Source organism: Serratia rhizosphaerae (assembly GCF_009817885.1).
GTDB classification, from domain to species: Bacteria; Pseudomonadota; Gammaproteobacteria; order Enterobacterales; family Enterobacteriaceae; genus Serratia_B; species Serratia_B rhizosphaerae.
Genome location: NZ_CP041764.1, coordinates 4,799,845 through 4,914,022 on the forward strand (window position 1 = coordinate 4,799,845; position 114,178 = coordinate 4,914,022).

At 58.1% G+C, this 114,178-nt stretch carries 108 protein-coding genes and 4 pseudogenes (2 of these 112 running past the window's edge); 49 read left to right on the forward strand and 63 right to left on the reverse strand.

Going from position 1 to position 114,178, the window contains the following annotated elements:
• Positions 1-686 carry the 3' portion of a PfkB family carbohydrate kinase gene (locus tag FO014_RS22330; protein ID WP_160031113.1) on the forward strand. The gene continues 154 nt to the left of window position 1, outside the view, so the window shows 686 of its 840 coding nt (coding positions 155-840); its start codon lies beyond the left edge, outside the window; it ends in the stop codon at positions 684-686.
• A gap of 34 nt (positions 687-720) precedes the next feature.
• Here the strand turns inward: FO014_RS22330 and FO014_RS22335 are convergent, their stop codons facing one another.
• Positions 721-1,443: a flagellar brake protein gene (locus FO014_RS22335; RefSeq protein WP_160031114.1), complete on the reverse strand. Its 723-nt coding sequence runs from the start codon at positions 1,441-1,443 to the stop codon at positions 721-723.
• Positions 1,444-1,646: 203 nt separating this feature from the next.
• On the reverse strand, positions 1,647-3,389 hold the full coding sequence (gene olsF, locus FO014_RS22340) for a bifunctional ornithine lipid synthase OlsF (RefSeq protein WP_160031115.1): 1,743 nt from the start codon (positions 3,387-3,389) through the stop codon (positions 1,647-1,649).
• Positions 3,390-3,678: 289 nt separating this feature from the next.
• On the opposite strand from olsF, the gene ogt reads away from it, so the two are divergent.
• The 3 genes from ogt (at position 3,679) to uspE (ending at position 6,248) form a co-directional block, all read left to right on the forward strand.
• Entirely contained in the window at positions 3,679-4,203 is a 525-nt protein-coding gene (ogt, locus tag FO014_RS22345) for a methylated-DNA--[protein]-cysteine S-methyltransferase (RefSeq protein ID WP_160031116.1), read from the forward strand.
• A gap of 194 nt (positions 4,204-4,397) precedes the next feature.
• Positions 4,398-5,159, forward strand: coding sequence for a fumarate/nitrate reduction transcriptional regulator Fnr (fnr, locus tag FO014_RS22350; RefSeq protein WP_160031117.1), 762 nt, complete (start codon positions 4,398-4,400; stop codon positions 5,157-5,159).
• Positions 5,160-5,285: 126 nt separating this feature from the next.
• Positions 5,286-6,248, forward strand: coding sequence for a universal stress protein UspE (gene uspE, locus FO014_RS22355; protein WP_015672284.1), 963 nt, complete (start codon positions 5,286-5,288; stop codon positions 6,246-6,248).
• 63 nt (positions 6,249-6,311) lie between these two features.
• On the opposite strand, the gene fabV is transcribed toward uspE, so the two are convergent.
• The 4 genes from fabV to pntA all read right to left on the reverse strand — a co-directional run bounded on the left by fabV (position 6,312) and on the right by pntA (position 11,226).
• Positions 6,312-7,505, reverse strand: coding sequence for an enoyl-ACP reductase FabV (gene fabV, locus FO014_RS22360; protein WP_160031118.1), 1,194 nt, complete (start codon positions 7,503-7,505; stop codon positions 6,312-6,314).
• Positions 7,506-7,692: 187 nt separating this feature from the next.
• The gene (locus FO014_RS22365; RefSeq protein WP_197710659.1) at positions 7,693-8,121 is read right to left on the reverse strand and encodes a VOC family protein; all 429 of its coding nucleotides are present in this window, start codon (positions 8,119-8,121) and stop codon (positions 7,693-7,695) included.
• A 176-nt stretch (positions 8,122-8,297) separates the two neighbouring features.
• Positions 8,298-9,686, reverse strand: coding sequence for a Re/Si-specific NAD(P)(+) transhydrogenase subunit beta (gene pntB / locus FO014_RS22370; RefSeq protein ID WP_160031119.1), 1,389 nt, complete (start codon positions 9,684-9,686; stop codon positions 8,298-8,300).
• 10 nt (positions 9,687-9,696) lie between these two features.
• Positions 9,697-11,226, reverse strand: a complete 1,530-nt coding sequence (pntA, locus tag FO014_RS22375) for a Re/Si-specific NAD(P)(+) transhydrogenase subunit alpha (RefSeq protein WP_160031120.1) — start codon at positions 11,224-11,226, stop codon at positions 9,697-9,699.
• Positions 11,227-11,759: 533 nt separating this feature from the next.
• On the opposite strand from pntA, the gene ydgH reads away from it, so the two are divergent.
• Entirely contained in the window at positions 11,760-12,707 is a 948-nt protein-coding gene (gene ydgH / locus FO014_RS22380; RefSeq protein WP_160031121.1) for a DUF1471 family protein YdgH, read from the forward strand.
• A gap of 234 nt (positions 12,708-12,941) precedes the next feature.
• Complete coding sequence (locus FO014_RS22385) at positions 12,942-14,333, forward strand: amino acid permease (protein WP_160031122.1); 1,392 nt, start codon at positions 12,942-12,944, stop codon at positions 14,331-14,333.
• 38 nt (positions 14,334-14,371) lie between these two features.
• Here FO014_RS22385 and FO014_RS22390 read toward each other — a convergent pair whose 3' ends face one another.
• On the reverse strand, positions 14,372-14,773 hold the full coding sequence (locus FO014_RS22390) for a hypothetical protein (RefSeq protein WP_160031123.1): 402 nt from the start codon (positions 14,771-14,773) through the stop codon (positions 14,372-14,374).
• A 161-nt stretch (positions 14,774-14,934) separates the two neighbouring features.
• On the opposite strand from FO014_RS22390, the gene folM reads away from it, so the two are divergent.
• From folM to rstB, 3 genes are all read left to right on the forward strand, one after another.
• Positions 14,935-15,657 carry a dihydromonapterin reductase gene (folM, locus tag FO014_RS22395; protein ID WP_160031124.1) on the forward strand — a complete coding sequence of 241 codons (723 nt, stop codon included), beginning with the start codon at positions 14,935-14,937 and terminating at the stop codon, positions 15,655-15,657.
• Positions 15,658-15,737: 80 nt separating this feature from the next.
• Positions 15,738-16,457 (forward strand): two-component system response regulator RstA, encoded by a 720-nt coding sequence (rstA, locus tag FO014_RS22400; RefSeq protein WP_160031467.1) that lies wholly within the window; start codon positions 15,738-15,740, stop codon positions 16,455-16,457.
• Positions 16,454-17,764 carry a two-component system sensor histidine kinase RstB gene (gene rstB, locus FO014_RS22405; RefSeq protein ID WP_160031125.1) on the forward strand — a complete coding sequence of 437 codons (1,311 nt, stop codon included), beginning with the start codon at positions 16,454-16,456 and terminating at the stop codon, positions 17,762-17,764. Before rstA ends, rstB begins: the two co-directional genes overlap by 4 nt.
• Before the next feature lie 82 nt (positions 17,765-17,846).
• Here the strand turns inward: rstB and FO014_RS24115 are convergent.
• Positions 17,847-17,978 (reverse strand): annotated as a pseudogene (locus FO014_RS24115) (AraC family transcriptional regulator); the annotation flags it as partial.
• Positions 17,979-17,985: 7 nt separating this feature from the next.
• Here FO014_RS24115 and FO014_RS22410 point away from each other — a divergent pair.
• From FO014_RS22410 to FO014_RS22430, 5 genes are all read left to right on the forward strand, one after another.
• Positions 17,986-18,732 carry an SDR family oxidoreductase gene (locus FO014_RS22410; protein WP_160031126.1) on the forward strand — a complete coding sequence of 249 codons (747 nt, stop codon included), beginning with the start codon at positions 17,986-17,988 and terminating at the stop codon, positions 18,730-18,732.
• Between the two features lie 522 nt (positions 18,733-19,254).
• A complete protein-coding gene (locus FO014_RS22415; protein WP_160031127.1) occupies positions 19,255-20,289 on the forward strand; it encodes a LacI family DNA-binding transcriptional regulator in 1,035 nt (344 codons plus the stop codon).
• Positions 20,290-20,514: 225 nt separating this feature from the next.
• Positions 20,515-21,822, forward strand: coding sequence for an MFS transporter (locus tag FO014_RS22420; protein WP_160031128.1), 1,308 nt, complete (start codon positions 20,515-20,517; stop codon positions 21,820-21,822).
• 33 nt (positions 21,823-21,855) lie between these two features.
• Positions 21,856-22,620: an SDR family NAD(P)-dependent oxidoreductase gene (locus FO014_RS22425; protein ID WP_160031129.1), complete on the forward strand. Its 765-nt coding sequence runs from the start codon at positions 21,856-21,858 to the stop codon at positions 22,618-22,620.
• A 53-nt stretch (positions 22,621-22,673) separates the two neighbouring features.
• The gene (locus tag FO014_RS22430; RefSeq protein ID WP_160031130.1) at positions 22,674-23,090 is read left to right on the forward strand and encodes an RbsD/FucU domain-containing protein; all 417 of its coding nucleotides are present in this window, start codon (positions 22,674-22,676) and stop codon (positions 23,088-23,090) included.
• A gap of 153 nt (positions 23,091-23,243) precedes the next feature.
• Here the strand turns inward: FO014_RS22430 and FO014_RS22435 are convergent, their stop codons facing one another.
• A complete protein-coding gene (locus FO014_RS22435; RefSeq protein WP_160031131.1) occupies positions 23,244-24,152 on the reverse strand; it encodes an alpha/beta fold hydrolase in 909 nt (302 codons plus the stop codon).
• Between the two features lie 163 nt (positions 24,153-24,315).
• Here FO014_RS22435 and asr point away from each other — a divergent pair, with 163 nt between their 5' ends.
• The 3 genes from asr to FO014_RS22445 all read left to right on the forward strand — a co-directional run bounded on the left by asr (position 24,316) and on the right by FO014_RS22445 (position 25,684).
• On the forward strand, positions 24,316-24,579 hold the full coding sequence (asr, locus tag FO014_RS22440) for an acid resistance repetitive basic protein Asr (protein WP_160031132.1): 264 nt from the start codon (positions 24,316-24,318) through the stop codon (positions 24,577-24,579).
• A gap of 29 nt (positions 24,580-24,608) precedes the next feature.
• Positions 24,609-24,746 (forward strand): small membrane protein YdgU, encoded by a 138-nt coding sequence (gene ydgU, locus FO014_RS23830; RefSeq protein WP_201282890.1) that lies wholly within the window; start codon positions 24,609-24,611, stop codon positions 24,744-24,746.
• A 125-nt stretch (positions 24,747-24,871) separates the two neighbouring features.
• The gene (locus tag FO014_RS22445) at positions 24,872-25,684 is read left to right on the forward strand and encodes a trypsin-like serine peptidase (RefSeq protein ID WP_160031133.1); all 813 of its coding nucleotides are present in this window, start codon (positions 24,872-24,874) and stop codon (positions 25,682-25,684) included.
• 36 nt (positions 25,685-25,720) lie between these two features.
• Here the strand turns inward: FO014_RS22445 and hrpA are convergent, their stop codons facing one another.
• Positions 25,721-29,608 (reverse strand): ATP-dependent RNA helicase HrpA, encoded by a 3,888-nt coding sequence (gene hrpA, locus FO014_RS22450; RefSeq protein WP_160031134.1) that lies wholly within the window; start codon positions 29,606-29,608, stop codon positions 25,721-25,723.
• A 305-nt stretch (positions 29,609-29,913) separates the two neighbouring features.
• Here hrpA and FO014_RS22455 point away from each other — a divergent pair, with 305 nt between their 5' ends.
• On the forward strand, positions 29,914-30,519 hold the full coding sequence (locus tag FO014_RS22455; RefSeq protein ID WP_160031135.1) for an FMN-dependent NADH-azoreductase: 606 nt from the start codon (positions 29,914-29,916) through the stop codon (positions 30,517-30,519).
• A 56-nt stretch (positions 30,520-30,575) separates the two neighbouring features.
• Here the strand turns inward: FO014_RS22455 and FO014_RS22460 are convergent, their stop codons facing one another.
• Together FO014_RS22460 and FO014_RS22465 are read right to left on the reverse strand one after the other, a co-directional pair.
• The gene (locus tag FO014_RS22460) at positions 30,576-30,899 is read right to left on the reverse strand and encodes a YdbL family probable chaperone protein (RefSeq protein WP_160031136.1); all 324 of its coding nucleotides are present in this window, start codon (positions 30,897-30,899) and stop codon (positions 30,576-30,578) included.
• 11 nt (positions 30,900-30,910) lie between these two features.
• Positions 30,911-31,108 carry a YnbE family lipoprotein gene (locus FO014_RS22465; RefSeq protein ID WP_160031137.1) on the reverse strand — a complete coding sequence of 66 codons (198 nt, stop codon included), beginning with the start codon at positions 31,106-31,108 and terminating at the stop codon, positions 30,911-30,913.
• Positions 31,109-31,302: 194 nt separating this feature from the next.
• Between FO014_RS22465 and FO014_RS22470 the strand changes: the two genes are divergently transcribed.
• Positions 31,303-32,514: a tyrosine-type recombinase/integrase gene (locus FO014_RS22470; protein ID WP_160031138.1), complete on the forward strand. Its 1,212-nt coding sequence runs from the start codon at positions 31,303-31,305 to the stop codon at positions 32,512-32,514.
• A 14-nt stretch (positions 32,515-32,528) separates the two neighbouring features.
• Here FO014_RS22470 and FO014_RS22475 read toward each other — a convergent pair whose 3' ends face one another.
• From FO014_RS22475 to FO014_RS22615, 29 genes are all read right to left on the reverse strand, one after another.
• Positions 32,529-32,708 carry a helix-turn-helix transcriptional regulator gene (locus FO014_RS22475; RefSeq protein ID WP_160031139.1) on the reverse strand — a complete coding sequence of 60 codons (180 nt, stop codon included), beginning with the start codon at positions 32,706-32,708 and terminating at the stop codon, positions 32,529-32,531.
• Between the two features lie 39 nt (positions 32,709-32,747).
• Positions 32,748-33,218 (reverse strand): glycoside hydrolase family protein, encoded by a 471-nt coding sequence (locus FO014_RS22480; RefSeq protein WP_160031140.1) that lies wholly within the window; start codon positions 33,216-33,218, stop codon positions 32,748-32,750.
• Positions 33,208-33,708 carry a hypothetical protein gene (locus FO014_RS22485; protein ID WP_160031141.1) on the reverse strand — a complete coding sequence of 167 codons (501 nt, stop codon included), beginning with the start codon at positions 33,706-33,708 and terminating at the stop codon, positions 33,208-33,210. The genes FO014_RS22480 and FO014_RS22485 overlap by 11 nt, the downstream gene beginning before the upstream one ends.
• Before the next feature lie 38 nt (positions 33,709-33,746).
• Positions 33,747-34,175: a hypothetical protein gene (locus FO014_RS22490; RefSeq protein WP_160031142.1), complete on the reverse strand. Its 429-nt coding sequence runs from the start codon at positions 34,173-34,175 to the stop codon at positions 33,747-33,749.
• The gene (locus tag FO014_RS22495) at positions 34,135-34,581 is read right to left on the reverse strand and encodes a hypothetical protein (protein ID WP_160031143.1); all 447 of its coding nucleotides are present in this window, start codon (positions 34,579-34,581) and stop codon (positions 34,135-34,137) included. The genes FO014_RS22490 and FO014_RS22495 overlap by 41 nt, the downstream gene beginning before the upstream one ends.
• Positions 34,582-34,896: 315 nt before the next feature.
• Positions 34,897-35,082 carry a hypothetical protein gene (locus tag FO014_RS22500; RefSeq protein ID WP_160031144.1) on the reverse strand — a complete coding sequence of 62 codons (186 nt, stop codon included), beginning with the start codon at positions 35,080-35,082 and terminating at the stop codon, positions 34,897-34,899.
• A 62-nt stretch (positions 35,083-35,144) separates the two neighbouring features.
• Positions 35,145-35,441: a hypothetical protein gene (locus FO014_RS22505; protein ID WP_160031145.1), complete on the reverse strand. Its 297-nt coding sequence runs from the start codon at positions 35,439-35,441 to the stop codon at positions 35,145-35,147.
• The gene (locus FO014_RS22510) at positions 35,441-35,770 is read right to left on the reverse strand and encodes a hypothetical protein (protein ID WP_160031146.1); all 330 of its coding nucleotides are present in this window, start codon (positions 35,768-35,770) and stop codon (positions 35,441-35,443) included. The genes FO014_RS22505 and FO014_RS22510 overlap by 1 nt, the downstream gene beginning before the upstream one ends.
• A gap of 351 nt (positions 35,771-36,121) precedes the next feature.
• Entirely contained in the window at positions 36,122-36,718 is a 597-nt protein-coding gene (locus FO014_RS22515; protein WP_160031147.1) for a recombinase family protein, read from the reverse strand.
• A gap of 176 nt (positions 36,719-36,894) precedes the next feature.
• Positions 36,895-37,356 carry a hypothetical protein gene (locus FO014_RS22520; protein WP_160031148.1) on the reverse strand — a complete coding sequence of 154 codons (462 nt, stop codon included), beginning with the start codon at positions 37,354-37,356 and terminating at the stop codon, positions 36,895-36,897.
• A gap of 84 nt (positions 37,357-37,440) precedes the next feature.
• Complete coding sequence (locus tag FO014_RS22525; protein WP_212603823.1) at positions 37,441-37,680, reverse strand: hypothetical protein; 240 nt, start codon at positions 37,678-37,680, stop codon at positions 37,441-37,443.
• Between the two features lie 422 nt (positions 37,681-38,102).
• A complete protein-coding gene (locus FO014_RS22530; protein ID WP_160031150.1) occupies positions 38,103-38,396 on the reverse strand; it encodes a hypothetical protein in 294 nt (97 codons plus the stop codon).
• Positions 38,393-39,919: a hypothetical protein gene (locus tag FO014_RS22535; protein WP_160031151.1), complete on the reverse strand. Its 1,527-nt coding sequence runs from the start codon at positions 39,917-39,919 to the stop codon at positions 38,393-38,395. The genes FO014_RS22530 and FO014_RS22535 overlap by 4 nt, the downstream gene beginning before the upstream one ends.
• Before the next feature lie 200 nt (positions 39,920-40,119).
• Complete coding sequence (locus FO014_RS22540; protein ID WP_160031152.1) at positions 40,120-40,935, reverse strand: phage baseplate protein; 816 nt, start codon at positions 40,933-40,935, stop codon at positions 40,120-40,122.
• Positions 40,925-41,158 carry a hypothetical protein gene (locus tag FO014_RS22545; protein ID WP_160031153.1) on the reverse strand — a complete coding sequence of 78 codons (234 nt, stop codon included), beginning with the start codon at positions 41,156-41,158 and terminating at the stop codon, positions 40,925-40,927. Before FO014_RS22545 ends, FO014_RS22540 begins: the two co-directional genes overlap by 11 nt.
• Positions 41,145-41,738: a phage adaptor protein gene (locus FO014_RS22550; protein ID WP_160031154.1), complete on the reverse strand. Its 594-nt coding sequence runs from the start codon at positions 41,736-41,738 to the stop codon at positions 41,145-41,147. Before FO014_RS22550 ends, FO014_RS22545 begins: the two co-directional genes overlap by 14 nt.
• 49 nt (positions 41,739-41,787) lie before the next feature.
• A complete protein-coding gene (locus tag FO014_RS22555; RefSeq protein WP_160031155.1) occupies positions 41,788-41,991 on the reverse strand; it encodes a crAss001_48 related protein in 204 nt (67 codons plus the stop codon).
• Positions 41,992-42,032: 41 nt separating this feature from the next.
• Entirely contained in the window at positions 42,033-42,311 is a 279-nt protein-coding gene (locus tag FO014_RS22560; protein WP_160031156.1) for a hypothetical protein, read from the reverse strand.
• A 98-nt stretch (positions 42,312-42,409) separates the two neighbouring features.
• Positions 42,410-43,363 carry an SU10 major capsid protein gene (locus FO014_RS22565; RefSeq protein WP_160031157.1) on the reverse strand — a complete coding sequence of 318 codons (954 nt, stop codon included), beginning with the start codon at positions 43,361-43,363 and terminating at the stop codon, positions 42,410-42,412.
• 96 nt (positions 43,364-43,459) lie between these two features.
• Positions 43,460-45,562 (reverse strand): hypothetical protein, encoded by a 2,103-nt coding sequence (locus FO014_RS22570; protein ID WP_160031158.1) that lies wholly within the window; start codon positions 45,560-45,562, stop codon positions 43,460-43,462.
• Positions 45,559-46,785 carry a hypothetical protein gene (locus FO014_RS22575; RefSeq protein ID WP_160031159.1) on the reverse strand — a complete coding sequence of 409 codons (1,227 nt, stop codon included), beginning with the start codon at positions 46,783-46,785 and terminating at the stop codon, positions 45,559-45,561. The genes FO014_RS22570 and FO014_RS22575 overlap by 4 nt, the downstream gene beginning before the upstream one ends.
• Positions 46,786-46,789: 4 nt before the next feature.
• Positions 46,790-47,290, reverse strand: a complete 501-nt coding sequence (locus tag FO014_RS22580; RefSeq protein ID WP_160031160.1) for a hypothetical protein — start codon at positions 47,288-47,290, stop codon at positions 46,790-46,792.
• Entirely contained in the window at positions 47,287-47,676 is a 390-nt protein-coding gene (locus FO014_RS22585; protein WP_160031161.1) for a hypothetical protein, read from the reverse strand. The genes FO014_RS22580 and FO014_RS22585 overlap by 4 nt, the downstream gene beginning before the upstream one ends.
• 2 nt (positions 47,677-47,678) lie before the next feature.
• Positions 47,679-48,551, reverse strand: coding sequence for a hypothetical protein (locus FO014_RS22590; RefSeq protein WP_160031162.1), 873 nt, complete (start codon positions 48,549-48,551; stop codon positions 47,679-47,681).
• On the reverse strand, positions 48,548-49,438 hold the full coding sequence (locus FO014_RS22595) for a hypothetical protein (RefSeq protein ID WP_160031163.1): 891 nt from the start codon (positions 49,436-49,438) through the stop codon (positions 48,548-48,550). Before FO014_RS22595 ends, FO014_RS22590 begins: the two co-directional genes overlap by 4 nt.
• On the reverse strand, positions 49,435-51,444 hold the full coding sequence (locus tag FO014_RS22600) for a portal protein (RefSeq protein ID WP_160031164.1): 2,010 nt from the start codon (positions 51,442-51,444) through the stop codon (positions 49,435-49,437). Before FO014_RS22600 ends, FO014_RS22595 begins: the two co-directional genes overlap by 4 nt.
• Positions 51,441-53,069, reverse strand: a complete 1,629-nt coding sequence (locus FO014_RS22605) for a terminase large subunit domain-containing protein (protein ID WP_160031165.1) — start codon at positions 53,067-53,069, stop codon at positions 51,441-51,443. The genes FO014_RS22600 and FO014_RS22605 overlap by 4 nt, the downstream gene beginning before the upstream one ends.
• Positions 53,066-53,551 carry a hypothetical protein gene (locus FO014_RS22610; protein WP_160031166.1) on the reverse strand — a complete coding sequence of 162 codons (486 nt, stop codon included), beginning with the start codon at positions 53,549-53,551 and terminating at the stop codon, positions 53,066-53,068. The genes FO014_RS22605 and FO014_RS22610 overlap by 4 nt, the downstream gene beginning before the upstream one ends.
• 735 nt (positions 53,552-54,286) lie before the next feature.
• Entirely contained in the window at positions 54,287-56,899 is a 2,613-nt protein-coding gene (locus FO014_RS22615; RefSeq protein ID WP_160031167.1) for a YdbH family protein, read from the reverse strand.
• Between the two features lie 447 nt (positions 56,900-57,346).
• On the opposite strand from FO014_RS22615, the gene FO014_RS22620 reads away from it, so the two are divergent.
• The gene (locus FO014_RS22620) at positions 57,347-58,339 is read left to right on the forward strand and encodes a 2-hydroxyacid dehydrogenase (protein WP_160031168.1); all 993 of its coding nucleotides are present in this window, start codon (positions 57,347-57,349) and stop codon (positions 58,337-58,339) included.
• 33 nt (positions 58,340-58,372) lie between these two features.
• Positions 58,373-58,804 carry a heat shock protein HslJ gene (gene hslJ, locus FO014_RS22625; protein WP_160031169.1) on the forward strand — a complete coding sequence of 144 codons (432 nt, stop codon included), beginning with the start codon at positions 58,373-58,375 and terminating at the stop codon, positions 58,802-58,804.
• Between the two features lie 36 nt (positions 58,805-58,840).
• Here the strand turns inward: hslJ and FO014_RS22630 are convergent.
• Positions 58,841-59,092 (reverse strand): annotated as a pseudogene (locus FO014_RS22630) (DUF333 domain-containing protein); the annotation flags it as partial.
• 527 nt (positions 59,093-59,619) lie between these two features.
• Positions 59,620-59,952, reverse strand: coding sequence for a DMT family transporter (locus tag FO014_RS22635; RefSeq protein ID WP_105231063.1), 333 nt, complete (start codon positions 59,950-59,952; stop codon positions 59,620-59,622).
• A 275-nt stretch (positions 59,953-60,227) separates the two neighbouring features.
• Here FO014_RS22635 and nifJ point away from each other — a divergent pair, with 275 nt between their 5' ends.
• The 3 genes from nifJ to FO014_RS22650 all read left to right on the forward strand — a co-directional run bounded on the left by nifJ (position 60,228) and on the right by FO014_RS22650 (position 65,588).
• The gene (gene nifJ / locus FO014_RS22640; RefSeq protein ID WP_160031170.1) at positions 60,228-63,761 is read left to right on the forward strand and encodes a pyruvate:ferredoxin (flavodoxin) oxidoreductase; all 3,534 of its coding nucleotides are present in this window, start codon (positions 60,228-60,230) and stop codon (positions 63,759-63,761) included.
• Positions 63,762-64,101: 340 nt separating this feature from the next.
• Positions 64,102-65,040 carry a tRNA 2-thiocytidine(32) synthetase TtcA gene (ttcA, locus tag FO014_RS22645; protein WP_160031171.1) on the forward strand — a complete coding sequence of 313 codons (939 nt, stop codon included), beginning with the start codon at positions 64,102-64,104 and terminating at the stop codon, positions 65,038-65,040.
• Between the two features lie 149 nt (positions 65,041-65,189).
• On the forward strand, positions 65,190-65,588 hold the full coding sequence (locus tag FO014_RS22650; RefSeq protein WP_160031172.1) for a VOC family protein: 399 nt from the start codon (positions 65,190-65,192) through the stop codon (positions 65,586-65,588).
• Positions 65,589-65,845: 257 nt separating this feature from the next.
• Here the strand turns inward: FO014_RS22650 and zntB are convergent, their stop codons facing one another.
• Positions 65,846-66,829 (reverse strand): zinc transporter ZntB, encoded by a 984-nt coding sequence (gene zntB / locus FO014_RS22655; RefSeq protein WP_160031173.1) that lies wholly within the window; start codon positions 66,827-66,829, stop codon positions 65,846-65,848.
• Positions 66,830-67,087: 258 nt separating this feature from the next.
• Between zntB and FO014_RS22660 the strand changes: the two genes are divergently transcribed.
• Positions 67,088-67,336 (forward strand): hypothetical protein, encoded by a 249-nt coding sequence (locus FO014_RS22660; RefSeq protein ID WP_160031174.1) that lies wholly within the window; start codon positions 67,088-67,090, stop codon positions 67,334-67,336.
• Positions 67,337-67,375: 39 nt separating this feature from the next.
• Here FO014_RS22660 and FO014_RS22665 read toward each other — a convergent pair whose 3' ends face one another.
• Positions 67,376-68,308 (reverse strand): LysR family transcriptional regulator, encoded by a 933-nt coding sequence (locus FO014_RS22665; protein ID WP_160031175.1) that lies wholly within the window; start codon positions 68,306-68,308, stop codon positions 67,376-67,378.
• Positions 68,309-68,442: 134 nt separating this feature from the next.
• Between FO014_RS22665 and FO014_RS22670 the strand changes: the two genes are divergently transcribed.
• Positions 68,443-69,372, forward strand: coding sequence for an aromatic alcohol reductase (locus FO014_RS22670; RefSeq protein WP_160031176.1), 930 nt, complete (start codon positions 68,443-68,445; stop codon positions 69,370-69,372).
• A 65-nt stretch (positions 69,373-69,437) separates the two neighbouring features.
• Here FO014_RS22670 and FO014_RS22675 read toward each other — a convergent pair whose 3' ends face one another.
• Positions 69,438-71,069, reverse strand: coding sequence for a peptide ABC transporter substrate-binding protein (locus tag FO014_RS22675; protein WP_201282891.1), 1,632 nt, complete (start codon positions 71,067-71,069; stop codon positions 69,438-69,440).
• Positions 71,070-71,236: 167 nt separating this feature from the next.
• Positions 71,237-71,587, reverse strand: coding sequence for a hypothetical protein (locus FO014_RS22680; RefSeq protein ID WP_160031177.1), 351 nt, complete (start codon positions 71,585-71,587; stop codon positions 71,237-71,239).
• A 206-nt stretch (positions 71,588-71,793) separates the two neighbouring features.
• Between FO014_RS22680 and mpaA the strand changes: the two genes are divergently transcribed.
• A complete protein-coding gene (gene mpaA / locus FO014_RS22685) occupies positions 71,794-72,501 on the forward strand; it encodes a murein tripeptide amidase MpaA (protein WP_105233322.1) in 708 nt (235 codons plus the stop codon).
• A gap of 8 nt (positions 72,502-72,509) precedes the next feature.
• Here mpaA and ycjG read toward each other — a convergent pair whose 3' ends face one another.
• Complete coding sequence (gene ycjG, locus FO014_RS22690) at positions 72,510-73,484, reverse strand: L-Ala-D/L-Glu epimerase (RefSeq protein WP_160031178.1); 975 nt, start codon at positions 73,482-73,484, stop codon at positions 72,510-72,512.
• A 211-nt stretch (positions 73,485-73,695) separates the two neighbouring features.
• Between ycjG and tpx the strand changes: the two genes are divergently transcribed.
• Entirely contained in the window at positions 73,696-74,199 is a 504-nt protein-coding gene (gene tpx, locus FO014_RS22695; RefSeq protein ID WP_160031179.1) for a thiol peroxidase, read from the forward strand.
• A gap of 44 nt (positions 74,200-74,243) precedes the next feature.
• Here tpx and tyrR read toward each other — a convergent pair whose 3' ends face one another.
• The 7 genes from tyrR to pspA all read right to left on the reverse strand — a co-directional run bounded on the left by tyrR (position 74,244) and on the right by pspA (position 80,309).
• A complete protein-coding gene (gene tyrR, locus FO014_RS22700; RefSeq protein ID WP_160031180.1) occupies positions 74,244-75,815 on the reverse strand; it encodes a transcriptional regulator TyrR in 1,572 nt (523 codons plus the stop codon).
• 310 nt (positions 75,816-76,125) lie between these two features.
• Positions 76,126-77,184 carry a YcjF family protein gene (locus tag FO014_RS22705; RefSeq protein ID WP_105231050.1) on the reverse strand — a complete coding sequence of 353 codons (1,059 nt, stop codon included), beginning with the start codon at positions 77,182-77,184 and terminating at the stop codon, positions 76,126-76,128.
• Positions 77,181-78,578 (reverse strand): YcjX family GTP-binding protein, encoded by a 1,398-nt coding sequence (locus FO014_RS22710; protein ID WP_111737141.1) that lies wholly within the window; start codon positions 78,576-78,578, stop codon positions 77,181-77,183. The genes FO014_RS22705 and FO014_RS22710 overlap by 4 nt, the downstream gene beginning before the upstream one ends.
• 80 nt (positions 78,579-78,658) lie before the next feature.
• Positions 78,659-78,904: a phage shock protein PspD gene (pspD, locus tag FO014_RS22715; protein WP_105231048.1), complete on the reverse strand. Its 246-nt coding sequence runs from the start codon at positions 78,902-78,904 to the stop codon at positions 78,659-78,661.
• A 50-nt stretch (positions 78,905-78,954) separates the two neighbouring features.
• Complete coding sequence (pspC, locus tag FO014_RS22720) at positions 78,955-79,314, reverse strand: envelope stress response membrane protein PspC (RefSeq protein ID WP_105231047.1); 360 nt, start codon at positions 79,312-79,314, stop codon at positions 78,955-78,957.
• Positions 79,314-79,541: an envelope stress response membrane protein PspB gene (gene pspB, locus FO014_RS22725; RefSeq protein ID WP_160031181.1), complete on the reverse strand. Its 228-nt coding sequence runs from the start codon at positions 79,539-79,541 to the stop codon at positions 79,314-79,316. Before pspB ends, pspC begins: the two co-directional genes overlap by 1 nt.
• Before the next feature lie 102 nt (positions 79,542-79,643).
• The gene (gene pspA / locus FO014_RS22730; RefSeq protein ID WP_105231045.1) at positions 79,644-80,309 is read right to left on the reverse strand and encodes a phage shock protein PspA; all 666 of its coding nucleotides are present in this window, start codon (positions 80,307-80,309) and stop codon (positions 79,644-79,646) included.
• A gap of 184 nt (positions 80,310-80,493) precedes the next feature.
• On the opposite strand from pspA, the gene pspF reads away from it, so the two are divergent.
• A complete protein-coding gene (gene pspF, locus FO014_RS22735) occupies positions 80,494-81,498 on the forward strand; it encodes a phage shock protein operon transcriptional activator (protein WP_160031182.1) in 1,005 nt (334 codons plus the stop codon).
• A 9-nt stretch (positions 81,499-81,507) separates the two neighbouring features.
• Here the strand turns inward: pspF and FO014_RS24120 are convergent.
• The 4 genes and pseudogenes from FO014_RS24120 to folE2 form a co-directional block, all read right to left on the reverse strand.
• Positions 81,508-81,687 (reverse strand): annotated as a pseudogene (locus FO014_RS24120) (LysR family transcriptional regulator); the annotation flags it as partial.
• Between the two features lie 268 nt (positions 81,688-81,955).
• Positions 81,956-83,143, reverse strand: coding sequence for a zinc metallochaperone GTPase ZigA (zigA, locus tag FO014_RS22740; RefSeq protein WP_160031183.1), 1,188 nt, complete (start codon positions 83,141-83,143; stop codon positions 81,956-81,958).
• Positions 83,144-83,153: 10 nt separating this feature from the next.
• Complete coding sequence (locus FO014_RS22745; protein WP_160031184.1) at positions 83,154-83,714, reverse strand: LbetaH domain-containing protein; 561 nt, start codon at positions 83,712-83,714, stop codon at positions 83,154-83,156.
• On the reverse strand, positions 83,704-84,633 hold the full coding sequence (gene folE2, locus FO014_RS22750; RefSeq protein WP_160031185.1) for a GTP cyclohydrolase FolE2: 930 nt from the start codon (positions 84,631-84,633) through the stop codon (positions 83,704-83,706). Before folE2 ends, FO014_RS22745 begins: the two co-directional genes overlap by 11 nt.
• A gap of 215 nt (positions 84,634-84,848) precedes the next feature.
• On the opposite strand from folE2, the gene sapA reads away from it, so the two are divergent.
• The 8 genes and pseudogenes from sapA to FO014_RS22790 all read left to right on the forward strand — a co-directional run bounded on the left by sapA (position 84,849) and on the right by FO014_RS22790 (position 93,619).
• Entirely contained in the window at positions 84,849-86,504 is a 1,656-nt protein-coding gene (sapA, locus tag FO014_RS22755; RefSeq protein ID WP_160031186.1) for an ABC transporter substrate-binding protein SapA, read from the forward strand.
• Positions 86,501-87,466, forward strand: coding sequence for a putrescine export ABC transporter permease SapB (sapB, locus tag FO014_RS22760; protein WP_160031187.1), 966 nt, complete (start codon positions 86,501-86,503; stop codon positions 87,464-87,466). Before sapA ends, sapB begins: the two co-directional genes overlap by 4 nt.
• A complete protein-coding gene (gene sapC, locus FO014_RS22765; RefSeq protein WP_160031188.1) occupies positions 87,453-88,343 on the forward strand; it encodes a putrescine export ABC transporter permease SapC in 891 nt (296 codons plus the stop codon). Before sapB ends, sapC begins: the two co-directional genes overlap by 14 nt.
• Positions 88,343-89,335: a putrescine export ABC transporter ATP-binding protein SapD gene (gene sapD / locus FO014_RS22770; protein WP_105231037.1), complete on the forward strand. Its 993-nt coding sequence runs from the start codon at positions 88,343-88,345 to the stop codon at positions 89,333-89,335. Before sapC ends, sapD begins: the two co-directional genes overlap by 1 nt.
• 1 nt (position 89,336) lies before the next feature.
• Complete coding sequence (sapF, locus tag FO014_RS22775; RefSeq protein ID WP_160031189.1) at positions 89,337-90,152, forward strand: putrescine export ABC transporter ATP-binding protein SapF; 816 nt, start codon at positions 89,337-89,339, stop codon at positions 90,150-90,152.
• Between the two features lie 251 nt (positions 90,153-90,403).
• Positions 90,404-92,041: pseudogene (locus FO014_RS22780) on the forward strand (OFA family MFS transporter).
• Between the two features lie 10 nt (positions 92,042-92,051).
• Positions 92,052-92,243: a hypothetical protein gene (locus tag FO014_RS22785; protein WP_160031190.1), complete on the forward strand. Its 192-nt coding sequence runs from the start codon at positions 92,052-92,054 to the stop codon at positions 92,241-92,243.
• A gap of 170 nt (positions 92,244-92,413) precedes the next feature.
• Positions 92,414-93,619 carry a CMD domain-containing protein gene (locus FO014_RS22790; protein WP_160031191.1) on the forward strand — a complete coding sequence of 402 codons (1,206 nt, stop codon included), beginning with the start codon at positions 92,414-92,416 and terminating at the stop codon, positions 93,617-93,619.
• On the opposite strand, the gene FO014_RS22795 is transcribed toward FO014_RS22790, so the two are convergent.
• Together FO014_RS22795 and dacD are read right to left on the reverse strand one after the other, a co-directional pair.
• Positions 93,597-94,517 (reverse strand): LysR family transcriptional regulator, encoded by a 921-nt coding sequence (locus FO014_RS22795; protein WP_160031192.1) that lies wholly within the window; start codon positions 94,515-94,517, stop codon positions 93,597-93,599. The two genes, FO014_RS22790 and FO014_RS22795, sit on opposite strands and share 23 nt — an antisense overlap.
• A 92-nt stretch (positions 94,518-94,609) precedes the next feature.
• The gene (dacD, locus tag FO014_RS22800) at positions 94,610-95,767 is read right to left on the reverse strand and encodes a serine-type D-Ala-D-Ala carboxypeptidase DacD (RefSeq protein WP_160031193.1); all 1,158 of its coding nucleotides are present in this window, start codon (positions 95,765-95,767) and stop codon (positions 94,610-94,612) included.
• Between the two features lie 312 nt (positions 95,768-96,079).
• Between dacD and gloA the strand changes: the two genes are divergently transcribed.
• The 7 genes from gloA (at position 96,080) to rsxC (ending at position 105,167) form a co-directional block, all read left to right on the forward strand.
• On the forward strand, positions 96,080-96,607 hold the full coding sequence (gene gloA / locus FO014_RS22805) for a lactoylglutathione lyase (RefSeq protein ID WP_160031194.1): 528 nt from the start codon (positions 96,080-96,082) through the stop codon (positions 96,605-96,607).
• Positions 96,608-96,782: 175 nt separating this feature from the next.
• Complete coding sequence (locus tag FO014_RS22810; protein ID WP_160031195.1) at positions 96,783-98,717, forward strand: exoribonuclease II; 1,935 nt, start codon at positions 96,783-96,785, stop codon at positions 98,715-98,717.
• Between the two features lie 258 nt (positions 98,718-98,975).
• Positions 98,976-101,042 (forward strand): carbon starvation CstA family protein, encoded by a 2,067-nt coding sequence (locus tag FO014_RS22815; protein WP_105231032.1) that lies wholly within the window; start codon positions 98,976-98,978, stop codon positions 101,040-101,042.
• A gap of 159 nt (positions 101,043-101,201) precedes the next feature.
• Positions 101,202-101,639 carry a DUF2569 domain-containing protein gene (locus FO014_RS22820; protein WP_105231031.1) on the forward strand — a complete coding sequence of 146 codons (438 nt, stop codon included), beginning with the start codon at positions 101,202-101,204 and terminating at the stop codon, positions 101,637-101,639.
• Positions 101,640-101,786: 147 nt separating this feature from the next.
• A complete protein-coding gene (gene rsxA, locus FO014_RS22825; RefSeq protein ID WP_015672219.1) occupies positions 101,787-102,368 on the forward strand; it encodes an electron transport complex subunit RsxA in 582 nt (193 codons plus the stop codon).
• The gene (rsxB, locus tag FO014_RS22830; RefSeq protein ID WP_105231030.1) at positions 102,368-102,943 is read left to right on the forward strand and encodes an electron transport complex subunit RsxB; all 576 of its coding nucleotides are present in this window, start codon (positions 102,368-102,370) and stop codon (positions 102,941-102,943) included. The genes rsxA and rsxB overlap by 1 nt, the downstream gene beginning before the upstream one ends.
• Positions 102,936-105,167 carry an electron transport complex subunit RsxC gene (gene rsxC / locus FO014_RS22835; protein WP_160031196.1) on the forward strand — a complete coding sequence of 744 codons (2,232 nt, stop codon included), beginning with the start codon at positions 102,936-102,938 and terminating at the stop codon, positions 105,165-105,167. The genes rsxB and rsxC overlap by 8 nt, the downstream gene beginning before the upstream one ends.
• Before the next feature lie 142 nt (positions 105,168-105,309).
• Here rsxC and FO014_RS22840 read toward each other — a convergent pair whose 3' ends face one another.
• Complete coding sequence (locus FO014_RS22840) at positions 105,310-106,200, reverse strand: helix-turn-helix domain-containing protein (protein ID WP_105231028.1); 891 nt, start codon at positions 106,198-106,200, stop codon at positions 105,310-105,312.
• Positions 106,201-106,867: 667 nt separating this feature from the next.
• Between FO014_RS22840 and rsxD the strand changes: the two genes are divergently transcribed.
• The 5 genes from rsxD to dtpA all read left to right on the forward strand — a co-directional run bounded on the left by rsxD (position 106,868) and on the right by dtpA (position 112,036).
• Entirely contained in the window at positions 106,868-107,953 is a 1,086-nt protein-coding gene (gene rsxD / locus FO014_RS22845) for an electron transport complex subunit RsxD (protein WP_160031197.1), read from the forward strand.
• 9 nt (positions 107,954-107,962) lie between these two features.
• Positions 107,963-108,595: an electron transport complex subunit RsxG gene (gene rsxG, locus FO014_RS22850; protein ID WP_160031198.1), complete on the forward strand. Its 633-nt coding sequence runs from the start codon at positions 107,963-107,965 to the stop codon at positions 108,593-108,595.
• On the forward strand, positions 108,588-109,286 hold the full coding sequence (locus tag FO014_RS22855; protein ID WP_105231025.1) for an electron transport complex subunit E: 699 nt from the start codon (positions 108,588-108,590) through the stop codon (positions 109,284-109,286). Before rsxG ends, FO014_RS22855 begins: the two co-directional genes overlap by 8 nt.
• Entirely contained in the window at positions 109,283-109,924 is a 642-nt protein-coding gene (gene nth, locus FO014_RS22860; protein WP_105231024.1) for an endonuclease III, read from the forward strand. Before FO014_RS22855 ends, nth begins: the two co-directional genes overlap by 4 nt.
• Positions 109,925-110,518: 594 nt before the next feature.
• Entirely contained in the window at positions 110,519-112,036 is a 1,518-nt protein-coding gene (dtpA, locus tag FO014_RS22865) for a dipeptide/tripeptide permease DtpA (protein WP_160031199.1), read from the forward strand.
• A gap of 68 nt (positions 112,037-112,104) precedes the next feature.
• Here the strand turns inward: dtpA and FO014_RS22870 are convergent, their stop codons facing one another.
• Positions 112,105-114,178, reverse strand: partial view of a prolyl oligopeptidase family serine peptidase gene (locus FO014_RS22870; RefSeq protein WP_160031200.1) — the 3' portion only. 8 nt of this gene lie beyond the right edge of the window; 2,074 of the gene's 2,082 nt are visible here — the last part of the coding sequence; its start codon lies beyond the right edge, outside the window — the gene reads right to left on this strand; the stop codon is at positions 112,105-112,107.

Consider the following 114,178-nt stretch of genomic DNA (forward strand, 5'->3'; position numbering starts at 1 on the left):
GCCCGCCCTATTATGGTCCGCCGCACGGCGGCGTCATTCCCGACGACTGGTTCGGTGGTTTCCTCGACGATTTGCTGGCGCGCGGCGTGGCTCAGCAGACGCGCGCGGTGATTGTCGGCTACCTGGGCAATGATCGTCAGTGCCTGCTACTGGCCGACTGGCTGCGGCGCGTCAGGGCACTCAATCCGCAGGTGCTGATCGTGATTGACCCGGTCATAGGCGACTACGGTGAAGGGGTTTATGTGCATCAGCGCCTGGTCGACTGCTACCGCTCACCGTTCCTGCAACTGGCCGACGGACTGACGCCCAACGGTTTTGAACTGGAGCAAATCAGTGGCGCGACGCTGAGCTGCCGGGAACAGATCGTGAACGCCGCGCGTGCGCTGCTGAATGACGCGACCCGCTGGGTGTTGGTGACCAGCGCCCCTGACCGTCAGGCGGATCCGCAGGATATCAGCCTGCTGTGGGTTACCGCCGATGAGGTCAAAGCCATCAGCCACCGCAAAATTGACGCCAACGTCAAAGGCACCGGCGATATGTTTACCGCACTGCTGGTCAGCCAGTTGCTGGCCGGCGAACCGGCGGAAAATGCCGTTTATCACGCGATTGAAGAGGTTTGTGCCGCGCTGACGGAGGCGGCTCGTTACGGTTGGGGAGAAATTGGCCGCCTGACTGCGTCAGCATAAAACAGGCCGGCGCGGCACGCCCGCGCCGGGGCCGTCAGCGCTTTTTCTTTTTATTAAAATCCAGATCGAACGCATACACCGCGCTTTGCAGTTTGCGCATCGTGACGGGACTGACATCGGTAAAGCGGCAGGAAAGCCGGGAAAACCGCCGGTTGTCGCCTTCTTCTTCCACGTTAACGTCATGATCGTCGGTGAGCGCCAGCAGCTCCATATTCACTTTGAAGGTGCCGTAGCTGTCCAGATTCAGCTGAACTTTGTGAAAGACAAAACCAGGGTGCAGGAAAGACGGAATATCCCCGTCCAGGCGCAGGCCGACGCCACCAACGGAAATATCGTGGATACGCAGGTACAGAGGTGAACCGTCGGGATAATCGCCGTGGCAATAGAAGTCGCGCCAGTAAGGCGTAGTAATGCGCGGCTGACGCCGGCGCTGAATATATTTCAGCTCTTTCGGCAGTTGGGCGGAAAACGCCTCGTTTTCCTGATGCCGTACCCGCTCTGCGCTGTCGACTAAAAATTCAATTTTGGCATCATAGCCTTCAATCACCACCTGTAGTTGGCCACCGGTACACTGCTGGCAGTCGCTGCCGTCAAAGACGATATTGCCGGCGCCCACGCTTAATAGCTGGCTGTAAAAAAATTGTTGCTGTTGATTAGCGATGCGCATCGGCGTGCGCTGCTTGTAGATATCTCGCAAAATAGCCAGAACTTCAAAACGCTCTTGCTTGATAAACAGTCCGTTATTGAGCTGCTCCACTCGTCTCTCCTGACTTTTCCACTCATGCTTACAAATTCCTTACGCTTATCATCACTGGGAGTAATCCTAAAGTCAAATTTACATATTCTTACGGCTAACTCTAGGAATATCTGCCACTTACATATTTGTTGGTGATTCGGTAAACAGGGGAAGCAACGCATGCCCCTGACTATTCTTTCATCAGGGGCGGCGTAAACGGCGGGTTAAAGCGTGATACGCTGGCTGTGCTCGTCTGCACCCTGCGCCGCATGATGAATGGCGATATAGCGCTGATAGCGGGCAGGCTTGAGCCTGGACAGGTCGACCAGCACCAGGCCGTCGATGCAGTTATTGAAGGCCGGATCGGTGCCGAAATCGATAAACTGTACGCCGCCCGGCTCGCACAGTTCGCTGTACTGTTTGTAAAGCGTCGGGATTGAACAGCCCAGGTTATTCAGCAGGCTCTTCAGCCGCACCAGGTCCCCCTGATAATCATCGCCGGCGAACTGCGCCAGCACCTGCGGCAGCGAAGCGGGATAAGGCTGACGCGACTGGGCCAGCGGATTGTCCGCGGCAAAATAGAGCCGGTAAAAGGCAATCAGCAGATCCCGCGCCGCAACAGGCATGCCACCGGAGATCGACACCGGACCGAACAGATAGCGATATTGCGGGTATTTGGCCAGATAAGCGCCAATGCCCAGCCACAGATAATCCAGCCCGCGTTTCCCCCAGTAGGTCGGCTGAATAAAGCTGCGACCCAGTTCAATGCCCTGCGCCAGTATCGGCATCATATCGCGGTCATAATCAAACAGGCTGTTGCTGTAGATGCCCGCCAGCCCTTTGCGCTCCAGCTGTTCGCCGGTGGGGATAAAGCGGTAGGCGCCGACGATATCCAGCGCATCCTCATCCCACAGCACCAGGTGATAATAGTCATCGTCGTAGCTGTCCAAATCGCGGCGTCGGCCGGAGCCTTCACCCACCGCGCGGAACGCGATTTCCCGCAGTCTTCCCAGCTCCCGCAGGATCGGCGAGCGTGCGTCATCCTGCCGCCGGTAGAGGAAAATCGCTTTGCCATCGGGGGTTTTCCCCAACAGTTCGCAGGCCTTCAGCGCCTTTTTCAGCTCCTGGCGCTCTTCCGGCAGGGCAATGGGTGACTCACTGGCGAACAGGCCGCTTTTCCCCTGACCCAGACGGTATACGTGACGACGAAAGCGTCCTGCCAGATCGCGGGCGCCGGTGTGGCCGTCGTGCCAATTGTTAAACGGAATGCGCCCGCCGATGCGCAGCTTGATGCGGCCGCCGCGCTGCTGAAACATTTCACGCACCAGCAGCAGCGTCGACAGGGGGCGATAGGCCAGTGAGGCAAGGTAAAACAACGTGCTGTTACGGGCGCTGATATGAATCGGCACGATCGGCGCGCGCGCTTTGGCCGCCAGCCGCAGAAAACCGGTATGCCAGTGGCCGTCGCGGATCCCCTGCGGGCTGATGCGCGATACCTCCCCGGCAGGGAACATAATCAGCACGCCCTGCCGTTCCAACTGCTGCTGCATGGCCTGGATCTGCTGGCGGCTGGTCTTGTACGCCACATTGTCGACCGGTACAAACAGGCTGCTCAGCGGCTCGATATAGCTCAGCACCTGGCTGGCGACCACTTTCACATCCTGACGCACCGCCGCCACGGCGCGCAGCAGCGCCAGGCCGTCCAGCGAGCCGATAGGATGATTAGCCACCAGCACCACCGGTCCCTGGCTCGGGATATTTTCCAGATCGCCGTCCACCAGTTCGCAGCTGAGGTTGAAATAGTCCACCACCTGCTCAACCAAATCCAGCCCGCGCAGGTGCGGATAGTCGGCGGCAAACTGTTTGAATTCTTTTTCGAAGAGCAGATTTCTTAGCAGGCTACGCTGCCAGGCGGGGGGATTGCGATGCGGGAAAGCGTCTTGCAGCAAGGTATCCAAGCTAAACATCGTGTTATCTCCTTGGCCTAGTCGCAGCAACGTTAAGCCAGCGGTATGACTGCGACATGTCAGAAAGATGACGAAAAAATTAAACCTCCCGCCCCGCCACACCATCCCGGGCGGTGAAAAAGGCATCAGGCTTTATTGAGCATAGTCCGGCTTTGGGTCTGATTCAAAAATACGCCGCCGCCGGAGCATTAATCCCTTGTGGGTAATGTGCAGGTTAATGTCCGAAAGCCGCCATCACCGCGCGTGGTTTCATGTAATAATCGGCCCATCAGTGAAGAGGAGTGATCGTATGCAGACATTTTTAATTGACCGTATGCCAACCCCGGTGGGCGAGCTGGTGCTGATCGCCGATGAGCAAGGTCAGCTGCGCGCCGTCGACTGGACTGACTATTACGACAAGCTGATCAAACTGCTGAACACCCATTACCGGCGCGATGGTTTCCGGCTGCAGGAGCAGCGTGACCCCGGCGGTCTGAGCAGCCTGATGCAACGCTACTTTGCCGGCGAGCTGGGGGTTATCAACGACATCCCGGTCATGACCGCCGGCAGTGAATTTCAGCGCACCGTCTGGCAGCAACTGCGCCGTATTCCGTGCGGGGAAACCATCACCTATGGCGAACTGGCCAGACGCATCGGCCGACCGACCGCCTCACGCGCCGTCGGCATGGCAAACGGCTCCAATCCCGTCAGCATTGTGGTGCCCTGTCATCGGGTGATTGGCTCGCAGGGCGCACTGACTGGCTATGCCGGCGGCGTGACGCGCAAGCAGTGGCTGCTGCAGCATGAAGGCTTTTTACCAAAAGATTTGTTGTAGCATTTTTAAAGCCGCACACGGACCGGTGCGGCTTTTCATTTTAAATCATAGAGTTTGCTCGATAGCAGCATAAAAGCACAGCAAAATGACTAAATATCGCACAACATGCCCCTATTCTTCCTATTGATACCCTTATAACCTGCCGCAAAAGATGTTAAAATTGACGCATATCAATTATTGCGTGAGCGTAATCTATGATCCCTGAAAAACGCGTGATCCGTCGTATCCAGTCCGGTGGTTGTGCGATCCACTGTCAGGACTGCAGCATCAGCCAGCTGTGCATCCCTTTCACCCTCAATGCCCATGAGCTTGACCAGCTCGACAATATCATTGAAAGGAAGAAACCGATCCAGAAAGGCCAGACTTTATTCAAGGCCGGTGATGAACTGAAATCCTTGTATGCCATCCGTTCAGGAACCATCAAAAGCTACACCATTACCGAACAGGGCGACGAGCAGATTACCGGCTTCCATCTGGCCGGCGATCTGGTTGGTTTTGACGCCATCGGTTCGCTGAAGCATCCGAGTTTTGCCCAGGCGCTGGAAACCTCAATGGTCTGCGAAATCCCGTTCGAAACGCTGGATGACCTGGCCGGTAAAATGCCGAACCTGCGTCAACAGATCATGCGTCTGATGAGCGGCGAGATCAAAGGCGATCAGGACATGATCCTGCTGCTGTCGAAAAAAAATGCGGAAGAGCGTCTGGCGGCGTTTGTCTATAACCTGTCACGCCGTTTCGCCGAACGCGGTTTCTCGCAGCGCGAGTTCCGCCTGACCATGACGCGCGGCGATATCGGCAACTACCTCGGCCTGACGGTAGAAACCATCAGCCGCCTGTTGGGCCGCTTCCAGAAAAGCGAGATCCTCAGCGTCAAAGGTAAATACATTACCATCGAGAATGCGGACGCCCTGTCGCAATTGGCCGGCACCCCACGCATCAGCGTCGCTGCCGTCTAATACCATCGCCGGATCAATAATCTCTAATTATTGATCCGGCTCATCCTCTCTCCGCTGTTCTGTTTTTCAATGTTGGGTTACTCTGTAAATTAACAGACTGTTGATTTCAGCTGTAAGGAGGCCCTAATGGCGATGTATCAGAATCTTCTGGTGGCTATTGACCCCAACCAGGACGACCAGCCGGCATTGCGCCGCGCGGTATACCTGGTCAAGCGGAATGGCGGGCGCATCAAGGCCTTCCTTCCTATCTATGACTTCTCTTACGAAATGACCACCCTGCTGTCGCCGGATGAACGTACGGCGATGCGCCAGGGTGTAATCAGCCAGCGCGCCGCTTGGATCAAGGAACAGTGTCGCTTTTATCTGGAAGATGGCGTGCCCATCGAGATCAAAGTGGTTTGGCACAACCGTCCGTTTGAGGCCATTATTCAGGAAGTGCTGAGCGGACAGCATGATTTACTGCTGAAAATGGCGCATCAGCATGACCGGCTGGAATCGGTAATCTTTACCCCGACCGACTGGCATCTGCTGCGCAAGTGTCCGTGTCCGGTGTGGATGGTGAAAGACCAACCCTGGCCAGAAGGCGGCAAGGCGCTGGTGGCGGTCAACCTGTCCAGCGAAGAGCCGTATCACGATCCGCTCAATATTCGTCTGGTGCAGGAAACCGTCGAACTGGCGGAAAACGTTAACCAAACGGAAGTCCATCTGGTCGGCGCCTACCCGGTTACGCCGATCAATATCGCCATCGAGCTTCCCGATTTTGACCCCAGCGTTTACAACGACGCCATTCGCGGCCAGCATCTGATCGCGATGAAGGCGCTGCGCCAGAAATTTGGCATCAATGAAGAGTTTACCCACGTCGAGAAAGGTCTGCCGGAAGAAGTGATTCCGGATCTGGCCGAGCACCTGCAGGCCGGCGTGGTGGTGCTGGGCACCCTGGGGCGCACCGGTATCTCCGCCGCCTTTATCGGCAACACCGCTGAACATGTGATCGACCATCTGAAATGCGACCTGTTGGTGATCAAGCCGGAAGACTTCAACTGCCCGATTGAGGCCGATGAAGATGATGAGCATGACGATGAGGACTAAAGCAACACGCCAGTCATAAACAAAACAGGGCCCCGCGGGGCCCTGTTGACGTCTGGCTGAGAATTACAGCTCGATAACGTCGAAGCGTACGTCCGGGTTGACGTCAGCATCGTAGTCTACGCCTTCCAGACCGAAGCCGAACAGGCGCAGGAACTCCTGCTTGTAACCGGTGTAATCGGTCAGATCACTCAGGTTTTCCGACGTGATGGACGGCCACAGGTCGCGACACGCCTGCTGCACGTCGTCACGCAGTTCCCAGTCGTCCATACGGATGCGCTGATGGTCGTCCAGCGTCTTGTCGTCGCCGTACAGACGGGTGCGCATCAGGCGGTAGACCTGCTCCATGCAGCCTTCGTGGATGCCTTTCTCTTTCATGATTTTGAAAGCCATGGAGATATACAGCGGCATCACCGGAATGGCGGAGGATGCCTGGGTCACCACGGACTTCAGCACAGCCACGTGCGCAGTGCCGCCTTTAGCGGACAGATCGCCGCGGATAGCGGTCGCTGCGCGGTCCAGATCTTCTTTTGCCCGGCCGAGCGTACCGTGCCAGTAGATTGGCCAGGTCAGGTCGGTGCCGATATAGGAGTAAGCCACGGATTTCGCGCCTTCCGCCAGTACGCCGGCGCCTTCCAGCGCAGACATCCACAGCTCCCAGTCCTGGCCGCCCATCACGGTGATGGTATTTTCAATTTCTTCTTCCGTCGCCGGTTCCACGGTGGCGGAGACGATCTGATCCTTGTTGGTGTCAATCGCCGTGGTGGTGTACACCTCGCCGATTGGCTTCAGCGCAGAGCGCACCACTTCGCCGGATTCCGGCATTTTACGCACCGGAGAAGCCAGCGAGTACACCACCAGATCGATCTGGCCGAGATCCTGTTTGATCAGTTCAATCACTTTCTCGCGGCATTCGTTGGAAAACGCATCGCCGTTGATGCTTTTCGCGTACAGGCCTTCTTCTTTGGCGGCCTTGTCGAACGCGGCGGAGTTATACCAGCCGGCGGTGGCCGGTTTGGTTTCGGTGCCGGCTTTTTCGAAGAACACGCCGATAGTGGCTGCGCCGCTACCGAAAGCCGCAGCGATGCGGGAGGCCAGACCATAACCGGTGGAGGCGCCGATAACCAGTACGCGTTTCGGGCCATCAGCGATAGCGCCCTGCTGTTTGGTATAGGCAATCTGACGACGTACATTGGCTTCACAACCCACCGGATGAGTGGTGGTGCAGATAAAGCCGCGAACCTTAGGTTTGATAATCATATTGGGTCTAGGATCCGTTAAATGGATGAAATCGGGACATAAGATACCGCATTACGCACCTTAATTGTGATCTGATGTGTTGGATTGCACAAGTTATGACCGATACGGCGCCAAATTCCGCATTTTTTACCCGTCCGCACGCCGGGATTGCCCTGATGAACGCCGGCGACATGCCGCCTGGCGGGCTTCAGTCGTCCGGCAAGGCCCAGTGCGGGTTCCACACCACTTCCCACAGATGCCCGTCCGGGTCGCGAAAGTAGCCGGCATAGCCGCCATAAAACGTCCCCTGCGCAGATTTGACGATCCCGGCCCCGGCGCGCTGCGCCGCCGTCATGATGGCATCAACCTCCGCCCGGCTGGCGACGTTGTGCCCGATGGAAAAGGCGGTCGAACTGATGGGCGTTTTCGCCAGTCCGGTGTCGTGCGCCAGGTCGTCCTGCGCCCAGATGGCAAGTTTGACCCCGCCGGATAGCTCGAAGAACGCCACCGCGCCGTGTTCAAACTCACGGCCGATAATACCGTCGGTCGGCAGGCCCAGACCGTCACGATAAAAGGCCAGGGATTTTTCCAGATCGGCAACGGCCAGCGTCAGCACGGAAATTCTCGCTTTCATCATTCACCTCAGGCAGCTTATCGGTGACATTGTCACTCAACAGCGCGCGTAATACGCGCTCCCCTTCATGCACTGTTGCTGAACTACTCAGCATAGGCGGCCAGGCGGTTGACCGCAAAAAAATGCCGGCCACGTAACGTGACCGGCATTGCAGTTTTCATCATGCCGACGCCTGACGATTACAACGCGTTTTTAATCGCCTCCACGCTGGCTTTGGCGTCGCCGAACAGCATCTGGCTGTTTTCTTTAAAGAACAGCGGATTCTGCACGCCGGCGTAGCCGGTATTCATCGAGCGTTTAAACACGATAACGTTCTGCGCCTTCCACACTTCCAATACCGGCATGCCGGCAATTGGGCTGCGCGGGTCTTCCAGCGCCGCCGGGTTAACGGTGTCGTTGGCGCCGATCACCAACACGGTGTCGGTATCGGCGAAGTCGTCATTGATCTCGTCCATTTCCAGCACCACGTCGTACGGCACCTTGGCTTCCGCCAGCAGCACGTTCATATGGCCCGGCAGACGGCCGGCGACCGGGTGAATGCCGAAGCGCACGTTAATGCCGCGGGCGCGCAGTTTCTCGGTGATTTCCGCCACCGGATACTGCGCCTGCGCCACCGCCATCCCATAGCCCGGCGTGATGATCACCGAACTGGAATTACGCAGCAGCTCGGCCACCTCTTCCGCCGTGGTTTCCCGGTATTCGCCCATCTCTTCCGCCTCGCCGGTGGACGACCCGTCGGTGCCGAAACCGCCGGCGATCACGCTGATAAACGAACGGTTCATCGCCTTACACATAATGTAAGACAGGATGGCGCCGGAGGAGCCGACCAGCGCACCGGTCACGATCAGCAGATCGTTGCTCAGCATAAAGCCGGCCGCCGCCGCCGCCCAACCGGAATAGGAGTTGAGCATTGACACCACCACCGGCATATCCGCCCCGCCGATAGACGCCACCAGATGCCAGCCGAACGCCAGCGCGATCGCCGTCATCACCAGCAGCGCGAACACCTGCAGCCCTACGCTGTCGCTGGAGACGAACATCACCATCAGCAGGAAAGAGACCACCAGCGCCGCCAGGTTCAGCTTATGACGGTTCGGCAGCATCAGCGGCTTGGAGGAAATTTTGCCGCGCAGCTTGCCGAACGCCACGATGGAACCGGTAAAGGTCACCGCGCCGATAAAGATGCCGAGGAACACTTCGCTCAGATGGATATTCTCCATCACCGGCTCCATCGGCGCGCCATGGTCCAGATAGCTGTTGAAACCGACCAGCACCGCCGCCAGGCCGACGAAGCTGTGCAGCATCGCCACCAGCTCCGGCATTTCGGTCATTTCCACCTTCTTCGCCAGATAAACGCCGATCGACCCGCCGATAATCATCGCGATAATGATCCACCCCACGTTGCCGGCGTCCGGCCCGAGGATGGTGGCAATCAGCGCAATCGCCATCCCGGCGATGCCGAAGCGGTTGCCCAGCTTGGAGGTTTCATGACGCGACAGCCCCGCAAGACTCAAGATAAATAAAATAGCGGCAACAATGTATGCTGCTGTAACTAATCCACCAGACATTGGTTACCCCTTATTTACGGAACATCTTCAGCATGCGCTGAGTGACGGTGAATCCGCCAAAAATATTGATGCTGGCAATCAGCACGGCGATAAAGGAGAGGAAACTCACCCAGCCGCCGTGGCCAATCTGCAACAGGGCACCAACCACGATAATGCCTGAAATCGCATTGGTGACCGACATCAACGGCGTATGCAGCGCGTGGCTGACGTTCCACACCACGTAGTAGCCGACCACGCAGGCCAGCGCAAACACGGTGAAGTGCGACAGGAACTCTTTCGGCGCGGCGTCAGCCAGCCAGCCGAACAGCACCACGGCCAGCGCCATCAGGCCATACTTCAGCCATGGCGAAAGCGGTTTTTTCTCCTCTTTGGCCAGCGGTTCCACGGTCTGCGCCTGTGGTTTCGGCTGGGCGGAAACCTGGATCGGCGGCGCCGGCCAGGTGATATCACCGTCGCGCACCACCGTCACGCCGCGGATCACGCTGTCTTCAAAGTCGATATCCAGCTCGCCGTTTTTCTCCTTCGCCAGCAGCTTCAGCAGGTTGACCAGGTTAGTGCCGTACAGCTGGGAGGACTGAGTCGGCAGGCGGCTCGGCAGATCGGTATAGCCGATGATTTTCACCCCGTTGTCGCTGGTGGTGATGCGATCGGCGACGGTCAGTTCGCAGTTGCCGCCGGTTTGCGCCGCCAGATCGACGACCACGCTGCCCGGCTTCATGCTGGCGATCATCTCTTTGGTTATCAGCTTCGGCGCCGGTTTACCCGGAATCAGCGCAGTGGTGACGATAATGTCCACCTCTTCCGCCTGTGCGGCGAACAGCGCCATCTCCGCCTTGATAAAGGCTTCGGACATCACTTTGGCATAGCCGTCGCCGCTGCCCGCTTCTTCCTCGAAGTCCAGCTCCAGGAATTCCGCGCCCATGCTCTGCACCTGCTCCTTCACTTCCGGGCGGGTGTCAAAGGCGCGGACGATCGCCCCCAGGCTGCCGGCAGCACCGATGGCCGCCAGACCGGCGACGCCAGCGCCGATAATCATCACTTTTGCCGGCGGCACTTTACCGGCAGCGGTGATCTGCCCGGTGAAGAAGCGGCCAAATTCGTGCGCGGCCTCTACGATGGCGCGATAGCCGGCGATATTGGCCATCGAGCTCAGCGCATCCATCGACTGCGCGCGCGAAATACGCGGCACAGAATCCATCGCCAGCGTGGTAATACGCCGTGCCGCCAGTTTTTCCATCAGCTCAGGGTTCTGCGCCGGCCAAATAAAGCTGACCAGCGTGCTCCCCTCGCGCATCAGGGCGATCTCCTCTTCCTGCGGTGCGTTGACCTTCAGGATCAGATCCGACTGCCACACCTCTTCGGTGCCGGCCACCGTCGCGCCCGCCTGTTGATAAGCGACATCTTCAAAGCTTGCCAGTTTGCCCGCGTCGTGCTCAATAGCGACGCTGAAACCCAGTTTCAGCAGTTGCTCCACCGTTTTCGGCGTAGCTGCGACACGCGCTTCATTGGCCAACCGTTCTTTAGGTACACCAATACGCATAATATTCCCTTCCGGATTATGATCTTATTATCTTCCAACCCCATAGTGATAACGCCGTCCCTTCCCCCTATGCCGAGCCTGCCGGCGGAGAAAGGGCGGCGTTACCTATAACCTACTGAAAATAGGATCGATGATCTACGTTTGCTTAACCCATCGGATGAGTTTTTACATAAAAATGCACGCGCGGATATGACAAAGCGCAATTTTCTTTGAGAAAAATGGCCAAAGTACCAATAAAAACAGATGGTTTTCTTATCACCAAAAACCTTCACAAGCACAGCCAGCTGCGGCAATGCGGCATAAAAGTTATAGAAATGTGAATAAAAAACACTTATCCAAACAAAATCTTTATTATGGATACTTATACCCAAAGACAACGAAAAATAACGCCACGCCATTAACAGATTTGTCTCATGCGATGCCATAAAATGCTGAGACACCTGCCAAGATTACATGTAATAATCAATGGCTGAATAACACCTCAACAGTTCAGCACGTTATAAACGTTAATGCGCTAGGCGAAAGGATTTTTTATGAAGCTGAAGAACACGATCATCGCATCAGCCTTGTTATCACTTACCGCGCTGTCCGCTCATGCTGCGCAAGAGTTAACGCCTGAGAAAGCGGCGGCTATCAAGCCGTTTGATCGCATCACCATCACCGGCCGTTTCAACGCCATCAACGAAGCCGCCACCGCCGTCTCTCGCCGCGCCGATAAACTGGGCGCAGACGCTTTCTATATTCAAGACATTAATAATAGTAACAACGGCGGTAACTGGCGCGTAACGGCGGACATCTACCACAGCGATGCGCCGGAAGTCGAGAAGAGCAACTACCGCGTATTCAACGGCGTGAAAGAGCTGCCGAAAGACCAGGCTTACCAGTTAGAGCCGTATGACACCGTCAGCGTCAGCGGTTTCTTCCGCAGCCAGCCGGACGTCAACGACGCCATCTCCAAGCAGGCAAAGAAAAAAGGCGCCGATTCCTTCTTTATCGTCCGTCAGGTTGACGCTAACAAGGGCGGCAACCAATACGTCACCGCTTACGTCTATAAAGCCGATGCGCCAAAACGCATCGTGCAGAGCCCGAACGCGATCCCGGCCGACTCCGAAGCCGGTAAAGCCGCGCTGGCCGCCGGCGGCGCCGCCGCGGCGAAGGTAGAGATCCCGGGCGTTGCCTCTTCCGGCTCACCAAGCCGTGAAGTCGGTCGCTTCTTCGAAACGCAGTCGTCAACCGGTAAGCGTTACACCGTCACCCTGGCCGACGGCACCAAAATCCAGGAAGTAAACAATGTGACCGCCGCGCAAATGCAGCCGTTTGACTCCGTGACCTTTACCGGCCACTTCAACAGCATGACCGACGTCTCCACCGAAGTGGCGAAGCGTGCGGCCGCTAAAGGCGCCAAGTACTATCACGTCACCCGCCAGTGGCAGAACAAGAGCGGTGGCAACCTGACCGTCAGCGCCGATCTGTTCAAATAAACCGCGTTTTACCCCTTCCGACGGGCAGCCCTGGCGCTGCCCGTTTTTCTTTCCGTCACGACTGAATAATTTTTTAACCGTTCCGCATATTCAATCATTGCATCCCGCTGCGTCCGTCCGTAGAATCTGCGCCGTTTTTCAGGGCTAATTGTCTAAATGCACGGTGATCGTCACCCTGTTTTTACTGCTCAATCGGCGCTCTCCAGCTGTTTATTCTGTATTCGGGATCCTTCATTGGAAAAAAAATTAGGTCTACTCGCATTAACCGCTCTGGTGCTCAGTTCCATGCTCGGCGCCGGCGTGTTCAGCCTGCCGCAAAATATGGCGGAAGTCGCCAGCCCGGCGGCCCTGCTGATCGGCTGGGGCATTACCGGCGTCGGCATTCTGTTCCTGGCCTTCGCCATGCTGCTGCTGACCCGGCTGCGTCCCGATCTGGATGGCGGTATCTTTACGTATGCCAAAGAAGGCTTCGGCGAGCTGGTCGGTTTCTGCTCCGCCTGGGGCTACTGGCTGTGCGCTGTGATCGCCAACGTCTCTTATCTGGTGATCGTCTTCGCTGCGCTGAGCATTTTCACCGACCGCAGCGGCGCGGTGATCTTCGGCGACGGCAACACTTGGCAGGCGCTGGTGGGGGAATCCATTCTGCTGTGGGTGGTGCACGCGCTGGTGCTGCGCGGCGTGCAGACCGCAGCCAGCATCAACCTGGCCGCCACACTGGCCAAGCTGCTGCCGCTCGGATTGTTTGCCGTGCTGGCAGCGATCGCCTTTAAGATGGACGTATTCACCCTCGACTTTACCGGCGTGGCGCTCGGCAAACCGGTATGGGAGCAGGTAAAAAACACCATGCTGATCACTCTTTGGGTGTTTATCGGCGTGGAAGGCGCGGTGGTGGTGTCGGCGCGCGCACGCAACAAGAAGGATGTCGGGCTGGCCACCATGCTGGCGGTGGTGTCCGCGTTGGCGGTATACCTGCTGGTAACGCTGTTGGCGCTCGGCGTGGTGCCGCGCAGCGAACTGGCGCAGATGCGTAACCCGTCCATGGCGGTGATGATGGTCGATCTGCTCGGCCCGTGGGGCGATGTGATTATCGCCGTCGGCCTGATTATCTCGGTATGCGGCGCCTACCTGAGCTGGACCATTATGGCGGCCGAAGTGCCGCTGCTGGCCGCGCAGCACGGCGCCTTCCCGAAGGTGTTCCGCCGGCAGAATAAAAACCATGCCCCGTCCGCCTCGCTGTGGCTGACCAACGGCGCGGTGCAGATTGCGCTGGTGCTGATCTGGTTTACCAGCAGCAACTACAACTCACTGCTGACCATCGCGTCGGAAATGATTCTGGTGCCCTATTTCCTAGTCGGCGCCTTCCTGTTCAAAGTGGCGCTGCAACGCAATGACAAGCGCCTGATCGTGGCGGCAAGCGGCGCCTGCCTGTACGGCATCTGGCTGTTGTATGCCTCAGGGTTGATGCATCTGTTGATGTCGGTGCTGCTGTACGCGCCGGGGCTGCTGGTGTTTATCTATGCCCGTCGCGGCCATGATGACGTGAAATTGCTGAACAAGCTGGAAAGAAGCAGCATTCTGCTGCTGCTGTTGGCCACCGTGCCGGCCGGCTGGTTTATGCTGCAGTAAATCGTCAAGACGGCCGGGTGAAAACACCCGGTCATTTTTTACTGCGTGCTGATGGTGATCCGCTCACCCACCTGCGTTAATACCACGTTTGTCGCACACTCCTGCTGAATCGCCGCCAGTTGAGCTTTATCCAGCGCATAAGGCAGCAGAATATCAAATACCGCCAATCCCTGCTGTTGCCCAAGATCGATCAGACGCACAATGTTGGTTTCATCGCTGACCTGGGTGGACACCACCTGCAAGGCCAACTCTTTTAACTGTTCTGTACGCGTTTGCGTGGATACCACGCGTGATTTCAGCACCATGCCGAAAATAGGCATGACGCCGTAAATTGCATCAACAAAGCGCCAGTGCTTCTTGCACGATGCAGACAGAAATTCCATGTAGTCAAAGCAGATTGTTTCACTGCACGCGACGGATGCAAGGTGACCGTTACTCATCCCCTCAGTTCCTCTTTTGGCCAGCGTATACCCTGTCGCCCTGGATATTTAAGGTATATTACATCCTGAAATGGATAATCGATGCAAAGCTATAACGATTTTACGCCGTATAATGGCATAATTCCCCTATTGTTTGCCAGCCTGTTCAGGAGCTTTAATCGATGGAACCACATGACTCTGCGCCGGTAGTGATCACCGGCGGCGCCCGGCGCATCGGCCTGGCGCTGGCCAGATCGCTGTTGCAGCGCCAGGTGCCGGTAATCGTCGCCTACCGCAGCGATTATCCGGCGCTCGCCGAACTCAAATCGCTGGGCGCCACCTGCATTCAGGCCGATTTCTCCACCCATGACGGCATCTACCAGTTTGCCGAACAGGTGCGGGAACGCGCCCCCAAACTGCGGGCGCTGGTGCACAACGCTAGCGCCTGGCAGGCCGAATCGCCGCAGACGCCGCCGGAACAGGTGATGGCGTCAATGCTGCAAATTCACGTTTACACCCCCTACCTGCTGAATCAACTGCTGGAGCCCTGCCTGCGCGGCCAGGGGCAGGCAGGCGCCGATATTATCCATCTGACGGATTACGTGGTGGAGAAAGGCAGCGATAAGCATATCGCCTACGCCGCCAGCAAGGCGGCGCTGGATAATATGACCCGCTCGTTCGCCCGCAAGCTGGCGCCGGAGGTGAAGGTCAACGCCATTGCGCCGGCGCTGATTATCTTTAACCCCGGCGACGATGAAGCCTATCGCCAGCAGGCGCTGCAAAAATCGCTGATGAAAGTCGCCCCCGGCGAAAGCGAAGTGGTCGAACTGGTGCATTACCTGCTCGGCAGCCGCTATGTGACCGGCCGCACCCACGGCGTCGACGGCGGCCGTCCGCTGCGCTGATCGTTGCCGAGCGGAGCATGGCGCAACGTACAGCGGCGCGCTATGCTGAATGCCGTCTTGCTGATAACTCCCCGGAAAAAATGCACAAAATTGTTTTTGTAGAAGACGACGCCGACGTCGGTAAATTAATCGCCGCCTATCTGGGCAAGCATGATATTGACGTCCTGGTCGAACCGCGCGGCGACACCGCCCAGGCACGCATTGCGCAGGAGCAGCCGGATCTGGTGCTGCTGGATATTATGCTGCCCGGCAAAGACGGCATGACGCTGTGCCGCGATTTGCGGCCGCAGTTTCACGGCCCGATTGTGCTGCTGACGTCGCTTGACAGCGATATGAACCATATTCTGTCGCTGGAAATGGGCGCCAACGACTATATTTTGAAAACCACGCCGCCGGCGGTGCTGCTGGCGCGCCTGCGCCTGCATCTGCGTCAGGGCGCCGCAGGGCATGAAGATCCCGCCGCCCTGACGCCGCACAACGCGCTGCATTTCGGCCTGCTGTGCATTGACCCGGTCAACCGCCAGGTGACGCTGGCGGACGAGACCATCACCCTTTCCACCTCGGACTTTGACCTGCTGTGGGAACTGGCGACCCACGCCGGGCAGATTATGGACCGGGAGGCGCTGCTGCAAAACCTGCGCGGCGTCAGCTATGACGGGCTGGATCGCAGCATCGACGTCGCGATTTCCCGCCTGCGCCGCAAGCTGTACGACAATGCGCTGGACCCCTTCCGCATCAAAACCGTACGCAACAAAGGCTACCTGTTCGCCCCCAACGCCTGGGAACAGGCGCAGCCATGAGAAAACTCTTCGTACAGTTCTTCCTGCTGCTGTTCGTCTGCTTTCTGGTGATGGCGATGCTGGTCGGGCTGGTGTACAAGGTGACCGCCGAACGCGCCGGCCGCCAGTCGATGGACGACCTGATGAAAAGCTCGCTGTACCTGATGCGCAGCGAACTGCGGGAAATCCCGCTCAAAGACTGGAATAAAACCATTGATACGCTGGATCTCAACCTCTCCTTCCAACTGCACATTGAGCCACTGGGCAAGCAGAAACTGAGCGATGAGATGAAAAAGCGGCTGCGGCTGGGGGAAATCATCGCGCTGGACGATCGGTACACCTTTATGCAGCGCATTCCGCGCAGCCACTACGTGCTGGTGGTCGGCCCCATTCCCTATCTGTTCTATCTGCATCAGGTGCGGCTGTTGGATCTGGTGGTGCTGCTGCTGATTGGCCTGTCGCTGGCGCTGCCGGTGTTTCTGTGGATGCGCCCGCACTGGCAGGATCTGCTGAAGCTGGAAAACGCCGCGCAGCGCCTCGGCGCCGGACATCTGGACGAGCGCACCCATTTTGATCCCACTTCCAGCCTGAACCGGCTCGGCGTGGCGTTCAATCAGATGGCGGACAATATCAACACTCTGATCGCCAGTAAGAAGCAGCTGATTGACGGCATCGCTCACGAATTACGCACTCCGCTGGTGCGGTTGCGGTACCGGCTGGCGATGAGCGATAACCTGTCCGACGGCGAACAGCAGGCACTGAACCGCGATATCGGCCAGTTGGAATCGCTGATCGACGAGCTGCTGACCTATGCGCGCCTTGACCGCCCGCAGGTGGCGCTGAATATTGAACCGATCGACCTGCCCGGCTGGCTGCAGGACAAAACGGAAGATCTGTGGCTGATGCATCCCGAGCGCGATATTGCACTGGATATCCCCCATCGCGGCGACTTCGGCGGCGTGGATCTGCGCCTGATGGAGCGGGTGCTGGATAACCTGGTAAACAACGCGCTGCGCTATGCGCAACGGCGCCTGCGCATCGGCCTGTGGTTTGACGGCGACATCGCCTGCCTGCAGGTGGAAGATGACGGGCCGGGCATTCCGCCGGATGAGCGCCAGCGTATTTTCGAACCGTTTGTACGCCTGGACCCCAGTCGCGACCGCGCCACCGGCGGCTGCGGCCTGGGGCTGGCCATCGTGCACTCCATTGCCGTTGCCTATCAGGGGCAGGTTTTCGTCGACGCCAGCCCGCTCGGCGGCGCCAGTTTCCGCTTCAGCTGGCCGGTAAAATCCCCTGCCTTGTTAAATGCCGAGCCGACAGCGCGTTAAGGGGATAAGGGACAATCCCGTTCTGACTGGTTGCGGACATACCAACCGAGAGTGAACGAGCGATTACGTTTCTGTATCCGCATCACTCGCCATGTAAACGCATACGTTTAATGTCACGCTGCGGAGATTCACCAAATTCCCGGCGGTATTCGCGACTAAACTGCGAAGCACTTTCATAACCAACGATTAAAGCAGCGCTGCCGGCGTCTAAGGAAACTGAGATGACAGACAATATTAAAGATAAAGTAATTGTAATAACCGGTGCTTCAAGCGGTATGGGTGAAGCTGCAGCTCGTCACCTTGCCAAAAAAGGTGCCAAATTGGTACTTGCAGCCCGCCGCTCCGATCGTATAGATGTGCTGGCCAAGGAAATCAATGATCAAGGCGGAACTGCAATTGCTGTAGCCACCGATGTAACCCGTGAAGATGACGTTAAAAAGCTCGTTGATACTGCCGTTAACCAACTGGGTCGCATTGATGTACTGATTAATAATGCCGGTGTTATGCCGCTATCGCCGCTCGATCAGGTTAAAGTGAATGAGTGGAATCAGATGATCGATGTGAACCTCCGTGGTGTTCTGCATGGCATCGCCGCCGCCCTGCCATATATGAAAGCCCAAAAGTCGGGACACATCATCAATACGGCATCCGTTGCCGGCCACCTGGTCTTCCCGGCATCCGCCGTTTACTCTGCCACAAAATATGCGGTACGCGCATTCACCGAGGGGCTGAGAAAAGAAGCCTGCGCTTATAACGTCCGTGCAACCATTATCTCTCCAGGGGCGGTATCTACAGAGTTGCTCGAGCATATCAGCGATAAAGACGTTCAGGCTGTCAATCAGGAGTACGTAGGAAAAGTTGGCGTTCCGCCGGAAACCTATGCCCGCATGGTTGCTTTTGCCATTAGCGAACCCGAAGATGTGGGTGTTAACGAGATTATTTTCCGACCAACAGCCCAGGATTTGTAAGCCTGTACAACAAAAACGGGAGAGTCTGGCAGACGGCTCTCCCACATTCAAAAAACACTCTGTGTACAGGGAGTTACGCGGTTTTACCCGGAGGAATTACGGGGTTATATCTTACCGGCATCCGCACTGAAATGATTGATAAATTAGTCATGGAACGGCTCCCCGCCATTTATGCCAGGGCGTACTACTTATCGCGTTCCGAACAGAACATTCTATGCATGGCATAGCTACAAAGTATCAATAATAGGTGAATCGACTATCCACACACCTAACTCTTAATTAAGCCCCCTGATTTAACCGCGTAACTATCGTGGATATCATAATTTGCCAATGAGAGTAAAAAGCGCCGCCGCTGTTTAGTAAACACCGGCGGCTGCGCATGACTGTTTTCACAAAAGCGATATTCGCTGCCTTACCCTGTACGGTTGCCGCTTGCCTGCGCCACCTTTCCCTTATAGATTGCAGCCTATCGGCGGAGCAAAGCCGCCCGCAGCGGCCGGCAACCATAAGGATAGCGACAAGATGGCCAATATTCGCGACGTTGCCCGGCGAGCCGGCGTTTCCATCAGCAGCGTGTCAAACCTGCTTAATCATCGCGCCCATCAGATGAGTGCAGAGACGCAGTTGCGCATTGAGCGAGCAATGGACGAGCTGCATTACCGGCCGCAGAGAATGCCGCCGCGCACTAGCGGGCAGCCGACGATAATCGGTTTACTGGTGCCGTCGATTGTCAATCCCAGCTTTTCGGCGCTGGCGCATCAGGTCGACCTGTCCGCCCGGGCATACCGCTACCGCGTGCTGCTCGGTAATTCATACCGTCAGGAAGAAGAGGAACGCGCCTTTATCACCGATATGTTCGCCCACGGCGTGCGCGGCATTATCGTCGCGGCGAGCGATATCCGCCAAACGCACTTTGTCCGCTGTGCCGAACAGGGGATGAGAATTGTCAGCTACGACAACCGTTTTAGCGGCAGTATGGCCGCCGATACCCGGCTGGTCGACAGCGTCTCTATGGACAACGTTGAAGCCGGCCGGCTGGCGGCGAACCACCTGATTGAGCGTGGCTGCCGGCAGATTGTTTTTGCCACCGAGGCGGCCCTCACCCTGAGCCGCAGCAATAAAATCGACGGTTTTCTGGCGGCGTTGCGCAGCCATCAGCTACCGGCGTATGAACGGGTGATAGAAGGCAACGCCAGCAGTGAATATGGCGATACGGAGATGTTTGAACTCGGCCGGGCGCTGGTAAGCCGTATACTCGCCATGACGCCCCGTCCGGACGGTATTGTGGCAATCAACGATGCGCTGGGCATTGGCCTGATGACGGGGCTGCGCGCCGCCGGGGTGCGCATACCGCAGCAGATATCCATCGTCGGCATCGACAATATTTCGCTGGCCGGATTTTCCGAGCCGGGACTGACCTCGGTAATGCCGCCGCTGGCCGCTATGGCGCAGCTGATGGTCGAACGCTTAATTAAACGCATCAACGATCCTCTGCTGCCGCCCGGCGAATTTCTTTTTCCGCCGACCTTGATCGGCCGTCAGTCAGTAAAAGATTAGCGCCTATTCGGCACGGCGACAGATATATTTCGACGCTGGGGGCTCCCCTGCGTTATCGGCAGCGGTATACGTAAATCAATAGGAATAATAATGAATATCAATAACCCACAAATAATTCGCTAACACGCAACGTCATCACATCAGGCAATCGTTTATTAATTAACACCGGCGAGTATTAAAGCCGGGGACGGAACACGCCAATAAACAAAACTTGGATAAATAACCATGAACAAAAGAACGCCGCAGGATATTGAACGCAGCGCAATAAGAAAGCTGACGCTGCATATCGTCCCCTTAATGATTCTGTTATATTTTCTGGCCTTTCTTGATCGTAACAATATGGCTTATGCCGCCATAGCGTTGGAAGACAGCCTGGGGCTCACGGCCTCTGCATTCGGTTTTGCCTCCGGTATTTTCTTTATCGGCTATTTTATGTTTGAAATCCCCAGCAATGCCGGCACGATCAAGTTCGGCCCGCGTATCTGGTTCGCCCGTATCCTGATCTCATGGGGCATCTTCGCCACCCTGATGAGCTTTGCACGTACGCCGATGGAGCTGTATATCTGCCGTTTTATGCTGGGTGTCTGTGAGGCCGGCTTCTTCCCCTCCGTGGTCTACTATTTTACCGTATTTTTCCCGGAAAAATACCGCACCAAAATTCTGGGCATGTTTATTATCGTCCAGCCTTTATCCAACGCCATCGGCTCACCGATTTCCGGTTTTATCCTTAATATTGACAACGGCTGGTTTGGCCTTGAACCCTGGCAACTGCTGTTTATTATTGAAGGCGTGCCGCCGATTATTATCGGCCTGATCATTCCGTTTATCATAAAGAAATCACCAAAAGACGTCGGTTACCTTGACGTGGAGGAGAAAGCCTGGTTAATGAATAATAACCAGCGTACCAAATCCGGCTCGCAAATAACGCTGGGTGATTTCTTTAACGGTATTAAAAACAAAAAATATCTGATCTACGCCCTGCTGAATTTCGGCATGGTCTGCGGCATTTACGGTTTTGGCATGTGGCTGCCCTCCATCCTTACCGCCATTTCCGGCAACGATATTTTCCACGTCAGCCTGCTGGCGCTGATCCCCTATGGCCTGGGGGCGCTGCTGGTTTATCCGTGGAGCCTGTGGGCCAGTAAAACCCGGCAAATCGGCATTTTTGCCGGCATCAGCATGGTGATGGCCGCCATCGGTCTGGCCGGCGCGGTAGTCTTCTTCCAATACAACCTGTTCGTCTCGCTCTCTTTCTTATGTCTCGCCGCCGTCGGTATCTACACCGCCGTTCCGCCGTTTTTATCCATGCCCGCCAATATTTCGTCGGGCGCGTCGGCCGCCGCCGGCCTGGCGGTGGTGAGCTGTATTGGCAACATCGGTGGCTTTGTCGCCCCCTATGTGGTGGGCGTGCTTAACGAATTTACCCACAGCAGCATTCCGGGGCTGGTTTTCCTGGCGCTGTGTCTGCTGGTCACCGGCCTGATTTGTATTTTCTACTGCGCCAAACAGCGCGAAGGCGTCATCAGGGCGTAACTCATTTTTCCCCCCTAACACGAGGTATTCACCATGGGCAACCTTACCGGCAAGAAAGTCTTTATCACCGGCGCGGAGCAAGGCATCGGTCGGGCCACGGCGGAACAGCTGATCCAGGCCGGCTGCGATATTTATTTGCATTACCACAGCGGCGAAGAAGGCCCCAAGGCGCTGGTAGAACTGGCGCATTCGCTGGGACAGCGCGCGGCCTATGGCTACGCGGATTTAATCGAGACCGCAGACGCCGAACGCTGCGTGCGCGCCGGGGCGGAGTTTCTCGGCGGCATCGATATTTTGATCAATAACGTCGGCGGCATCGTCGGTCGTAAGTGGCTAGGAGACATCGATCGCCAGTTCTGGCAAACGGTGCTGGATGTCAATATGACCACCATGCTGAACGTGACGCAAAGCGCGCTGCCGTTCCTGAAAGCGGCGACAGACGGCGCCAGCGTCGTCAATCTGGCCTCGCTGGCCGGCCGCGCCGGCGGACATTCCGGCTCGCTGGTCTACTCGTCCTGCAAGGGCGCGGTGCTGACCTGGACACGTTCGCTGGCGGCGGAACTGGGTGAACACGGCGTCCGGGTGAACGCGGTGGCGCCCGGGTTGATCCTCGGCACGCGTTTTCACGATCGCCACACCACCCAAGCCTCGGCGGAAGAAACCGTCCGCGCAATCCCGCTGGGCAGAGCCGGCACGCCGCAGGATGTGGCGCGCGTGATCGCCTTCCTGGCGGCGGAATATGACGGATTCGTCTCCGGTGCCACCATTGATATCAACGGCGGCATTTACCGCATGTAACCCACCGGCCGGCAGTCCGAAACGGCTGCCGGCATTTCAGACAGAGAACCAACATGATTAAATCAGAACTTATCCACCCGCCTCTGCTCGGCGCGCTGGCGGCATGCGGCCACAAAAGTCAGCTGTTAATCGCCGATGCCAATTACGCGGTAACCAGCAACGCCCGTAAAGACGCGACCGTGGTGTATCTCAATCTGTCGCCGGGGATGATCCCCGCCGCGCTGGTGCTGGAAAAAATCCTGACCTGTATCAATGTGGAACAGGCCGCCCTGATGACGGCGCCGGCGGATTTTCCCCATACTGCGGCCGACGACTACCGACGCTTGCTGCCTACCGACTGCCCCATCAGCTATCTGGAGCGGGAGCAGTTTTACGCCGAGGTCAAATCCGAACGTACGGCGTTGATTATCGCCTCCGGCGAGCAGCGGCGCTTCGCCAATCTGCTGCTGACGGTCGCCCCGGTCTTTTGACTCTCCGCTGGGGGGCCTAATCCATAGCGCACGTTCTTACCGATTACACGGCGGCCGCAGAGTGCCGCCCTGTTGTTTCCTATATGTATGTTGTAACTAAAATGAGAGGGACACACCGGCAAATGTGATAAGGCCGGTGCATTTTCCCATCGGTCAGTGCGGCGCCATATGCTGCGCAATCAGCGTCGCCAGTGGTAAACGTAAAGGTTGCGGCAGGTCATGCCCCATATCCGGCACAATATGCAGCCTGGCATGGGGAACTGCCCGCGCCACGGCAGCTCCCCCGGCCTTGCGCACCATACGGTCGGCACTGCCGTGGATCACCAGCGTCGGCGCCTGAATGTTCCGGCTGTAACGCCGCAGATCGCCGCTGCCCAGTAAGGCGGAAAACTGACGCTGCAGCCCTTCGCTGTCGCCGCCGCGCTGCAACAGCCGGCTGACCAGCGCATCCAGCTCCGCTTCCTGCATCGGGTAACGTTTACTGGCCAGCAGACGCAAACGAGTTTTACAGTAATGGTGCTGCTGTGCGCGCGACGCCTTAACGGGAAACGGTCGCAGCAGCAGGAATAACAGCGACGGCGCCGGCGGCGGCAACAGCGGTTGATTGGTGCTGGAAAACAGCACGATCAGGCTGCGCACTCGCTGCGGATACTCCGCCGCCAACACCTGGGCAATCATGCCGCCCATTGAGCCGCCCAACACATGCGCCTGCCGAATGTGCAGATGATCCAGAAGCTGAACGGCATCGGCCGCCATGTCCGCTAGCGTATAAGGTACCGCACTTTGCCAGCCAAGCTGGGCGCGCAGTATCAGCAGCCACAGCGGCTGCCGGCGATGCCCGTGGGTTTTGCCGGACAGGCCGGCATCGCGGTTGTCAAAGCGAATCACCCGGTAACCCTGTTCAACCAGCGCCCGGCAAAACTCATCCGGCCACAGCAGCATCTGTGCGCCAATGCCCATTATCAGCAATAAGGGCGGCGCGCTTTCGTCACCCCAGTCTTCATACGCAATCGGTATGTCGCCGTTTGGCGCAACCCCGCTCCGCACCGCAATCTGCTGCATAAACAACCTCTTAATCTCCGCCTCGCTGAGGCCAGTGTAGCATGTACATGCCGTTACACGCCGAAACCAATCACGCACGGAAAGCCGGCGGCGCTTTCCCTATGCTGTTATCCACGGCCCCGTAGTGGGGTTAAGACACGAAAAATCACTTGAGGAACCGACAATGAAAAAAACATTAGCTCTGGTTGTTGCCGCTGCAATGGGCCTGTCCAGCGTCGCATTTGCCGCCGATGCCGCCACCGCAGCCCCGGCTAACAGCACCCACGTCAGCCACCATCACGCCAAGGCCAAAAAAACCGTGGCGCAGAAAGCGCAGGCCGCTAAAAAACAGGTGAAATCCGCCCACAAAAAAGCGCCGGTGCAGAAAGCACAGGCGGCGAAAAAAACGCACAAGCACGCCAAACAACAGAAAAAAGCGGCGCGCTGATCTGCCGGGGCACTCCGCCCTGACCACGTATGACGTTCATCCAAGCACCCGGCCTGCCGGGTGTTTTTTATCGGAGGCTGTCATCTATGCTGCGCCGTTATCTGTTCGAAATCGTACTGGCCGTGCTGATCCTCTGCGGCCTGATCGCCGCGGCGTTTTATCTCTGAGCATTGGCGTCCATGCACGCAGAATTTATTGAAAAATCAATCAACGAACGTTTCAACACGTCAATTTCCGTCTATAGTAGACATTCAGTGAGTTTATGGATTACCCCGTATCAGGCAAGAGATCTATGCGCATATCCGCTTTGCTGTTGTTGTGCTCATTTCCACTGATTAGCGCCGGCCCGGCCCGGGCCGACGGTCCCTCTCATGCGGAGAAAAACCGTCTTTTTTTTGGTAAAGACGACCGGATAAAAGTGAGCGAAACCCGCGGCTGGCCCTGGCAGGCCATCGGTCAGATCGAAACCGTCAGCGGCAATTTATGCACCGCCACCCTGATTTCACCGCACCTGGCGCTGACCGCCGGCCACTGCGTGCTGGCGCCGCCCGGCGTGCTGGATAAAGCGGTAGCGCTACGCTTTATCGCCCAGTCCAAAGGCTGGCGTTACCAAACGGATAATATTGAAACGCTGGTTGACCGAAAACTGGGGAAGAAACTGAAGCCGGACGGCGACGGCTGGATCGTGCCGCCGGGCGCGGCGGCCTATGACTTTGCGCTGATACGGCTCAAGGATGCGACGCCGCTGCCGCTACGGCCGCTGCCGCTGTGGCAAGGCGACACGCCGACCCTGACGCAGGCGATGAAACAGGCCAGGCGGCTGATCACTCAGGCCGGCTACCCCGAGGACCATCTGGACAGTCTTTACAGCCACCAAAACTGCACGGTGACCGGCTGGGCGCAGCAAGGCGTGCTGTCGCACCAGTGCGATACCCTGCCCGGCGACAGCGGTTCGCCGCTGTTGCTGAAAACGGCGGACGGCTGGCGACTGATCGCCATTCAAAGCTCCGCGCCGGCGGCTAAAGACCGCTATCGCGCCGACAACCGGGCGCTGGCGGTCACCGCTATTTATGCCCAGTTGCAGGCACTTGAACAGCAAGAATAGCTCGAGCCGGCATGGAAGACAGACCCGCGCCAGGCGTTAAGCCGACAGCTGCTCAATAGTCTGCAGAATACGTTTATCAGACACCGGATACGGCGTACCCAACTGCTGGGCGAACAGGCTGACGCGCAACTCCTCGATCATCCAGCGCACTTCCTTCACCTCCGGTTCTTCCCGGCGCTTTGGCGGCAGCTTATTCAGCCACTGCTGCCACGCCTGCTGAATCTGCTCCACCCGCAGCATCTGGGCGCGGTCACGGTGCGGGTCGATCGCCAGCTTCTCCAGACGACGTTCAATCGCCTGCAGATAACGCAGCGTATCCGGCAGACGCTTCCAGCCGTTGTTGGTGACAAAACCGCGGTACACCAGCCCGGCCAGCTGCGCCTTGATATCCGACAGCGCCAGCGCCAGCGACATATCCACCCGTCCCTTCAGGCGTTTGTTGATGTTAAACACCGCGGTCAGGATCTGTTCGACCTGCTGCGCCACCTCCACCACGGTGTCGTTCAGCTCGGCGCGGATACGCTCCTGCAGCTTGGCGAACGCCTGCTCCTGCCACACCGGGCCGCCATACTCGGCAATCAGCTTGTCGATACCGCAGGAGATGCAGTCATCAATCAGATCCAGCACCTTGCCGTACGGGTTGAAGTACAGTCCCAGCTTGGCCTTGTTCGGCAGTTTTTCATGCAGATACTTGATCGGCGACGGAATATTCAGCAACAGCAGGCGGCGCGTGCCTTGCCACATCGCCTGCTGCTGCTCCTGCTCGCTGTCGAACAGGCGGATCGCCACGCTGTCTTTTTCATCGACCAGTGCCGGGTAAGCCTTCACCGAGTAACCGCCGCGTTTTTGCTCGTAGAACGCCGGCAGTTCACCGAAGCTCCAGATATGCAGATCGCTCTGCTCCAGCCCGTCATCGGCCACCGCCGACAGCGTTTCCTGCACTTTCTCTTTCAGCTGCAGCTTCAACGCCGCCAGGTCTTTCCCTTCGCGCAGGGTCTTGTGCTTGTCGCCCACCACACGAAAAGTCATTTTAAGATGATCGGGCACCTGTTCCCACTGCCAGTCATCACGTGACACGGTCACACCGGTCATACGGCGCAGTTCGCGCTCCAGCGCATCCAGCAGCGGCATCTCCAGCGGCGTCACCCGGCCCAGGAAGGCTTCAGCATAGTTCGGCGCCGGTACAAAATTGCGCCGTACCGGCTTCGGCAGCGATTTGATCAGGGCAATCACCAGTTCACGGCGGATTCCCGGGATCTGCCACTCGAAACCGGCTTCTTCAACCTGATTGAGCAACGGCAGCGGAATATGCACCGTCACGCCGTCGGCGTCGGTGCCCGGCTCAAACTGATAGCTCAGCCGCAGTTTCAGGTTGTCCTGATGCCAGTAATTCGGGTAATCCAGCGCGCTGATTTTATTCGCCCCCTCTTTGATCAGCATCGCTTTCTCAAAGTTGAGCAGATCCGGCTGCTGCTTCGCCGCCTGTTTCCACCAGTTATCAAAGTGGCGCGCCGAGACGATGTCGGCCGGAATGCGGCGATCGTAGAAGCTGAACAGCGTTTCATCATCCACCAGGATGTCGCGCCGGCGCGATTTGTGTTCCAGCTCTTCAACCTCTGCACGCAGCTTCAGGTTGGCGCTGAAGAACGCATGGCGCGTCTGCCAGTCGCCCTCCACCAGCGCATGACGGATAAACAGTTCCCGGCACAGCAGCGGATCGATATTGCTGTAATTGACCTGGCGCGCCGCCACAATCGGCAGGCCGAATAGCGTCACCTTCTCGCTGGCCATCACCGCCCCCTGCGATTTCGACCAGTGCGGCTCGCTGTAATGCTGCTTCACCAGATGCTGCGCCAGCGGCTCAATCCACTCCGGCTCGATACGCGCCGCAATGCGCCCCCACAGCTTGCTGGTTTCCACCAGTTCCGCCACCATCACCCACTTCGGCGGCTTTTTAAACAGGCCGGAACCGGGGAAGATGGAGAAACGCGCGTTGCGCGCGCCGGTAAACTCCTGCTTATCCGTGTCTTTCTGGCCGATATGCGACAGCAGCCCCGTCAGCAGCGCCGTATGTACGCTGCGTAAATCCGACGGCTCGCTGTTGATCGGCAGCCCCAGCTCTTTCACCACCTGGCGCAGCTGGGTGTAGATATCCTGCCATTCGCGCACCCGCAGATAGTTGAGGAAATCGGTGCGGCACAGGCGGCGGAACTGGCTGGAAGAGAGCGCCTTCTGCTGCTCTTTCAGGTAATCCCACAGGTTGACGAAGGTCAGGAAATCGGAATCTTTGTCGGCGAAGCGGCGGTGCTTCTCATCGGAGGCCTGCTGTTTATCCAGCGGCCGCTCGCGCGGATCCTGGATCGACAGCGCCGCGGTGATGATCATCACTTCGCGCACGCTGCCGCTGTTGCTGGCTTCCAGCACCATGCGCGCCAGACGGGGATCAATCGGCAACTGCGCCAGCTGCCGGCCGCGCGCGGTCAGCTGATAGTGACCGTTCGGCGCACTGTTAATCGCCCCCAGCTCTTCCAGCAGGCGCACGCCGTCCTGCACGTTGCGCTTATCCGGTGCTTCCACAAACGGGAAGGCGGCGATATCGCCCAGCCCCAGCGAGGTCATCTGCAGAATGACCGACGCCAGGTTGGTGCGCAGAATTTCCGGGTCGGTAAACTCCGGCCGCGACAGGAAATCCTGCTCCGAATACAGACGGATGCAGATGCCTTCCGATACGCGGCCGCAGCGCCCTTTACGCTGGTTGGCCGAAGCCTGGGACACCGGCTCGATCGGCAGGCGCTGCACTTTGGTGCGGAAACTGTAACGGCTGATGCGCGCGGTGCCGGGATCGATAACGTATTTGATCCCCGGCACCGTCAGCGAGGTTTCCGCCACGTTGGTCGCCAGCACGATGCGTCGTCCATGGTGCGACTGGAATACCCGGTTCTGTTCGCTGTTTGACAGCCGTGCATACAGCGGCAGCACCTCGGTATGCGGCAGGTTCAGTTTGTTCAGCGCGTCGGCGGTATCGCGGATTTCACGCTCGCCGCTCATAAAGATCAGGATATCCCCCGGCCCTTCGCGCCCCAGTTCATCCACCGCGTCAAAGATGGCCTGCAGCTGGTCGCGTTCACCGTCGTCGGCGTCATCCACCACCGGACGGTAGCGCACTTCCACCGGATAGGTGCGGCCGGAAACCTCAATGATCGGCGCATTATTGAAGTGGCGCGAGAAGCGCTGCGGGTCGATAGTGGCGGAGGTGATGATCACCTTCAGATCCGGACGCTTCGGCAACAGCTCGCGCAGATAGCCAAGAATAAAGTCGATGTTCAGGCTGCGTTCGTGCGCCTCATCGATAATCAGCGTGTCGTACTGCATCAGCAGGCGGTCCTGCTGGATTTCCGCCAGCAGAATACCGTCGGTCATCAGTTTGACCAGCGACTGTTCGCCGACCTGATCGTTAAAGCGCACCTTATACCCGACGCTGCCGCCGAGCGGCGTGTCCAGCTCATCGGCAATGCGGTTGGCGACGGTGCGTGCCGCCAGACGGCGCGGCTGGGTATGGCCGATCAGCCCTTTCACCCCGCGCCCCAGCTCCAGGCAGATTTTCGGCAACTGAGTGGTTTTCCCCGAACCGGTTTCACCGGCGACGATCACCACCTGATGGTCGCGAATCGCCTCCAGAATCGCCTGCTTCTTCTGACTGACCGGCAGCCCCTGCGGATAACTGATGGCCGGGCAAGACGCGGCGCGCGACTGCACTTTCTGCAACGCCACCGCCATGTCGCCGGCGATTTCATCGGCGACCGCCTGCTGTGCATCGGAATTTTTGATTTTGCGCGCACCATGCAGCCGGCGCTGCAGGCGCTGTTGATCACGGAGCATCAGCTCGCCCAGTTGGGAAGATAATGCCGCGAGCGGAGATTTCACGTTTGGTATTCCTTGTTTCCGCGCTGCGCAACGGCTGGTCGGCAACGCCATTTAAATAAGTTCAGCATCACAACGCTGTTAGCCCGACAGAGTAACACAAGGCGTTTTTTCTCCATAACCCCTCTGTTTCCGCAGGCAATTGTCTTTCAATAAAATCGAACAAAGGTCTCGAAATATTCCGCTATCCCTGTTGGCAAAAGCCAAATAGAGTGTAATCCATGCGAGGGGCGCTGAGTCCTGCAGTTCCCCATCCTCACCCAACGGCCTTAACACGGCGGGTATTACGATTACGTAAGGAATTTACGATGAGCAAATTACTGGTTCTGAAATCGAGCATCCTGGCAAACTACTCACAGTCTAACCAACTGAGCGACTTCTTCGTTGAGCAGTGGAGCAAAAACCACGGCGGCGACACCATCACCGTACGTGACCTGGCGGCTAACCCGGTGCCGGTGCTGGATGGCGAACTGGTCGGCGCCATGCGCCCTTCCGACGCGCCGCTGACCCCGCGTCAGCAAGAAGCGCTGGCGCTGTCCGATGAGCTGATCGCCGAGCTGCAGGCCAACGACACCATCGTCATCGCCGCGCCGATGTACAACTTCAATATTTCAACCCAGTTGAAAAACTACTTCGACCTGATTGCCCGCGCCGGCGTGACCTTCCGCTACACCGAAAACGGTCCGGAAGGCCTGGTGAAAGGCAAACGTGCGATTATCCTGACCAGCCGCGGCGGCGTTCACAAAGGTACGCCGACCGACCTGGTTGAACCTTACCTGCGCCTGTTCCTGGGCTTCATCGGCATCACCGACGTGGAATTCGTGTTTGTCGAAGGCGTGGCCTTTGGCCCGGACGTCGCCGGCAAAGCGCAGGAAGACGCCAAAGCTGTGCTGACTCAGGTACTCACCGCCTGATAAACCGTCGAGGGCGCCGCGTGCGCCCTCGACGATTTTCCTGCCCGTTATTTCTGTTATTTCTTCAGCCACTGGCCGTTAATGCCGCGCACGTATTCCCCCGCCGCCGCACGCGCCACCAGCTTCTGCCCGGTCATCCGCGCCACGTCGTCCAGCGCAATATGGTTGCCCTCGGCAATCTTCTGATACTGTTCCGTTCGACCATCGTTGATGCGTTTCACCAGCGCCAGCGTATCGTTATCCTGTTTCAGCGGTGCGACATAGCCGCTCAGCGTTTCGCCGACGCGCCCCTGCTGTTTCGCCTCGTCCAGCGTCAACGCCATCACGCTGCCGCTCAGCAGCCAGCCGGCGCCAATCAGCCATAAATATCGCTTTTTCATTTACCCCACTCCTAGAACAGATCGCTGCGGTTTTTCAGCATATTTTCAACGTCTTTATCCACTTTGATATGGATTTCATGTTCGATCTTGACGTTCATATTGATGGTGATCGGCTCTTTCGGCGTCGCCACCTCAATACGCGGCACGCAACCGCTGAGCAGCACGCCGCCGACAACGGCCGCCAGGGCCGGCCCGGTGATGATCTTCATGGTTGTTCCCCTGGTTGTGCGAGGGCCTGTTCCAGGCGGGTAGCGCATGTTTTCAAGTGTATAGGCATTTGCTTAAATCCATTAAATTAGCTTTAACATCAAAGACATGTAACGAACAAATTAATTAGATATGGCAAGCAAGTATCAAATGGAATTAAATCACTACTTGCCCTGTAACTAGCCCTCAAAATTTTATGCCAAAAACTTTATTGACCGACACGAAAATTAAGGGACTCAAACCCAAAGCATCAGCTTACTACGTGTGGCACGCCGCTGCCACGCGTGGAACCGGGCGCCTGGGCGTGAAGGTGTATCCTTCCGGCCGGCGGGTGTTTGTTTATCGCTATTTTGTAGGAGGGAAAGCAAAGTTTGAGCGCATCGGTGATTATCCGCTAACCACGCTTTCAGTTGCCCAGGACAAGGCACGGGCAGCAATGGCCAGCCTCCAGAACGGCGGCGGGATCATATTCGGCTATGCCAGTGTGGGTGACCTGTTTGCAGACTACATCAGCAACCAGAAAACGCGGGGCAAGCGGGCGTGGGCACTCAGTGAGCGGCGGCTGAACGGCGTGTTGGCGTCTGGCCATATCAACGCCAAAACGCCGGCAAAAGACGTCACGACACACCAAATCAGGCTGGTGCTGAGCGACATGATACGCCGCGGGGCGATTGGTGGCGCAAGCAAGCTGCGCGCAGTGATGCATGCCGCATTCAATTTCGGACTGCATGCGGACAACGACCCAATGAGCGTCGACAAACCTCAACGGTACGGCATGACAATGAACCCCGTGTCAGCCATACCCGACCAGCCTGGCGCCGCCAGGGCGCTCGACCGCTTTTTGTCGTGGGATGAGCTGGCCAAGATACTGACGATAATAAAATCCGGGGCATCGGGTATGCCGCATGACCTGGAACGACTGTTCATGATTTCTCTGTACACCGGCGGCCAGCGGCCATGGGAAATCATCAAAAATTACCGGCGGAGTGTCGTAGAACGAGATAAGACGCTGTCCATTCCGCCCGAGCTGTCCAAGTCGCTTAACTGGCATGTGGTGCCGCTTACCGACACAGCCTGGTATTTTGTCACCGAGCAGCTAAACAGCCATAAGTCGGAGTACCTTTTCCCCTCACCTCGCCGGCCTGACAGCCTACGCAATACAGGACACTATTCACGGGTTATCAAGGATTTTTGTTACGACTACGACCTGGAGCCATTCACCCCCAGAGACATCCGGCGCACATTTAAAACACTCGCCGGCGATATGGGGCTCAGCATCGAGCTGCGCGACCGCATCCAGAACCACAAGCGCCCCGGGGTCTCGTCAAAGCATTATGACCGGTACGATTACATCAGAGAGAAGCGGCAGGGGCTTGAAGCGTGGGAGAAAAAACTAAACCGGCTGTAAGGCCGGCTTAGGTATTATTTTTTGCATTGGGCCTGCCATTTTTCAACAACACTTGGTGGCCAGCCGAGAACCTTCCCTGATTTTGTGCGATTCGCCGGCGGAAAGTCCCCCGCCTTGATCCAGGCCCAGAGCGTGGGCTTGGTTCGCTTGATGATATCGCACACCTCGTCAGTTGAAAGATATCGTTCAATCATCTCGCCTCCTGAAGCAAGCCGCCCGGAGGCGGCTGATTGTTATTCAAAGTCGTACGTTGGCGCCCACTGGCCGGATTCCATTACCTCGGCGTGCCGTTCTGCACGTTCCGGGGTCTGTTCTGCCCAGTTACTGTCCAGCATCTGAGTCACCGCTTCTTCCCAGTCTTCATCACAAATTGCCTCCAGCATTTTATGAAATCCAGTCAGGCCGGCAACCCCCATCTGATAGGCCATGCTGGTCAAGATATCACAGCGTGGCTGATTGCAGTGCTGCAACGCCTCCGTGATTTCTTCGTCGGCCAGCATTTTAGCCATCGTCTCATCGACCAGGGATTGCAACCAAACGTCGTTGACCGGCTGCGTCAGCGAGAAGGTGTAGTTATTCAGCGGGACGCCGGCCGGGCCGATTTTAAACCCGGTGCCTACCGTTGGATAACCCAGACTGTCGTGGTATGGCGTCAGCTCCGTGCCCTCTTCCTGGCACAGCAGGGGGATGATTTTACTTTTCATGTGCACCTGCCTCGTTGCACTGGCCGGACTCAACCAAGCACCCGGTGCGGTGTATGACGCTATCCAGCTGACCACTCACTTCTTCATGCATTTTTCGCCAGTACTCAGCGTCAGCACACCTGGCTTGCGATAGTTTTTTTTCTTCGTCGAGCACGTCGCAAAGCGCCTGGGCGCGGCGTGCCCAGCGGGCGCGTTCCTCGCGCTCGAATTGCAGGTCCTGGTTAAGCTGCTTGATGTTTTCGTAACACTTTTGCGCTTCATCCAGCAGCCGCTTAATCCGGCGCTCCTTCTCCGCGCAGCCGAGGCATTCCTGGTCAGGTGCCCGTGCAACAGCTGAGATGGTGTTGCCTGGGGAGCGCTCAAGCTCAGTATGCCCGTTAATCCAGAGCTCGAGTTCTTTCATGTCTTCCAACATGATACTGCCGTGCACGACGCCGCTGATTGCGGACTGCATTATTTTTTCTTTGGTTAATCCAAAAAGTTCTTTCATTTTGTTCCGTCCTTATTGACTAGATTTTGGGATGTGCTTCAACGCTTTATGCGTATGTTTATTTCTTCGGCATCGCTATATTTGCCAGATTTAATGAGCCTGGCGCGTGCCTTTGCCATTTTTCGGTTTCTTTCTCTGTTTTTTTCATTCCTCCTTCCGTAATTGGATATTGTCAAAGACTGTTTTATCTTTGTCTTTGCGATGGATTTATCTGTATTGATACGAACCAAGCGGAATTCTCTTTCCCTCTCACCCTTATTATTCACGAACCACTCCCCGGCAATCACTTGGTATGATTTCCGCTCATGAAATAAAGCAGGCATTCTCTTTATTAATTCTTTATGGGGTATTTTAAGCCGCCCTGCTAACTCCTGACTGGTTAGCGGTTCTTTAGATAGCATCCATATAATGCGCTCACAAAATCCGTCAATCCTCCCACGGGATCCTCTCCGGATTACCTGTTTCATTCTTCAGCTCCAGATTCCTGTTAATGCAGGCCATCTCTCTCTGCTTAAGAATTTCGTACATGCAGGATTCGAATCGCAGCCGGGAGAGCATTCTCCCATTGGTATATATGTCCTTACATACGTTGATAAAATCCCTTTCCGCATCCGTGCAGCCGCGCTGATGCAGGTCTTTTCTCAACTGCTCGCAGAGCCCCAGTAAATGCTTGTTTGCTTCGGTCAAGTCATAATTGGCCCCCTTATGCATTTCAATTTCTTTACGGCGTTCCTCTGCCAAACGCTGTTCCTGTCTAACGTTTTCACCAAATACAGATAATTCGTGTTGCAGAAATGCAATGTATGAATTAGCCAGTTTTATTTTTTGGTGCACACGGAAGAACTCCGCGATTTTGCGAATTAACTTTTTCATTTCTTTTCCTCATTATTTTAATTGCATAGGATAGAACGCCGTAATTTTTACGCGCGCTCCTGGAATTAAAGGCGATAATATCCCGCAACTCATTATCTGACATTTCGTCAATGAGCCGTTCAAATATCGGTTTCCTTTTGTCTTTCATTGCCGCCTCGCTCGTCAAACCGTGCGATGGGCAGTATTCCACATTAAATTTTTATGCCTTTTTGGCAATGATTTTTACTGATTTAATAACTACAAATTGATTTTGGTCACATTTAAACAATACGACGCCGGCGTATATTTATTTATAAACAGTTTATGCATGCATCTTCACTTAATACTGCCCTTCGCCTTTTCCAGTGCGGCACGGAGTTTAGGGGCGATTTCTGATGTGACTACCGGCTCCTCCCTGGCCTTTTCTGCGTGTTCCCGTTCCCGTTCGTTGGCCTTGCGCTTTTCCCTGGCCAACTTCATGCTCTGACCTATCTCATACCAGAACTGCTTTTCTGATTTCATACCGTCACCTCATGTGCTTATTACCTCTGTTGTTGATGGGTGCCCATAGGGCGCGGTGGGTGTTAGTCGATGCCGTATGCATCACGCTGGAAGTCCGCCGCCGCTAAACCTTCGCAGCGCTGCTCTTCGGCTTCACCAATTGCGAAATAGTTCGCCCATTCCGTGGCACTACGAGGGGGCAATGGGTTGCCGTTGTAGTCGTTGTAAATCACGTCGGCTTGTTCATTGCACTGTTCCAGCGTATCCCGCAGCTGGCGTTCAGATACGTCCGCGCCGTGCTGCGCATAAATTGATTTGAGTTGCTGCATAGAAATTTGAGTAGCCATCGTGTAACCCTCTGCTGTGTTATGTGATTTCATCAGATGCTCCAGTCGCAGCGTGCCACGACCTCAGAGCCTGCCCAGACCGCCAGGGAGCCATAGAGGTCAAACTTTGCGGCCACGCGGTCCAGCTGCTCGGTGGTGCATGCTGGCTTGAAACGCTCGAAGTACTTCAACGCCTGATAGCCCAGGTCGCCGCGGCGCTCCAGTTCAATCTCAATGGCCAGGCGCATGACGTCGTTCTTCTCCTCCTTTGCAGTGCGGTGCTGAACCACCAGCTGGTAGTCAGTCATGGTGCGAATCATGGGGGTGTTGGCCATGGCTGTTACCGCTTGCTCTTCCTGGGTAAAATAAGTTTCGATGTTCATCTATTGCTCCTTTTGGCTGATTTTGGGCAATAAAAAGCCCGCGCGAGGCGGGCTATTAAAAATGGCTCCTGCTTCGCTTATTTGGTTTTCAGGTCTACCGGTGCAAGGTCTCGGCGCGGGCTGCATAGAATATTATTTACAACCACGTAATTACCGTTAATCCAGTTGTTTACCTGCTGAGGTAACACTCCATTAGCACGTGCAAATGCGGACTTATTGCCGCCGTAGTATTTCTCAATGTATTCAGTAAGTTTCATAAGTCCCGCGTTATCTCAATGCATTAATATTAAGTGATTCCAACTTAATTCAGCAAGGATTAATTAAGTTGGAATCACTTATAATCATTTAATATTAAATTACCCTGTCCCTACTCACTTCCCCCCGCACCTCTTTGAGTAAATTCCCGGCCTTAGTGGTTGATATGCCAAGCTCCCTGGCTATGCGGTGCGCCCCATATCCCTTATCCACCAGCTCAAGGAATAATTTATGGTCATACGGCTTTTGTGGTCTGCCAGGTAACTTACCCTCAGCAGCTGCACGAGCCATTCCCTCGCGCGTTCGCTCTATAATCCTATTGCGCTCAAATTCAGCCACAGCCGCCAGCACCTGTAGTTGAAACTTGCCGGCAGCACTCGTCAGGTCAACGCCCCCTAAATCCATTGAGCGGACGCTGACGCCCAATGCTTCCATCTGCTTTAGCGTAGAGACCACATCAATCACATCACGCCCCAGGCGATCCAGTTTTAATACTGTCACCCTGTCGCCAGCCTCCAGGCGGTCTAACATACGAGCAAACTTTTTACGGTTAGCCATCGGGACAGAACCGGACACCACTTCTTCGAACACGCGCTGAGGTTCTGCGGTAATCCCCTGGCGTGATAATTCCAGCAGTTGGTTTTCCGTCGTCTGCTCAGTCGTTGACACTCGGCAATAGATAAAATCTCTCATACCATCCCCTTTGCTACCCTAATAGGTGGGGTAATTATAAAAGATAGCTTTAATCCAGCCAGCACCCTTTTAAGGTAAAGTTTAAAAACAAATCACACGGGCTACCTGAAATCGGGTGTTTTTGGGTAGGTCGTTATCAGAGCAAAAAAAATCCCCCGAAGGGGCTTTTGCATTTCTTAGTCCTTTTCTCTAAACCATGTTTTCCAGTACCTCATCTGTACGCGCCACATCCTCAGGGCCTCTAGACCAACGAATAAGATTGCTCCCGCCAATACATGGATGTCATTTGAAATCCCGTAGCCACTTCCACCGAACGCCACCAGCAGAGATACGGAAACCTCAAAACATACAACGATGAGTATCAATCCTTTCTTTATCATCTCCTTATTAGGCCCCTTGTTATTCGTAAATTCAATATAGGACACGAATAAACCGATAAGCAGAATACCTATAGGTATAAGCCCCATAATTACCATATCCACTCCAATCTCCTTTTCAATGTATACCACCGCTAACCACCTTCCCATTTCACTGCCATATTCAACCACCACAACACCCACAATGCATGTAACAACACAAACTGCAAGCGCAGCCGTAATGGCTAGACAATTCATCCACGCAGATCTAAATACACCCATATCTACCCGCCATATACTACCCAAACACAAAAAATCCCCCGAAGGGGGATTGGCTACCTCTAAGCTTTTTTCTTATACCCCACACTACCCAGATTGCATGACGCCATTTACAACCTTGCAGCCCTTTTCACTCGACAGGCGTGACAACGCATCAATGCGGCGCTGGTAGGCGTCTATCTCGGTTTGCTCCGCATTACCTAGATCCATAAAGAACCAAGGTACTATCACAAGAATTCCCGTGAGGGCCATTGTGGTGTTATATGCCTTCTTATTGGTTTGTGGGGCAAGCTGCTGAATGCTATTTTCTGCACTAGCTTGTTCCATCTTGATGTCACGACATGACAGGTATTCATCGTCAGCCCTAACAGCTCGCACTGGGTGTGCCTCACGACCAGCACACCCCGCAAGCAGTAAAATTACCAAGTAGACCGCTAACCCCTTAAATCTCATCACGCCCTCCCCACAGAACACCAATCAGCCATGCAGGCATGTAAATCAAAAACCCTATGCCGGCTATCACCAGTACGCCCAACAATATGTAAGTCATGCATTCACCTATTAGCTGTAATGAACTCAACTTATAGATCGATATATTTTCATCGCGCAACGCGGACATGATTCAGAATTAAATTATCGGGGAGGCGAAAAAGAAAAAGCCCGGCGAACCGGGCTGGTTGACAAGATGGAAAATCTGCACCGTTACCTTGGTTGACAAACTTCGATTTTTGCACCGTGAGGGGTGTGGGCTAGTTTTCCTGCTGCTCCTGCGTTTTCTTCCACAGGGTCAGCAGGTAGGACTGGGCCATCTCTATTTTTGTCAGTTCCTGCTCCAGCAGCCTGGTCAGTTCCATGAGGTTCGCCGGCGGGTTTATCTTTGGCGCCCGGTAGAGGCTGGGTGGCCGTTCCGTCACCTCGCTCTGTTCTGCTGTTGTCGTGGTGGCCATCATGGATTTGCCAGGCAGCTGCTGTCTGGCGCGGCGCATGGCGTCCTGTTTCTGCTTCAGCTTTGCAGCGGCAACCTGCTCTTTTGCTGTGCTCATCGCCCCGTACTCCTTACCTTGAACGTGATGGCTGACGGCAGATTGCCCTCGCCGGTGATGGTCATGCGGTAGGCGTGCATGCCGCCTTCGGCGCGCCAGGTACTGCGCCGCCAGTACGTCAGGTTGACGTTTTGTTCTGACCAGGTGTAGCCGCTGCCCGGGTGATTGGCGCGGCCGATGGCCAGCGTGACGGCATTGGTGCCCCTGCCGTTGAGATAAGCCTCGGTCACCATATAGCGACCGCCGGCGCCGAACTCCAGGCCGCGGCGTTCGACGTAGCAGTTAAGGGGGGTCTTCTGCATGCTCCACTCGCCGTTTACGTAATCGTGCGACCACTCCGCGTATCCCTGGTTCAGGTAGTAGATGCCGCCCTTTTTGCATGACCCGCACATGCTGCCCTGAGCAACGCGCTCAATGCTGCGGTTCCATTTTTGGGTCTCGCTGTCCCAGGGCAGCGCGTCGTCATCCCACATCATCTCCGGGTCGACCGGCGGCGCCGGCAAAAAATCAGTGTCATAGAGATAGGGCAGCGACTTTTTCCCCCAGGTCTGGTTGATGTAGTTGTAGGTCAGCGCGTAGGTTTTGGCGTAGTCGCCGTCGTCCTGATCGCGGCCGTAGCACATCACCCAGACTTCAGAGAGCTCTGGGAACACCGCCAGACGCACCATGCCTGTCCTGTGTTCGTTGGCCAGCTCCGCCAGGTACTCCCTCACCCGCCCCTCGGCGATCGACTTGCGGCTCACGGAGTCGTGGCGGATGACGTCAGCGCCGGTGAACACGTAGTTATAGCCGTGAGCGTTGACGCAGCAGCCGATATCCACGCAGCCCATATCGCTGTAGAGCAGCCTGGTGACGAACGGCGCCTGGTCATTGCCCGACGGGGTCAGACTGAAGGTCTCCCGGGCGGTGTAGACATAGAGTGTACCGCCGTTCTCGCAGGCGTCGATTATCTGGCTGCCGCTGGACAAATCCTGCCAGCCGGCAAAGCCGTCAATCACCGCGGCGGCGTACTCTTCCGGGGTGCGGTTGCCGGCCGTGTCGTCCCAGTTGATGGGAAGCGCATTCTCCTGGGCGAACCCGCTCCAACGTATGCGGTTCGGGTACGGGATATCGACGCCGCCGGCGGTCTCTTCGGTGGTGTTGAGCGCCAGCAGCCGGTTATCGAACGATACCAGGTTGGAGCACGTCCAGCGGCGGGTGACAACCACCTGGTCACCGCCCGTCTGCTCCCCCCAGCCCGGCAGAGCGTCGAACGCCACCCAGTCGTACTGCTTGCCGATGGGTGCGTAACCCTGGCGACCGAAAAAGGGGCAGTTGTTGATTTGCCCCTTGTAGAACAGCCAGGGGTTGTCCCTGTCAAAATCGGTCACGGTCAGCAGCTTGACGTCATGCTCGCCCATGTTCTGCTGGAATATGCCGACGGTGAGCACCTCCTCGCCGGCTTCGTCATGGTCGATGTGTTGCGCCAGCATGAACAGCAGCGAGAAACCGTTGCTGAAGCCGTCGAAGATGATGGGCTGCATGCGGTAGGCAATCACGGCAATGTCGGTGCCGGCGAGGTTTTTCGTGTAGTACGGCTCAGGCTCCGTGCCAAGATACGGGACGATTTCCCGGGCATCGAAGCGGACGTTGTTCACGTCCGTAAAGGCATTGTCCGGCAAAATCGTGTCGTCACCGTCCAGCGCCAGGCCGACGGCGCCAAGCTTGGTAATGGCTGGACTGGTCATTCTGTGCGCCTCCAGACATAAGCGGAGTATCCCGGCGTCATGAAATTGGCAGTGCCGAGGCCGATAGTGACGTCCAATGCGTTGTGGTGTGTATGTTCCTCGGCATGGCTGGTATAACTCACGCCGTAGTCATGATCATTATCGGATCCCATAATGGCCGAACCATATCGTGCTCCGGGGGCTCCCGTACCGCCTTGGTGGTCATGCCATCCCCCCAAGCCCGTTTCCCACTCCCAATGATAACCAACAGGGGTAATGTGTTCGTTTTTTACATGGAAGTTTCCCGCCTGAGCACCAATCCCGATGTTCTGGGTAATACCCTCGGCATCAGTCACATCACCAGCACCATACAGAGTCCCCACCACCGCCTCCCAGACACCGAACCCCAGTATCTCGGACGGACTGCGGGAGTCGGTGTAGTTCACGTACTGGGAGCCGACCGGGTAAAACAGGTTCTGGAGCGCCTGCCAGGTCAGCAGCAGTTCCGGGATGTTTTTGACGTCGTCCAACGACGGGGTGCGGGCAGCGATGGATGCGCGTTCCTGGACAATCTCCTCACGCATCACCTCCGGGTTGTCGACGCTGTAATAACTGGGAGCGACGGCCGTGTCCGACTTTCGCCAGGTGATGCCGTCGGTGAGGTTGTTCAGGTTCTCCGGCGTGCCGGTGATAGCGCCGGTGGCATTCGGGAAGGTGTTTTTGGTGACCTTCTTTACCAGGCGAAAATGGTCATCGCCGGCAGATTGCGGGTCAGTGCCAAGCGGCCAGTCTTCCACCAGCTCGCTAATGTATACAGCCTGTTCAATGGGCATCGGTTTTCTCCTCCAGTCGGGCAATGCGTTCCCCCATCTCCGGCAGCGCATCCAGCTTATGCTGGATATCCGTCATCTGGGTTTTGAGGTACTCGATATTGAGCTGATTCTTTTCCTGGTACTGGGCGATGGCCACGGCCGCAGTAATGACCGTGACCAGTCCACCAAAGCCAATAACGCGCAGCAGTTTTAGCTGCTGGCGTGATTCGTCAGAAGTACTCATTGTCATGCTCCTGAATGGCGCCACTGACGGCGTACGCCTGATAGCTGTCGTTAAGGCGCTCAATCTCGTTACTCGCCAGCTGCGCCCAGGACTGCGTCATCTCGGCGTCACGTGCAAAGACGCCGAGATAAGACAGCGCCAGCCACAGCAAGGCATTCTCTGCGCCGTCGGTGTAGGCGTTGGTCTGTTTGTCCTGGTTGATGCGTGGCGGTGCCTGGAAGGCGGTGATGGTTACGTCAGTGGGGGTGATAAGCTCGATGTTCTTACCGTTCATCGCGAATACATGACGCGGTGGGTTAATGTCAAATCCGCGCATGCGCAGCACCTCTGCCAGCGTGGTCTGGTGTGCTTCGTAATCCCCGGTGATGACGCTAATCAGCTCCAGCACATTGGCAGGGGTGATGGTCAATGTGGACGCATTGATGGTTTGTGTGCCGATCATCTCGGCAATGCGCAGCTCGCTATCCAGCTTTGCCTGGGCGGCGGCGACAAACTGCGGGATGGCCACCACCACTTCCGTGTCCGTGCGGCCGGAGTAAAGCCGAATGTCGGCAATCAGTTTGTTGTAGGTTGTGCTCATTGGGTTCTCCGATAAAAAGGCTGACAAATGCCAGCCTTGCGGTGAGAAATCAGAACTTCATAATCCGGGCTTGCAGAATGCGGTTGTATGCCGTCATTGCTGCAAGCTGAGCGGAGAGCAATATCGCCTCATCCGCTGGCAACTGCTGATAGATGGAGCCGCTATCAATAAACGCCCGCAATTTTTCGACCTTGCTTTGCAGCTCTGCTGACTCATCAAAAACCCGCTGTTCGTGTGGCTGTAGCTCTTTCATTATCTGTCTCCAACAAAAAAGCCCCAGTTAAGGGGCTTGCGTTATTTGGTTGATTTGGATTTCTTGGTCTGTTGCGCGGCAGGTTCGCCCCATGAGCCATTAACATTGGAAGAAGGGGCTGACGCACCGGCGCTATCAATCACCGTGCAGCCGACATAGAGCTGCAACCCTGCCTGGTCTGCCGGCGTGGTGCCCGTGACATGTGCCAGGTTGTGGCCGACGTTGTACAGAGACAAGCCACCAGCCGCCTGCATGAGCCTAAAGTCATACTCGTACGTACCGTCGTCCGGTTCGACAAGTGACTCAGGGTCTACACGCATCCAGAACTCTGTTTCGGAACCAGCGACGAGGGACCCGGCCGGAAAGGTCGTGCCCCACGTCTCGTTATCTACGCTTACCTGGACTGCTCCGGCGTCCGTTAAGCTGCTGGCTTTCCCACAACCGCACCACTGGCCCATGGGTTACGGTGACGCAGGCCCACTTCCATTACGATAGCCACACGCTCAAAGTCGCCCACCTTGGACAGCGGCTCATGACGTGGCGCACGCAGCACCATTTCCTGCCAGTCTTCCGGGTTGAAGATATACACGGTGTTATCCGGCATGTAGCGGTTGTAGACCACCTTGACGGTCTGCCCCAGCGGGTCGGTGATGGTGTTGACTTCGAGGGTGATCTTCTCGGTGTTTTCAAAGAGACGAGCGCGCGAACCGGACGTGCTCTCCTGCATGCCGGAAATAACGCCGCTCACGGTGTCGTTACACATGAGGATTTCAGGGCGGGCCCCGGCCTTCCACATTTGTGTCATGACCGCCAAAATCTCTTCAGCCGTCGGCGTTTCGCCTGCTGCCGTCTTGAACGTGACAGCGCCGGTCAGCGGGTCGCCTTTGACAGTGTCGCCACCATCGGTTGAGGAGACCATGGACAAATAGCCGCCCAGCTTGCGCGGGACTTTTGCTGCCTTGTCTTCCGCTTGTGATTTACCGTTGCGCAGGAACGACGCCTCAAGGTCAGCCTTGAGCTCGCGACTTTTTTTGTTGGTTTGGTAGTTGGATTCCTTGCCACGTCCCCAGTTTGCCTGGGCATCAGTGGTGCCGTTGACTTTGATCACCTTGGCCAGAATCTGGGTGTAGCCCTTGAGCATCGACGTGGGCGTGAAGGAATCATCCAGCGTTGAGTAGTCAGTACCCTCAATCAGCGCATTATCCGTGTCCGGTTGCGCGTCAGTGTCGTACTGCCATTCGAACATGGCGTTGTGAGTCTTAGCCTTTCCGATCATCGCCGAAAAGGGGTATTCGGTTGGTGCCAGGTTAGAAATCCAATCTGCGACTTCTTCTTTGACGCCTACCAGTTCGTATGAATGTAGTTCAGCCATGTCATGGTGGCCTCCCCATGGGGCAATCCCGCCCTCGAGTTGATAACAGATGTTTACAGCGCGTTTATTCGATCATTTGTAAATGTTACTTGTCAATTATTTTAAGTCCTCTGCACCTCCTGTGATGACGATTACGGGAGGCCCGTCGTCCTGGGAAAACACCTCCCCGACCGCCTCCGAAGCGACCTGCGCCGCCTTTTTGATTATCTTAACCCGCTTAACACGCTTCTCTGCGTTGGCAGCGGGCGCCCCGGTTTTTTTGGGGCCTTTGACCACAGCATCCGTAAACTCTGGCGTCAGTAGCACTTTGTCCAGTTTTTTAGCCGTTCCCGACCCCATCTCTTTGACGGCTTCCGTGGCCATCCGCGAAAGTATACCCACAGCAGCACCACCACTCGCTGCCGCCACAGCAGGTATGACGGTATCAGCAACCGATGCCGCTACCGGGTGATCTGCCGCAAGTTTTTGCAAGCCTGCGGCCTGATCCAGCAGCTTGTCGTTTTGCGCTATCCGCCCGCCGGTATTTGCCACCTCCGACGACATACCCCGCCTTACGCCGCTAAACATGGTGTAGATATCATCAAGCTGCTCAACAGCATCCTGAGTCATATAGCGGGTTAAGGCATCGTAAGCCTTTTGGTTTGCCTTTACCTCCCGCATCCAATCCACAAACCCGGGTATGTGCAAATCCTCTTTTGACCTGGCCCCATCCCTGAACATCTGCGCCAGCGCCGACATGACCGCCGACTCCTGGAACTCTTCAGGCACAAGCTTCATCAGTTGATCGAATTTAGCGACATTTCCCTTGGATAGCCCCTTCATGGCCTCCTTCACCTTCGGCACCAGGTCAGCGTTAAGGTTGTTGCCTAATATTTTCTTTCTGACGGCGTCGGTCTGCTCTTTGGCGGCATAATGGGCCCTCGCCTTGAGCAGTCTGTCACCAACACCAAACTCGTCCGCAACAGACAGAAGGTCTTCAGACATGGGCTCATACAGCATGGCCGCTCGTCGGTACTCTCGACGTCTGTCGCCGGTACGTGTTTTTTCCAGGGCGTCGCCGACATCCTGGCGAAGGTCATCAAACCTTGCGTAAGTCCGCGGCTCTCCCGGCCGAAACTCTTCGGACACCCTTTTTTCGATAGAGCCCAGCTTTTCGATGCCGCCCAGTTCGTCAGCCTGCCTGTCGATATAGCTTAATGTTTTTGGGGCATCCACAGGGTGGTCTCTGGGGATCACCCGCGCTATTTCTTCGTACTCGCCCTCCGCAGCGTCTCCATACCCATTTACGCGGCGCTCCATCTCACTGGCGAAATCAGCCGACAACTCCGAGCCGTCAAATTTACCGCCGTTATTTTCGACAAAGTCCCTGACCGTGCCCCCCATCTTATCGATCAGCGCATCCTTGGCCGCCAGCATATCGCCAGGACGCGAGGTCATAACCCCCATAAAGTCACGCATGGCCTGATTATCGGAGTAATGATGCGGCAACAGTTCGTTCGCCTCATACCCCAGCCTGTCCGCCGCGGCAAGAATGTCCGTGTTCGGCTGCACAAGCTCAGCCAGGGCATCCAGCTTTTCATCGCGCCCAAAAATAGCTCGCGCTATGTTATTTGCCCGTGACCTGATGATCTCCATGGGCGTTAACCCTACCCTTTCAGCCACGCGCCCCACCACCGCACCTGCCATATCAAAAGGTACACCGAGAGCAGTATCTACAGCGGTTTGCCCCAGGGTTGGCTCCTCAAGTTGCGCAACCTGAGCACCCAGCGACCACGTGGCATTTTTGGCCAGCGAGGCCGCCATGGAGCCCAGCCATCCGGCGCGCGCAGCTGTTAACGCCTCAGGCAACAGAGCAACTGCCGTAGCCCCACCACCAAGGGCTGGCCCAAGCTCTCCCGCCAACTCACCAGCGGTATAAGACCATGGATTACTTTTCTCTTGCCCCTTAGCTATTTCAGCAGCCTCTCGCATCTGGCGCTGCTCTTCTGGTGTATCCTCACCACCAAAGAGATTACGAAGGCGATCGCCCGCTTCATTCATGGTTTCAATCGCACCAGCCATGAACGACATTCCAGCACCGTCAGATGCATGCTTGCTAGTTCGGGTGAAATATTCATCCAGAGCACCTTCAATTTCGGCTGTGGTTGTTCCATCTGGAAACGTAAATCTCAGGCCATTAGCCTCTACTGAAATAGTCATTTGATTTTACTCACCGTGTATTTAACCCCATTAGAGGTGGTGCGCTCCCCTCCCTCTGCCGGTTGCGCTGATGCATTCTGTTGCTGCGGCGTCATAATGACTGGTGCTTGCGGCCCGCCACTTTCATCAACCTGACCGTTCGTCACCTGTTTAGCCACCTGCTCGGCCAGAACGGGCGCATTGGGCACCCCCATCGCGGACAACTCGCCATTTGCCGTAGCGTATACGCTATTGAAAAGCCGCTGGCGCTGCATGTTCACATCTTCCTGGTGAGCAGCCATAAACTCCCTGAATTGCTCTATCGTTTGCTTGCTTAGCGCCCCGCTGTAATGCCCTACCAGCCAGTCTGCCATCTGCTGCGTAATCCCCCCTTCCTCCGCCAGACGCAATATCGCACCTTCTGTCGGTGATATATTGGAGTTATCAAGCCCTGCAACCGCTGTCCACATTGCATTTCTGGCTACGGGGTTCCCTTTTTCCAGCAAGTCCAGGTTTGTGTTCAACTGGTCAAGGTAGTTTTGCTTTTTACCCAGGGTGACTACCGTGTCTTTTACTGGCATCAGCAATCCACGCGCGAATGAATTTAAATGCCCCAGCCCAGACAGCCCACTTCCGCTATTGGCGACCTGCATAGCCGCCCTCGCATTGGCACCGGCCTCGTGCATCCTGGCGATGCCCATCTGGTTGTTCATCCGTTCTCGCTCAAGCTTTGCTCGCTGCTCCCGATCCAAACGCTTGTCTTCCTCGGTTTGAGTGAACTCGTCTTTTTCCTCTTCGAACTTATCCTTTTGCAACATGTACTCGCGTTCCTTGTCCAGCTCCTTGTTGTCGCCGGTCTTGTACCACGCCAGTATCGCCGGATAGCTGTAACCATCCTCCTGTAGCCTGCGTATGTATTGGGCACGCTGGCGCAGGTCGAAGCCGTGGTCGTGAACGCCAACAGCCGCCACCATGCCGGCGGCGATGCCACCAGCAACATTACCGGTAGCCAGTGCCGCCATCAGTCCCACCATGCCTGACGCTATCCACATGTTCTTTTTGATGTTCTCCTCTGTTGGTGGGGTGATTTGCGGATACTTGTCCATCTCTTCCTGGACGTAGTTTCGCTGATACACGGCCGGCACGACGCTTCCCTGGTTAGGGGTGACCGTGACCGGCTGTATTGCCTGTGCGCGTTCCTGCGCAATCTGTAGTTGTCGTTGCTGTTCTAATTGCGTTGTCATTCGCTCACCCCGCCACTCGTTGGCCCTTGGCTGCATTGCTGATGGTTTGGTTATAGCTTGATGATTTTGCGGCGGCGCCAGTTGGTTTCTGGTCTGCGCCAGCTGTTTTATACGTGTCACTGAGCAGTTGGTACGTCAGTTCCCTGGCGCGCTGCTGGGTGATTTCACCTTTGATTGCCGCCTCGAAAATCTGCGCCAGTACCGGGTCAACCTCCTGCTGTTTCACTGCAAACATGGGGTAAACCTCGGCCAGCGCCTCGGGACTCATCGAGCCCTGCATTTTCAGGGTCACCGGCACCTGGTAAACGGGCTGCGGCGGACGTATCCAGGACACCTCGTCGCTGTTCGGGTTGTAGTGCGGCCGGTAACCCTCCTGGGTGGCCCATACCACCTTAAGCGGGTCATCCTCTGGTTTCTCCTCCTTGCCGTCGTTCCCCAGGATACGGGCGGCCAGCTTGTCGTAGTTGGCCAGCATGGCGTTGAATTCCTGCGTTACCTTTCTCATTTGAATAGCGCGCTCCATTTGTTGAGCTCGTCGAGCGGGTTGTTGTTCGCAGCCTTGCCCAGTAATTCGACCGGCTTCATAACCCCATTGGTGTTCACATTGACGCCGTGACCGGAGGGCGCAACGGGCGCGCGGGCACCCACGTCAGGGCGCAAGGCGGCATTCATGACCAGCCCCATTAACGGCTTGATGGCGTCATAAACCCAATCGTCCATCCCGTCAGAGGCAACAGGAGGTGCGGCCTGGCGGTCAAGTTCTGCAATATCACTTGCACTCAACCCTGCTTGCAGCCCGGGGTCGTCACCGGCAATGACCTGAGCACCAACGCTTGCTGCGCCAGCCGCGGTATCACCCATGCCGAACATGCTTAAAAGCGCTTCCCACATAATTAAAGCCCCGAGAACCAGCCACCGTTGTTTTGCGTGGCTGTAGATGTAGAGTTGGTGGTTGTGTCAATGCCCGCCGTTGGCAGGATGACGCTCAGTAATGCGGCCATATCGACCCATTCCATGTTGCTGTTGATCATCTCGTTCTTGCGGTCGTTGTTGATGTTCTGCTGGTTGAACCACTGCTCAAACAGCCCGGCCTTGAACTGGTTGCTCGCACCGGTGGCAGCCATTTTTGCGCCGGCGCCAGCCATGGAGCCGCCCGCCCCCAGCAGCTCGTTAATCAGCGACATCTCAGCGCCCATGGCACCCGACGTAATACCTACCGCCCCCTTGAGGACGTTGCTGCTGACGTCGGCCATCATCTGCGTCATCTGGTTGGCGCCGCTGGCCAGAACGCTGTTTGTCGCGCTCTGTGCAGCACTGCTGCCGGACACCGCGGTTGATGCCATGTTGTTCTGCGCCGTCTGACCAAAGGTGTCCCCCATATCAGCGTAGACCTGGTCCTGGATGGCCTGGTTCTGGTTGTTGATAAAGCCGCCGGCCGCGTTGTAGATGCCGGTGACGCCGGTGGTGAACTGGGATTTGGCCCCGCCGTTGAGCAGCCCCTCAATGCGTGAAATCTGCTCCTGAATCAGCGACGCGCCACCCTTTGCGATGTTGGTGCCCGTGTCAACCGCCGCGCCTGAGCCGTAACGGTCGAGCGCCGCCTGCTCGGCCGGCGTCAGCCCTGCGACCACCGAGTCGATGTAGTCGATGGACGGGTTGCTGCCGATAAAGTCCGCCACAATCGGTTCGATAAGGCCAGACAGCCAACTGGTCGTGTTGCTGCTGGCGTCGGTTGTCGACGTGTTCTTATGTCCGGAAATACTCATTTCGTCCTCCAGAGGGTTTTGCTGATCCACTCATCCGAACCCACTTTCGTGGTCGTCTTTTTCACCGGCGTCGGCTTGGTGGCATTGACCTGCACCGCCTTTTTGCCCTGCCTTGCCAGCTTCGACGCCGCATCTTCCTGCGCGGCGCGGTATTTGGCGGCATCGCGCAGAATCTCCATCAGCGGCGGGTTGATGGAGTCCACAAACACCTCCGCTTTGAATGCCGTTTTCGCCAGCTGGTTGGCCAGGGTCAAATCCTGCTGCGACCAGCCGGCACTGAGCAGCGACGTGACCACCTGACGGACATTGTGCTCACGTGCAGCACCGAGGGCCTTTTCACGCTGCGCCTTCTCCTGCTCGGCGGCATTGTTCAGCAAATCCATTCGCTGCTGCGCCTGCACCAGCTGCATATGCGCCGCCTGGTATTCCCTGGCATCAAGTTTGCCGGAGCCGATGCGCGCCTGGAGTTCCTGGATGACTTTTTCGGTTTCGGTAAGCGCCAGCGCCTGGTGGCGCTGCACCTGCTCACCGTACCCACGGATATTTTCCAGCAACGGCGTGATGGACTCGTTGTAACGCCTGAACATGTCGTGGTCTTTAACGGCCTGGCCTACTTGTTCGGCGGTGTATTCCGTTCCGTCGATTTCCCAGACTTCGCCGCCTCCAGCGCCATCCTCAGTTTGCTCGCCGCCTCCTTCGTGGCCGGTATCGCTGTCTGCATCCGCTGCGTCTTCAGGTGGTGCTCCTGCTCCAGCTTCTGCATCCTGGTCTTCGCTTTCAGTTCCTGTTGGAGCTGGCGTTTCTGGTTCCAGTCCAAACAACGTCCGGGTAATGCCCATTGGTTCGTCATTGTTCACCCCATCTACTGGCTTTCGTTCAGTGCTCACGAGTTACTCTCCTGGTTGATTTGCTCTTGGTTCTGGGCGTTCTGCGTCACCGCATCAGCCTCAGCGGCTCTTTCCTGCTGGACTTTCAGCAACAGCTCCAGCTTGTCGACTTCAATACCCGCCACAATCTCGGCTATCTGCGCGAGGTCTTTTGCAGCGTCGTTCCACTTCTTCTGGGCCTCCGCTTTTTTGTCGTTAACGCTGGCCTCCGCTAGCTCACACGCAGCAACCTGACTCCGAAGATGAGCGACAGCCAGCAGCGCCCTGGCGAGCACTTCCGGTTTCGACGGTTTCGGCATCTGGTCTGGTGGTGTGATGAACGCGGAGACGTCCTTTTGCCCTGTTGCGGCCTGGGCATACAGCCGGTAAATCTCATACCGGTTCTGGTCGGTCACGTTGGCCGGCAGCGTTTGCGCCTGGGTGCCGCTGTTCAGCATGGCCATGAGGTTCGTTGCGGCATTGGCGCGGTCATAAGCCGTTTCGATATCGATGGTCATACCGATATCCGCGCGCAGCATTTTTAGCGGTACCTGCTGGCCGTCGATATCCACGGCGTTGCTCATTTCCTGGAGAACGAGCAACAGGATGCGGTACATCGGCTTGATGAACGTCTCGGCAATGCAGGATGCAATCTGACTTTCGTTCAGTTCCTGTTTGTCCTGCGTCAGCGCCACCGCCACGCCTGACGCCTGGCCGTTCTCTTCCAGCGCCTGCGCCTTGCCGGCGCTCCCCTGAATGGTGGTTTCTTCCTGGCTGGTCAGTTCGCTGTTAAGCAGCTCCATCGCGCGTGGAACATCGTTGACCGGCAACTTGGTGATGGCGGTATGGTCTTTGACGCTGTAAGCGGCGCCCGGACCGCGTTTTGAAAACGTCTCTTTCCCTTTCGGGGTGAGCTGCGCCTCGTTAACCAGGTATTCGCTGTATGCCGCGTTGTCTGCGCTGCGCTGGATGGCGCGGAGCGCGCGGGTCTTGCTGATTTGCACGCTGCCGCAGATGTCGTACAGGGATTCGCTCCAGGCGCTGCCCGTGACGGTGCTCATGCCGCCCAGAACTATCGGGACATAATCCACCGTGGTATGGCTGACGATATCGACATCGGTGGCGATGACGTAATGCAGCTGCTGTTTGTCACTGTCGTAGCAGCCACGCCAGAAATGGTGATACAGCGTGATATCGCTATTGTTGTCCGACAGCACGGAGTCAGCAGCAACGGCGTCATTGCCGTTCATGTCGTTAATCACCAGCATTTTCTTGCTCAGACCACGACCGGCATTGGTGTCAGTGTCATCAGCCCTGGACAGTTTGTCCCGGCTGTATCCGCGCTCGACGGCCTCGCCAACGGTCAGCTTTTCGGTGTAGGCGACATAACGCGATGACTCCACGTCCATCGCGTCGGGGTGGAGGTAGAAATCCTTGAAGTCGATTAAATTGATGACCGGGTATTTAACCTCCCTTTCGCCCTGCATCCAGCCGGTGCCGGTCTGGTTTTCCTCGTTGAACTCAATCTCGCTTTTGATGTTGTAGCCGCCCAACTGCAGCAGCTTCTGATGGATGCCGATAGCCGCAAAGGATGCATCCGTAAAAGTGACTTGCTCTGTCTCATACGTCTTTTTGTCATAACCGACCATGACCGCCTGGTTGCCTGTGATCAGGATTTCCTTAATCGCCTGCATGTACAGCTTGTAGGCGTTGTTCACCCCCATCGCTGCCGTGTGCACAGCCTGAGTGACGGCCTGCGCAATTTTTGTCGTCGCCATCCCCTCGCTGTTGAACCGCGCCGGCGACTTGTCGTTGTCGGTGAACAGCTTCACCAGGGCCGGGTAAATACTCTCGAAGGCCTTCCACATCACGCGGTCAGCGGGCAAGTCCGAAGGCTTGAGCCGCTCTGGCAGTTCGCCGCGATACATCATGTAGGCCTTGTTGTAGCGTTCGGCCAGCATGTCCTGCTGCTCTTTGGCGGCGTTGAAATTGTTCTGCAACTCGGTAAACAGTTCGCTCTGGTTCACAGGTGGTATGCTCCCATGTCGGTTTCGTAGGGGTTCCCGTCAATGGTGTTATTCGGGATGGACTGGCGTGCATCCTGCATGTACTCGCCGTCGTAGCTGATGCGGATGGCGCCGATACGCATGGCATCCATGAAGTGATTGTCTTTGTCGATGGGGACGGTCTTTTGCCCCTTCTTGATCCACTGATAGCCCCGGCGCTCCCGCAGGGTTTCCGTGCATGTCGTGAAAATCTTCAGCTTTCCATCCCGAAACAGGTTGGCAACGATGGCAATCGAACCGGCAAGCGACCGGCGGTTCTTTTCCAGTGGTGCCATATCAGGCGGTAGCTCCCAAAGATGCGGGTCAACATTGGCGCCGACGTCACGCATGATTTCGCATCGCGTCTGGTTGGTGCCGGGTTGGGTGTTTGCGCCATCATGCGGAGACTTGACTACGATGCCAGGCAGACCGATACCGACGAACGGCGCGGATTGGGTGACCACATCCCAGTCGTCAGGCTTCTGACCGATGATTTTGTGCGCCATGAAGTCAGGCATGTAGCTGTTGGCGTAGATATCCTTGTCCATCTCACTCGACCACTCGGCAAAGACGTAGCGCACGCCGGTATCCGGGTCATACGCCATGGACAGAATGATTGACGGGTCACGGTTACCGCTGACACCAAAGTCCAGCGGAGCCAGGACAAGCCAGTGGTCGGGGATATCGAACGGTTCGCAGGTGATGTCGTCGTCGCGGTAGGGATAGATGGCGCCAATGCCGGCAACGGGAATGCCTTTGGAGCGCATTTCACGTTCGTGATAGGGGATGGCGGCAAGGATGCGGTCTTTTGCTTCCTCGCTTAAGTGCGGGGCGTCGTCCCAGGTGGCCGACTGAAAGTGGACGTGCGGGCTGTTATCCTCCTTGCACTGGCGCCAAAGGTCTGTAGCGCCCTTTTCCGGTGTGGCGGTGACGGCAACAATGCCGCCGGTATTAATAGTTCGTGCCGCAAAGATACTGGATAGTTCCAGCTCGTTGTCCGGCTGCTCGTCAAGCCAAATATATAAAACTTTCTGGCCATGAAGAGTATCCGTCGATTGCGTGGACGCATAGAAATACAGCTCACAGTAACCTCCCGCTGCGTTATCGATTGAGATTGATTTCACCAGCTCGCCATCGCGAACCAGTGTTTCCATGCGGATCATCTCCCGCGGAATGGTGCCACTGCCGAACTCACGAGTTTTCTTCGCGTTATCCGTGCCGAGCAGGTAGTTCTGCAACACCTTGCGCGTGGACTCCAGGCTTACCCCCATTGCCCAGCACACTTCCTTGCCCGTCACCTCGAAATGACGTCCCGGCCACCAGTCAGGATAGAGACCGGTCAGGTGGTAAGTCATTTCCACCGCGCCACCGTAGGTTTTACCAATCTGGTTAGCGGCAGACAGGTAGCGCAACGTGGCGTAGATGCCTGACTTAAACCATTTGAACTGGTAGTCGTAGGGCTTGAAGTAGTCCAGCCGGTAAAAACGGTGGAACTGCAACGCCGCTTCGATGATGTTCCAGTGCTCGAGCATCTTTGCCTTGCCGGCAGCGCGAATGAGCTTTGCCTTCTGGCGAACCTTGTTGCGGTATTCCAGCGTAGTGATCATTCGATACCCCCGAGCTCGTCGGAGATATCGTCCAGCTCATCGTCATCAGGTAACGGTGATTCAGTGACGTGGTTGTCATCCACAGGAACCGGCGCCAGCTGCATGCCCTTTTGCGCCAGCTGAGCCAGGGCAGCAAATGCCGTGTCCTTGAGTTTGGGGCTGCGCAGACGTTCGAAGACCAAATCCATAACCCCGCCATTGGCGGCATACACGGCGGTTTCCTGCTCTACGATTTCGGCACGGTTGGCAGCGGCCTGACTGCTCCTGAATGCAGCATACCGTGCGTATTGGCGGGCGGTCGGGAGTGCTTTGGGTGCGCAAAAGCCGCGTGCTCGCATATCCTCAAGCATCGCCCTGTCTTGCGCATTCAGCAGAAGTTCTCGATTGGCAGACCGTGTCTGTTCGGCCTCAATCTGCTTTTGATTCAGGTTAGCAAGGCGCTTTCGTGCCGCTGCCCTGATTTTGTTTGCTTTGGTTGCCACGCATCGCAACCTCCAGCACGGGGCTCATCCTGCCCGCGAGTTAATTCATTTCCTGCTGTTCGTTTGAATCAGCAGACCAACAGTGATCACCTGGCCTTCAGTGTCGCTAAGCTTGCTGGCCGTCAACTCGAACTGCGACGAGTTGACTATTTCGTGCACAGAAAATATTTCGGGGCACGCTGCCGGAGGCGTGGTAGCCCAGCGTCGCGAGGACAACGGCTCAAGCAACAGCGAAGACAAAAGTTTAGCCGAAACCAAACCATTGCCTCCGTTGTGCGCTGGAAGCGTCTTCTGAGGAATCCGTAGAAGTTTCCAGCGTCATGCGCGGATATATGTCATCACCCGCATGAACGGCCTATCTTCCCTCCTGACACTGAGGTGCCGCGCCCGGCCGCTACCTTCACACCAATCCCGGAACCCAATCCGCCGAAGTGTACCTCGGATAACAAGAAGCGCCCGGGGCATGGCGTTCAGACAAGTACCCCGGTTCCCAACGACTCACCCTTGCAACTGGCCACATGTGGAGGCGGCTTCAAAGCTAAATGAGTCTCTACCCTGGAATAGTTACCAGAGCAGCAGAACCCAGTACGGGTTCCTTTTTTAGGATAGCCTCAAAGACCAAAGGGTTGTCAAGAGGGATTTTTAGGGGGGCGGGTTTTGGGGTGAGAATCGGGTCTGGGGTTACCCCGTTACTTGACCCGCAGCAACCCAGAAACAACACATATCTATATGTATTTATTGGCCATCATTACTCTTTGAGAGTGTCTGTTCCAGCCACTCCTGCAGGTTGTCGCCAAAGCGCAGGCTGCGCCACAGCTGAAACACGTTTTCCTGATGGCTATAGTTCAAAATAACCTCTCGTTTGGCGTTTTTCTGCGGGTTAACCCCGTCGATTCTGGCCGTTAACGTCAGTACGCCCAGGTTGTCGAGATCGACCCTGGCCTGTGAGCGATGAATTTCCATATAGCGCAGCCAGTCGATGGCCGCGCCGGTCGCCATATTGTTGCTGGCGATGGCGTCGGCCATATCCTTATCCAGCCGCAGCGTCAGCAGGCCGGCGTTGGCGATCCAGCCGTTGCGCACCAGCCATTGCGAGTTATTCAGGTACAGCGGCAGCTCGCCGTTCACCCGGCCGGACATGGCAAACTGTTTCGGCTTCAGCGCGGTAAACAGCGCGCTGAGGTCGACGCGATCCAGCTTCAGCACCGCGGCGTCATGCTGCGGCAGGCGCAGCGCCGACAGGCCGATGTGGCCGTTCAGCATATCCACGCCGACATTGCTCAACGTCAGCGGCTGGCGTTCACTGTAGGGGTAGTAACCCTGCAGATTCGCGGTGATGTTCTGCATCTCAAACAGGTTGCTCAGCGATTTAATGCGCAGCGTCACCGGCTGCTTGGCACCCAGCAGCCACTGGTGGTTCTGCAGCCGGTAAGACATGACGAAATCCAGACCGCTCATTTCGCCATCCTTCATCCACATGCCGCCGTTTTTCACCACCCAGTGGCCGCCGGCGGCGAAGCCCTGTTCACGCGCGGCGGAGAATGCCGCCTGCGCATAAAACTCGCCGTCGCGCAGCGTAATGTTCAGATCCGGCGCCAACAACGGCTGGAACACCGCCAGGCGCTGCTTCGGCCACCAGCCTTCCCCGCGCAGGCGCTCGCCGTCCCAGCGGCCGCGCAGCGCAATCGGCCCGATATCCTGCGCCTGCAGCTTACCCTGCCACTGGAAGTTCTGCGGATCGCACCCCTGCAGCCGCAGCGCCAGCGTCGACGGCGGCAGATGACCGCCGCCACTAAAGCTGACCTTATCCGCCACCAGCTGCAGTTCACCGTCCAGCGATGGCCGTACGGCATCGCGCTGCCAGCGCAGCGGCTTATTCAGCGTCAGGCGCGGCGCGGCCACCGTGACCATGCCGTATTTCAGCCGGTCAAAGCCGGTGGAGAGGCGATCGAGCGTCAGGAGGCTGTCCTGCCAGTCGCCACTGCCCGCCACGTCCCACTTCGCCTGTAGCGGCGGCAGCTGGCCGTTGCCCCAATAGCGCCACTGCCAGCGCCCTTTGTCCGGCCAGAAATCTTGCGCCAGACCGTCCAGATGCAGTCTGAAACGTCCCCAGTAACTGTCGCTGGCGCGAATAATCGACTGCAGACGGCCGGTAATGCCATTGGCGGTGACTTTTACCCCGGCCAGCGGCAGACGCGCCTCTTCCAGCTTCATTTCCGGCGAAGCGTTGCCCCAGGCGCGCAGCAGCGAACCGGGCCGCAGCTCCAGCGTCGGGTTGAGAATAGAACCGCTGACCACGCCGGGAATCGACGCCGTCAGGGAAAAATCGGCCAGGTTGGCCTGCCCGGTCAGTTGGAAATCAAGATTGCTGTGCGTCAGGCCGACGCTGCCCGGCCCCAGCGTCAACACCGCATTGCCCTTGCCGTTGTGCCCGGCGGTGATCACATTCAGCCGGGCGCTGATTTGCGTTTCATCCAGCCCTTTACTCCAGTCATGCAGCGCAACGTTGATGCCGCCGCTTAGCGGCTGGTCTATATACGGCCAGCGCCATTCGCCTTTGTCGATGCGGATTTGCTGCGGCGTGACCGCCCAGGGCAAAGTTGCCAGCGGTTGCTTATCGCCTTTTTCCGCCAGCGTCACCACCCCTTGCCCCTGCTGCCAGCTGATGTCCATCAGCAGCGGCTGCTGCAGGTAGGCGGTTTGCACCTCGCCCCGCAGTTTGCCCTGCGGCGGCAGTGCGGCGAAATCGCGCGCTATGGTGATATCGCCGCTGAACCGCAGCGGATGCGGGCTATTGGGTGGCAACACGTTCAGCGAGGAGATTGTCAGCTGCTGCCGATTATCCAGCCGTGCTTCAGCCTTGAGGTTTTTGCCCTGATAAAACAGCTGCTGGCCCGCAGCGGTATTATGCAGCTGCAGTTTACCGGCATAGTGCTGCCAGGGGAGGACTGAGAGTTGGTTGATGCTCAGATCGAGCGCCGGCAGCTGGCGCTGCAGCGCATCTAACGTCAACGGCGCGCCGTCGTCTTCGCCGGCGGGCAACTGGCTCAGGCAGGCGCTGTCAACGCTGAGTTTGTCGCTGTCCAGCTGCCAGCGGCCAGCGCGATAATGCAGACGCGTCGCGCCCAAGTCGGCCAGCAGGCACTGCTGTACTTTATATTGCGCCCCTGGCAACGATAGGCCGCCGCTTTGCCAGCGCAACGGCCCTTGCAGCATCAGCTGGCTGCCGGCCGGCAGCCAGTGCGTAAGCACGCGGGGCAACCAGCGTGGCGTGGTTTGCCACAGGACCGCCAGCAGGACCGCAATCCCCACCACAATCCCTATGAATATTCTCAATCGTTTAGCCATTAAATGATTGCTTCATTCCTAGATAAGGCACGCCCGCAGTTGCATTAAGTCTATGCCGGAAAGGGGAATAATGATGGCATGATTTTAGACCAGGGTGAAGTTAGATAGGCGACGGGAAGACCCTTTCTGCCATTTTCACCGATTTTTATTCGTCACTTGTCGATTTTGCTTACATATTAGCCGCCGGGCGCACCGCGCATTTCAGACTTTTGTTATTGTCGTTGCTGCTGATGATTAATAGTCTGGCAATGATTCTAATAAGTAAGTTGTATACCCACCGTATCCTAGCGTGATGGTATATATGAAGAAGCCATTTCCCCACCCCCAGACGTGGGGATTTTTTTGCCCGAGCCGTGTCTTTACCTCCCTGTCTCTGATGGCTAACTAATTGTCAAAATTGGCAAAAAACACTAAACTAGCCATAAGATTTCCGGTGGAGAAACCACAATGAAACTGGCGATATACAGCACGAAACAGTATGACCGCAAATACCTTGAGTTGGTAAATCAGCAATTTGGTTACGAACTTGAGTTCTTTGATTTCCTGCTCAGTAAGAAAACGGCTAAAACCGCGATCGGCTGTAAAGCGGTATGTATCTTCGTCAATGATGACGGCAGTCGCGAAGTACTGGAAGAGCTGGCGGCGCTGGGCGTAGAAATTCTGGCGCTGCGCTGCGCCGGCTTTAACAATGTCGATCTGGCGGCGGCGCAGCAGCTCGGCATCAAGGTGGTGCGCGTACCGGCCTATTCGCCGGAGGCGGTGGCGGAGCACGCCGTCGGCCTGATGATGAGCCTCAACCGCCGCATCCATCGCGCCTACCAGCGCACCCGCGACGCCAACTTCTCCCTGGAAGGACTGATCGGCTTTAATATGCACAACCGCACCGCCGGGGTGATCGGCACCGGCAAAATCGGCGTGGCCACCATGCGTATTCTGAAAGGTTTCGGCATGAAGCTGCTGGCCTATGATCCTTACCCCAGCGCACAGGCGCTGGAGCTGGGTGCGGAATACGTCGTTCTGCCGACGCTGTACGCCCAGTCGCACGTTATCACCCTGCACTGCCCGCTGACGCCGGAAAACCATCACCTGCTGGATGCGCAGGCCTTCGCCATGATGAAAGACGGCGTGATGATCATCAATACCAGCCGCGGCGGCCTGGTTGACTCCGCCGCCGCCATCGACGCGCTCAAACAGCAGAAAATCGGTGCGCTCGGCATGGACGTTTACGAAAACGAACGCGATCTGTTCTTTGAGGACAAATCCAACGATGTGATTCAGGATGATATCTTCCGCCGGCTGTCGGCCTGCCATAACGTGCTGTTTACCGGCCACCAGGCCTTCCTGACGGAAGAGGCGCTGACCAGCATTTCTGAAACCACACTGCAGAATATCGATCAGCTGACGCGCGGCGAACCCTGCGCCAACCAGCTGCATGGCTGAAATACAGGGAACAACTACCTCAGGAGAGCAACAATGAAATCATGGATCCCACTGGCGCTGGCCAGTACGCTGCTGGCCGGCTGCGCCGGCGGTACGCCTGCCGGCAAGCCGGTACAGGAAAGCGATCTGCTGCATCACAACTTTGTGCTGCAGAGCGTGGACGGCGTCGCCGCCAATGCACAACAGGGGCGCGGGCCAAGCATTGAATTCGGCGAAAAGATGCATATCTCCGGTTCAATGTGCAACCGCTTCTTCGGCAACGGCCAGTTGGACAACGGCGTGCTGACGGTAAAAAACCTGGCCTCGACGCGCATGATGTGTGCTGACCCGCAGCGTAACCAGTGGGATCAGGTCATCGGCAGCGTGCTGAATAACGGCGCGCGCGTCACGCTGGATGCCCAGCAGCTAACGCTGAGCGACGGTAAACACACGCTAGTCTATACCCTGAAAGACTGGGTGCAATAAGCCCGCATTATCCTCCGGGGGGCGGCGCTTAGCCGGCGCTGGCGCAGGCCCCTGACCTAATGCCCACTCCTCGCACTGCTTGCCGTCCGGCATCTGACACATTCTGACCGCCTCGCCATTCAGCGTATGGGCAATGGTGGTGGTGCCGCCGACGTTGGCGCAGTGTGCGCTGGTCGGTAAGTGGTCAATTCTGGCGCTGGTGCCCTGCTGCTGCGGTTCATCATTATTACTGCTGCACGCGGCCAGCAGCAAAACGGCGCCGGCCAGCGACCATTTGTGTATTTGCATTGCCATTGTTTTTCTCCTGAACCTGATTATATAAAAAATAACAACGCCTCTTGATGGGCATATGATCGTGCAATTAATACAAACCTGTACCCGAAATAATTCAAATTGCAGGAAGGCAGCAAGAGAAGTAACCCTGATGCACTTACTCGGTAAGTGATTCGGGTGACTGAACGCGGCCAACACACCTGTAACTTGAAGTATGACGGGTGTATTTAATTTAGCCTGTTCGTTTAATAATGAGAATACATCGCCGCCATTATTTTGCGCTTTTTTGCGCCAGACGAAACTTTATCACTGTCAGGCACGCCTTATCACCATCGGCCGCACGCGGAATTACGGCGCAAACGGCCGTCGGCGCGCGCCGGGCAACAGCATGGTACGCCGCATTTTCTGCCACGTTGAAAGTGCGGCTCAGCGCGTATGCTATAGGCGCTAAGAGATTAGCATTCCACTATTTTTCAGTTAATTAACTGAGCTCTTCACCCCGCATGATTAACGTCATGCGGGCTTTTTTATTCATCGTAATATTAGTGAGCGCTGGTTTTTGACAATAGGTTAATCACCAATACTCCGGCAACGATTAATCCCATGCCGATAATTGCCGGCCAGTCGAGTTTCTGGTTATAAATAAATACCGCAGCGATAGACACCAAAACGACGCCCATGCCGGACCAGATCGCATACACAATGCCCAGCGGCATGCTTTTCACCACCATCGACAGGCCCCAAAAGGCCACGCCATAGCCCAGCACCACCACCAGCGAGGGCCACAGGCGGGTGAACCCTTCCGACGCCTTCAGCATGGTGGTGGCAACCACCTCGGCGATAATCGCCATGGTTAAATACATTAATCCCGTCATTTGTCCCGCTCTCTGTTAATAGCCAACGCCGCCATGATGGCAATAAAGCGCTAAATTATGGTTAAACCGCACCGCCACCGCCAGCGGATAATGCGATTTCCTTGCGACATATCAGGTTACAACGTTCCTGCGCTGAAACCGCGCTCTGCACACAAACGTGATAAAGAACGCGATTTTCCCTCTGCTAGACTTTATTTAACGCTGTTTTTTTCACCCGGCTCCAGGGCATTTTCTTCCGCATGGCGCAACGCCATGGCTGAAATAAGGTACTTTCCATGATTACGACAGATGGCAACCATGCCGTTGCGTCGGTGGCTTACCGCACCAGCGAAGTCATCGCAATTTATCCTATTACGCCCAGCTCCACCATGGCCGAGCAGGCGGATGCCTGGTCCGGCGATGGCCGCCAGAATATTTGGGGCGATACGCCGCGGGTGGTAGAAATGCAGTCGGAAGGCGGCGCGATCGCCACCGTGCACGGCGCTCTGCAAACCGGCGCGCTGTCGACATCGTTTACCTCCTCGCAGGGATTACTGCTCATGATCCCGACGCTGTATAAACTGGCCGGCGAACTGACGCCGTTTGTGCTGCACGTCGCCGCGCGTACGGTGGCCACCCATGCCCTGTCGATCTTCGGCGACCATTCGGACGTGATGGCGGTACGCCAGACCGGCTGCGCCATGCTGTGCGCCAGTAATGTGCAGGAGGCGCAGGATTTTGCCTTAATTTCGCAGACGGCAACCCTCAACAGCCGTATTCCATTTATTCATTTCTTCGACGGTTTTCGCACCTCGCACGAGATCAACAAAATCGTGCCGCTCAGCGACGACACGCTGCGGCAGATGATGCCGCAGACGGCCATCGCCGCCCACCGCGCCCGGGCGCTGTCGCCGGAACGCCCGGTGGTGCGCGGCACTTCCGCCAATCCGGATACCTACTTTCAGTCCCGCGAGGCCGCCAACCCGTGGTACGCGCAAACCTATCGCCACGTCAGCGAGGCGATGACGCAGTTCGCCGCGCTGACCGGCCGGCAGTATCAGCCGTTTGAATACTACGGCCACCCCGATGCGCAGCGGGTGGTGATTCTGATGGGGTCGGCAATCGGCACCTGTGAAGAAGTGATTGATGCGCTGCTGGCGCGTGGCGAGAAGGTCGGCATGGTGAAGGTGCGCCTGTTCCGCCCGTTCTCGGCGGCCCACCTGCTGGAGACGCTGCCGGCCAGCGTGCGGAAAATCGCCGTGCTGGACCGCACCAAAGAACCGGGCGCGCCGGCCGAACCGCTGTATCTGGACGTGATGAGCGCGCTGGCCGAAGCCTTCAGCCGCGGTGAGCGCGACACCCTGCCGCTGACGATCGGCGGCCGCTACGGCCTGTCATCCAAAGAGTTCGGCCCCGACTGCGCGCTGGCGGTGTTTGCCGAACTGGAACAGGAACGGCCGCGCCCGCGTTTCACCGTCGGCATCTTTGATGACGTCAGCGGGCTGTCGCTGCCGCTGCATGATAATCCGCTCCCCTCTCACGCCACGCTGGAGGCGCTGTTTTACGGCCTCGGCAGTGATGGTTCCGTCTCGGCAACCAAGAACAATATCAAAATCATCGGCAACGGCACGCCGCTGTTTGCCCAGGGCTACTTTGTCTACGATTCGAAAAAGGCCGGCGGCCTGACGGTGTCGCACCTGCGCGTCAGCGAACGGCCGATCAATTCCGCCTATCTGGTCAGCCGCGCCGATTTTATCGGCTGCCACCAGGCGCAGTTTATCGATAAATACCAGATGGTCGAACGTCTGAAGGACGGCGGGATTTTTCTGCTCAATACCCCTTACGGCGCTGACGAAGTGTGGGACCGGCTGCCGCAGGAGGTGCAGGCGCTGCTTCAGCAACGCCAGGCGCGCTTCTATATTATCAACGCGGCCAAACTGGCGCGCGAATGCCAGCTTGGCGCGCGCATCAACACCGTGATGCAGATGGCGTTTTTCCATCTCACGCAGGTTCTGCCGGATGACGTCGCTCTGCAACAGCTGCAGGACGCCATTGCCCGCAGCTACAGCAGCAAAGGTCAGGAGATCGTCGAGCGCAACTGGCAGGCGTTGGGGGCAACGCGCCAGGCGCTGACCGCCATTCCGCTGCGCTCCGTCAACCCCGCCAGCCCGCAACGCCCGCCGGTGGTGGCCGACGCCGCGCCGGACTTCGTCAAAACCGTCACGGCGGCGATGCTGGCCGGGCTGGGAGATGCTCTGCCGGTCTCCGCCTTCCCGCCGGACGGCACCTGGCCGGTGGGCACCACGCAGTGGGAAAAACGCAATATCGCCGAAGAAGTGCCGATCTGGCGGCCGGATCTCTGTACCCAGTGCAACCACTGCGTCGCCGCCTGCCCGCACTCGGCCATTCGCGCCAAAGTCGTGCCGCCGGCGGCCATGGAGCACGCGCCGGCCAGCCTGCAGTCGCTGGATGTCAAAGCGCGCGATATGCGCGGGCAGAAATACGTGCTGCAGGTGGCGCCGGAAGACTGCACCGGCTGTAACCTGTGCGTGGAAGTCTGCCCGGCCAAAGATCGCCAGCAGCCGGAGATCAAGGCGATCAATATGGCCTCGCGCCTGGAACATCTGGCGGAAGAGAAAGCCCATTACGACTTCTTCCTGCAGCTGCCGGAAATCGATCCGGCGCAGCTTGAACGCATCGATATCCGCACCTCACAGCTGATTACGCCGCTATTCGAATACTCCGGCGCCTGTTCCGGCTGCGGCGAAACGCCTTATATCAAGCTGCTGACCCAGCTGTACGGCGATCGCTTGCTGATCGCCAACGCCACCGGCTGTTCGTCCATCTACGGCGGCAACCTGCCCACCACGCCGTACACCACCAATGCCGCCGGCCGCGGCCCTGCCTGGGCCAATTCACTGTTCGAGGACAACGCCGAATTCGGGCTGGGCTTCCGCCTGACGGTCGATCAGCATCGGCAGCGCGCCTTGCGTCTGCTGGCGTCGCAGGCCGATCGTCTGCCGGCGGAGCTGGTCAACGGGCTGCGGATGGATGACATTGCACCCGCCCTGCGGCTGAAGCAAATCGCCGAGCTGCGCACCCAACTGGCGCAGTTCGATGACGGCAACGCCCGTCAGCTGGCCGATGATGCCGATCATCTGCTGGATAAATCCATCTGGCTGATCGGCGGCGACGGCTGGGCCTATGATATCGGTTTCGGCGGGCTGGACCACGTGCTGAGCCTGACGGAGAACGTCAACGTGCTGGTGCTGGATACCCAGTGTTACTCCAACACCGGCGGCCAGCAGTCGAAGGCCACGCCGCTTGGCGCGGTGACCAAATTCGGCGAACACGGTAAACGCAAGGCGCGTAAGGACCTCGGCGTCAGCATGATGATGTACGGCCACGTGTATGTGGCGCAGATTTCGTTAGGTGCGCAGCTGAATCAGACGGTAAAAGCGATTCAGGAAGCGGAAGCCTACCCCGGCCCGTCGCTGATTATCGCCTACAGCCCGTGTGAAGAGCACGGCTACGATCTGGCGCTGAGTCACGACCAGATGAAACAGCTGACCGCCAGCGGTTTCTGGCCGCTGTACCGCTTCGATCCGCGCCGCACGCAGGAAGGCAAAGCGGCGCTGGCGCTGGATTCACGGCCGCCGAACAGCGATCTTGCCGCCACCTTGCTGAAGGAGCAGCGTTTCCGCCGCCTGAACAGCCTGCAGCCTGAGGTCGCCAGCGCGTTGTATCAGGAGGCCGCGCAGGAGTTGCAGCAGAAATACGACTTCCTCAGTCTGCTGGCCGGCAAGGCGGAGAAATCGGCCAACGAGTAGATTTCACCGGGCGCGCCAGGTGCGCGCCTTTTTTCAAACGTCTCGCTATCACAGGCGCCCCAATCCGAGAATACCAACAGAACGCCAATCGCATCGCCGCCGCGTCCTCGCTCGCGGCTCACCTCTGTAAAACCCGCTGGCATTCGTCGCCATAATCCGTACCATACTCGCCAAACTGCATCTATGCCGTGAGCCGTGTTGATCGCGCTGCGGTCAGGATGTCACTGCATGAAGCACCGTGGGCGCGGATGGATTTCTCCTATCCGCCTGTTGAATGATAAACTGGCCGCTAACGGCGCCATGTCCATAGTGCACCCCAATGAGAACGAGCACGATTTAAATGTCAGAAAAACAAACAGTGAGCCAGAAAGAACAGTACAACCTCAACAAGCTGCAGAAGCGCCTGCGCCGCAACGTAGGCGAGGCCATCGCCGATTTCAATATGATTGAGGAAGGCGACCGCATCATGGTGTGTCTGTCCGGCGGCAAAGACAGCTACACCATGCTGGAAATTCTGCGCAACCTGCAGCAGAGCGCGCCGGTTAACTTCTCGCTGATAGCGGTCAACCTGGACCAAAAGCAGCCGGGCTTCCCGGAACACATCCTGCCGGCCTATCTGGACGGACTGGGGGTGGAGTATCAGATCGTAGAAGAAAATACCTACGGCATCGTTAAAGAGAAAATTCCGGAAGGCAAAACCACCTGCTCACTGTGCTCGCGCCTGCGCCGCGGCATTCTCTACCGCACCGCCAGCGAACTGGGCGCTACAAAAATCGCGCTGGGCCACCACCGCGACGATATTTTGCAGACGCTGTTCCTCAATATGTTTTACGGCGGCAAGATGAAAGGCATGCCGCCCAAGCTGATGAGCGACGACGGCAAACACGTGGTGATCCGTCCGCTGGCCTACTGCCGCGAGAAAGATATCGAGCGCTTTGCCCAGGCGAAAGCCTTCCCGATCATTCCCTGCAACCTGTGCGGTTCGCAGCCGAACCTACAGCGCCAGGTGATCGGCGATATGCTGCGCGACTGGGATAAACGCTACCCCGGCCGTATTGAAACCATGTTCAGCGCAATGCAAAACGTGGTGCCTTCGCACCTGTGTGATACCGAACTGTTTGACTTCAAAGGCATTCAACACGGCGACGAGGTGGTAAACGGCGGCGATCTGGCATTCGATCGCGAAGAACTGCCGCTGCAGCCGGCCGGCTGGCAAACCGCAGAGGCTGACGAGATCGTCGCCGCGCCTGAGCGGCTGAACGTATTGGAAATCAAATAAGTTAACACGCCATCCCCCCTTGCGGAGGATGGCGTTTTCCCCCGCCGAGCTTTACGATCCCGCTCACATTTGACGCTAAAAAACCGCCTGTCGTCATCGGCTTTGCTCTATACTGTTTTTTCATACAGTAATATGGAGTTTACTTACCGATGAATATCACCCCTTGTCTGTCCCACGTCTCCGTCGGAACCAATCATTTCGACCAGGCGGCGGATTTTTACGATCGGGTACTGTCCGCCTTGGGCTGCCGTCGCGTGCTGGAGCACCATGGCGCCATCGGTTATGGCCGCGACTATCCCGAATTCTGGCTGCAAACCCCGCTCGACGGCAAACCCGCCAGCATCGGCAACGGCATCCACATCGGTTTTTTCGCCACCAGCAAACAGCAGGTTGATGAATTCTATCGTCAGGCGCTGCAGGCCGGCGCAACGGATGAGGGCGCTCCAGGCTCCAGGCCGCACTACGGCGAGCAATATTACGGCTGTTTTGTCCGCGATCTGGACGGGCATAAAATTGAAGCCAGTTTCTGGGATGAAGCGGCGGCCTAGTTCGGTATCGTGGTCAACAGCAAGCTGACCGCGCGGAAAAAAGACGAAAAAAATGCCGGTGGATAACACCGGCATCGTGTGAATCAAATTTGCTATGCAGTAATTCTAAAAATAAGAAAGTAAGACAATTATGGAGCGCAACGCCCATCGCTTGACGTTGCATTCACCTGCGGGAAGAATAATGCCGCATTCTCCGACGGCAAATGTTGATTTCGCGCAACTTTAATCAGGTTTTGCCGAAGTTTCTTCGCCAATGACTACAGCCAGCGGCGGCGTTTCAGCCACCAGGCCACGCCCGCCCCCAACGCCACCAAAAGCAGGCAAAACAGCGTAAAGCCGAACGGCTTATCGCCGCCGGGAATGCCGCCCAGGTTAACGCCGAACAGCCCCGTCAGGAAGGTGGCGGGCAGAAATACCATCGCCAACAGCGACATCGTGTAGGTACGCCGGTTCATGGCATCCGCCAGCACGCTGGTGATTTCATCAGCAAGTATCGCCGTACGCGCAATGCTGCCGTCCAGATCGTCCAGACCACGCCCCAGCCGATCGGCAATATCCTGCATGCGGCGACGATCGTCATCGCTCATCCAGGCCAGGCGATCGCTGGCCAGCCGGGAAAATACGTCCCGCTGCGGCGCCATATAGCGGCGCAGCACAATCAGCTGCTTGCGAATCAGCGCCAGCTGGCCGCGTTCAGGGATCTGCTGATCCAGCAGCGCATCTTCCAGATCGATAATTTTATCGTGCAGGTCCTCGATAAACTCGCTGGCGTGATCGGTCAGCGCATCGCTGATTTCCACCAGCCAGTTGCCGCAGTGGGTTGGCCCCACGCCATTTTGCAGTTCGTTAACCACCTCATCAATGGAATACACTTTACGGTGACGCGTGGAGACAATCATCTTATCGGTGATAAACACGCGAAAAGTCACCAGTTGGTCAGGACGTGAATTAACATTAAAGTTAATGCCGCGCAGCGTAATCATCGTGCCGTCCCCCTGCCGCGCCACCCGTGGCCGGGTACTGTCACCGGCCAGCGCATCGCGTACGGAATCCGGCAGCAGCGGCGTTTCACTCAGCCATTGCAAACTTGCCGGATGGGCATAATCCAGATGCAGCCAGCAAGGTTGCTGACTGGTGATGCTATCCTGCGGGCCGATCGGCGTTACGCCGCCCTTGCCATCCAGCCGAAACGCATACACCGCATCGGCAATTTGTAGCTGGCTGCCGTCAATGACGTCCATTCGCCCCCCTCTTATTTTGATTCGCTAGCGCAAAGTCTAGTCTTTATGCTTTTTAAATCAAAGAAGAAGCCGGTAAGCAGCGGTGTCAAAAGCGGGCAAAAAAACCGCACCTCAGCGGGTAATTATTGCCCTTTATGATTCATTAACATTTCCACATCTTTTTTAATTCCAAACAACAATAAAAAATAAACAAAAGTGGGTTTACCTCAATTTTCATCGGCATATACTTGCGTCTACCTACGAGGAGGTAGTGTAGTTATGTTAAGAGACCATTTGAAAATAGATGAAAGCCATACGCTGGAGAAGGTTAATCACATCCAGCTGCGTCACCAAGGTCAGGAAGAGATTAGCGAATTTATCGTTAAGGACGCCGGCGGAAACCCCATCGGCAAGGTTTCCGTGTATGACCACCTGAGTACCCGCCGTTCCTACCCAACCTCCTACCGTGTGACTCAGACCGACATGGCTGGCCACGTTGTCGTTGATACCCTGAGAGAAGTTCTTTAACGCCGTCAGCTGAGGACCGTGTGAGAACAAAAAAACCCGCTATTTCAGCGGGTTTTCTGTTTCCGCCATGCAACAATCGTTCGCTGAACTCAACACTCCCTGACTCCATTCGTAAAAAGCGCGCACTGCAGGAGGAAGATATCTGTTCTGCGGATACACCAGGGATAAGGGTAAATCAAAAGCGTCGTCGTTCAGGCACGCAATAAGCGCCCCGCTACGCAAATAGGGAGCCGCCAGATAGCTGGCCACGCGAATTAACCCCAACCCCTGTACGCCAGCCTGTATGTAGGCATCCGTATCATCTACCACCAGCGCTTCCGACATACGGATCGCCCGCACGGCGGCATCATGCGCAAAAAACCACTCTGTCGTGCGCCCGGTCCGGTGGTTAAGGTATCCCACCGCGCGATGGCCGTTCAGATCGTCCAGACACTTCGGCTCGCCATAGGTATCAAGGTATTGTGGTGCTGCCAGCACCACCCATTTAAAATTCGCCAGCGGACGGGCCACCAGCGTGGTGGAGTCCTCAATTCTGCCCGCCCGGATCGCACAGTCGTAGCCCTCCCGTATGAGGTCCTCCACATGATCGCTTGAGCAAAGCATTAGCTCCAGCTCGGGATAATGCTGCAAGAACGTCTGAATTTTGGGGATGATACAGTGCCGGGCCAGGGATTGCGGCATACCGACTTTAAAGCGCCCTTTGGGTTGGCCAGATTTGCCGGGGAATGAGGACTCCATGGCGGCAATATCAGCAAGCAGCCTTTTACATTCCGTGTAGTATCCCTCTCCGTCGGACGTCACGCTGAGCTTGCGTGTGGTTCGCTGCAACAACTGCAGCCCAAGGTAAGCTTCCAGTTCCTTAATCACCCGGGATACCGTTGAGCGCGGCATCCCCAGCACTTCCGCCGCCTTGGCAAAACTCTGTGTCTCAACGACATGCGCATATACCCGCATTGATTCCAGTCTATCCACCTTCTCCCCCTGACTGCGCACCCTGATTATCCCATATTAACGAACAGTCTAACCTACACCCGCTGACTTATCGAATGTAGCTCTCCACCGTAAACTTGCCCCACATTCCATCAACACCAGCAGTGAGGTGCAAAATGCAACAACATGACATGGACGCAGATAAACGAGTATTGGTGCTGGGAGCGGGACAACTGGGAGATGCGGTGCTGGATGCGCTGCTGCCGGCGGTCACACAGCGCAACGGGGATGTTTCCGTCATTGTTTCGCCCGCTTCCTGCGATAAACACGGTAAACTGCAGTCGGCAACGCATCAAAAACATGCTGATGCCGGCGCAACCTTTATCGGCGCAGACCTGGCCGCCTGTTCGACTGAACAGTTAAGCAGGATATTTAAGCCGTTTGATACCGTTATTAACTGTATGGGGTTCGTTGCCGGGGCCGGTACTCAGCTCAAGATCACGCGCGCGGTGTTGCATGCCCGGGTGCGGCGATACTTCCCCTGGCAATTCGGCGTTAATTACGATGAGGTCGGTAAAGGAAGCGGCCAGCCCGTCTGGGATGAACAGTATGATGTCCGGACGCTATTACGGGCGCAGAGCACCACGGAGTGGGTGATTATTTCAACCGGCATATTCACCAGCTTTCTCTTCGAACCGGCATTCGACGTCGTCAACTTATCGGCCAACACCATCAACGCGCTGGGAGGATGGGACACTCAGGTCACCGTCACCTCGCCGGCCGATATCGGCCGACTGACCAGCGCCATCTATTTACATCAGCCGCGGATCGTCAACGACGTCATCTTTGTCGCGGGGGAAACAACATCATACCGGCAACTGGCCTCAACGATTGAACACGTTACGCAACGGCGCTTTACCAAAAACGTGTTCACCCTGCCGGCGCTGCTGGAGGCCCTGCGTTTACGCCCGGATGACCAGATGCTGCGCTATCGCGCCGCGTTTGCCCGGGGTGACGGCATGTGGTGGCCAATGCGCGATACCTACAATGCGCAAAATGCGATTCAGACCCAGGATATTGCCTCCTGGCTTACGGCATCTATTTAGCCCCCGACAAGAAACGGCCGGCGCGTAACAACGCGCCGGCCACTTTATCGAGGAAACAACGCCCGTCAATGCTTGACGATATACATCGTCTGACTATAGGCCACGTCTTCCGGGTTGGTAATCGGATAACCTTTTACCCAGGGTTTGATCAGGCGGCCATTGGTGTACTGATAAATCGGCGCGATCGGCGCCTGATCGGCCAGGATCTGCTCCGCCTTGTTGTAGTCGGCGTTCAGCGCCGCCGGGCTGGTGCGCCGGCTGGCTTCCGCCAGCACGCGGTCATACTCTGCGTTGCGGAACTTGGCGATATTGCCGGCGTGCGAAGAACCCAGCAGCGACAGGAAGGTAGACGCCTCATTATAATCCCCCACCCAGGAGGCGCGAATCACGTCGAAATTGCCGGTATTACGGCTGTCGATATAGGTTTTCCACTCCTGATTCTGCAGCTTAACATTCACCCCCAGCTTTTTCTTCCACATCGAGGCCACGGCAATGGCGATCTTCTGATGGCTTTCCGAGGTGTTATACAGCAGCGTCAGTTTCAGCGGGTTATCCGGGCCGTAGCCGGCAGACTGGATCATCGCTTTGGCCTGCGCATCCAGCTCCGCCTGCGACTGCTGCTGCAGCAGGCTATCTTTGGCTTTGAAGCCGGCGGTCACGTCCGGCGTAAAGTGGTATGCCGGCTTTTCACCGGTGCCCAGCACTTTTTCAGCGATAATCTTGCGGTCGATGGCGTAAGACAGCGCCTTACGCACCCGCACATCGTTGGTTGGCGCGCGCTGGGTGTTAAACGCATAGTAATAGGTGCCCAGTTGATCGGGGGTATAGACCTGATCCGGAATATCCTTCAGCAGTTTGCGGTACATATTTTTCGGGAAGGATTCGGTGATATCGATATCCCCCGCCAGATAGCGTTTGGTGGCGTTGGATTCCTGATTGATCGGCACAAACGTCACCTTGGTCAGCACGGTGTGTTTATGATCCCAATAGTGTTCATTCGGCACCAGCACCAGCTTCTCATTCACCACCCGCTGCTGCAGTTTAAAGGCGCCGTTGCCGACCAGGTTGCCTACCTTGGTCCAGCCGCTGCCGTATTTCTCCACCACCGCTTTCGGCGCCGGGAACAGGCTGAAGTTGGCGGTCAGGCTGACAAAGTACGGCACCGGCTTATTCAGCTGTACCTTCAGGGTATGGGCGTCAACCACCGTCACCCCCAGCTTATCGGCCGGCAGCTTGCCGGCGATGATCGCCTCGGCGTTCTGGATCCCCGCCAGTTGGGCAAACCAGGCAAAAGGCGACAGGCTTTTCGGGTCCACCAGCCGCTGCCAGCTGTAGACGAAATCGTTCGCCGTGACAGGGTCACCATTTGACCAGCGTGCGTCTTTGCGCAGAGTAAAGAGGAAGGTCTGGTTATCCGAGGTCTGCCAACGGCTGGCGACGCCGGGAATAATATTGCCCTGCGCATCCTGATTCACCAGCCCTTCGAACAGATCGCGCGCCACCTGCGCCTCCGGCAGGCCAACCGCTTTAATCGGATCGAGCGACGCGGGCTCATCTTTGATATGGCGCACGATTTCCTGCTTATCGGCCAGGGCCGTCCCGGCCGGCACCTGCGCCGCACTGACGCCAAAGCTCAGACAGACGGCCGCTGCGCAGCCTGCCAAACGGAAACTCCGTTGAATTTTTTTTCTCGCCATCGTTATTATCCCGCGTTAACCATCTGAATTTTTTATCATATACCCAAAAGCGCTGCGGCGCATCATGGCGGCGGCGGCCCTGCGGGAAAAACGGCGACGGCGGTGCAAAAATGCGAGAACGACCCCGCTTTACGCCGCCGGACAATAGCCGGCGGCGCGCTCAGGGCTTAGTCGTAGAGATGGACAGTGCGGATGCGGTAGGTAAACTCTTCGCCCTCTTCTTCATCAAAGATGGTGAACTGAGCGTTCTCCTCCAGCGGCTTTAGCTGAATATCGGTGGTTTGCAGCTGGCGATCGTTGGCATCGTCATAGCCGTAATCGAGGTAGAAGCTGTTTTTCTGGTAGTCCACATGCAGGGTAAACGGGTAGTTGGATTCATCCCCGCGCCCGTCATCATTTTTCACCACGCCGAACCACTCCCCCTGGCGGAGTTGATTCTCATCATCCACGCCGCACAACAGCGTGAGCGTGTCCTGCTCGTGTTCCGTATAACTGGCGACTATTCTGGCGACTGGCATGTTAAATCTCCTTGCTGATTATCGGCTTGGCTGTCTGCTTAGTATAACAAGCGACAGCCGTATCGGCAGCGGACATTACGCCGCGCCGCCGCTGACCGCTCAGATAAGACGCAGAACAACAATGTTGTGGGAAAGTCACACAAAAGCGTAATACACTGAATAAAATAACAATGCATTTTCACCCACTGGCGATACAGGGCGATACCATGACTCAACAACGACCGCGTAGCGAACGCGGCCAGCTGGCCGTGGCTGGAGAAAGTTACGGAAAATCGTTATTAGGCGCACCGCTGCTTTATTTCCCCGCCGTAGCACGTGGCCCGGACGCCGGGCTGATCATCGCCGGCACGCACGGTGATGAAAATGCCGCCGTCGTCACCCTGTCCTGCGCATTGCGCAGCCTGTCTCCCGCCGCGCGGCGCCACCATGTGGTGCTGGCGGTCAACCCGGACGGCTGCCAGTTAGGATTGCGCGCCAACGCCAACGGTGTGGATTTGAACCGCAACTTCCCCTCGGCCAACTGGCGTTCCGGCGATACGGTCTACCGCTGGAACAGCGCCGCGCCAACGCGGGAGGTCAAGCTGTCAACCGGCGGCCGGCCGGGTTCCGAACCGGAAACGCAGGCGCTCTGCCATCTGATCCACCGGCTGAAGCCGGCCTGGGTGGTCTCTTTTCATGAACCGCTGGCGTGTATTGAAGATCCGGCCAGCTCGCACCTTGGCGTCTGGCTGTCGCACAAATTCGCCCTGCCGCTGGTCAGCAGCGTCGGCTATGAAACGCCGGGTTCGTTCGGCAGCTGGTGCGCCGATCTGTCGCTGCCGTGCATCACCGCCGAACTGCCGGCCATCTCCGCCGATGCCGCCAGCGAACAGTATCTGGATGCGATGATTGAGCTGCTGACCTACCCGCAGTAATCCCGCGCTTATAGGTCGCCCAGCCGGATGACGCCGCAGGCAAAATCCAGCCCCGGCTCAACATCCTGCGCCAGCCAGGTCGGCCCGTCCAGATCGATAAAACGGGCCGCCGGCGCCAGCGGCAGCGCCGCCGTCACCGCCCGTGAGGTGCACAGCATGCAGCCGAGCATCAGCGTAAAGCCTTGGCTGACGGCCTGCTCGGCCAGCGCTAGCGCTTCGGTCAGGCCGCCGGTTTTATCCAGTTTAATATTGATCATCTGATAACGGCCGGCAAGCCGGGCCAAATCGGCGCGGGTATGGCAGCTTTCATCGGCGCAGATCGGCAGCGGATGGATAAAGTTCGCCAATGCTTCATCGTTATCGGCCGGCAGCGGCTGCTCCAGCATCGCCACCTGTAAATCCGCCAGCAGCTGGCAGCGCGCCGCCAAACCTTCAGCCCGCCAGGATTCGTTGGCGTCGACGATCAGCGTCGCCTCCGGCACCGCGCCGCGGATCGCCACCAGCCGCTCGCTGATGAGCCGGTCGTCCAGCTTGATTTTCAGCAGCGTCGCCCCGCGGCGGTTAAGCTCCAACGCGGCCCGGGCCATCGCCTCCGGCGTATCGATGCCGACGGTTTGCGCCGTCGTGACCTGCGGCGGCGGGTTCACCCCCACGCGCTGCCACAGCGTTTGCGCCTGTTGGCGACACTCCAGATCCCATAAGGCGCAGTCCAGCGCATTGCGCGCCGCGCCGGCCGGCATCAGCTGCTGCAGCGCGTCGCGCGACAGGCCGCGCTCGATGGCCGGTCTGACCGCCTCCAACTGCGCCAGCACCGAGTCTTCGCTTTCGCCATAGCGCGGGTACGGCGTGCATTCCCCCACGCCACAGACGCCCTGTTGTTCGATTTCCACCACCACCACGTTGGCCGCGCTGCGGCTGCCGCGTGAAATCACAAACGCGGCGCGCAGCGGCCAGGCCTGTGGGTAAAAACGCATGCTTCTCATCACCGCTCCTGGTTGAATAGTACGCGTAATATCAGCGCTGTACGCAAGGGTATGCCAATATATACAACTGTTTAGCCAATTTTGTATACCCAAGCGGCATGCATTGACATAGACTGACGGCAAGGTGTGAACCTAATGTTAAAATGGGCGTGAGCCGCTCGCCGATTAGGTGCACATCTTTTGTATAAACACCTGTCAAAGGAATCAAGTCATGACTCAGACCGTAAAGTTCCAGAGTAACCCCGTTGCCGTTGCCGGCCAACTGCCGAAAGCCGGCGAACAGGGCAAGCCGTTCTCCCTGGTGGCGAAAGATCTGTCAGACGTTGTGCTGGGCAGCTTTGCCGGCAAACGTAAGGTGCTGAATATTTTCCCAAGCATCGACACCGGCGTCTGCGCCACTTCGGTGCGTAAATTCAACCAGTTGGCCAGCGGCCTGGATAACACCGTGGTGCTGTGCATCTCCGCCGATCTGCCGTTCGCCCAGTCCCGCTTCTGCGGCGCGGAAGGCCTGAGCAATGTAGTAACCCTTTCCACCCTGCGCGGCGCCGAGTTCAAACAGACTTACGGCGTAGAAATCGCCGACGGTCCGCTGGCGGGCCTGACCGCCCGTGCCGTGGTGGTGCTTGATGAGCAAGACAACGTGCTGTACAGCGAACTGGTGGAAGAAATCACTTCTGAACCGAACTACGATGCCGCCCTGGCGGCGCTGAAGTAATTCGCGCATAAAAAAGCCCGGTCAGCCCGGGCTTTTTTTCGTCATTATTCCTCGGCGTCTTCCGCCGGTTTGCGGCTGCTGAGGCCGTAGTCACGCAGTTTATTGGCAATTGCGGTATGTGAGACCCCCAGGCGCTTCGCCAGTTTGCGCGTGCTGGGATAGGTACGGTACAGCCGGGTCAGCACCGAGCGCTCAAAGCGCTTGCTGATCTCATCCAGCGTCCCGTCAATCGCCTCATCCCCCAGCGACATCTCCACCTCAAACTCCGGCAGCACGATATCCTGCGGGCGCAGTTCAAAGCCTTCGGTCTGGGTCAGTGCGCGATAAATCGCATTTTTCAGCTGACGTACGTTCCCCGGCCAGCCGTACTTGCTCAGGAAGCTGTTCAGATCGCTCGACAGCTTCGGTCGGGCGACGCCCTGCTCATCGGCAAAGCGCGCGACAAACAGCTCGGTCAGCGGCATGATGTCCTGCGGGCGCTCGCGCAGCGGCGGCACCGTGATGGTCAGCACGTTCAGGCGGTAGTAAAGATCCTCGCGGAACTCGCCGCGCTGCACCAGCTCAATCAGGTTTTTCTGCGTGGCGCAGATCACCCGCACGTCCACGTGCACTTCATGATCTTCGCCAACGCGGCGGAAAGTGCCGTCGTTCAGGAAACGCAGCAGTTTGGTCTGCATCCGCGGCGACATTTCGCCAATCTCGTCCAGTAACACCGAACCGCCGTTAGCCTGCTCGAAAAAGCCCTTTTTCGCCGCGCCGGCGCCCGGATAGGCGCCCGCCGCATGGCCGAACAGCTCGCTTTCCGCCACGTCATCCGGCAGCGCCGCACAGTTGAGCGCCAGGAAAGGCTGTTTGCCGCGCGGGCTGCGCAGATGGCAGGCGCGGGCCAGGATATCCTTGCCGGTGCCGGTATCGCCGACAATCAGCAGCGGCGCATCCAGCATCGCCAGCTTGCGCGCCTGTTCCAGCACCTGGCGCATTTTCGGGCTGACCGCCACGATATGGTCGAACTCGGTGTCATCGTTCACCGAAAGATTCTGCAGCTGCCGCCCCATGCGCGCGGTGGATTTCAGCATCACCACGGCGCCGACCACGTCCGGCTGCTGGTTTTCATCTTCCAGGTGGATCGGCGTGATATCCATCAGGAAATCCTGACTGCGGATCACCACCCGCTCAGCGTGCGGTGCGGCATGTTCATTCTCCAGCCAGCGGCTGAAGCTGTAGCCGCCAATCAGCTGCCCCGCCGTCTGGTTGCGGATTTTATCTTCGTTCAGGCCAAACAGCGCCAGCGCCGCCGGGTTGGCCAGCTCGACCTTACCTTTCATATCAATGGAGAATACCGGCTCCGGCATGGATTCCAGCAGCGCGCGCAGCGCCCGGTGTTCGCGCTCGGAAGGCATGAAACTGACGGTGCGCACGTCGGTGACGCCGGCGATGCGGCGGATTTCCGCCATCAGGGCGCGGAAGGTATCAAAATCAAGCTGGGAAAAATTAAGGTAAATCCGGCCGATAGGATCGATTTCGATACCGCGTAAATCAATGCTGCGTAATACCAAGAGATCCAGCAATTCTCGGGTAAGACCGATACGGTCTTCGCAAAATACTTCCAAACGCATCAGTATTGGCCTTATCTGCAGGTTTTGCGTACACGGGATGAGTGGCGCTCATCATACTCTCTCATCCCGGACAGAAGAAACGTTCCGTCAGCAAAAGTTGACAGAACGCTGATTTATCATTGTGGTTATTGATTCTAATCGCAAATGAATAACACCATCCGCGTCATTTTAGCTTATTGCCAGATATTTATCATGACTCGAAGATTATTTTTGGATAATTATCACGAAATTACAGCAGGATGTTCTTTCGTCAACGTTGGCTTACGCCACACGGAAAAGCGCCGCACCGGACGGTGCGGCGGCGGGATTATCAGGCTTTCTTGTCGCCTTTTTTCATCACGTCCTTCAGTTGGCCGACTAACTGGCCGCGGAAATCGCTCAGCTTGGGCTTATCGTCCTCCAGCCACGGCAGCGGCCGGCACAGCTCCATCGCCTTAATGCCCAGACGCGCGGTCAACAGGCCGGCGCCGATACCCTGCGCGGCGCGGGCGGACAAACGCGCCGCCAGATCCTGCGACACCCAGTCCATCCCGACCTCGCGCACCAGTTCAGAGGCGCCGGCAAAGGCGATGTTCAGCAGCACCAACCGGAACAGGCGAATACGGCTGAAATAGCCCAGTTCGATGCCGTACAGCGCGGCGATGCGGTTGATCAGCCGAATATTGCGCCAGGCGATAAACGCCATATCCACCAGCGCCAGCGGGCTGACGGCGATCATCAGCGTCGACTCGGCCGCCGAACGGCTGATCTCGCGCCGCGCCTGATTATCCAGCACCGGCTGCACCAGGCGCGCGTACAGCGCCACCACTTCACGGTCGTTCTGGGTCTCATGCAGCGACGCCTGCCAACGCTGCAGCGCCGGATGCCCCTGATCCAGCCCGGCCTGACGCGCCAGTTTTTCGCAGAACTCGCGCCCTTTGCCCAGCCCGTGGCTGTGCAGCAATTCCCGCGCTTCGTCACGCTCTTCGGCGCGCTGGCGCAGGCGGTACAGGCGGCGCCATTCCGCCACCACCGAGCCGACGCCGGCGCCGACGATCAGGCCGCCGGCAACGCCGCCGCCGAGCGCGATCCAATCCTGCTGCAGCCAGGCCTGATGCACCCACTGCACGCCCTGCGCCACCACGCTGACGCCGAACAGCGTCAGCCCGGCGGTGACCATTTTACGCCACAGGCTGCGCTTCGGCTTCAGCGCCGCATTGACAATGCCTTCAACGCGCCCTTCTTCCTCTTCCTTTTCCAGCTCCGGCGCGGCGGGAAAGAAGTTATCCGCCTGCTGTTCGTCAAAGGCCATACCGGCGCGCAGCGTCGGCTCCTGCGGCGGCTGCAGCGGCTCTTCAAAATCGATACGCGGTTTTATCGGCTCGCTCATCGCACTTTATCTCCCAGCAAAAACTCCATCACCGCGTCCAGACGAATATGCGGCAACGGGCTGTCCACGCTCATGGCGCGCGGACGAAACTCATCAAAGTGGAACCCCTGCTGCTGCCAGAACGCCGGCCCCGGCAGGCGCGCCGGCACTTCGCCGGGGAATACCGTCAGCGGTGCGCCGTCCGACAGGCGGTTGCCTTTCAGCGCCGGAATACGCTGCCCCTGATGGTCCACCATGCCGCTCTCGGTCGCCTGCACCGAAGCCAGCCCGACGCAGTCCATACTGATGCCCTCAAATGCCGCATTCTGCCAGGCTTCCTGCACCAGCTGCTGCAGCAGCGACACCAGATTGGCGTGCTGATCGGCGGTAATATGGTCGGCTTTGGTGGCGGCAAACATCAGTTTGTCGATGGTGGGCGAAAACAGGCGGCGGTACAGCGTACGCTTGCCGTAGTGGAAGCTCTGCATCAGTTGGGTCAGCGCCAGGCGCATGTCGTTAAACGCCTGCGGCCCGCTGTTAAGCGGCTGCAGGCAATCCACCAGCACAATCTGGCGGTCGAAACGCACAAAGTGTTCTTTGTAGAAGTTTTTTACGATCGACTGACAGTAATAACCGAAGCGGGCGCGCAGCATGCCGATATTGGTGTGCTTGTCGGCCTGCGCCAGTTTTGATTCGCTGCCGGCGTCGACGTTCGGCCAGGGGAAGAACTGCAGCGCCGGCGCGCCGGCCATATCGCCCGGCAGCACAAAGCGTCCCGGCTGGATAAAGTGCAGCCCTTCGGCCTTACAGCGCAGCAGATAATCGGTGTAGGCCTGCGCGATCGCCGCCAGTTTATTTTCATCGGCCGCCGCCAGCGGATCCAGCGCGTTGCACAGCGCCAGCCACGGTTTGGCCCATTCGGCACGATCGCCCTGCAGCAGCCCGGTCATCTGACGCGACCAGGTCAGGTAGTCCTGTTCCAGCATCGGCAGATCGAGCAGCCATTCGCCCGGATAATCGACGATCTCCAGATACAGCGTCGAGGTTTCTTTAAAGTGGCGCAGCAGGGAATCATTGGAGCGGTAGCGCAGCGCCAGGCGAATTTCGCTGACGCCGCGGGTGGGGGTCGGCCAGGTCGGCGGCGCGCCGTACAGCTGCGCCAGTCCCTCATCATAGGTAAAACGCTGAATGCCGAGATCGCGCTGCGGGATACGTTTTACCCCCAGCAGGCGCTCTTCGCGCACCGGCGAAAACAGCGGCAGCCGCGCGCCGCTGTGGACATGCAGCAGTTGATTGACCAGTGCGGTGATAAAGGCGGTTTTTCCGCTGCGGCTCAGGCCAGTCACCGCCAGACGCAGATGGCGGTCCATACCGCGGTTGACCAGCGAGGTTAATTCATTTTTTAATCGTTTCATTCTTCTCCTTGGCATAAATACCCAAAATCACTCAGCGCTGCGGCGGGGCTGCGTCGGCCACCGCCCAAGGCAGCTGCGACTTAGCGGGTATAACGCCCGAATGCCTTATTCAGCCCCTTGCGGAACATCGGCTCCAGCACCATCGCCAGCAACAGGCGCAGCGGTTTACGGCTGACGGTTCTCAGCAGCCATGAGGTGGCCCCCGCCGGGCCGTAACTGAGTAACGCTATGATGATGACTTTAGACAATCTCTTCAACATTGCACCAGCTCCTCGTTGGAAAGTGGCGGATTGGCCGCCGTTGGCGGCGTGGTTTGCTCTGGTCATAACTGCCCTCCGGCAAAGGTGACGGCGGCGTCCGGCGCGGCAACCGTCAATTACAGCTGACGGAAACGGCTCTGTACGCCGAAGGTATCCGAGGTCACGTAGCGTTCAACCTGGCGCAGCTGGCGCTCGCCGCTGCCCAGTTCATACTCCAACTGATCCAACAGCTGGCGCGGCGTACGCTGATGTTCGCCGTCGAAACGGCTCGCCGGTGCCGCTTCCAGCAGGTAGCCCATGGCGAAATAGGCGACGACGGTAAAGAAAAACAGGCCAAAGATCATCGACAGCACCACCATCACGCGGATCAGGCGCACCGGTACGTCAAAGTAGTGCGCCAGGCCGGCGCAAACGCCCTTCACCATGCCCTCTTCAGGCACGCGATACAGTTTTTTACTGCCCAGCAAATTGCCCATCAAGACTGCCTCCAGTTCGGATGTTCGGCATCCAGAATCTCTTCCAGCGCCTGAATACGTTCGCGCATGCGTTTGGCGTCTTCCGTCAGCTGCGCCAGCCGCTGCATTTCCTGATGCGTCAGCTGGATCCCGTTCTGTTGCCGATTGCTGTAATGCAGCCAAAGCCAAATCGGGGCGACGAACAGCACAAAAATCGTCAATGGAATGGCTAACAATAACGCACTCATTTCAACTCCTTGTTATTCCCGCCTGCCGGACGCCGCGCTGCGGCGTCGGCACGCCGGGTTTCTGTTATCGGACGGCGGCCGCCGGACGGCCGCAAAAAACGGTTACTCTGAGCGGTTCATCTTGGCTTTCAGCGCAGCCAGCTGCTCGCTGATGGCGTCATCCGCCTTCAGTTCGGCGAATTCCTGATCCAGGGTTTTCTTTTTACCCAGGCTGATGCTTTCAGCTTCCGCTTCCATATGGTCGATACGGCGCTCAAACTGCTCGAAACGCGCCATCGCTTCATCCAGCTTGCCGCTGTCCAGCTGACGGCGCACTTCACGGGAAGACGACGCCGCCTGATGACGCAGCATCAGCGCCTGCTGACGCGCGCGGGTTTCGGTCAGCTTGCTTTCCAGTTCGCCGATTTCGCTCTTCATCCGGCTCAGGGTTTCTTCCACCGTCTCCACTTCATGGGTCAGCGTGGCGATCAGATCGGACACTTTCTGTTTCTCAATCAGCGCCGCCCGCGCCAGATCTTCTTTATCTTTGCGCAGCGCCAGCTCCGCTTTTTCCTGCCAGTCATCGAGCTGCTTCTCACCCTGCTCGATACGACGCAGCAGCTGCTTTTTCTCCGCCAGCGCGCGCGCGGAGGTGGAGCGCACTTCAACCAGCGTGTCTTCCATCTCCTGAATCATCAGACGCACCAGCTTCTGCGGATCTTCCGCCTTATCCAGCAGCGTATTGATGTTGGCGTTCACAATGTCGGCAAAACGAGAAAAAATACCCATAATTCACTTCCTCTTGGTGTCAGTGGCGTCTTCAGCGCCGTCTTAAGTCATACTGCGGACGCCAAGATATAATCAAGATGCGTGCCAACTTTTATTTCACTGATATTAAAGGACTATTTATTTTTGACTCTGCCGCGCCATGCTGTAAAGTGATTATTTTCACCAACTATTGGCGAATTTCATCATGAGCGAGCAGATCGATCCCCTGATGGGCGAAGCAAACGCCTTTGTAGAAGTATTAGAACAAGTCTCGCAGCTGGCAACCCTGAACAAACCGGTGCTGGTGATTGGCGAACGCGGTACCGGCAAGGAGCTGATCGCCCACCGGCTGCACTACCTGTCCAACCGCTGGCAGGGGCCGTTTATCTCCCTCAACTGCGCCGCGCTGAATGAAAATCTGCTGGATTCCGAACTGTTCGGCCATGAGGCCGGCGCTTTTACCGGTGCGCAGAAGCGCCATCTGGGGCGTTTTGAACGCGCCGACGGCGGTACGCTGTTTCTCGACGAGCTGGCGACGGCGCCGATGCTGGTGCAGGAGAAGCTGCTGCGGGTGATTGAATACGGCCACCTTGAGCGCGTGGGCGGCAGCCAGCCGCTGCAGGTGGACGTGCGCCTGGTGTGCGCCACCAACGACGATCTGCCGGCGCTGGCGGCGGCCGGCAAATTCCGCGCCGATCTGCTCGACCGACTGGCGTTTGACGTGGTGCAGCTGCCGCCGCTGCGCCAGCGGCAGCAGGACATCATGCTGCTGGCGGAGCACTTCGCCATCCAGATGTGCCGAGAACTTGCGCTGCCGCTGTTTCCCGGCTTTACCGCCCGCGCCCGTGAGACGCTGCTCGGCTACGGCTGGCCCGGTAACGTGCGCGAACTGAAAAACGTGGTCGAGCGTTCGGTATACCGCCACGGCAGCAGCGAACAGGCGCTGGACCAGATCGTGATCAACCCGTTTGCCCGCAGCACACCGACGGATACACCGGCCGCGGAAGCGCGGGCCGCCGACATCCCCGCGCTGCCGCTGGATCTAAAAAGCTGGCAGAGCGAGCAGGAGAAACGGCTGCTAGAGCAGGCGTTGCGCCAGGCGCGTTTTAACCAGCGCAAAGCGGCGGAACTGCTGGGGCTGACCTACCATCAGCTGCGTGGCATGCTGAAGAAACATGCGCTGCAGCCCGGTGAAGAGCCGTCCGCCTGAGGCCCAGGTCAGCGACGCCATAATATGCGCCCGCGGCCACTGGTATGCCGGATCGCGGTGGCTGCGCTCGTGCCACAGCATCACCATCTCGAACCCCGGTACGGCCACCGGCGGTTCCTGCACCTGCAGAGCGGCATTGCCGCGCGCCAGCCGTTCCGACGGCAGAACGGCGGCGACTATGACATCCCGGCGCTGACGCTGCGTGCGGGTCTTGCTCCCGGGCAACGCGGATTAGGCGTACATCGCGAATAAATGGGGATCGACAGGCAAAAAAAAAGCCAGCACCCGAGCTGGCTTGAAAATAATACTGGAAGCAATGTGAGCAATGTCGTGCCTTTCACGTCAGCGCCGCGGGAGCGGCCTTCCGTGAACTGCGAGGTGATGATAATGGTTCTCAATATCAGCTGTAAAGCTTTTTGTTGAGAATTTTTCTCATCTCCACAACAACATTGTGCAATTACCAGGCAGGAAACGGGTCAGCCATCTCCAACCAATACGCCAGACCGACCGCCATCTCCGCATCGCTCAGCAGACACGCATCCAGCCGGCGCACCATCTCCGCCTGCGGCAGATGCTGACCGATAAACACCAGCTCCTGGCGCATATCGCCAAACGGTTCAACCCAACGTTCCAGAATCTGCGCCCGCGTTTCCTCATCCTGCGGCCAGTTATCCTGCGGAATGGCGCGCCAGAACAACCCCGCGACGCCGTAGCGGGCAATGCCGCCGGCCTGGCTCCACTGCCCGGCGTGCTGCGGCCGCGTCGCCAGCCAGAAAAAACCTTTCGAACGCAGCAAGTTGCCGCCGGCCCAGTCGCCGTTAATCAGGCGATAGAATTTGTCCGGCGCAAACGGCCGACGGGCGCGGTAGACAAAGCTGCTGATGCCGTAATTTTCCGTTTCCGGCAGATGCTCGCCGCGCAACTCCTTCAGCCAGCCCGGCGCACGCTGCGCCTTTTCAAAGCTGAAGCGATGAGTGTTAAGCACTTCGTCCAGCGGCAGCGTGCCCGGCGCGATCGGGATAATCTTCGCCTCGGTATTGAGACTGGCTAGCAGCGCCGTGACTTCCGCCAGCTGCAGCGGCGTCAACAGGTCGGTTTTACCGATCAGTATCACGTCGCAAAACTCGATCTGTTCAATCAACAGATCCGCCACGCTGCGCAGGTCATCCTCCCCCAGGCTTTGCCCGACTTCCTGCAGGCTTGCCGCCTGCTGGTACTGCTCAAGGAAATTAACGCCGTCCACCACCGTGACCAGCGTGTCCAGCCGGGCAAACTGCGACAGGCTCTCTCCCGCCTGATCCTCAAAGGTAAAAGTCTCCGCCACCGGCAGCGGCTCCGAAATACCGCTGGATTCAATCAGCAGGTAGTCAAAGCGGTCGGCCTGCGCCAGCTCACGTACCGACACCAGCAGATCTTCCCGCAGAGTACAGCAGATACAGCCGTTGCTCATTTCCACCAGCTTTTCCTGCTGGCGATCGAGGGTGACTTCGTTGGCCAGCAGCGCGGCGTCGATATTCACCTCGCTCATATCATTGACGATCACCGCCACGCGCATGCCCTGACGGTTGTTCAGTATATGGTTAAGCACCGTGGTCTTGCCGGCGCCAAGAAAGCCGGAAAGCACCGTAACCGGAAGTGGTTGCATGGCAGCCTCACTAAAATTCGTTGCGTAATGCCTGATAGCCGCGCACCAGATCGACGTTGGTGGCGGCCACCTCCTCTGAAAATTGCAGCGCGTCGCGGTCCACCTGGCCATAGCACGACAGATCGCTGTCTGCACCGACTCGTTCGGTGGACGGGATATAGCACTGCTCCGGCAGCGTCACGCCGTCCACCACCGCGTTGTAACGCACCACGCAGCCGCTGCGCAGATGGCAGTTGAACAGCACGCTGTTAAAACCGACGAACACCCGGTCATCGATGCGGCACGGCCCATGCACAATGGCACGGTGGGCGATGGAGCTGTAGCTGCCGATGGTTACCGCCGCGCCGCTTTTGGAATGGATCACCACGCCGTCCTGAATATTGGAGTGGGCGCCGATCACAATCGGCGCCATATCGCCGTCGGCGTTAACTTCATCGGCGCGAATCACCGCGTAAGGCCCGACGTACACGTAATCGCCGATAATCACCCGCCCGCAGATAATCGCAGTGGGATCGATATAGGCTTGGGCGGAGACCTGCGGCAGATGGCCGCTGGGATTTTTACGCAGCATCAGCGTCCTCCCGCCAGCTCAGCCGGGCCACCGCGTTATGCGCATGCAGGCTTTCCTGATGCTCCACCCGCACGCTGAAGGCGCGGTAGCAGCACGAGCGGCGCAGGGCGTCATACAACCGGCGCGCGGCATCTTCACAAAACATCAGGTTGCGGCCGTTAGCCAATGCAAACGCCTGCTCGTCCTGACGCTTGACCAGCGTCTGCACCGGCGTCCCCAGCGCATGCTCGATGCGGTCGATCAGCGAAATCACCGGCAGTACTTTTTCATCGCCGGACAAGGTGACCGTCACCCACGCCCAGCTGCGCTGGCTGTGCGGCGTCGCCGGCATGCCGTGCGTCCCCAGCCAGTCTGCCACCTGCTGCGTCCCGACCGTTGCATCATCCGCTTCGATATCGACCAGAAACTGCTGCTGCGCCGCCTGACGGCTGAGAGCCGCCGACGCCGGGCAGGTGGATGAATAAGGCACGCCGACCTGCAGCGTCAGCGTTGGCAGCAGCGCCAGCGCTGCGGTAATGCGCAGCGGGTAACTTTTCCAGCCGCGCTGCGGGCTGATCAGCGCCGGACGCGACAGCAGCAGTTCACCGCCGATCTCCAACTGCACCCGATCGCTGTCCGTACTCTGCGACTGCAGACATTCGGCCAGCGTGTTGATAATGCGTCGCGGCGTCAGTTCCCCCTGCGTCAGCGCATCCAGCGTCAGATACAGGCGCGACATATGAATGCCGCGCGCGCCGTCACGGTTGGCGCAGACGTTAACGCCGACGCTTACTTCGGCATTTAGCGGACGCCCCGCCACCTCCAGCGGCAGCGCGATGCCCTGCATTCCCACCCAGTCAAGGGCGATATCGCTCATCTCCCCGTGTCCGCTCTGCACATCCGGCAGCGGCTGACGGTGAGCCATAGCCGTATTTCCCATGTTTCCCCTGCAGTTGTTAGTGACCAGGCAAAAACGGTAACACGAAATGGATATGTTATAACATAACATTTTGTCTTTTTTTCCGCCTGCACGGCGCCGTGACGCCCGGTTGGTCAATCAAGCCGCAGAAAAATCGACGTTTTTATCTGAAGAATTGGGCAGTTCGCCAGAGTACGGTACACTAACGCTATCGCTTATTAACCCATGAAGCCTCTATGCGTGGTTTACCCATTTGGATCCTGTCGTTATGCCTGGGCAATTCGCTGATGGCCGCCGCTGCGGCTGCGCCCGCGGCTGATGCTCCGGCGCCCCTGCCGGACGTACATCAGAGCGGTTTTGTCTATTGCGTCAACGGCATCCTGAACACCTTTAATCCACAGATGGCCAGCAGCGGCCTGACGGTCGATACGCTGGCGGCGCAGCTGTACGATCGCCTGCTGGATGTTGACCCCTATACCTACCGGCTGATTCCGGAGCTGGCGCAGCGCTGGGAGGTGCTGGACAACGGCGCGACCTATCGTTTCCACCTGCGTAAAGACGTGCCGTTCCAGCACACCGCCTGGTTTACGCCAACGCGTAAAATGAACGCCGACGATGTGGTATTCAGCTTTGAGCGGGTGTTTAACCACAAGCACCCGTACCACGACGTCAACGGTGGCGACTACCCCTACTTCGACAGCCTGCAGTTCTCCGATTCGGTGCAGAGCGTGAAAAAGCTCGATAACTATACCGTCGAGATTCGCCTGCAGGCGCCGGACGCCTCGTTCCTGTGGCATCTGGCTACCCACTATGCACCGGTGCTGTCGGCAGAGTATGCCGACAACCTGAGCAAGGCCGGCGACCAGCAGATGATAGACCGCGAGCCGGTCGGCACCGGGCCTTTCCTGCTGAATGAATACCGCTCCGGGCAATATATCCGCCTGGCGCGCAACCAGGCCTACTGGAAAGGCGAGCCGCGTATGGCGCAGGTGGTGATTGACCTGGGCGCCGGCGGCACCGGCCGGCTGTCGAAACTGCTGACCGGCGAATGCGACGTGCTGGCCTATCCGGCCGCCAGCCAGCTTTCCATTCTGCGCGACGATCCGCGCCTGCGTCTGACGCTGCGGCCGGGGATGAACATCGCCTATCTGGCCTTCAATACCCGCAAGCCGCCGTTCAATAACCTGAAGGTGCGCCAGGCCATCTCGCTGGCGATCAACAACCAGCGTCTGATGCAGTCGATTTACTACGGCACCGCCGAGACCGCCGCGTCGATTCTGCCGCGCGCTTCCTGGGCGTATGACAATGATGCGCACGTCACCGCCTACGATCCGCAGCAGGCGCGCCGTATGCTGAAAGAGGCCGGCGTCGACAATCTGCAGCTGAAGCTGTGGGTGCCGACCGCTTCACAGTCCTATAACCCCAGCCCGTTGAAAACCGCTGAGCTGATCCAGGCCGATCTGGGCCAGATCGGCGTGCACGTCACCATCGTGCCGGTAGAAGGCCGCTTCCAGGAGGCGCGGCTGATGGAGATGAACCACGACCTCACCCTGACCGGCTGGGCCACCGACAGCAACGACCCGGACAGCTTCTTCCGGCCGCTGCTGAGCTGCGCGGCAATTCGCTCGCAAACCAACTATGCTCACTGGTGCGACCCCGGTTTTGATGAAACGCTGCAAAACGCCCTGCTGTCGCAGCAGCTGGCGCAGCGCATTGACAGCTACCGTCAGGCGCAAAAAATTCTGGAGCAGCAGCTGCCGGTGCTGCCGCTGGCGTCATCGCTGCGTCTGCAGGCCTACCGTTATGACATCAAGGGGCTGGTGCTCAGCCCCTTCGGCAATGCGTCATTCGCCGGCGTGTATCGTGAAACGGCGGAGGGAGAAAAACCGTGATTATCTTTACTCTGCGCCGCTGCCTGCTGCTGATTATCACCCTGTTTTTCCTGACGCTGGTAGGCTTCAGCCTGAGCTACTTCACGCCGCACGCGCCGCTCAGCGGCGCCGGGCTGTGGGATGCCTACCAATTTTATTTCACCAGTCTGCTGCACTGGGATTTCGGCGTGTCCAGCATTAACGGCCAGGCTATTGACGAACAGCTGCGTGAGGTGTTCCCGGCCACCATGGAGCTGTGCATTCTGGCCTTTGCCCTGGCGCTGTTTATCGGTATCCCGCTTGGCATTATCGCCGGCGTGATGCGCGGCAAATGGCAGGACACCGCCATCAGCACCTTTGCGCTGCTGGGCTTTTCTATTCCGGTATTCTGGCTGGCGCTGCTGCTGATGCTGTTCTTCTCGCTGCATCTGGGCTGGCTGCCGGTTTCCGGCCGTTTCGATCTGCTGTATCAGGTGCGGCCGGTCACCGGCTTTGCGCTGGTCGACGCCTGGCTGTCCGATTCGCCGTACCGCAGCGAAATGATCGCCAGCGCGCTGCGCCATATGATTTTGCCGATCGCCGCGCTGGCGGTGGCACCGACCACCGAAGTGGTGCGGCTGATGCGCATCAGCACCGACGAGGTGTTCAGCCAGAACTATATCAAGGCGGCGGCCACCCGCGGCCTGTCGCGCTTTACCATTATCCGCCGTCACGTGCTGCACAACGCGCTGCCGCCGATCATCCCGAAGCTGGGGCTGCAGTTCTCCACCATGCTGACGCTGGCGATGATCACCGAAGTGGTCTTCAGCTGGCCGGGTCTGGGACGCTGGCTGATTAACGCCATTCGCCAGCAGGACTACGCCGCCATTTCTGCTGGCGTGATGCTGGTCGGTTCGCTGGTCATCACCATCAACGTGCTGGCCGATATCCTGGGTGCGGCAACCAACCCATTGAAACATAAGGAATGGTATGCCCTTCGATAACGTATACCGCGAAAAGAAAATGCCGAGCCCGCTGCGCTATACCTGGCGGATATTTTACGGCGACGCGCTGGCGATGATCGGTTTTTACGGCGTGATTGCGCTGGTGCTGCTGTCGCTGCTCGGCAGTCTGCTGGCGCCCTATGCGCTCGACCAGCAGTTCCTCGGCTACCAGCTGCTGCCGCCTTCCTGGTCGCGCTACGGCAACGTGTCGTTCTTCCTCGGCACCGACGATCTGGGGCGCGATCTGCTGAGCCGGCTGCTGACCGGCACCGCCGCCACCTTCGGCTCGGCGCTGGTGGTGACGCTGGGCGCTGCCTTCTTCGGCGTGATCCTCGGCGTGCTGGCCGGCGTGACCCACGGCCTGCGCTCGGCGGTGCTGAACCATATTCTCGATACCCTGCTGTCTATCCCGTCGCTGCTGCTGGCGATCGTGGTGGTGGCGTTTATCGGCCCGAAACTGGAGCACGCCATGCTGGCGGTGTGGCTGGCGCTGTTGCCGCGCATAGTGCGCACCATTTACAGCGCGGTGCATGACGAGCTGGAAAAAGAGTATGTGGTGGCGGCGCGGCTGGACGGCGCCTCAACCCTGCAGATCCTGTGGTATGCGGTGCTGCCCAATATCGCCGCGGTGCTGGTGACCGAGTTCACCCGCGCTCTGTCGATGGCGATCCTCGATATCGCCGCGCTCGGCTTTCTCGACCTCGGCGCACAGCTGCCGTCGCCGGAATGGGGCGCCATGCTCGGCGATTCGCTGGAGCTGGTATATGTCGCGCCCTGGGCGGTGATGCTGCCCGGCGCCGCCATTCTGATCAGCGTGTTGCTGATCAACCTGTTGGGCGACGGCATGCGCCGCGCCATTAATGCGGGAGTGGAATAATGCCGTTGCTCGATATCCGCAATCTGACGATTGAATTTATGACCGCCGACGGACCGGTCAAGGCGGTGGACCGCGTCAGCATGACGCTGAGCGAAGGCGAAGTACGCGGGCTGGTGGGTGAATCCGGCTCCGGCAAAAGCCTGATCGCCAAGGCGATCTGCGGCGTCACCAAAGATAACTGGCGCGTCACCGCCGACCGTCTGCGCTTTGACGACATCGATCTGCTGCAGCTGACGCCGCGCGAGCGCCGCAAGCTGGTGGGCCACAACGTCTCCATGATTTTCCAGGAGCCGCAATCCTGTCTCGATCCGTCCGAAAGCATCGGCCGGCAGCTGGCGCAGGCCATCCCCGGCTGGACCTATAAAGGCCACTGGTGGCAGCGCTTCAACTGGCGGCGTCGCCGGGCGATTGAGCTGCTGCACCGCGTCGGTATAAAAGATCACAACGATATTATGGGCAGTTTCCCCTATGAGCTCACCGAAGGGGAATGTCAAAAAGTGATGATCGCCATCGCGCTGGCCAACCAGCCGCGTCTGCTTATCGCCGATGAGCCGACCAATGCGATGGAGCCCACCACCCAGGCGCAGATTTTCCGCCTGCTTGCGCGGCTGAATCAAAACAACAACACCACCATTTTGCTGATCAGCCATGACTTGCAGATGATGAGCAAATGGGCTGACCGGGTGAACGTGCTTTACTGCGGCCAGACGGTGGAAAGCGCCCGCTGCGAGGAGTTGCTGGCGGCACCGCATCATCCGTACACCCAGGCGCTGATCCGCGCCATGCCGGACTTCGGCCGTTCGCTGCCGCACAAAAGCCGGCTCAATACCCTGCCGGGGGCGATCCCGTCACTGGAGCATTTGCCTATCGGCTGCCGGCTGGGGCCGCGCTGCCCTTACGCGCAGAAGAAATGCATCGAAACCCCGCGCCTGCGTGCGGTGAAGAATCACCTGTTCGCCTGCCACTTCCCGCTCAATATGGAGGAACAGTGAGATGGAAACGCTATTGGAAGTGCGCAACCTGAGCAAAACCTACCGCTACCGCAGCGGTCTGTTCCGCCGTCAGCACGTCGAAGCGGTCAAGTCGGTGAGTTTTACCCTGCGTGAACGCCAGACGCTGGCGATTATCGGCGAGAACGGTTCAGGCAAGTCAACGCTGGCGAAGATGCTCTCCGGCATGGTGGAACCCAGCGCCGGCGAACTGCTGATCGACGACCATCCGCTGGCCTACGGCGACTACCGCTACCGTAGCCAGCGCATCCGCATGATTTTTCAGGACCCCAGCACCTCGCTCAATCCGCGTCAGCGTATCGGGCAGATTCTGGACGCCCCGCTGCGCCTGAACACCGATCTGGAACCCGAGGAGCGCGAGCGGCGCATTAACCAGACGCTGCGCCAGGTCGGCATGCTGCCGGACCACGCCTATTACTACCCGCATATGCTGGCCTCCGGCCAGAAGCAGCGCGTAGCGCTGGCAAGGGCGCTGATTCTGCAGCCGAAGGTGATCGTCGCCGATGAGGCCCTGGCCTCGCTGGATATGTCGATGCGCTCGCAAATCATCAACCTGATGCTGGAGCTACAGGAGAAGCACGGCATCTCCTATATCTACGTTACCCAGCATTTAGGAATGATGAAGCACATCAGCGATCAGGTGCTGGTGATGCACGAAGGAGAAATCGTCGAGCGCGGCAGCACCGCCGAGGTACTGGCTGCGCCGCTGCACGATCTGACCAAGCGGCTGATCGCCAGCCACTTTGGTGAGGCCCTGACCGCCGATGCCTGGCGGCGCGACGGCGGCGGACGCTTCTGATACTACATCGCCGCCGGATTGGCTCTACGTGTCCGGCGGCACTGCCATTATGAGAATCCGCCGTATCAAATTGACATCATCTTCCCCTGACGCGCCCCCGACACAACCACACTGACACGATTAATCTCACAGCTCCCACACCGCTGAATCGTTTATTTTTTAACCAATGTCACATTTCTCCGTCAGCCCCCCTTTCTCTGGCACGGCGATTGCTCGTTATTTGAACATTTTCATTCTGGCAGGAGGCCGTCATGCCACAACGTAACAGTACCCTGGCTCAGGGAGTCGCTTTTTTTGATAAACAACGCATTATTGCACGCCCGGGTTTTAATCGCTGGCTGGTTCCTCCCGCCGCGCTGGCGATTCACTTGTGTATCGGTATGGCCTATGGTTTTTCGGTGTTCTGGCTACCGATGTCGCAAATGGTTGGTCAGGCCTGTCCCGCTGACGATGGCGTCTGGCAGCAGCTCACCACGACCGATTGCGACTGGCGCATCTCCATGCTGGGGTGGACTTACACGCTGTTCTTTATCTTTCTCGGCTGCTCGGCCGCGTTGTGGGGACAATGGTTGGAAAAAGCAGGGCCGCGCAAAGTGGGCATGGTCGCCACCTGCTGCTAGTGCGGCGGTCTGCTGCTGGCCGCACTGGCCCTCTATCTACATCAGCTGTGGCTGTTATGGCTAGGGGCGGGAGTGATTGGCGGCATCGGTCTGGGGCTGGGGTATATTTCGCCGGTTTCCACCCTGCTGCGCTGGTTTCCTGACAAACGCGGCATGGCCGCAGGCATGGCAATAATGGGCTTCGGCGGCGGTGCAATGGTGGGCGCGCCGTTCGCCAACGCGCTGATGACATTTTACGCCGACGGCGGCGCGCCGGGCATCTGGCAGACGCTGCTGACCCTGGCGGGGATCTATGCTGTGTTCATGCTTGGCGGCACACTGTGCTACCGCATTCCGCCCATCGGCTGGCTCCCCAAAAGTTGGCCGCCGCCGGAAAGCGCCGGCGATAATGCCGCCGCACAAGGCGCGATTCAGGTGCATGTCGCTACCGCCTGCCGCACGCGCCAGTTCTGGCTGTTATGGCTGGTGCTGTGCCTGAACGTGTCTGCCGGCATCGGCATTCTGGGCATGGCGTCGCCGATGCTGCAGGAGGTGTTTGCCGGCCGACTGCTCGGCCTGACGCTGAGCTGGTCACAGCTGGACGCCACACAGCTGACCAGTATCGCCGCCATCGCCGCCGGCTTTACCGGTCTGCTCAGCCTGTTTAATATCGGCGGACGCTTTTTCTGGGCCTCGCTGTCCGACTATGCCGGCCGGCGAATCACCTTCGCTATCATCTTCGCGCTGGGCGGTTTACTCTACCTACTGACCACATTAGCCAGCAGCAGTGGCAGCGTCATTCTGTTTGTCACGACGCTGTGCATTATCATTTCCATGTACGGCGGCGGTTTCGCCACCATCCCGGCCTATCTCGCCGATATTTTCGGCACGCTGATGGTCGGCGCCATACATGGCCGTTTACTGACGGCCTGGTCCGCAGCCGGCATTCTCGGTCCGGTGCTGGTCAATTACCTGCGGGAATATCAATTGGCAGACGGTGCCGCACCCGCGCAAGTTTATACCAACACCCTGTATGTTCTGGCGGCACTGCTGGTGCTCGGTTTTATCTGCAACCTGTTGGTCAGACCGGTATCGGCAAGGTATGCCATGAGCGAGCAACAGCTGCAGCAGGCCGCATCAGCCTATCGCCGCGATCCGGCGATGCCGCTGGCCTGGGACGCCGACCGCAGCAGTTATCTTTGGGTGGCGTTGAGTTGGTTAATCGTCGGCTTACCGCTGCTGTGGGGCGTGTCCGTGACCCTGCTGCAAAGCGCGCGTTTCATCTTATAAGGGCAGAATAATGATACGCATCGCGCTAATACTGCTCCTGGCGCTGATTATCGGCATATTGCTTAGCCTGGGTACACTCTGGTATCTGCAGCATTTTACCGATACCCAGGCGGACGGGTTAATTACGCTTATTTTGTTGCTGGGCATCGCTTATGGCTCATTGGTGATTGCCACCCATTTGGTGCACCGTTGGCGGTGCTAGCGAGGCTGAGGATTATGCACCAGATGTCAAACTATATGATATTTTTTGATATAACATTATATTTTATTCCCTTCAGTTATTGATTAGCACGTAACATTATTTTATCTCGCTATTCGAATCAGTGAAGATATCCCTACGTTGAGTTGATTAAACAACAGGATATCTCACTGATGACGAGTCCACGCCTCAGGGAACAACCGCGCCAACATCATAGCCAGTGGTATCATGAAACCCAGTGCAGCGTACGCGGCGATATGCCGTTAGAGCCGCAGGCCGCCCTGATCCGCGACCGCTTTTTGCTGGGGCTGGGCGAATTTGCCGACCCGGCATTGAATCAGGCGCTGATCGCCCGGGCGCCGCTCTTCAGCGCCTCACTGGCCTGTTGCCGCGTACTGTTTCCCGAACAGATCGCGTTGTCGCGTCACGTGACACTGTCACCATACGATCGCCTCTGTACCGCCCTGACGGTGGCGCAGGTCACTGGCGTGCAGTCGCTGTGTAGCCACTACGCCTCCCGCCTCGCCCCGCTCGACAGCCCCGACGCCTCCCGTGAAAGTAATATCCGCTTAGCGCAAATCACCCAATACGCCCGCCAGCTTGCCACCCAGCCCACGCTGATCTGCCGTAAAGCGCTGCAGCAGTTGAGCGACGTCGGCCTGAGCGTAGCGGATATCGTCTCCTTCGTGCAGATTATCGGTTTTGTCAGCTATCAGGCGCGGGTGGTCGCCGGCATCGCCGCGCTGGCGGGCCGGCCCGCTGCGGTGGCGCCGGGTTTCACCACCCAGCAGGACGCCGAGGCGCTGCACCTTGACGAACGGCCGCCGCTCTGGCGGTCTCGCCTGACGCCGCTGCAGCCCGAAGAAGCGGCGGCCGAACAGCTGGACGTGCTGGACCAAAGCCACCCGGACGCACGCACTGAAGATTACTATCTGCTGCTGGCCCACGATGCCGCCGCCCTGCGTGAACGCAACGGCGTATTTAACGGTATTCATGGCAGCAATGATGAAACGAGCCGTCGACTGATGGCGCTGGCGGCGCTCTGCACCTCACGCATCAACGGCAGCCGCTATTGTGCCGCCAGCGTGGCGGCCGATCTGCGCAACCCGCCGCTGGTGCACGCCCTGTGCGACAGCATCGATGCCGGCTGTCAGCGTGCGGCGGATCCCCGACAAAAAGCGGTGATACAGATCAGCAGCGCATTAACCCGCAGTCCGGAAAAGTTTACGCCGCACAGCGTACAGCCGCTGTTTCAGCTGGACGTGACGCAGGCGCAGGCGCTGGATCTGATACTGACCAGCGCGCTGTATGCCTGGGAGAACCGTCTGCGCTATAGCCTGGGCGATACGCTTTGCGTCAGCGCGGAAGACCGGGAGTAACTGACTGCAGCAGCCAGCCTTGGGCCGCGTCAAAGAAGTGCTGGGCCAGCGGCGTCGCCCGGCCCGGCTCGGCCACCACCACCGCCGCGTGACGCGTCATCGGCGCAATCGCGATCGCACGGCGCTGCAGCTGCGGCGTCATTTCCGGCAGTAAATTGCCGCGCGGAAAGATGCCACAGCCTAAACCGACGAAAATCCCCTGCAGCAGTTGCAGCAGCGAGCTGGTTTCCAGCCGCGTATGCAGCGTTAACCCGGCGTCGCGGAAGTTCTGATCGATATAGCGGCGGAAATAGCGCGACGGTTCCGCCAGGCACTGCGGCAAGTCGGCGACCTCACGCAGCGTCAGCGGCGTATCGCCTACCAGCTGCGGAAAGTGCTGCGGATGAAACAGCAGATCGACGCCGCTGTCTTCCAGCGGCTGCGACTGGAAATGCAGCTCGTGCAGCGTCTGTAGCTCGAAAAAACCGATGCCGATATCCACCGTATGGGCGGTCAGAGCCTCCAGCAGCTGGTCGGCGCTGAGTACCGAAACGCGGAAATCCAGCCGGGGAAATTTGACGCTGATCGATTTCAGCAACTGCGCCAGCATGATGCTGCACTGCGGCACCGCGCCAATCACCAGCGTTCCGTTCAGCCCGTGCTTGAGCGATTCCACCTCCAGCTTCAGCCCCTGATACACCGAGACGATTTCCCGCGCCCAGGCCAGCACGCGTTCGCCCTCTGCGGTAAAGCCTTCAAAATTATTGCCGCGGTTGATCAACGCCACGCCCAATTCTTTCTCCAGGTTTTTCAACCGCATAGATAGCGTCGGCTGGCTGACGAAACTGGCTTCCGCCGCCCGGCCGAAATGGCGTTCGCGCTCAAGATTACACAGATAAATCAGTTGCTTAATATCCATTAATTCGCTCGGATGATAATATCTGAACAAAGTATATCATTAAGCAGCAAAAAGCGGGCCCGTGCGACGGCGGCTGGGCCCGGAGGGAATAGTTATACTTTGAGTTTTATGTAGTCCACCAGCCGCGAGAAGATACCGCCCTGATTAACCGGCTGCAGCGCCACCAGCGGCAGCGTTTCCAGCAGTTTACCATCGTCGCTGATGCGCACTTCGCCGATGGTCTGGCCCGCCTTGAGCGGCGCTTCCAGACGTTTGCCGTTCAGCACGTACTGCGCTTTAAGCTTCTGCACTTCGCCCTTCGGCAGACTGAGCGCGTGATCCTGCTGAACGCCGACCTGTACCTGCGACTTATCGCCGTACCAGACCGTCTCATTGCCCAGCGCGGCGCCGGCCTTGAACACCTGTACCGTGTCAAAGTCGCGCAGTCCCCAGGTCAGCAGTTTACGCGCCTGCTCTTCACGCCCTTTCGAACTTTTGCCGCCCATCACCACGGCAATCATACGGCGGTTGCCTTCGGTGGCGGAGGCAATAATGTTAAAGCCCGCCGACGCCGTATGGCCGGTTTTCAGGCCATCGACGTGCAACGTTTTATCCCACAGCAGGCCGTTGCGGTTCTGCTGCGTGATGCCGTTCCAGGTCAGCGATTTTTCGCTGTACATGTGATACTCCTCCGGCTCGCTCAGAATGATCGCCCGCGATATCTGCGCCAGGTCTCCGGCGGTGGTGAACTGCCCCGGCGCATCCAGGCCGTGCACCGTTTCAAAGTGGGTGTTTTTCAGCCCGAGCTGCGCCGCTTTCTGGTTCATCAGCTGTACAAAGGCCGCCTGGCTGCCGGCCACGTAGTCGGCCATCGCCACGCAGGCGTCATTGCCGGAGTCAATGATAATGCCGCGGCTGAGATCGCGCACCGTGACCCTGTCACCTGGTTTTAAGAACATCAGCGAGGAGCCTTTAAATACCGGGTTGCCGGCGCCCCAGGCGTCCTGGCCAACCGTCACTACGTCATCCAGGCTGATTTTATGCTGGTCCAGGGCGTGGTCGACCACCAGTCCGGTCATCAGTTTGGTCAGGCTGGCGGGATTACGTCGCTCGTCGGCATGATCCTGCGCCAGAATCTGGCCGGTGACCGAATCCATCAATACATACGAAGCCGCATCGATTGGCGGCGGGGTCAGCGCGGGCGCTGCCGCCGCCTGGGCTGCCAGCGGCAGTAACATTCCACATATAACGGCCAATACACTAGGCTTCACAAATATATCCTCTTCATATCATTCTATTTTAAGCGGGCTAGACTGCACCAAACGACGCGGCAGCGGAATCGCCAGTCTTTTACAGCAGATAACAGAGTGCAACCATTTGTATGCGTTCCCCCTGCCCGGTAATAAACCTTGCCAACCCGCCGGCGGCGGCGTCACGTTTTGGCGAAGAAACAGGCATGACGGCCGCGAAATCCATTCCGGTTGTTATCAGACGTTGCCAGATGTTACCGCCGGCCACACGTATCCGGTAAGACAGGGTATACTCGGCACAGCGCCATACACGAAGCATCAAGGAGAAAAATTATGCCTCTGAACGAATTATTAAACCTGCCGGGCGTCGCCGCCCAGCCGGAAAGCGTTACCGACGGTTATGTGTTTAACCACACCATGATCCGCGTAAAAGATCTGACCAAGGCGCTGGACTTCTATACCCGCGTACTGGGCTTTACGCCGGTATATAAAGAAGACTTCGCCGAGGCGGCGTTTACCATCGTGTATCTGGCCCGCGTGCCGCGCGACCAGATCCCGCAGGACGACGTGCAGCGCAAGCAGTGGGCGCTGAGCCAGCCGGGCATCCTGGAGCTGACGCACAACCACGGCACGGAAAACCAGCCGGATTTCCAGTACCATAACGGCAATAGCGAACCGCGAGGCTTCGGCCACCTGTGCGTCACCGTGCCGGACGTCCGCGCCGCCTGTGAACGCTTCGAACAGATGGGCGTCACCTTCCAGAAGCGCCTGCACGAAGGGCGCATGAACTACGTGGCGTTTATCAAGGATCCGGACGATTACTGGATTGAGATCCTGCAGCCGACGCCGCTGCAGGCGTAATCGCCCCGCCGTCCCGGCCGCTCGCCGGGACGCTTTTCCCCCTCCCGCCCGCAGAATGACCGAAAATAGTCCGCCTCGCCGGGAAAAGCGTGACGTCAGGCTTGCCCGCAGCGGGTGATTCGCGTAAAACTGTCAGCCGCAAATCTTGCCACTCACAACCCATTCACTGGACGATATGTTTCAAGATAACCCGCTGCTGGCGCAGCTTAAACAGCAACTTCACTCTCAGACCCCACGCGTTGAAGGCGTAGTGAAAGGGACTGAGAAAGGCTTTGGCTTTCTTGAGGTAGACGGTCAAAAGAGCTATTTCATCCCACCGCCGCACATGAAAAAAGTCATGCACGGGGATCGCATCGTCGCCACGCTGCATACGGAGAAAGAGCGCGAAATCGCGGAGCCGGACTCGCTGGTCGAGCCGTTCCTGACGCGCTTTGTCGGCCGGGTGCAGAAAAAAGACGATCGCCTGTCTATCGTGCCGGACCATCCGTTGCTGAAAGACGCCATCCAGTGCCGCCCCGCGCGCGGCCTGAGCCACGACTTCCAGGCCGGTGACTGGGCGGTGGCCGAGATGCGTCGTCACCCGCTCAAGGGCGACCGCACGTTTTACGCCGAACTGACGCAGTACATCACCCACGCCGATGACCACTTCGTGCCGTGGTGGGTGACGCTGGCGCGCCACAATCTGGAGAAAGAAGCGCCGGAGATGGCGGAAACCCACGCGCCGAGCGACGCTCTGCAGCGTGCAGATCTGACCGCGCTGGATTTTGTCACCATCGACAGCGCCAGCACCGAAGATATGGACGACGCCCTGCTGGTGCAGGAGAACGCCGACGGTACGCTGCAGCTGACCATCGCCATCGCCGATCCGACCGCCTTCGTCGATGAAGGCAGCGCGCTGGACGACATCGCCCGCGTGCGCGCCTTTACCAACTACCTGCCGGGCTTCAATATCCCGATGCTGCCGCGCGACCTGTCCGACAACCTGTGCTCGCTGCGCGCCAATGAGCGCCGTCCGGTGCTGGCCTGCCGCGTCACCATCGCCGCCGACGGCGCCCTCGGCGACGATATTCACTTCTTCGCCGCCGAGATCGAATCAAAAGCCAAGCTGGTGTACGACGAAGTTTCCGACTGGCTGGAAGGCAACGGCGACTGGCAGCCGCCAAGCGACGCCATCGCCCAGCAGATCACCCTGCTTCAGCGCGTCTGCGCCGCACGCAGCGCCTGGCGTCACCAGCATGCGCTGGTATTCAAGGATCGACCGGATTACCGCTTCGTGCTGGGCGAGCAAGGCGAGGTGCTGGATATCATCACCGAGCATCGCCGCATCGCCAACCGCATCGTTGAAGAGTGCATGATCGCCGCCAACGTCTGCGCCGCCCTCGTGCTGCGCGACCGTCTGGGCTTCGGCATCTACAACGTGCATAACGGCTTCGACCCGGCGCTGGTTGAACAGGCCGTCACCGTGCTGCAGGCCAACGGCGTTGAAGCCGACGCCGAGAAGCTGCTGACGCTGGACGGGTTCTGCGAACTGCGACGCCATCTGGACGCTCAGCCGACCCAGTTCCTCGACAGCCGCATCCGCCGTTTCCAGACCTTTGCGGAAATCAGCACCGAACCCGGCCCGCACTTTGGCCTGGGGCTGGAAGCCTACGCCACCTGGACCTCACCGATCCGTAAATACGGCGATATGGTCAACCACCGCCTGCTGAAAGCGATCATCAGCGAACAGCCGGCGGAGAAACCGCAGGACGCCATGACGCTGCAGCTGGCGGAGCGCCGTCGCGCCAACCGCATGGCAGAGCGCGACGTCGGCGACTGGCTGTACGCCCGCTTCCTGCAGGACAAAGCCGGTACCGATACCCGTTTCAATGCGGAGATCATCGATGTGACGCGTGGCGGCCTGCGCGTACGCCTGCTGGATAACGGCGCCGTCGCCTTTATCCCGGCGCCATTTATCCATGCGGTGCGCGATGAGCTGGTGTGCAGCCAGGATACCGGCACCGTGCAGGTGAAAGGCGAAGTGGTTTACCGCCAGAGCGATACGCTGCAGGTCAACATCGCGGAAGTGCGCATGGAAACCCGCAACGTGATCGCCAAACCGGCGGCGTAACCCCGCTCTCCCCACGTTGGGAGGCCGACACTACCGAGGCCGGGCTGACTGCCCGGCCTTTTTATTGGCAGTATCTGCCGATAGCGCCGCGCTTTCGCATTATCTCATCACATTGTTTTTACAATAAAACAATACTAGCCTCACATTTCTTCGCCGCCCGGCTTCTCTTCCCGCCTAAAACTCCTATTTTTAAGCTGTTACACATTATTCATAACAACATCTCTGTTCATCTCTCTGCACACCAAGGAGTTGTTTACCATGAAGAACGTCAAGTCCGGAATTATCTGGCTGGTGGTGGCGTTGGTCGGAGCCGGCGCGTTTGCCATGCTGGCGCTCAGCCGCGGCGAACACGTCAATGCAGTCTGGCTGGTGGTGGCGTCCGTCGCCTGTTACAGCATCGCCTATCGCTTCTACAGCCTGTTTATCGCCAAAAAGGTGTTTGAACTGGATGACCGCCGGCTGACGCCCGCCGAACGGCACAATGACGGCCTGGATTACGTGCCCACCAACAAGTGGGTGCTGTTCGGCCACCACTTTGCCGCCATCGCCGGCGCCGGCCCGCTGGTGGGGCCGATACTGGCCGCACAGATGGGCTTCCTGCCCGGCACCATCTGGATCCTGATCGGCGTGATGCTGGCCGGCGCGGTGCAGGATTTTCTGGTGCTGTTTATCTCGACCCGTCGCGACGGCCGTTCGCTGGGGGAAATGGCCAAACAGGAACTGGGGGCCTTCGCCGGGGTGATAACCATGCTCGGGGCGCTGGGCGTGATGATTATTATCCTGTCGGCGCTGGCGCTGGTGGTGGTCAAAGCGCTGGCGGACAGCCCGTGGGGGCTGTTCACCATCGCCGCGACCATTCCTATCGCGCTGTTTATGGGCATTTACATGCGCTTTATTCGCCCCGGTAAAATCGCCGAAATCTCGCTGATCGGCTTTGTACTGATGCTGCTGGCGATTATCTACGGCGGCAACGTGGCGCAGCACCCTTACTGGGGGCCGTTCTTTACCCTGCACGGCACCACGCTGACCTGGGTGCTGGTGATTTACGGCTTTGTCGCGTCGGTGCTGCCGGTCTGGCTGCTGCTGGCGCCGCGCGACTACCTGTCGACCTTTATGAAGATCGGCGTCATTATCGGTTTGGCGGTGGGTATCGTGTTCGCCATGCCGGAGCTGAAAATGCCGGCGGTATCGCGCTTTATTGACGGCAGCGGCCCGGTGTTCTCCGGCGCGCTGTTCCCGTTCCTGTTTATCACCATCGCCTGCGGCGCCATTTCCGGCTTCCATGCGCTGGTATCCAGCGGCACCACGCCGAAACTGGTGGAGCGCGAAAGCCACATGCGCTTTATCGGCTACGGTGCGATGCTGATGGAGTCCTTTGTCGCCATTATGGCTCTGATCTGCGCCTCGGTGCTGGACCCCGGCGTCTACTTCGCCATGAACTCACCGGCGGCGCTGATCGGCACCACGGTGGAAAACGCGTCTCAGGTGATCAACGGCTGGGGCTTTGTGGTAACGCCGGAAACGCTGTCGCTGATCGCCCGGGAAGTGGGCGAAAACTCGGTGCTGTCGCGCGCCGGCGGCGCGCCGACCTTTGCCGTCGGCATGGCGCATATTATCAGCGAGGTGTTCAACAGCCGCGCGATGATGGCCTTCTGGTACCACTTCGCCATTCTGTTCGAGGCGCTGTTTATTCTGACCGCCGTCGACGCCGGCACCCGCGCCTGCCGCTTTATGGTGCAGGATCTGGTGGGCGTGGCGGTTCCGCGTCTGGCGAATAACCGCTCCTGGTTCGGCAACCTGGCCGGCACCACCGTAGCGGTGGCCGGCTGGGGGTTCTTCGTCTATCAGGGGGTGATCGACCCGCTCGGCGGCATCAACACCCTGTGGCCGCTGTTCGGCATCGGCAACCAGATGCTGGCCTCGATGGCGCTGATCCTCGGCACCGTGGTGCTGTTCAAAATGAAGAAGCAGCGCTACGCCTGGGTCACCATCGTGCCCACCGTCTGGCTGTTCGTCACTTCGATGACCGCCGGCTGGCAGAAGATTTTCCATGAAAAGCCAAGCATCGGCTTCCTGGCGCAGGCAAACAAGTTCTCTGCCGGCATCGAGCACGGCGAGATTATCGCACCGGCCAAGACGCTGCAGGATATGCAGACCATCGTGTTCAGCAACCAGATTAACGCCGCGCTCTGCGGGTTCTTTATGCTGGTTGCCGTCACCATGCTGATTTCGGCCTTCTTCGTGATCCGCCGCGCGCTGCGCTCCAATACGCCGACGGTGCAGGAAAGCCCGGTAACGCTGCGGGAGGAGAGCCGCCAGGCCTGAAGCCTGCAGCAGAGACCGTTTCCGTAACGGAATAAGCATTGCCGTCGACGCACGGCAATGCTTTCCCCCTCAACACCGCACGCATGGGGATGACGGCGTGGGCATTACCCGCTACTCTATGCCGCAGTTTGCCTTAACCCGTTATCCAGGAAGCCGTTTATGTCCCACGCTGAATACAATCGCATTGGCGGTTGGCTGTTGGCCCCCATGGCCTATCTGATCGTCACCCTGCTCAGCGCCACCCTGATGCTGGCGCTGTACGCGATGGCGATTATCACCCCGGAGTCGCGCGAATATCTGCTGACCAACGCGCAGGCCTTCACGCTGCAGTGGTACTTTTCCGTGCTGACAACGCTGGCAATGTGGGTCTTTACCCTGTGGCTGCTGTGGCTGTTCTGCCACCGTTCGCACCGCTTTCCCAAACTGTTTCTGGTGTGGCTGCTGATCACCGTGCTGCTGGCGATCAAATCCTTCGCCTTCGCGCCGATTCCCGACGAAGTGGCGGTGCGCAGCCTGGGCTGGCCGCTGCTGATGGCGGCGATTTTTGTCCCTTATCTGCGTCGCTCGCAGCGGGTGAAACAGACTTTTACCGAATAATTTCAGCAGGAAACGCACGATTCGAACGGTAATTCGTGCGTTTTTTGACCAAAACAGAACGAAAAGGTATGATCCCTGCGATTCATAGGTTGTCGTTCTACCGCTGATTTCCGATAATAAGCGGCTTTTCTTTTTTTAGGCGTTGCAATGACCGAATACCTGCTTCTTTTTGTCGGCACCGTGCTGGTGAACAACTTTGTCCTGGTGAAGTTTCTTGGCCTCTGCCCGTTTATGGGCGTCTCCAAGAAGCTGGAGAGCGCCATCGGCATGGGCATGGCGACCACCTTTGTAATGACCATGGCGTCTATCAGCTCCTGGGTGATCAACACCTTTATTCTGGTGCCGCTCGATCTGATTTACCTGCGGACGCTGGCGTTTATCCTGGTAATCGCCGTGGTGGTGCAGTTCACCGAAATGGTGGTGCGTAAAACCAGCCCGGCGCTGTACCGTCTGTTAGGCATCTTCCTGCCGCTGATTACCACCAACTGCGCGGTGCTCGGCGTGGCGCTGCTCAATATCAACCTGGGCTACAACTTCCTGCAGTCCGCCGTCTACGGCTTTAGCGCCGCGGCGGGCTTTTCGCTGGTGATGGTGCTGTTCGCCGCCATCCGTGAACGTCTGGCGGTTGCCGATGTACCTGCGCCGTTCCGCGGTTCGTCCATCGCGTTGATCACCGCCGGGCTGATGTCTCTGGCCTTTATGGGCTTTACCGGTCTGGTGAAATTCTAATGAGCGCGTTGTGGATTGCCGTTGCGGCATTAAGCGCCCTCGGGCTGCTGTTTGGCGTGGTGCTCGGTTTTGCCGCGCGCCGTTTTGAGGTGGAAGAAGACCCGGTTGCCGAGCAGATCGATGAGATCCTGCCGCAGAGCCAGTGCGGCCAGTGCGGTTATCCCGGCTGCCGCCCCTACGCCGAGGCGGTCGCCAACGGCGAGATGATCAACAAATGCGCTCCGGGCGGCGAGCAGGTTATGCTGAAACTGGCCGAACTGCTCAACGTCGAGCCTCAGCCGCTGGACGGCGGTGAGGAAGTCGCCCAGCCGGTGCGTAAAGTGGCGTTTATCGATGAAGCCAACTGCATCGGCTGCACCAAATGTATTCAGGCCTGCCCGGTAGACGCCATCGTCGGCGCCACCCGCGCCATGCACACCGTTATTGCCGATCAGTGCACCGGCTGCGATCTGTGCGTCGCGCCGTGCCCGACCGACTGTATTGAAATGATCCCGGTCGCCGCCACCACCGCCAATTGGAAATGGGATATGAAGACCATCCCGGTGCAAGTCATTCACGTGGAGCAACATGTTTAATCTGTTCACCGCCTTTAAAAAAGATCGCATTTGGGATTTCGACGGCGGGATCCATCCACCTGAAATGAAGACGCAGTCCAGCGGCGCGCCGCTGCGCACGGCACCGCTGCCCGACACCTTTATCATCCCGCTGCAGCAGCACCTGGGGCCGGAAGGCGAACTGCTGGTGCAGGCCGGCGACAGCGTACTGAAAGGCCAGCCGCTGACCATGGGCCGCGGCCGTACCCTGCCGGTACATGCCCCCACCTCCGGCACGGTGATCGCCATCAAACCGCATATCACCGCCCACCCGTCCGGGCTGGCCGAACTGTGCGTGATTATCCGTCCTGACGGCGAAGACCGCTGGTGTGAACGTCAGCCGGCGGCCGACTATCGCCAGTTGGACGCCGACGAGCTGCTCCGGCGCATCCATCAGGCCGGTATCGCCGGCCTGGGCGGCGCTGGTTTCCCGACCGCCAGCAAACTGCAGGGCGGCGCCCACGGAGTCGAAACGCTGATCCTCAACGCCGCCGAGTGCGAGCCTTATATAACCGCCGACGACCGCCTGATGCGCGAGTGCGCGGAAGAAATTCTGCAGGGCACCGATATCCTGCGTCATCTGCTGCAGCCTAAAACCACGCTGATCGGCATCGAAGACAATAAACCGGAGGCCATCGCCGCCCTTAAAGAAGCGCTGCGCGCGCATCCGGGCATTGGTCTGCGGGTGATCCCGACCAAATACCCTTCCGGCGGCGCCAAGCAGCTGACCAAGATTCTGACCGGCAAAGAAGTGCCGCATGGCAAACACTCTTCCGCCATCGGCGTGCTGATGCAGAACGTCGGCACCGCCTTCGCCATTAAACGCGCCATCGTCGACGGCGAACCGTTAATCGAACGCGTTGTGACGCTGACCGGCGAGGCGCTGAGTCAGCCGGGTAACCTGTGGGCGCGCATCGGCACCCCGGTGGAGCATCTGCTGAAATTCGCCGGTTTCCGGCCGCAAAGCCAGCAGATGGTGGTGATGGGCGGCCCGCTGATGGGATTCACCCTGCCCGCGCTCAACGTGCCGATCGTGAAAATCAGCAACTGCCTGCTGGCGCCGACCGTGGATGAGATGGCGCCGCAGGAGCCGGAACAGTCCTGTATCCGCTGCGGGCTGTGCGTCGACGCCTGCCCGGCCGGGCTGCTGCCACAGCAGCTGTACTGGTTCAGTCGCGGCCAGGAGCACGACAAGGCGCGCCAGCATAATCTGTTTGACTGTATCGAGTGCGGGGCCTGCGCCTATGTGTGCCCGAGCAATATCCCGCTGGTGCAGTATTACCGCCAGGAAAAGGCGGAAATCAAGGCGATCGATCAGGAAGCGGCGCGCGCCGCCGAAGCCAAAGCACGCTACGAAGCCAAACAGGCGCGTATGGAACGTGAGAAACTGGCGCGTGAAGAGCGCCACAAGAAGGCGGCGGTCAAGTTGACCGATAACGACCAAAGCGCCGTTCAGGCGGCGCTGGCGCGCGTACGCAGTAAAAACGATGCGGCGACCGGTGAAGTACAACCGGGCGCTACGCCGGATAACAGCGCCGCCATCGCCGCCCGCGAGGCGCGCAAAGCGCAGGCGCGGGAACGCAAAGCGCAGCAGCCGACGGTTGACGTGCCTGCGGTTGACGCCGCTGAGACTGACGATCCGCGTAAAGCTGCCGTTGCCGCCGCGTTGGCGCGGGTAAAAGCCAAGAAAGCCGCCCAGCAGGCCGACGATGCACCGGCTGAAACCCCGGCGCCTGCCGCAGCGGACAGCGATGCCGACGATCCGCGCAAGGCCGCCGTTGCTGCCGCTATCGCCCGCGCCAAAGCCAAGAAAGCCGCCCAGCAGGCCGACGATGCACCGGCTGAAACCACGGCGCCTGCCGCAGCGGACAGCGATGCCGATCCGCGCAAGGCCGCCGTTGCCGCCGCTATCGCCCGCGCCAAAGCCAAGAAGGCTGCACAGCAGGCCGACAGCGCGCCGGCTGAACCCCCGGCGCCTGCCGCAGCGGACAGCGATGCCGATCCGCGCAAAGCCGCCGTTGCCGCCGCTATCGCCCGCGTCAAGGCCAAGAAAGCCGCCCAGCAACCGGACGTCGCACCGGCTGAAACGCCGGCACCTGCCTCGGCGGATGACGCCGATCCGCGCAAGGCCGCCGTCGCTGCCGCCATCGCCCGTGTGAAGGCCAAAAAAGCCGCTCAGCAGGCAGAAACGGAAAAACAGTCCTGACCAAAACGCCTCGCGTAGCGCGAGGCGTTTTTACTTCGTCGCATACACAAGATAAAGTGTAGAGAAAAGATCGTGAAGGTGCGGGGTTCCCCACGCGGCGTACGCAACCCTGAGTAAACGGATTGCCAGCCGGCGTGTGAAATTAGTCGATAGAAATCAGGTAGGTATAGTCAACGTCAATCTGACGCAGTTTAGCATCCATTTGCCATTCGTTAATCTCGATAATCTCCATCTCCACGCTGCCCTTCACGTCATGACGCAAACCCGGCATCACATGAGTGCTCAGGTAGGCAAAAAACTGGATGCACTCTTTGGCCGAGCCCTTATGGGTTATTGAGATATATTCCCGCGGCGGCAGCGTAATATTGTCGGTATGATGACCGGACACAATATCCTTACGGTGCTGCGCCTCGACCGCCATCGAATGGATGCCGGAACAGAGCCCCTCATGTTGCAGCCGGGCGGAGTAGATGCTGTAAACCTTGCGGCAGCCGACGTCCAGCCCCTTGAAAAAGTCGTTGAAGATTTCATCTTTCATCGCCATGCAGGAGTCGTGCTCAATCTCTTGTTCTTCAAAATCCAGCTGGCGTGAAAAACCGACCAGCTGCATTTCCGGCAGCGTCAGCCGTTTGACTTCCGGGTAGTAGCCTTTGTCATACTGCGCCTCGAAGCTAAAGCGCGGCATCAGATTTTTTACGTCCCATTTTTCCATGGAGCGGTAGCGGTTTGGCGTGGTGCCAAAGCGCTGTTTAAACATGCGGGTAAACGTTTGTTGTGAATCGAAGCCCAGTTCGTCAGAGATATCGATAATTGAGCGGTGGGTAATGCGCAGGGCCACCGCCGCGCGGGTCAGGATACGCGAGCGGATATAGGTCGCCAGCTGAATGCCGGTGATGCGCTTGAATTTACGTTGCAGATGCCATTTGGAGTAACCGGAGATGCGTGCCACTTCATCCAGGTTCGGGCGTGTTTCCAGATGTATTTCAACCCACTCGATCAGCTCTTCAATAAAAAATATGTCTTCATTCGTCATTATTATCAATTCACTAACTTAGTAAGACTCGGGATAGTAACCTGTATACATTATATCATGGTTGATATTTTGTGCGAAAAAATGTACCTAAAATAACATGTTAGGATTGTGGGATTAGGTTCCGCGCGATTTTATACTGCGCCCCCGTATTGTCTAGGATTAAGCTAACGCAAAACGTTGCTGAATAAAACCACAGTATGGCATGAATTAAGGTGAAGAACGGCGATTAAAAACCCTGAGCCTTACTTATTGCTGCAGCGTTTGTGCCCAGGGAACGGGTTTTACACTCCGCGTCGGGCGATCGTGCAAAACATGTGCATCCCCCGTGCAACGTCCCCGGCGGCACTAGGTGACCATGTAGTTTCAGCCCGGAGAACCGCCGAAAGAAATGAAAAACAATGTGACAGATAATAGTGATAGCGCGCTGTTCAATGTAAACTACGCCGGTTCTGTTCATTCGGCAGGAAGCCGCACGGCCGGATACCGGGCTTTCTGACAACGCTATCGCGTTGAGAGCCCCCATATTTTACCCGCGCGCAGGCACCGCCCCACACTCGGCGGCCCTGCGGGATATGAATTTAAGTCGTTGTTTTTACATTAAACTGACGGCAAGTTATTGATAAAGTAATCCTGTCATAATGGCGGGACAAACAGGTGTAGTGACTCTATGAAGTTTAGGCCGGTAAAACAGTCTGCCACCAAAGGCTTACATATCGCCAGTTCCCCTTTTACCCACAATCAGCAAAACACCAGCCGTATTATGCTCTGGGTGATGCTGGCGTGCATTCCGGGGCTGGGCGCGCAAATCTGGTTCTTCGGCTACGGTTCTCTCGTGCAGACGGCGCTGGCAATGGCCACCGCCCTGCTGGCGGAAGGCGCGGTGCTGGCATTGCGCAAACAGCCGGTGCGCGCCCGGCTGGCTGACAACTCCGCCCTGCTCACCGCCCTGCTGCTCGGCATCAGCCTGCCGCCGCTGGCGCCGTGGTGGATGGCTGTTATCGGCACGCTGTTCGCCATTGTGATCGCCAAGCAGCTGTACGGCGGCCTGGGACAAAACCCGTTCAACCCGGCGATGGTCGGCTACGTGGTACTGTTGATCTCCTTCCCGGTACAGATGACCAGCTGGTTACCGCCGGAAGCGCTGCGCGCCGAAGGGTTGCCGTTTCATGATGTGCTGCTGAGTATTTTCAGCGGCCAGACCGGCCAGGGGCTTTCCCTGCACCAGCTGCAACTGGGCGTTGACGGCGTCAGCCAGGCCACGCCGCTGGACGGCTTCAAAACCGGCCTGCGCAGCGGCCATTCGGTAGAACAGGTGATGCAGACGCCGATATTCGGCGGCGCGCTGGCCGGCATCGGCTGGCAGTGGGTGAACCTCGGTTTCCTCGCCGGCGGGCTGTTTATGCTGGGGCGCAAGCTGATCCACTGGCAGATTCCGTTCAGCATGCTGGCCGCCATCGGGCTGTGCTCTGCCCTGGCCTGGCAGCTTGACCCGGCGCATCAGGCGTCGCCGCTGATCCATCTGTTCTCCGGCGCCACCATGCTCGGCGCGTTCTTTATCGCCACCGATCCGGTCAGCGCCTCCACCACGCCGAAAGGCCGCCTGATTTACGGCGCCCTGATCGGCGTACTGGTCTGGCTGATTCGCGTTTACGGCGGCTACCCGGACGGCGTGGCCTTCGCGGTGCTGCTGGCTAATATCACCGTACCGCTGATCGATCACTACACGCAGCCGCGTGTTTACGGCCATCGCTAAGGAGCCATCATGCTAAAATCAATGCGCAAGCATGGCACCACGCTGGCCCTGTTCGCCGCAGCCACCACCGGCATGACCGCGGTGGTCAATGGGTTGACCCAAAAAACCATCGCCCATCAGGCGGCGCTGCAGCAAAAAACGCTGCTCGATCAGGTGCTGCCGCCTGAACATTACGATAATGATATGCAGACGGAGTGCTATCTGGTCAGAGATCCGGCGCTGGGTGACACGGCCGCACACCGGCTGTATCTGGCGCGCAAACAGGGCAAACCGGTGGGTGCCGCGCTGGAAACCACCGCGCCGGACGGCTACTCCGGCGCGATAAAACTGCTGGTCGGCGCTGATTTCAGCGGCACCGTCTTCGGCAGCCGGGTGGTTGAGCACCATGAAACGCCGGGCCTGGGTGATAAAATCGAGCTGCGCCTCAGCAACTGGATCACCTTCTTCAGCAACCAGAAAATCGAAGGGCCGGATGATAAGCGCTGGGCGGTGAAAAAGGACGGCGGTATGTTTGACCAGTTCACCGGCGCCACCATCACGCCGCGTGCGGTAGTCAACGCCGTGCGCCGCACCGCGCTGTATATGGAGACGCTGCCGCCTAAACTTGACCACTTACCTGCCTGTGGAGCAGCCAATGAGTGAAGCAAAAGAGTTAATGATTCAGGGGTTGTGGAAGAACAACTCCGCGCTGGTGCAGCTGCTGGGGCTGTGCCCGCTGCTGGCGGTGACCTCTACCGCCACCAACGCCCTCGGCCTCGGGCTGGCGACCACGCTGGTGCTGATGATCACCAACGGCTCCATCTCCGCCCTGCGGCGGCTGGTGCCGAGTGAAGTGCGCATCCCGATCTATGTGATGATTATCGCCGCCGCGGTCAGCATCGTGCAGATGTTGATCAACGCCTATGCCTTCGGCCTGTACCAGTCGCTGGGGATTTTTATTCCGCTGATCGTCACCAACTGCATCGTGGTCGGCCGCGCCGAAGCGGTCGCCGCCAGAAAGCCAGTCAACCTGGCGCTGATCGACGGCCTGTTTATCGGCCTGGGCGCCACCGGCGCGATGTTCGTGCTCGGTTCAATGCGTGAGCTGATCGGCAACGGGACGCTGTTTGACGGCGCCGATATGCTGCTGGGCAACTGGGCCAAGGTGCTGCGTATTGAAGTGGTGCATTTCGACAGCCCGCTGCTGCTGGCGATGCTGCCGCCGGGCGCCTTTATCGGCCTCGGACTGATGCTGGCGGCAAAATATGTGATTGATGAGAAAATGAAAGCGCGCAAGGCGCAGGCAATCGCCGACGCGGCGCCGGAGCACGGAGAGCCAGAGAAAGCCTCATGAATAAGCAAAAACGTCTGGAAATACTGACCCGGCTGCGTGACAACAACCCGCACCCTACCACCGAGCTGACATTCAGCACGCCGTTTGAGTTGCTGATCGCCGTGCTGCTGTCGGCGCAGGCCACCGACGTCAGCGTCAACAAGGCCACCGCCAAGCTGTATCCGGTGGCCAATACGCCGGCGGCCATGCTGGCGCTCGGCGTGGACGGCGTTAAAGAGTACATCAAGACCATCGGCCTGTTTAACAGCAAGGCGGAGAATGTGATTAAGACCTGCCGCATTCTGCTGGAACAGCACGACGGCGAAGTGCCGGAAGATCGCGCGGCGCTGGAAGCACTGCCCGGCGTCGGCCGTAAAACCGCCAACGTGGTGCTGAATACCGCCTTCGGCTGGCCGACCATCGCTGTCGATACCCATATTTTCCGCGTCAGCAACCGCACCGGCTTCGCACCGGGCAAAAATGTCGACCAGGTTGAAGAGAAGCTGCTGAAGGTGGTGCCGGCCGCGTTCAAGGTCGACTGCCACCACTGGCTGATTCTGCACGGGCGTTATACCTGCATCGCACGTAAGCCGCGCTGCGGTTCCTGCCTGATTGAAGACCTGTGCGAATATAAAGAAAAAGTCTACCCGGACGCCTGATCTGCCGCCGGGCGCATACCACGCCCGGCCTCCCCCTATTGACGCCTCTTTTTTATCAAAAATGTGATATTGCGCAGCATTAACCTCGGCAAGATCGTGGATTTCCGCAGAATCTGATATTCCACTTAATTTCAAGCGAAAAATTAGCATAAAATTGCGGCCTGTATCACGATTCAGATGAAACAATGCATTCACAACTTAGCTACAAGTTTTGCGAGATTTCTATAATTCCGCAAAACAAGCGATATGCATGACATTGCAACAGATTATCACTCACACCTATTGATATGGTCTAAAAAAAATCCGAATAGCAGAACATATCACTAGAGGCGGCTTGAATATCTTTTAAACAAAACAAAAGCTCGGCAAATCAAAAAAACTCAAACGTTAATTCTGCATAACATTTGCAACATAGTTGTTTCCCTGCCTCGTCGTTATATGTAACCGAATATGACAAATAGCTTGCCAGGTTGACAAAGATAGTGAACATTAACCGCCGTCATCCCATCTTATAACAACGCAGAAGGATGCTTTCGGCATCACCTTTTGTATTTTCCTGTCACTTATGACGGGTTGTGAAAAATCGAGGTACTTGTGTCAACAGCAAACAACAAACACCCGGAAGACATCAGCCTTAATGCTTTTAAGCAGCCGAAAGCATTCTACCTGATCTTCTCTATCGAACTCTGGGAACGCTTCGGCTACTACGGCCTGCAGGGCATCATGGCGGTGTATCTGGTCAAGATGCTCGGCCTGAGCGAAGCCGACTCCATCACCCTGTTCTCCTCGTTCAGCGCCCTGGTCTATGGCTTTGTCGCCATCGGCGGCTGGCTGGGGGATAAAGTGCTCGGCACCAAACGCGTCATCGTGCTGGGAGCGCTGGTGCTGGCGGCCGGTTATGCCATGGTGGCCTACTCCGGCCACGATATTTTCTGGGTTTACCTCGGTATGGCGGCCATCGCCGTCGGCAGCGGCCTGTTCAAGGCCAACCCGTCCTCGCTGCTGTCCACCTGCTATGAGAAAGATGACCCGCGCCTGGACGGCGCCTTCACCATGTATTACATGTCGGTGAACATCGGTTCCTTTATGTCGATGCTGGCTACCCCGTGGCTGGCGGCCAAATATGGCTGGAGCGTCGCCTTCTCCCTGAGCGTGGTCGGTATGCTGATCACTCTGGTCAACTTTATGATGTGCAAGAAGTGGGTGAAGCAGCACGGCTCCAAGCCGGACTTCAAGCCGCTGCACCTGCCGAAGCTGCTGATGGTGCTGGTAGGCATCGTAGCGCTGGTCGCCATCTCCACCTGGCTGCTGCACAACCAGACGATCGCCCGCTGGGCGCTGGCGATTATCTCTGCCGGCATCGTGCTGGTGTTCGCCAAAGAGACCTTCACCATGCAGGGCGCCGCGCGCCGCAAGATGATCGTCGCCTTCCTGCTGATGCTGGAAGCGGTGGTGTTCTTCGTGCTGTATGCCCAGATGCCGACCTCGCTGAATTTCTTTGCGATCCATAACGTGGAGCACAGCATTCTGAGCATTCCTTTTGAACCGGAACAGTATCAGGCGCTGAACCCGTTCTGGATCATGGTGGCCAGCCCGATTCTGGCGGCCCTGTACAATAAAATGGGCGACCGCCTGCCGATGCCGCACAAATTCGCCTTCGGCATGATCCTGTGTTCCGGCGCTTTCCTGGTGCTGCCTTGGGGCGCCAGCTTCGCTAACGACGCCGGTATCGTATCCGTTAACTGGCTGATTCTGAGCTACGCGCTGCAGAGCATCGGCGAGCTGATGATTTCCGGCCTGGGTCTGGCGATGGTGGCGCAGCTGGTGCCACAGCGTCTGATGGGCTTTATCATGGGCTCCTGGTTCCTGACCACCGCCGCCGCCGCGCTGATCGCCGGTAAAGTGGCCGGTCTGACCGCTACGCCGGCCGGCGAGCTTAACGACGCTCACGCTTCACTGGCGGTTTACAGCCACGTCTTCCTGCAGATCGGCATCGCGACCGGGGTGATCGCCATCCTGATGATGCTGACCGCGCCGAAGCTGCACCGCATGACGCTGGACAACCCCGAGGACGCCACGCAGAAAGCGCCGGCGACCTCTGCCAGCCACTGATTGCTCCTGATGCACAAAAAAGCCGGTCAGCTGACCGGCTTTTTTTATGCTGTCGTTTACCCTACCGCCTAGCCTGCGCCGTTCAGGCTGTGCCAAAGGAACTCGCTGACCAGCGCGGCGTTAAACGCCGACTGTTGCTTATCCGCCGCGGCGCTGTGGCCGCCGGCGGTATTTTCATAAAAGTACGCCTGCTGATAGCCCATCTGCTGCATACGCGCCGCCATTTTACGCGCATGGGCCGGATTGACCCGGTCGTCGCTGGTGGCGGTCAGGAACAGCACCGGTGGATAGGCAACGTCCGCCTTCAGGTTATGGTACGGCGAGAAGGTGCGGATATATTCCCACTCCTGCGCCTTGTCCGGGTCGCCGTATTCGGCAATCCACGACGCACCGGCCGATAGCTTGGTGTAGCGCCGCATATCCAGCAGCGGCACCTCACAGACGATACAACCGAACAGCTGCGGATAGTGCGTCAGCATATTGCCGACCAGCAGGCCGCCGTTACTGCCGCCGCGCGCCGCCAGCTTGCGTGACGATGTCACTTTTCTGTCCATCAAATCCTGCGCCACGGCGGCAAAATCCTCATAGGCGCGATGGCGGTTCTGCTTCAGCGCCGCCCGGTGCCAGGCCGGGCCGTACTCGCCGCCGCCGCGAATATTGGCGATAACATACACGCCGCCCCGCTCCAGCCAGGTCGGCGCGCGCGCCCCCAGATAGCTCGGCAGCAAGGAAACGTCGAAGCCGCCGTAACCATACAGCAGCGTCGGGTTATCACCGTCCAGTCGCAGCCCTTTACGCGCCACCTGGAAATACGGCACCCGCGTGCCGTCTTGCGACGTCGCAAAGTGCTGGCTGACCTGATACTTATCGGCGGCAAAGTCCTGCGGCGCCTGCTTCAGCAGTTCAGGTTCGTCCTCATCGTCCAGACTGCCCAGATACAGCGACGTCGGCTGCAGGAATCCGCTGACCGTCAGGAAATAATCATTGGTCTTATTGTCAATGCCGCCGGCGGCGACGGTGCTCAATTCGACCGGTACGCCCAGCGGCCGGGAGTGCCAGCTGTCACCCTGCGGCGTCAGCACCTCCAGGCGGTTGGCCACATCCTGCATAATGCCGACGATCAGGTGGTCGCGCGTCGTACTATAGCCGCTCAGCGCCTGGTTGGCGCTGGGGGTAAACAGGACTTCCAGCTTCCGCCTGCCGGCCAGATAGTCGTCGAATTTGGCTGCCAGCAGCGCGCCGGCTGGATAAGTCCGCCCCTCCAGTTGCCAGTCGTTTCTCGGTTTAATCAGCAGCCAGTCGCGGTGGCTGTTGATCTCCGCATCAGACGGCACCTCAATACGCTGCTGTTCGCCGTTGGCATGTAGCAAGAAGGTTTCCTGCCGATAGAAGTCGATCATGCGCACGATATAGTCGCGCTCAAAACCGGGCGTATCGTCGTGATACGCATAGGCGCGCATATCCTCCGGCTGCGCCTGATACAGCGTTTCCGCACTGTCCAGCGGCGTACCCCGCCGCCAGCGCTTCACCGTACGCGGGTAGCCGGACTGGGTCAGTGAGCCGCTGCCGAAATCGGTGGCGACGAACAGTTCGTCGGCGCTGGCCCAGGACACCACGCTTTTCGCCGCCGGCAGGCGGAACCCCTGCTCGACAAAGCGTTTGTTGTGTAAATCAAACTCGCGCACTTCCACCGCATCGCCGCCGTCCGGCGACAGATTAATCAGGCAATAGCGATGTTCTGGCTCCAGCGACTGCGAACCGTGATACACCCATTCTTTCCCTTCCGCTTTGCCCAGCGCATCGATATCCAGCACCGTTTCCCAGACTGGCTGCGGCTTGCGGTACTCGTCCAGCGTGGCGCGCCGCAGCAGGCCGCGCGGATTTTTCTGGTCCTGCCAGAAGTTGTAGTAATAGTCGCCAAATTTGGTGACCCAGGGGATCTGCGTCTCTTTATTCAGAATATCCAGCACCTGTTTTTCCAACTGCGGAAAGGCGCTGCCCTGCGCAAACTGCTGCAGCGTGCGCTGATTCTGCTGTTTGACCCAGTTGAGCGCTTCGCTCCCCTGCAAGGGTTCCAGCCACAGCTGATCGTCAGCGGGCGGCTGCGCGCCCGCCATGGCAAGACGGATACTGTTAGGCAGT

What these genes read in the sequence shown, in the direction of transcription:
- ydgU (WP_201282890.1), top strand. Translation starts at nt 24,609, where the DNA reads ATGACGTTCATCCAAGCACCCGGCCTGCCGGGTGTTTTTTATCGGAGG.
- FO014_RS22545 (WP_160031153.1), bottom strand. Translation starts at nt 41,158, where the DNA reads ATGAGTACTTCTGACGAATCACGCCAGCAGCTAAAACTGCTGCGCGTT.
- FO014_RS22550 (WP_160031154.1), bottom strand. Translation starts at nt 41,738, where the DNA reads ATGAGCACAACCTACAACAAACTGATTGCCGACATTCGGCTTTACTCC.
- zigA (WP_160031183.1), bottom strand. Translation starts at nt 83,143, where the DNA reads ATGCAACCACTTCCGGTTACGGTGCTTTCCGGCTTTCTTGGCGCCGGC.
- fabV (WP_160031118.1), bottom strand. Translation starts at nt 7,505, where the DNA reads ATGATTATCAAACCTAAGGTTCGCGGCTTTATCTGCACCACCACTCAT.
- FO014_RS22470 (WP_160031138.1), top strand. Translation starts at nt 31,303, where the DNA reads ATGCCAAAAACTTTATTGACCGACACGAAAATTAAGGGACTCAAACCC.
- ttcA (WP_160031171.1), top strand. Translation starts at nt 64,102, where the DNA reads ATGTCAGAAAAACAAACAGTGAGCCAGAAAGAACAGTACAACCTCAAC.
- nifJ (WP_160031170.1), top strand. Translation starts at nt 60,228, where the DNA reads ATGATTACGACAGATGGCAACCATGCCGTTGCGTCGGTGGCTTACCGC.
- asr (WP_160031132.1), top strand. Translation starts at nt 24,316, where the DNA reads ATGAAAAAAACATTAGCTCTGGTTGTTGCCGCTGCAATGGGCCTGTCC.
- FO014_RS22495 (WP_160031143.1), bottom strand. Translation starts at nt 34,581, where the DNA reads ATGAAAAAGTTAATTCGCAAAATCGCGGAGTTCTTCCGTGTGCACCAA.
- FO014_RS22365 (WP_197710659.1), bottom strand. Translation starts at nt 8,121, where the DNA reads ATGATGAAAGCGAGAATTTCCGTGCTGACGCTGGCCGTTGCCGATCTG.
- FO014_RS22520 (WP_160031148.1), bottom strand. Translation starts at nt 37,356, where the DNA reads ATGGGTGTATTTAGATCTGCGTGGATGAATTGTCTAGCCATTACGGCT.
- FO014_RS22555 (WP_160031155.1), bottom strand. Translation starts at nt 41,991, where the DNA reads ATGAAAGAGCTACAGCCACACGAACAGCGGGTTTTTGATGAGTCAGCA.
- FO014_RS22475 (WP_160031139.1), bottom strand. Translation starts at nt 32,708, where the DNA reads ATGATTGAACGATATCTTTCAACTGACGAGGTGTGCGATATCATCAAG.
- FO014_RS22580 (WP_160031160.1), bottom strand. Translation starts at nt 47,290, where the DNA reads ATGAGAAAGGTAACGCAGGAATTCAACGCCATGCTGGCCAACTACGAC.
- folE2 (WP_160031185.1), bottom strand. Translation starts at nt 84,633, where the DNA reads ATGGGAAATACGGCTATGGCTCACCGTCAGCCGCTGCCGGATGTGCAG.
- pspD (WP_105231048.1), bottom strand. Translation starts at nt 78,904, where the DNA reads ATGACCAGAGCAAACCACGCCGCCAACGGCGGCCAATCCGCCACTTTC.
- FO014_RS22465 (WP_160031137.1), bottom strand. Translation starts at nt 31,108, where the DNA reads ATGAAGATCATCACCGGGCCGGCCCTGGCGGCCGTTGTCGGCGGCGTG.
- FO014_RS22425 (WP_160031129.1), top strand. Translation starts at nt 21,856, where the DNA reads ATGGGCAACCTTACCGGCAAGAAAGTCTTTATCACCGGCGCGGAGCAA.
- FO014_RS22485 (WP_160031141.1), bottom strand. Translation starts at nt 33,708, where the DNA reads ATGAAAGAACTTTTTGGATTAACCAAAGAAAAAATAATGCAGTCCGCA.
- pspA (WP_105231045.1), bottom strand. Translation starts at nt 80,309, where the DNA reads ATGGGTATTTTTTCTCGTTTTGCCGACATTGTGAACGCCAACATCAAT.
- FO014_RS22530 (WP_160031150.1), bottom strand. Translation starts at nt 38,396, where the DNA reads ATGAGCACAGCAAAAGAGCAGGTTGCCGCTGCAAAGCTGAAGCAGAAA.
- FO014_RS22490 (WP_160031142.1), bottom strand. Translation starts at nt 34,175, where the DNA reads ATGAAACAGGTAATCCGGAGAGGATCCCGTGGGAGGATTGACGGATTT.
- FO014_RS22815 (WP_105231032.1), top strand. Translation starts at nt 98,976, where the DNA reads ATGAAGAACGTCAAGTCCGGAATTATCTGGCTGGTGGTGGCGTTGGTC.
- tpx (WP_160031179.1), top strand. Translation starts at nt 73,696, where the DNA reads ATGACTCAGACCGTAAAGTTCCAGAGTAACCCCGTTGCCGTTGCCGGC.
- sapD (WP_105231037.1), top strand. Translation starts at nt 88,343, where the DNA reads ATGCCGTTGCTCGATATCCGCAATCTGACGATTGAATTTATGACCGCC.
- FO014_RS22415 (WP_160031127.1), top strand. Translation starts at nt 19,255, where the DNA reads ATGGCCAATATTCGCGACGTTGCCCGGCGAGCCGGCGTTTCCATCAGC.
- FO014_RS22810 (WP_160031195.1), top strand. Translation starts at nt 96,783, where the DNA reads ATGTTTCAAGATAACCCGCTGCTGGCGCAGCTTAAACAGCAACTTCAC.
- nth (WP_105231024.1), top strand. Translation starts at nt 109,283, where the DNA reads ATGAATAAGCAAAAACGTCTGGAAATACTGACCCGGCTGCGTGACAAC.
- FO014_RS22460 (WP_160031136.1), bottom strand. Translation starts at nt 30,899, where the DNA reads ATGAAAAAGCGATATTTATGGCTGATTGGCGCCGGCTGGCTGCTGAGC.
- rsxC (WP_160031196.1), top strand. Translation starts at nt 102,936, where the DNA reads ATGTTTAATCTGTTCACCGCCTTTAAAAAAGATCGCATTTGGGATTTC.
- FO014_RS22650 (WP_160031172.1), top strand. Translation starts at nt 65,190, where the DNA reads ATGAATATCACCCCTTGTCTGTCCCACGTCTCCGTCGGAACCAATCAT.
- sapA (WP_160031186.1), top strand. Translation starts at nt 84,849, where the DNA reads ATGCGTGGTTTACCCATTTGGATCCTGTCGTTATGCCTGGGCAATTCG.
- folM (WP_160031124.1), top strand. Translation starts at nt 14,935, where the DNA reads ATGGAACCACATGACTCTGCGCCGGTAGTGATCACCGGCGGCGCCCGG.
- FO014_RS22785 (WP_160031190.1), top strand. Translation starts at nt 92,052, where the DNA reads ATGATACGCATCGCGCTAATACTGCTCCTGGCGCTGATTATCGGCATA.
- FO014_RS22820 (WP_105231031.1), top strand. Translation starts at nt 101,202, where the DNA reads ATGTCCCACGCTGAATACAATCGCATTGGCGGTTGGCTGTTGGCCCCC.
- FO014_RS22430 (WP_160031130.1), top strand. Translation starts at nt 22,674, where the DNA reads ATGATTAAATCAGAACTTATCCACCCGCCTCTGCTCGGCGCGCTGGCG.
- ogt (WP_160031116.1), top strand. Translation starts at nt 3,679, where the DNA reads ATGCAGACATTTTTAATTGACCGTATGCCAACCCCGGTGGGCGAGCTG.
- FO014_RS22705 (WP_105231050.1), bottom strand. Translation starts at nt 77,184, where the DNA reads ATGAGCGAGCCGATAAAACCGCGTATCGATTTTGAAGAGCCGCTGCAG.
- rsxG (WP_160031198.1), top strand. Translation starts at nt 107,963, where the DNA reads ATGCTAAAATCAATGCGCAAGCATGGCACCACGCTGGCCCTGTTCGCC.
- FO014_RS22855 (WP_105231025.1), top strand. Translation starts at nt 108,588, where the DNA reads ATGAGTGAAGCAAAAGAGTTAATGATTCAGGGGTTGTGGAAGAACAAC.
- pspB (WP_160031181.1), bottom strand. Translation starts at nt 79,541, where the DNA reads ATGAGTGCGTTATTGTTAGCCATTCCATTGACGATTTTTGTGCTGTTC.
- FO014_RS22585 (WP_160031161.1), bottom strand. Translation starts at nt 47,676, where the DNA reads ATGTGGGAAGCGCTTTTAAGCATGTTCGGCATGGGTGATACCGCGGCT.
- FO014_RS22455 (WP_160031135.1), top strand. Translation starts at nt 29,914, where the DNA reads ATGAGCAAATTACTGGTTCTGAAATCGAGCATCCTGGCAAACTACTCA.
- FO014_RS22560 (WP_160031156.1), bottom strand. Translation starts at nt 42,311, where the DNA reads ATGCGTGTAGACCCTGAGTCACTTGTCGAACCGGACGACGGTACGTAC.
- fnr (WP_160031117.1), top strand. Translation starts at nt 4,398, where the DNA reads ATGATCCCTGAAAAACGCGTGATCCGTCGTATCCAGTCCGGTGGTTGT.
- FO014_RS22535 (WP_160031151.1), bottom strand. Translation starts at nt 39,919, where the DNA reads ATGCAGCCCATCATCTTCGACGGCTTCAGCAACGGTTTCTCGCTGCTG.
- FO014_RS22505 (WP_160031145.1), bottom strand. Translation starts at nt 35,441, where the DNA reads ATGAAATCACATAACACAGCAGAGGGTTACACGATGGCTACTCAAATT.
- FO014_RS22670 (WP_160031176.1), top strand. Translation starts at nt 68,443, where the DNA reads ATGCAACAACATGACATGGACGCAGATAAACGAGTATTGGTGCTGGGA.
- FO014_RS22790 (WP_160031191.1), top strand. Translation starts at nt 92,414, where the DNA reads ATGACGAGTCCACGCCTCAGGGAACAACCGCGCCAACATCATAGCCAG.
- FO014_RS22445 (WP_160031133.1), top strand. Translation starts at nt 24,872, where the DNA reads ATGCGCATATCCGCTTTGCTGTTGTTGTGCTCATTTCCACTGATTAGC.
- FO014_RS22540 (WP_160031152.1), bottom strand. Translation starts at nt 40,935, where the DNA reads ATGCCCATTGAACAGGCTGTATACATTAGCGAGCTGGTGGAAGACTGG.
- FO014_RS22680 (WP_160031177.1), bottom strand. Translation starts at nt 71,587, where the DNA reads ATGCCAGTCGCCAGAATAGTCGCCAGTTATACGGAACACGAGCAGGAC.
- FO014_RS22660 (WP_160031174.1), top strand. Translation starts at nt 67,088, where the DNA reads ATGTTAAGAGACCATTTGAAAATAGATGAAAGCCATACGCTGGAGAAG.
- FO014_RS22510 (WP_160031146.1), bottom strand. Translation starts at nt 35,770, where the DNA reads ATGAACATCGAAACTTATTTTACCCAGGAAGAGCAAGCGGTAACAGCC.
- pspC (WP_105231047.1), bottom strand. Translation starts at nt 79,314, where the DNA reads ATGGGCAATTTGCTGGGCAGTAAAAAACTGTATCGCGTGCCTGAAGAG.
- FO014_RS22410 (WP_160031126.1), top strand. Translation starts at nt 17,986, where the DNA reads ATGACAGACAATATTAAAGATAAAGTAATTGTAATAACCGGTGCTTCA.
- FO014_RS22710 (WP_111737141.1), bottom strand. Translation starts at nt 78,578, where the DNA reads ATGAAACGATTAAAAAATGAATTAACCTCGCTGGTCAACCGCGGTATG.
- FO014_RS22435 (WP_160031131.1), bottom strand. Translation starts at nt 24,152, where the DNA reads ATGCAGCAGATTGCGGTGCGGAGCGGGGTTGCGCCAAACGGCGACATA.
- FO014_RS22745 (WP_160031184.1), bottom strand. Translation starts at nt 83,714, where the DNA reads ATGCTGCGTAAAAATCCCAGCGGCCATCTGCCGCAGGTCTCCGCCCAA.
- FO014_RS22590 (WP_160031162.1), bottom strand. Translation starts at nt 48,551, where the DNA reads ATGAGTATTTCCGGACATAAGAACACGTCGACAACCGACGCCAGCAGC.
- sapF (WP_160031189.1), top strand. Translation starts at nt 89,337, where the DNA reads ATGGAAACGCTATTGGAAGTGCGCAACCTGAGCAAAACCTACCGCTAC.
- ydgH (WP_160031121.1), top strand. Translation starts at nt 11,760, where the DNA reads ATGAAGCTGAAGAACACGATCATCGCATCAGCCTTGTTATCACTTACC.
- FO014_RS22620 (WP_160031168.1), top strand. Translation starts at nt 57,347, where the DNA reads ATGAAACTGGCGATATACAGCACGAAACAGTATGACCGCAAATACCTT.
- ycjG (WP_160031178.1), bottom strand. Translation starts at nt 73,484, where the DNA reads ATGAGAAGCATGCGTTTTTACCCACAGGCCTGGCCGCTGCGCGCCGCG.
- rsxD (WP_160031197.1), top strand. Translation starts at nt 106,868, where the DNA reads ATGAAGTTTAGGCCGGTAAAACAGTCTGCCACCAAAGGCTTACATATC.
- rsxA (WP_015672219.1), top strand. Translation starts at nt 101,787, where the DNA reads ATGACCGAATACCTGCTTCTTTTTGTCGGCACCGTGCTGGTGAACAAC.
- rsxB (WP_105231030.1), top strand. Translation starts at nt 102,368, where the DNA reads ATGAGCGCGTTGTGGATTGCCGTTGCGGCATTAAGCGCCCTCGGGCTG.
- FO014_RS22515 (WP_160031147.1), bottom strand. Translation starts at nt 36,718, where the DNA reads ATGAGAGATTTTATCTATTGCCGAGTGTCAACGACTGAGCAGACGACG.
- pntA (WP_160031120.1), bottom strand. Translation starts at nt 11,226, where the DNA reads ATGCGTATTGGTGTACCTAAAGAACGGTTGGCCAATGAAGCGCGTGTC.
- FO014_RS22420 (WP_160031128.1), top strand. Translation starts at nt 20,515, where the DNA reads ATGAACAAAAGAACGCCGCAGGATATTGAACGCAGCGCAATAAGAAAG.
- olsF (WP_160031115.1), bottom strand. Translation starts at nt 3,389, where the DNA reads ATGTTTAGCTTGGATACCTTGCTGCAAGACGCTTTCCCGCATCGCAAT.
- FO014_RS22605 (WP_160031165.1), bottom strand. Translation starts at nt 53,069, where the DNA reads ATGATCACTACGCTGGAATACCGCAACAAGGTTCGCCAGAAGGCAAAG.
- zntB (WP_160031173.1), bottom strand. Translation starts at nt 66,829, where the DNA reads ATGGACGTCATTGACGGCAGCCAGCTACAAATTGCCGATGCGGTGTAT.
- FO014_RS22635 (WP_105231063.1), bottom strand. Translation starts at nt 59,952, where the DNA reads ATGACGGGATTAATGTATTTAACCATGGCGATTATCGCCGAGGTGGTT.
- FO014_RS22525 (WP_212603823.1), bottom strand. Translation starts at nt 37,680, where the DNA reads ATGGAACAAGCTAGTGCAGAAAATAGCATTCAGCAGCTTGCCCCACAA.
- gloA (WP_160031194.1), top strand. Translation starts at nt 96,080, where the DNA reads ATGCCTCTGAACGAATTATTAAACCTGCCGGGCGTCGCCGCCCAGCCG.
- FO014_RS22570 (WP_160031158.1), bottom strand. Translation starts at nt 45,562, where the DNA reads ATGACTATTTCAGTAGAGGCTAATGGCCTGAGATTTACGTTTCCAGAT.
- FO014_RS22500 (WP_160031144.1), bottom strand. Translation starts at nt 35,082, where the DNA reads ATGAAATCAGAAAAGCAGTTCTGGTATGAGATAGGTCAGAGCATGAAG.
- sapC (WP_160031188.1), top strand. Translation starts at nt 87,453, where the DNA reads ATGCCCTTCGATAACGTATACCGCGAAAAGAAAATGCCGAGCCCGCTG.
- hslJ (WP_160031169.1), top strand. Translation starts at nt 58,373, where the DNA reads ATGAAATCATGGATCCCACTGGCGCTGGCCAGTACGCTGCTGGCCGGC.
- FO014_RS22840 (WP_105231028.1), bottom strand. Translation starts at nt 106,200, where the DNA reads ATGACGAATGAAGACATATTTTTTATTGAAGAGCTGATCGAGTGGGTT.
- FO014_RS22615 (WP_160031167.1), bottom strand. Translation starts at nt 56,899, where the DNA reads ATGGCTAAACGATTGAGAATATTCATAGGGATTGTGGTGGGGATTGCG.
- mpaA (WP_105233322.1), top strand. Translation starts at nt 71,794, where the DNA reads ATGACTCAACAACGACCGCGTAGCGAACGCGGCCAGCTGGCCGTGGCT.
- FO014_RS22795 (WP_160031192.1), bottom strand. Translation starts at nt 94,517, where the DNA reads ATGGATATTAAGCAACTGATTTATCTGTGTAATCTTGAGCGCGAACGC.
- FO014_RS22675 (WP_201282891.1), bottom strand. Translation starts at nt 71,069, where the DNA reads ATGGCGAGAAAAAAAATTCAACGGAGTTTCCGTTTGGCAGGCTGCGCA.
- tyrR (WP_160031180.1), bottom strand. Translation starts at nt 75,815, where the DNA reads ATGCGTTTGGAAGTATTTTGCGAAGACCGTATCGGTCTTACCCGAGAA.
- pntB (WP_160031119.1), bottom strand. Translation starts at nt 9,686, where the DNA reads ATGTCTGGTGGATTAGTTACAGCAGCATACATTGTTGCCGCTATTTTA.
- pspF (WP_160031182.1), top strand. Translation starts at nt 80,494, where the DNA reads ATGAGCGAGCAGATCGATCCCCTGATGGGCGAAGCAAACGCCTTTGTA.
- uspE (WP_015672284.1), top strand. Translation starts at nt 5,286, where the DNA reads ATGGCGATGTATCAGAATCTTCTGGTGGCTATTGACCCCAACCAGGAC.
- rstA (WP_160031467.1), top strand. Translation starts at nt 15,738, where the DNA reads ATGCACAAAATTGTTTTTGTAGAAGACGACGCCGACGTCGGTAAATTA.
- FO014_RS22480 (WP_160031140.1), bottom strand. Translation starts at nt 33,218, where the DNA reads ATGAAAAGTAAAATCATCCCCCTGCTGTGCCAGGAAGAGGGCACGGAG.
- rstB (WP_160031125.1), top strand. Translation starts at nt 16,454, where the DNA reads ATGAGAAAACTCTTCGTACAGTTCTTCCTGCTGCTGTTCGTCTGCTTT.
- FO014_RS22565 (WP_160031157.1), bottom strand. Translation starts at nt 43,363, where the DNA reads ATGGCTGAACTACATTCATACGAACTGGTAGGCGTCAAAGAAGAAGTC.
- FO014_RS22575 (WP_160031159.1), bottom strand. Translation starts at nt 46,785, where the DNA reads ATGACAACGCAATTAGAACAGCAACGACAACTACAGATTGCGCAGGAA.
- FO014_RS22390 (WP_160031123.1), bottom strand. Translation starts at nt 14,773, where the DNA reads ATGAGTAACGGTCACCTTGCATCCGTCGCGTGCAGTGAAACAATCTGC.